The organism is Blastocatellia bacterium (assembly GCA_035275065.1).
GTDB lineage: Bacteria > Acidobacteriota > Blastocatellia > UBA7656 > UBA7656 > DATENM01.
In genome coordinates, this window is record DATENM010000055.1 from 1 (window position 1) to 115343 (window position 115343).

Consider the following 115343-nt stretch of genomic DNA (forward strand, 5'->3'; position numbering starts at 1 on the left):
TGGTGGATTGATAAGTCGCCTGCGCGGTGCCGACCGTGCGGCAAGCGCTGATGGCTGCCGCCTCGTTGGCCGCCTGGCGCGATTTGAGCAGGTTCGGGATGGCGATAGCGGCGATGATGCCGATGATGGCCACCACAATCAACAACTCGATCAGTGAAAAACCCTTCTCATTCTTCATAGCTCACAGCTCCTTTATTTCAGTCGTTTTTCCCTCGTTGCCGCACCCTAAGAACAGTGCGGTCTCCTGGCACACGGCAAGGCATGTACCAAAACATTTCAAGCGTGATTGGCGAAGAAAGTTTCTTTTTCGTAAAGGGGTCTACCCCAGAAATGGAGCCGTGGGTGGAAAAAAGCCCATCATTCTGACAAAAAGCGGTACCCGGTTTCTCCCGCTTTTTGTCAGAATGGCGGAACTATCGAGGAATCGGCGGGCTGTTGACATCCGCTGACCCGCCGTAGTTGTAACGGATCACGGTGGACTCATCGGTGAAGTAATAGATCATGGTGTCTATGTCTTCGATAGGCTCTGCGGTGCAGGTGTAATGCAGCGGGTCTGCATTCAGCGTGACCGTGAACAGATAAGAGCTTTTGGTGCCGGTGCCGAGCGTCGTATCGAGTGTGCCCTCCGGGGCAAGCTGCGATAAGGTTCCATATATTTGAAATTTCTGCCGATACATCTGCTCTGCCGTCGTCAGTGTGCGCATCGACTGGACCGCCGATGCGGAGCTTGCGGATTGCCGCGCCTTCTTGAGATTCGGTATGGCAATGGCCGCGATCAAAGTAACCACGGCGACGACGATCAGCAGTTCGAGTATCGAAAAGCCGCGTTGGTTTTTCATCTTGCATCTCTCCGTATGCAAATTCGCCTCTCTAATTCTAGTAAATGCGCTTGCTGACAGAGCAATGCCCGTGCCAGTCCTCACGACTCAGCTTGCCAGTAGGCTTGCGGCGTTCTTATGAGACCGGCCTTGGCCGCGCGTTGATTCGCGCCAGCGCTTCTGACGCAGCCTTCAAGTCGGGAATGGTTCTGAGCGCTTGCCGGTAGGTGTCAGCGGCTTCCGCCATCATGCCGCGCGATTCCAGCAACGCCCCAAGCTCCATCCAGGCGGCACCTTCCGCGGGAGCCGTCTTCAAAAGCTCCTTGTATTGCGCCACCGCCTCGTCATCGCGGCGCAGCCGTCGCAGCAAACGGCACAGCCGCAGCCGGGCGGCGGCATTGCCGTTATCGAGTCGAATGGCCTGCCTGAGCTGTTGCTCTGCGCCTGAGTAATCGGTGAGCGATTCATCGGCGACCGCCAGAATGAAATGCGCTTCGGCCAGATCCGGAGCGTGTTGGAGAACTTGCTCGGCTTCGCTTCTGGCTTCGATGAAACGTCCCTGCGCCGCTAAAGCGGCGGCGAGGTTGAGCCGCGCATCCACAAACCCGGACTTTAGCTCCAACGCCCGGCGAAAGTGGGTCTCACCTGATACCAAATCGCCGCGGCTTGCCAGCACGCTGCCGAGATTGTTGTGCCCATCGGCTGACGACGGGCTTAAGCGCACCGCTTCAGTGAGGTCTTGTTCAGCTTGCTGAAGGTCGCCGAGTTCTTTGTACGCCGTGCCGCGATTGTAAAACGCCTGGGCGTAAGACGGGGTGAGCAGAATGGCTTCGGTGTACTGGGCGACCGCGTCTGGCAGCCTTCCCTGCCGCTGCAACTGGTAGCCGAAGTTGTTTCGGGCGCGCGCATTCTCTGGCCGCTTGACGACGGTGTCGGCCCATAGCGCCATCTCGCTTTTGTAATCTTGATTCCTCGCCAGCGTCTGCCCGCCATAGACGAGAATCAGCGCGGCGGTCAGCACGAAGGCCAGCGAGCCGCCGTTGAAGACAACCGCCTTCGCGGCCGCGAGCCGCGGCGCGAGCACACGCCGCCACAGCTCGACGCCGCCGACCGCGACGCCGCCGATGACCGCCGCCAGCGGCAGGTACATTCGATACTCGAACGCCAGATCATCAATCGGCAGGACGCTTGAAGTCACCGACAGGATCAGGAAAAACCATGCGCCGAAGATAGCCGCCGGCGCGCGGCGGAACAACCCATAAGCCACTAGCGCGACGCCCAGACAGACGGGAGCCGCGTAAGGCAGGGCCGCGACCAGCGACGCTTTCGGCCAGCCATAATCGAACACCAGCGGCGCGGGCACGAGCGACAGGCGCAGGTAATGACAGATGACCGAGAATTCCGAAATCAGATATTGCAGCGGCGTGATCGTCTTCACGCCGAAGCCGGCGGTGTCGCCCGCCGGGGCAGCTCGCATGACGCCGAGCAGCACCACCCAGCCGAATGCCAACGTCGCGTACAACGGCCAGCGGCGGCGCAACGCCGCGCCTATCGACTCAGAAAAAAACAGGTAATCGAACAACAGCGCCATCAGGGGCGCTGTCACCATGACTTGCTTGCTCAACATGCCGGCGATACAGGCGACCGCCGCAGCGACCACCCAGCGCGTGCTTCTTTCAGCCGTGAAGCTGCGCACCGCACAGTAAAGCGTCAGCAGGTAGCACATCCCCATCAACGACTCGCAGCGTTGAATAACATAAGTCACCGCCTGCGTCTGAAGCGGGTGCACTGCCCAGACGAGCGCGACCGCCAGCGCCAGCGGCCCGGCCATCGGCGCGTAACGCGAAGCCAGTCGCGGCGACTGTAACGTCCGCCGCACCAGCCCGAAGAGCGCGACCGCGGCGACGAAGTGAATCAACAGATTCACCGCATGATAAGACCAGGGCGCGAGGCCGCCGAGGCGATAGTTCACCGCCAGCGAATAGCCGACGAGCGGGCGGTTCGCGCTGAGCGAGCCGACGAGCGCCTCAGACGGCGGCCACAGGGCGCGGATGTAAGGCGTCGTTTCGATAAAGCGGTGATCGTCAAAGACGAAAGCGCCGGCAAAACTATTGCTGTAGCAGGCAAGCGTGACCAGTCCGATCAGCGTTGCCGCCACCGGCACGAAGGCGCTCGATAGCCAGAACGGCGGGCGCGGCGCGACCGGCGCGGCGGTTGGCGATGCACTCATGGAGTCCTTTTCCTGCGGGGCGGGTCACTGTGACGCGGCGACGCGGGGGCCGAGGCGACGCGGCGATAGGGAACGATGGCTCTGAGAAACGGCGAGAACGATTACTGCGACTATCCTTCTCCGCGTCACCGCGTCGTTAGCCTTTGTGCGCGGCGCTGTCGCCGAGCGGCCCTGATTCGCGGATCATGCTCGCGGTGTGGCGAATCTTGTGCTTGTCGAGCAGGTGGCGCAACGAGCGCACGCTCATCTTCAAGACTTCGGCGGCGCGCGTCTGGTTGCCGCTGGTGCGTTGCAGCGCCTTGAGAATGTAATCCTTCTCTAACTGCATCAGGTAGGCTTCAAGATCGATGCCGTCGTCGGGCAATTCCAGCTCGGCCATATTACGCGGCTTGAATTTCAGGATGCGCTCGGGCAGCCACTCCGGGCGCATGCGGCGGTCGGCGGTGCCAGGCGGCGGCCCCTGGTCTTCGCGGCGGCGGTCAAGCCCGGCGGTGCGCCCCTGCTCTAAGGCGACCGCGCGCTCAATGGTGTTCTCCAGCTCGCGGACGTTGCCCGGCCAGTCATAGGCTTCGAGGTAGCGCACGGCTTCTTCCGAAATGTTCAGCACAGGGCGGCCCGCCTGGGCGCTGTACTTTTCGAGGAAGTGCTGCACCAGCTCGCGTATGTCTGTGCGCCGCGCGCGCAGCGGCGGCAGCTCGATGGGGATGACGCTGATGCGGTAGTAAAGGTCGTTGCGAAACGTGCCGTCGTCAACCATCTGCGCCAGGTCGCGGTTGGTCGCGGCGACGACGCGCACATCAACCGGAATCTCTTCGACGCCGCCGACGCGACGAATGCAGCGCTCTTGCAGAACGCGCAGCAGCTTCACCTGCATGGCCGGCGTCGTCTCGCCAATCTCGTCCAGAAAGATCGTCCCGCCTTCGGCAGCTTCAAACAAGCCTTTGCGGTTCGACTGCGCGCCCGTAAACGCGCCTTTCATGTAGCCGAACAGCTCGCTTTCGAGCAGCGTTTCGGTGAACGCGCCGCAGTTGATCGACACAAACGGCGCGGCGGCGCGGTTCGAGAGGTTGTGAATCGCCCGCGCCACCAGCTCTTTGCCGGTGCCCGATTCGCCGGTGATCAAGATGGTCGAGTTGGTCGCGGCAACCGTCTCGATCATCTGATAGACGGCTTGCATCTGCGGCGACTTGCCGATGATGTTGTCGAGCGAGTTGCGCTGACGCAGCTCGCGCTTGAGCAGGACGTTCTCTTGCCGCAGGTGTTTCTTTTCGAGAACCTTGCCGACCGATACCTTTAACTCTTCGACGTCAAAGCCGGCGTCTTTGATAACCAGGTCTTCGGCGCCGAGCTTGAAGGCGCGCCGCGCCGTTTCGACGGTCGCAAACGCGGTGATCATAATCACCATGGTTTCGGGCGAGATTTCGCGGACGCGGGCCAGCAGGTCAATGCCGTTGATGTCCGGCATCTTGACGTCGGAGATGATCAGGTCATAGACGTTCTGCCTGACCAGGTCGAGCGCGCGCGTCCCATTTTCTGCCGTGTGCACGGCATAGCCTTCGCGCTTTAGCACGAGCTCTAAAAGTTCGCGCATGCTGCGCTCGTCATCGACGACCAGTATCTTCTCCATCATCATACCCCTGTGGCGCAAGCTGTTAGCTTGCGTAGTGACTCGCGCAAGCTAACAGCTTGCGCCACATTTACTGAATCAAGGCGACGCGGCGCTCGGTGCGCTGTTCGGTAACCCGCCCGTGCGCAGGTAGCTTAATCGAAATGCTCGTCCCTTTGCCAGCCTCGCTCTCAACCTGAATCCTGCCGTTGTGGTCATTGACCAGTTGATAGACGATGGCCATGCCCAGACCAGTGCCGCCGCTCGACGAGCTGAAGGGCTCGAACAAACGCTCTTTCTGCTCGCGGCTCATGCCCTGCCCGGTGTCGGCAAAGGTGATGCTGGTCTCGCCGCCTTCATCGACGCTGAGCGCGATCTTCAATTCGCCGCCCATCGGCATGGCCTGGATGGCGTTGCGCGCCAGATTCCAGCAAATCTGGCGAATCTGATTCGGGTCGCCGGAATAGAAAAGCGGCTCTGCCGGGTAGTCTTCGACGAGGTAATGATCGGGCTTCAGCTCCGGGCTGTTGCGCAGCAGCGCCGCGGTTTCCGCAAGCAGGCTGCCGAGATCAATGACGGTCTTCTCCATGCGCGGCGGGCGCGCGTAGGTCAGAAAGTCGGAGACGATGTGATTCAGCCGGTCGCTTTCGCGCAACACGATCTGCATCAATTGCCCCTGGTCGGCGGCCAGATTCAGCTCGCTGGCAAGCACCTGTACCGAGCCGCGCATCGAAGCCAGCGGGTTGCGAATCTCGTGCGCCAGGCCGGCGGCCATCTTGCCGAGCGCCGCCAACCGCTCCTGACGGCGGACTTCGCGCTCAAGCTCCATCACGTCCGTGAGGTCTTGAAAGGTCAGCACATAGCCGCGCGCGTCATCGGCTTCGTCAACCAGCGGCGCGACCGAAAAGCCGAGATGAATCTCGCGGCCATCCGCCGTGCGGCAACCTAGCTCGAAGCGCGGCGGGCGAGTGCGCGCCCGTATGCTTTCCAGGCCGACTTCGATCTGCTGCTCGATGTCGCCGAAGATGCGAAAGATATGCGAGCCGCGCACGTCCGAGGCTTTGTAGCGCGTAATCTCTTCGGCGGCGCGGTTGAAAGTCGTGATGTGGCCGGCGAGGTCCGTCGTCACCAGGCCGCTGCGAATACTTTCGATGATGCGGTCATTAAAAATGCGGTAATCCGCGAGGTCACGAGTCGCGCTCGCCAGCTCCGTGCGCGCGGTCTGAATCTCGCTCTCGTTGCGGCGCAGGCGCTCGGCCAGTTGGCTCGACAGCAGGGCGACCGCGAAGATGGCAATCAGGTTGAGCGAGAAAAGAAACTTCGTCCACGCCATCTGCGCCGACAGGTATTCGGGCCAGCCGGCGCCGCGCCCGATCAGCCCGCTCATCGTCGCCACGCAGACGATGATGTAGAACACCTCGCACAGCGCGCCGAGCGTTAGTACGACGCGGCTGCCGAACAAGGCGCAGGCGGCGAACAGGATGACGAGGTATAAGGCCAGGAAGGGCGATTCGACATCGCCTGTGCGCGCCACCAGCCAGGTCACAATCAGGATGTCGAGCGTGAGCTGGCCATAAGCGTGAACGTAGTGCGGCACTCTGGTCCGCAGCGCCAGGAAATAGACGACCGACAGCAACGCGATCACGATGCCAACGGTCACCAGCACCGGCAGGAACGAGCGCGGCGACGGCTCCTTCTCAATCAATCCGACGGTCAGCAGCAACGCGCCGGCAATCGCAAAGCGAGATACCAACAACCATTGCAGCTTTTTTCGCATATCGTGCGTTGCCATGAGCATGAGATGGAAGTAACAGACGTAGAGGCATTGACGAGGAGGCGACTCGCAATATACCACGAGCGTCCTCATGCCTCAAGCCTATCTTTGGCCGCGCATTCCCCATTCGTGGGATATTCACGGCCATTCAACGCTGAACATTACAGAAGGAGATTAGACACGGGGACGCGGAGACACGGAGTCTTCTCTGTGTCATCTCCGTGCCTCCGTGCCTCCGCGTCGATCTTCCATTTACGCTTTGCGGCACTGCATGCCCCTGCATCATTGACGGGTAAAAACGAAATCCGGCGTCAGCGAACCGTCGCCGTTGCGCACCCGCAGGGTTACGGTCTGTCCGACGGCAATCTTCTTGCCGCCCTTCTTCGAGATCAACGCGCCTTTCGAGTCGCCGCCATCATGCTTGGTTCCCTGCTCCTGCCCATTGATTAGAATGGCCGCGCCTGAATCGAAGTTCTCGCCCGTCACCGTCAGCTTCTTGCCATTCACGGTCGCGCCGGTAATCTTCGACACAAACGTCGCGAGCCGCACGCGATACGCGCCGCGCCCATGTGTGAAAGCGAACAGCCGGACGATGCCATCACTGTTGCTCAGAGCCAGCGATTCGACCGGCGTGTGCGCGAAGCCCGTGTTCTCGCTCGCCCAGTTGGCGCCGCCGTCGGTCGAAACGAAGACGCCGAGGTCTGTGCCGACGTAGAGCCGCGCACGGTCCGTTGGATCGATCACAATGCAGTGAACCGGAATGTCGGGAATGCCGGTACCGCCGCCGCCATCAATACTCGCCCAGGTCGCGCCGCCGTCGGTCGTTTTATAGATGTGGCGGTCAGAAGCCACGGTGGTTCGGTTAAAGCTCGAATAGGTCGCGTAGGCGATCATCGGGTCAACCGGGTCATAAGCGACCCACGAGACGAATCCTAAACGCGGCGTGACGCCGAGCCAGTTGGTATTCGAGTCGGCTGCGAGCGCCGCTTCCGAGTGATGAATAGCGCCGCCGGATGTGCCGATCAGCACTCGATTGCCATCGGCCGGGGCGATGGCGACGGCGCTGGTGATGCCGAGCAGCGGCGCGCTCGCCTGCGTCCATTGGCCCGCGCCATCCGTGGTGCGCCACAACACGTCACTGCCCGTCCAGAGCCGGTTCGATTTGCTTGGGTCCATCGCAAACGGCACGATGAACATGAAGTTGCGATTGAGAATGCCGGTTACCGCCGGGAAAAACGACCTGCCGCCGTCAAGCGATTTTCTGATGTTGAGGTTCTGAAACTCGGTATAGAGAATGTTGGGATTGCCCGGATCAATGGCCACATAGCCGCCGTCGCCGCCCATTAACGCTTGCCAGCCGTTCTTTCCGCCGTCATCGGTGCCAATCAAAGTGCCGTTGTCCTGTGTGCCGCCGAAATAACTCTTGCCGTCCGGGTAAGGCATGCCGAAGTAGAACTGCGTCACGCAATAGTTATGATTCAGCGGCGTCCAGAAGACGGCACTGCCGACTCCCGTGCAGGGCGAGCTGCCGACGCTGGCGCGGGCATTGAACGTGCGATAGATGCCGCCGTCGCCAGCGACATACATCGTCGTGTTCTGCCTGCCGTTGTAATTGGGATCAAAGACGATGCAATGCTCATCGGTGTGCAGCCCCGCCGCTATCCCCCAGCTCGCGCCGCCATCGTCAGAGCGGAACATGGTCACGCCGCCGGTCCAGACGCGATCTTCCTGTAACGGGTCAACGGCAATCACGTTGTCATACCAGCCTTGATTGTTGCTCGTGCTGCCGCAGGCCAGGCCCCCGGTTGATAGTAGAACCGTGTTGGCTTTGTCGGCATCGGTGTTGCGGACTCTCGCCGTCCAGGTGCCGCCGCCATCCGTTGACCTGAAGACGGCGTGCAGGCCGAGAAAATAATCTCCCGGCGCGAGGCTCATCGCCATCGCATAAACGACGTCTTGATTCGAAGGCGCAATGGCCAGCGCCGTGCGGCCCATGTTTGGCTCTGCCAACACCGCCGTCCAGACGCCTGTGCCCGCCGCGTCCGTATTGCGAAATACCGTCGCCGGCTGAAGGTTGCCAAAGGCGGCGAGCAGTTGATCGGTCGGCTTGTCTGTGCGAATGGCCAGGTCGAGACAGCTCTTGGTGGCCGCCGGGTTGGTAAACGACGAAGACCAGTTCGCGCCGCCATCGCTGCTCATCCAGACGCCCGTCGAAGTCCCTGCATAAACGCGATGCGTGTTGCGGCTGATCACGAGGTCGTTGACGAAATAGAAATCCGAATTGTTGGTGCTCTGCAAATAAGTCCAGGTCGCGCCGCCGTCCGTTGTTTTGACAATGCCGGCGCCACGCCGCGCATCGCTGTTCGAGAAGCCTTCGCCGGTGCCGACGTAGATGATGTTCGGGTCAGTCGGGTCCATCGCCATTGAGCTGACCGCGAGGTTGGGCAGCAGATCATCGAGCGGCTGCCAGGACTCGCCAGCATCGCTCGTCTTCCAGACGCCGCCGGCGACGCCCGCGGCGTACATCACTTCAGGTCTTTGCGGGTTGATGAGTAGCGCGCGGGTGCGTCCGCCGATGTTACCCGGCCCCAGCTCTACCCATTCGCTCAATTCGGCCTGCGTCGAATAATCCGAGCGACCGCTCAGCCGCGCGGCGCGCGCCGTCGAATAAGTCGGCATGCGCTCAATGTGGCGCATGGCTTTGACGTAGCGCTCGGCGGGGAGGATGGTTTCATCCGCCGGCAGGCGCTTCTGAAGATAATAGCGCTCGGCCTCTTCGGGTTGATCCGAGTAATCTTCGTCACTGACTTGCGGCGGCGGCGCTGCGCCCGTCGAGGTCTGTTGCAAGCCGGCAGCGACGATTAAAAGGGCAAGCATGAACGGAGCCATGAAGCGACCGAGACGCATCAACATGACAACTTCTCCCGTTGAACTCTAATGATTGAAAAGGCGCGGCGCGGCGTGAGAGGCCATCTTCGCGCCGCGCTCATTTTATCAGATTAGCGGATCGGTCGGTAAAGGATTTTATAACCCCGCTCAGGCGGTTGCCTGATGCGCGCTCATCGCGACCAGCCAAATTTGCCGGCGTCGGTTTCGCACAGGTGGCGATAACCGTGAGCAACTTGAGTGAGGCGCTGGCGGTTTGATTTTTGCGGGCTGTCGAATCGCAACTCAATTGCGGTCAAGCGGCTTTGCAACCTTCTGAAGCCCGCTCGGCGAGCGGCTCCAGCCCAAGATGTGCCGGTGGCGAGCGCTGTCAGCCGCGACCGCTTGCGCTTCGTTGACAGCGGCGCGGCCAGCCGCTAATCTATCGTTTCGATCCACGCCGGGCGCTGCCGCAGCGAGAAAACCGCGGCGGCCATCTTTTTATCAGCAGGTCGCTTTTTTAATCACTGAGGTTACTGTGTTGAGCGAGAAATCAAGGCCGATCATCGGCATCCCATGCCGCTACAATTGGACCACCAATTATTACGAGCTGCGCGAGACCTACCCGGAAGTCATCTACGCGCAGGGCGGCACGCCGCTGATGCTGCCGCTCATCCCCGAAGCGGAATACGTTGAAGCCATCATTGAAACGGTTGACGCCATCTGCCTGCCGGGCGCGGTCAATGACGTTGACCCGCTGCGTTACGGGCGCGAGCCGCAGCCCGGCCTCGGCCCGGTCGTGCCGCGCCGCGACGAGATGGACCTGATGTTGCTGGCGGCAGCCGAGGCGCGGCGTATGCCAGTGCTGGCCATCTGCTACGGCATTCAATCGCTCAACGTCTATCGCGGCGGCACGCTCATTCAAGACATCCCCTCGGAAGTCAAAGCGCCGCTCAAGCATATGCAGGGCGACCTCTTCTGGCGGCGCTCGCATTCGATCAACGTCACCGAAGATTCGCTGATCGCGCGGCTCGCCGGCTCGACGCACACGGCGGTCAACAGCCATCACCATCAGGCGATTGACATTGTCGGGCGCGACCTCGAACCCATCGCCTGGGCCGCCGACGGCGTCATCGAAGCGGTCATCAACACGCGCCCCGATCAATTCATTCTCGGCGTTCAGTGGCACCCGGAAGTCGGCTGGCAGGACGACCTGCTGTCGCAAGCCATCTTCAAGCACTTCATCGCGGTGACCCGCCGCCACGTCAGCGAGCGCCGCGATGCCACGGCTCACGTCGAACAATAACGAGCCGACCGCCGTCCACTGATGGACGGCGGTCGGCGGTCGCTCTACGATGCACAAACGCGACAAGCTGACTCTGGCGACCCTGTGCGCCGCGCACTTCGTCAACGACGCCTACTCCAGCCTGATCTATCCCCTGCTGCCGCTTTTGAAAGTCAAACTCGGGTTGAGCGAGGCGCAGGTCTTCTGGCTGGCGCCGCTCTACTCGCTATCGTCGTCATTGATGCAGCCGCTCTATGGTTTCATCAGCGACCGCTACGCGCGGCGCTTCTTTGCCGTCTGCGGCCCGGCGCTCACCGCCGTCTTCGTCTCGCTGATCGGCCTGGCTTCGTCCTACGCGATTTTGATTACGCTGTTAGTCGCAGGCGGCATCGGCATCGGCTCGTTCCACCCGCAGGCGGCGGCCATGGCGTCGCACGCTTCGGGAGATCGCAAGCGCGTCGGCATGGCGATGTTTTCGGCGCTCGGCACGCTCGGCTTCGCCTTCGGGCCGTTCGCCATCACGCGCATCGTCGCCGTCGCCGGCCTCGATCACACCTACTACGTCATGGGCTTCGGCCTGCTGATGAGCGCCATCCTCTATCGCATCTGCCCGCCGCTTGCCGCGCCGGCAAAGGTCGAGCCGGCGACGACAGGCATCCGCTCACCGCTATTGGCCGCGCTGCACGCCGCATGGAAACCGCTTGCCCTGCTTTACGCCATCACGGTCATCCGTTCAGGCTTGCAGATCACGACGAACAATTACCTGCCCTTTCTGCTCAATGAAGAAGGCTATAGCCTGACCGGGACCGGCAATGTGCTGACGGTCTTTCTGCTGATGGGCGGCATTGGCGGGCTGGCGGGCGGCGTGCTGGCCGAGCGGACTTCGGGGCGCACGGTGACCTTGTATTCCGGGTTGCTGGCCGGCCCGCTGATGATCGGCGCGCTGATGACGAGCGGCGCGCTGAGCTTGATCTTGCTCGGCGCCGGCGGTTTCTTCCTGCTGGCGACGATCCCTGTGAACGTGGCAATGGCGCAAGAACTGGCGCCGGGGCAGACCAGCACGGTTTCGGCCTTGATGATGGGTGCGGCGTGGGGCATTGGCGCGCTGGCGCCGCAGGCTTTGCATCCGCTGGTCCTCGCCTATGGCTTCCGCACCGCGATGATCTTCGCTTCGGCGCTGACCCTGTTGAGCGCCGTCTTCGCTTTCCTGCTGCCGCGCGAAGAAAGTCACAGGGCTCGCCCCGAAGCCGAGATGGCCGTCGCCGCCGGCGATTGAGGCTCGCGCCTGCCAGGCGTCTAAGCCGTCAACCCCACTGCATCATCACTGGATTATCATGCCGTCCGGGTTGCAGGTGAGGGTGATGACCGTATAACGCTTCTTTAGTTTTTCGATCTCTTCGCGCTGCCGCGTGAGAATCTCCTGATAGTTGACCGGCGGATTGCCCCAGCAGCCCTTCAGCCTGTAGAAGGTGATCTCCCTGCCCTTGCCGTCCACCAGCTTGCCGCGGCGACAACGCGCCTTGAGCGCCGTCAGCCGATCACCCACCGTGACTTTCTTGACGAGGTTATTGCCGGCGTCTGTCTGCACGCCCTGGACGGAAACCACGGTGTCGGCCTTGATCCCCTGCGGCAGGCAAGGCTCAAACCCGGATTGAGCGGCCCGCGCCGAGCCCGCCATAAGCAAACAGACCATCGAGATCATTAGCAACCGTTTCAAGACGGCCTCCTTCATCACCTGCAAATCGGATGTCGCCCCGGGCGCTTCAGGTTGCGCATGGCTTCCTGGACTCGAACAGCCCGCCGTCGCGTGCCGTGGGTTGCCCGGCGGCTTCAGCAATTCTTGTATTTTGATTGCGAACAGGCTCAAATGGCCAATCGCATCAACTTTCGCTAGTCCGGCCATAAAGATAATGCTTGCAATGAACTAGGCCCTAAAATAAAATGGCGAATCCCATTTGGCTCTCTTCAGGTTTTGCGCCCCGCATTTCAAATCTAACAGCGAGCCAGGGTTTATAAAAATCAAGGCTATTCCCTCGGGAAGAAGATGTAGCAAGGAGACATCGTTCATGAAAGAACTCAAACCGTCGAAGCTGGCTATCGTACGCCTTCGGCCCCTTCGTTCGCAATCACCGGCTTTCCGCCGTCTGCTGATCCTCGGCGGCCTGCTGACGCTGGCAGGTTTCATCCTGCTACCCAACCTTTCGCAGAGCGTCAGCGCCTCGCGCGAGAGCCGCAAGGGCCAGGCCCCGCAAACCGCTAAGGGCGCAAGGCGCGCCAGCGCGTCTGTGACCGCGCCGCAGCCCGGCATTCAGAGCGCGAGCAGCGGCCTCAAGGAGATGGATTCAGACGACGATGCTGACTTGCCCGACATCGCCAAGGGCATGGACAAGCGCGAGTATATGCGCCTGCGCGATGAGTACGTCGCCCGCTTGCGTGGCCTGCCGCACGAGCTGTCGTATGACCCGCGCGTCCGCGCGCTCCAGCAGATGGAGCAGCAAGAGCTGACTATAAGCCAAGAGCAGACCAGGCGTCAGGAGAGCAACCAGATCACGCCGCTGATCAACAGCCAGACCTGGACCTCGATTGGCCCGGCGCCGATCCCCAACGGCTCGTTCCCGGTCAGTGGCCGTGTGACAGCTATCGCCGTTAAGCCGACCGACCCGAACGTCGTCTACGTCGGCACAGCGCAAGGCGGCCTCTACCGCACGCTCAATGGCGGCACCACCTGGACGCAATTGATGGACAGCGCCATGTCGCTGGCCATCGGCTCGGTGGCCATCGCGCCGTCCAGCCCGACCACGGTCTTTGTCGGCACGGGCGAAGCGAACTTCTCCGGCGACAGCTTCTTCGGCGTCGGCCTCTACCGCATCGACAACGCCGAGACGACGGCGACGCTGGTCGGGCCGCTCGGCGCCGCCCAGTTAGCCAACAACAGCATCAGTAGAGTTCTCGTTGACCCGAGCAATGCCAACAACGTCTTCGTCTCGACGACCTCCGGCATCGGCGGCAGCGGCGGGCAACTCGCGGCCTCGGCGCCCAACCGCGGCGTCTACCGCTCGACCAACGCGCTGGGGGCGACGCCGACCTTCACCCAGCTCACCGTGCCGACGGCCTCGCCCAACCGCTCGGTGACCGACATGGCCTTTGAGCCGGGCAATGCCAACAACCTGATCGTCGCCGTCTTCGGCACCAACGTCGCGGGCGACGGCGGCATCTGGCGCTCGACCGACGCGCTGGGGGCGACGCCGAGCTTCACGCGCACGCTGACCCTCGGCGGCAGCAACTTCGGCATCCGCGTCAACTTCGCCATCAACAAAGTCGCCTCGACGGTCACGGTGCTTGCCGCCACCGAAGAAGACGCCGGCGCCGTCTGCACCAACCTCGGGCAGGACGGCGTGGTGCGCCGCTCGACCGATGGCGGCGCGACCTGGTCGTCATCGATCAACGCCGCCGAAGGGTATTGCGGCGGCCAGTGCTTCTACAACATCGGCGTCGCTATCGACCCGAGCAACGCCAGCGTCTTCTACCTCGCCGGCAACGTCTCGGGCACCTGCTCGACCAACTTGAAGAAGACCACCGACGCCGGCCTGACCTTCGCCGAGCACTCGTCGGGACTGCACGCCGATAGCCATGTCGTCGCGGTCGCGCCGTCGAATACTTCAATCGTCTACGCCGGCAACGACGGCGGCATCTTCCGCTCGACGGACGGCACCTCGACCTGGGCGAGCCTCAATAATTCAGGCTTCAACGCGACGCAGTTCCAGAGCCTGGCGCTGCATCCGTCGGATCGCGAGTTCATGATCGGCGGCACGCAGGACAACGGCACAGAGTTCAGACAACCGAATGCCTCGTGGGTTCGCACGGACGGGGGCGATGGCGGCTACACGCTGATTGATCAGAATGCCGCTGACACCACCAACGTGACGATGTACCATACCTACTTCAACTCGACCAACTCGCTGATCGGCTTCGCCCGCGCCACGACGGCGGGCGGCATCTGGAGCTTCCTCGGCGCGCAGAACACCGGCGTCTGCACCTCCAACAACGGCCTCGTCTGCTCGGACAACGTCCTCTTCTATGCGCCGATGGCGCTGGGGCCGGGCAACCCGAACACCGTCTATTTCGGCACCGACCGGCTCTATCGCTCGGCCAACCAGGGCACGACCATGACGCTGGTGAGCCAGGGGCCGTTCGTCGCCAATCAGCGCGTGTCGGCAATCGGCATCTCGGCGCAGAACGACAACGTGCGTATCGTCGGCCTGACGAACGGCAAAGTTTTCCGGACGACAACCGGCTCCTCGTCGCTCACGGACGTCACCGGCCCGGTCACGGCCAAGTACATCGCTCGCGCCGTGGTTGATCCGAACAACGCCGATACCGCCTATGTAACGATTGCCGCTTTCGGCGTGACCAGCGGTCAACACATCTGGAAGACCACCAACCTGAGCAATGCTTCGCCGACCTGGACGGCTGCCGGCAACGGCATCCCCGATGTTCCGGTGAGCGCCTTTGTGATCGACAAGAACAATTCCAGCAATCTCTTCGCCGGCACAGACATCGGTGTCTATCGCTCGACCGACGGCGGCGCCAACTGGACGCCGTTCAGCAATGGGCTGCCGCGCGTCGCGGTCTTCGATATGGCGATTCAGAACAGCAATCGTGTCCTGCGCATCGCCACGCATGGGCGCGGCATCTGGGAGATGTCGCTCTCGGCCTTCGGCTACTACCGCCACAAGGCCGATTTCGACAACGACCTCCGCAGCGAGATCGGTTACTACCGCGATGGCAGCTGGGGTCTCTTGCTGTCGGGACAGAGCTATAGCTTTGGCAGCTCGCAATTCTTCAGCTGGGGAGGTGCCGGCAAAGCGCCGATCACCGGCGACTTCGACGGCGACGGCAAGGCGGACCTCGGCTACGTCGAGCCGCCTGCCGGCGGCCAGAGCGCGACCTACGCCATCCTGCTGTCGAGCCGCGGCTACAGCTTCGCGGCGGGTCAGCCGTTGTTCGTGCCGGCGGGCTTCCCCTCGTTAGGAGACACGCCGGTCGTCGGTGACTTCGATGGCGATGGCAAGTCCGATCCGGGCATCTGGCGCGAATCGCAGGGCATCTGGATTCTCCCGACTTCGTCGTCGAACTACTCGTCGTTCCTCTTCTCTCAATGGGGCCAGTCGGGCGACATCCCCATCGTCACCGACATCGATGGCGACAGCATTTCCGACATCGGCTTTTACCGCAATGGCCTGTGGGGATTCCTGCAATCCTCGCAAGGCTACAGCACCAACTTCTCGGTCTTCTTCAGTTGGGGCGGCGCTGGCAGGCAGCCAATCATCGGCGACTTCGACGGCGACGGCAAGTCCGACATCGGCTATATCGAGCCGCCTGCCGGCAGCCAGAGCGCGGCCTACGCCATCCTGCTGTCGAGCCGCGGCTACAGCTTCGCGGCGGGCCAGCCGTTGTTCGTGCCGGCGGGCTTCCCCGCGTTAGGAGACACGCCGGTCGTCGGTGACTTCGATAGCGACGGCAAGGCTGATCCGGGCATCTGGCGCTCGTCGCAAGGCATCTGGATCATTCCGACCTCGTCGTCGAACTACGCGTCGTACATCTTCACCCAGTGGGGTCAGTCGGGCGACGTGCCCATCCCCAACAAACCGAGCCAGTACTAGGCCGATAGCGTGGGCGCTGAGTCCTGAACGGAGTCAGCGCCCACGTCTCATTTATCAGTGACCACGCGCCGCGGTCGTCGTGGTCGCTCACCTCGCCACCTCTCTCCAGCCGGCCCATGATTAACCTCGCAGGAAAAGTCGCTCTGATCACCGGCGCTTCGCGCGGCATCGGCGCGGCGACGGCGATCATGTTTGCGCGCGCCGGCGCACAGGTCGTCGTCAACTACAAGCGCGACCGCGCCGCCGCCCGACGGGTTGCCGCCGCCTGCAAGCTCGCTGGCGCTGAAGTACTGATCCACCGCGCCGACGTGTCGCGCCTTGCGCCGGTCAAGCGAATGATTGACGCCACGGCGGCGCGCTTCGGAGGGCTCGATATTCTGGTTGCCAACGCCGGCATCTGGAAAGCGGCGGCCATCGAGCAGATGACCGAAAGCCAGTGGGACGACACCATCAATCAAAACTTAAAGTCGGTCTATGCCTGCTGCCATCGAGCCGCGCAGGTGATGATCGAGCAGCGGCGCGGCACCATGATTTTGATCTCTTCGACCGCCGGCCAGCGTGGCGAAGCCTTTCACGCGCACTACGCGGCGAGCAAAGGCGCGATCATCGCGATGACCAAGTCGCTGGCCGCCGAGCTTGGCCCGCGCGGCATCACGGTCAACTGTGTCGCGCCCGGCTGGGTCGTCACAGACATGGCCGCCGAGGCGCTCGAAGACCCGCGCGAGCGGCGCAAGATCAAACAGCTCAACCCGCTCGGACGCGCTGCCACGCCGGAAGAGATTGCCGGGCCTGTGCTATTTCTAGCCTCGGAACTTGCCAGCCACATCAACGGCGAAATCCTCAACGTCAACGGCGGCTCGGTGCTCTGCGGCTGACCGCAGAGAAGGCAAAAGGCAAAAGGTCGGCAGGGGATTGAATAAGTAGCTTTAGGTTATCTATTATTCCGGCTCCAATATTTTTGCCTTTTGCCTTTTGCCTTTTGCCTTCCGACCATCGGTCGGCGGTTCATCTGTGGTTCCATTATGAAATACGGCGTGATCCCTTCAAACATGGTTGAGCGGCTGGCGCTGTGGATGGGCAAGGTGCCTGTGCCGCTGCTCGATTCCATCTTTTCGCTGATGAAGACACGCTCGCTGATGGCCGGCGTGCGCTTAGGGATATTTGAAGCGCTGCGCGACGGGCCGCTAACCGCAAGCGACGTGGCCGGCCGCTGTCAGCTCGACCCGGAATGCACAGAGCTGTTGCTGCGCCTGCTCGTCGGCGTCGAATACCTCGAAATGCATGGCGAGCGATTCGCGCTCAACACGCTCGCGCGGCGGACGATGATCGCCGGCGCCGAGCAAGAACTGATCGGCTATGTGCTTTGGAACTACCAGCAGTGGGAAATGATTGCCGGCCTCGATGAGTTGATTCGCACAGGGCGCGGCATCGATTTTCATGAAAGGATGACTGACAAGGAGGCGTGGGCGAATTACCAGCGCGCCATGATGGAAGTCGCGCGCTTTAGCGCCCCCCTGGTCGCCGACCGCGTCCCGGTCAAAGCCGGCGCGCGCCGTCTGCTCGACATCGCCGGCTCGCATGGCTTATTCGGCGCGGCCATTTGCCGCAAGCACCCACCGCTGAAATCAACCGTCCTCGACCTGCCCGCCGCCATAGATCATGCCCGTGGGCTGGCGCACGACGCAGGGATCGCTGACATCGTCGAGCATCGCCCCGGCGACCTGCTGGCCGATGATTATGGCAGCGACAACGACGTGGTGTTGTTGTCGAACATCCTGCATCATTTCGTCGAAGAAACGAATATCAGCATCCTGCGCCGCGCCTTCGATTCGCTGACGGCGGCGGGGACCGCGGCGATCTGGGAGATCGAAGCACCCGCAAAAGACCAGAAGCCAACCTCTGGCGACGGCGCGGCGCTGTTCTTCCGGCTCACTTCAAACGCCGGCTGCTATCATGGCAGCGAATACGCCGGATGGCTGCAACGGGTCGGCTTCACAGAGGTTCAAGTCAGCCGCCCGGCGCTCTCGCCGGGTAGCGTTCTAATCACCGGCAGGCGGCCATAACAGGACAGGCAATGAAGCAATCCATAGAAACTGCAAGCGTCAAAATCGGATTAGAAGTTCTGCTTGAATCGCGGATTGATTTGCTCGCGGGCGCGCGCGTCGGCCTGATCGTCCATCCGGCTTCGATCAACTCGCGCTTTGCGCACACGGCGGATCTCTTCTTTGATGACCGGCGCATCCAGCTGACGGCGCTCTTCGGGCCGCAGCACGGCATACGCGGCGAGACGCAGGACAACATGATCGAGTGGCAATCGTTTCGCGACTCGCGCACGGGCCTGCCGGCCTATTCGCTCTATGGCGAAACCCGCAAGCCGACCACGGAGATGCTCGACGAGGTGGACGCGCTGGTCTTCGACGTTCAAGACGTCGGCACGCGTGTCTATACCTTCATCTACACGATGGCGCTGGCGATGCAGGCGGCGCGTGACACAGGCAAACGCTTCGTTGTGCTTGACCGCCCCAATCCGATTAACGGCCTTCAGATCGAAGGCAACCTGCTCGAAACCGAGTACGCCTCGTTCGTCGGCATGTACCCGATTCCGATGCGACATGGCATGACGGTCGGCGAGCTGGCTTTGATGTTCAATCAAGCGTTCGGCATCGGCTGTGACCTCGAAGTCGTAAAGATGCAGGGATGGCGGCGGGCGATGTGGTTCGACGAAACCGGGCTGCCGTGGGTATTGCCGTCGCCGAACATACCGACGCCCGACACCACGACGGTCTATCCCGGCATGGTGATGATCGAAGGCACGGCGGTGTCAGAAGGGCGCGGCACTACCCGCCCGTTTGAGATCATTGGCGCGCCTTACATCGAGCCGCACCGCCTGGTCGAGCGCTTGAGTGATGAAGAGCTGCCGGGCTGTGTCCTGCGCCCGCTGCACTTCGAGCCGACTTTTCATAAGTTCGCGGGCGAACGCTGCGGCGGCTTGCAAATTCACGTCACCGACCGCGGCGCGTATAAGCCCGTGCTGACCGGCGTTGCCGTCATCGCGGCGATTCGCGAGCTTTACCCCGCGCAGTTCGCCTGGAAAACGCCGCCCTACGAATATGTCCATGACCGCTTGCCTTTTGATGTGATTAACGGCGGCGCGACGCTCCGCGAGGTGATTGAAGGGAACCGCTCGGCGGGCGAGATCGAGGCAAGCTGGCGGCCAGGGCTCGAAGATTTCGCCGCCCGCCGCCGGCCCTTTCTGCTTTACGAATGATTAGAGCGGTAGTCAATCGGGTGTAGCGCAAGGCGGTTAGATTGCGCACTGTCTCGCGCAATCTAACCGCCTTGCGCTACATGGCAAACACAAGCGAAAACTGCCCTAAGAACGGCTCTCGGACTGGCGGATGAAGCCGCTATCAACAACTGCGCCGGCCTTGCTGATGGCCTTGAAGGCGATCTGTTTTTCTTCCAGCTCAATCACCATGAAATGATTGTCGTCGTCGTAGCTGGCGGCGCTGATCGAGCTGTCGGCGCGGATGTCGCCGCGCCGGACTTTGCCGGCGCCGCCGCTGACGAAGTACTGAATGCCGTCCTGCGGCTTCAGTCGCTCGTAGACATGATCGTGGCCCGAGAAGACGACCTGGACGTTGTGCTTCTTCAACAGCGGCTCAAGCCTCTGGCGCAGCCGCGTGTCCGAGCCATGCTTCTTGCCCGACGAGTAGATCGGGTGGTGAAAGACGGCGATCTTCCACAGCGCCTTGGATTGCGCCAACTTGTTTTCGAGCCATGTGGTCTGCTGATTGTCGAAGTCTGTCGAATCGAGCATGAAGAAATCGACGAGGCCATTGCCGCGCCCGAACATGTAATAGTTCGCTTCGCCCATGTTGAACAGCGGGTAATGCATCTGGTCGCGGCGGCCCGCCTCGACATCGTGATTGCCGAGCACGGTGTAGAGCTTCACATCCTCGCGCAGCAGGTTGGCAAAGGGCTGCTCGAAGTTGCGGACAAACAGGTGGCCGGCGCCGTTCGGGTAGATATTATCGCCGGCTCCTAAAACGAAATCGAAGGGCGCGTCGCGGTGGAGTTCGGCCATCTTGCGGGCTATCGAGACTTCGTCGTCGCCGCCGGTGCCGAAGTCGCCCATGACGGCAAAGCGCGTCTTGCTGTTGACGTTGGTAGCAAACAGCGAAGTCGGTTTGATTAACGTTCCAGCCGTGATGGCGGCCAGTGATTTCAACGCCTGCCGGCGCGAGACGAGAGAGGATTTCTTATTGTCCATCCTGGTCTACCGTAAGGTTCATGCGCAGGGGCGAACTGATTCCTGCGCGGTCAATCTTTTACTGGGTTTGGTGCTTCACGGTACGACAGCTTGTGAAGCCCATTTAGAATAACTTCCCCGCCGCCGCCGAATCAAGTCCCTATCTGTCGTCCGCCGCAAGCGCGATCAAACGCCGCGCAAAACCATCGGGCAAAATTGACTGTAAACTTAACGATTCATCCTTCATGCGATGACAAAACACTGGGCAATGGCGCGAATCTTGACAAAGCCCATGCGCTGGTATAGCTTGCCACTCAGCTATGAAAAGATGTCCGTTATGCAGCCAGACGTTCGATGATCGCTACACCGTTTGCCCGAGCGATCAGACCGAGCTGGTCGCCGATAGCGGCGACCCGATGCTTGGCCGCCTGCTCGATAACCGCTACCGCATGACCAAAAAGATCGGCGAGGGCGGCATGGGCTCGATCTACAAGGCCGTCCATACAGAGATGGGCCGCACCTGCGCCATCAAGCTATTAGCCCCCATCACTTCGGGGCGCGAAGAGGCGCTCGCACGCTTCAAGCGCGAGGCCAAGATGGCCAGCCGCATCGATAATCCGCACGCCATCACCATCTACGACTTCGGCGAGGCCGAAAACGGGCTGCTCTTCCTGGCGATGGAATTCATTGACGGCCGCCCGCTATCGGGCATCATCGCCGACCATCGCATGTTGCCGGTTGACCGCGCCGCTCACATCACTTATCAGGTCGCCGAAGCGCTCTCCGCCGCCCACGCGCTCGGCATCGTCCACCGCGACCTTAAGCCTGATAACGTCATGATCACGCGCAAAGGCACGGACAGCGATTATGTCAAAGTCCTCGACTTCGGCATCGCCAAAAGCGTCGCCGACGACAGCGCCGATAACCTGACCAAGACCGGCTTCGTGCTCGGCACGCCGGTCTATATGTCGCCCGAACAACTGCTCGGCGAAAACCTCGACGGGCGCTCGGACATCTACAGCCTGGCCATCATCGTCTACGAGATGTTAAGCGGCAAGCTGCCGTTTGTCGGCGACAACCAGCAGGCGGTGATGATGAAGCGGATCACCGGGCTGCCGGTGCCGCTGCGCGCCGTCGCGCCGCAGGTCAGCGAGGCCGTCGAGCGCGTCGTTATGCAGGGGCTGGCACGCGAGCCCGGCGAGCGCGTTGATGACGCCAAGGAGTTCGCCGATGCGCTGCTGACGGCGACCACCGGCGGCACACAGATGCTCGGCAAAGGCTCGACGCGCCGGATCGCCGATCAAGCCACCGAAGGCAAGACCATGCTCTGGGCGACCGGCAACCTGACCGACGGCGCCGCGCCCACCCCACAAGACGCCACCCTTGTGTTGGACGCTCATTCGACAGTGCAGAGCGGTCCCGGCACGACGCCAATGACGCAGCCGGCGGACATCAACACGCAGCCGCAGACCGCCGACGCGCTGCCGAAGGCGCCGACGACTCAGCCCGACATGGCGCACCTGCCGCCGCCGATTGATATGACCACGCCGCTCACACCGCTGGCGACTCAACCGACTCAATCCTCTGTCACCAGCGAAGTGCCGCGCCGCAAACCGGTCATGATGATCGCGGTGATCGCCGCCGTCATCGTCATCGGCGTCATCGCCTTTCTGTTGATTCCACGCGGCGGGTCAGGCATGACGCTGACCTTTAAGAACGCGCCGCCGGGCGCGCAGGTCTTCGTCAATGACACCAGTCGCGGCACCGTGGCGGCGGACGGCACCCTGAAAGTCGCCGGCATCGCGCCCGGACAGACGCTGGTCAGGTTGACGAAGGACGGCTTTTTGGACTTCACGACCTCGGTGACGGGCAACAAAGGCGACGACAAAGCCGTCGAAGCTTTGATGCTGCCGATGGAGTTTGATTACAACGGCCACGGCCCGATGGTGCTGATACCGGAGGGCGAATTCGTCATGGGCGACGACAAAGGCCCCGAGGATCAACGGCCCGCGCACCGTGTGATGCTGCCGGCTTATTACATCGACAAGTACGAAGTCAGTAACGAGCAGTATAAACAGTTCTGCGACGCCGAGCGTAACGGCAAGTACCCGGAGACCGCACTCGGCAATGATTATGTGCCGAACAACCCAAAGCTGCCGGTCTTTGCCGTGACCTATGAAGACGCCGCAGAGTTCGCCCGCTGGGCCGGCAAGCGGCTGCCGACCGAAGCCGAGTGGGAGAAGGCCGCCTCGTGGGACCCGCAAACCAGGAGCAAGCGACTCTACCCGTGGGGCGACACGCCCGACGAAGGATTGGCCAACATCGGGCGCAGCCAAATACCGAAGCTCACCGCCGGCGGCACCTACCCGAAAGATAAAAGCCCTTACGGGGTTTTCGACATGGCCGGCAACGTCAAGGAATGGGTCGAGGGAATCTTCACGCCTTACGCCGACAACGCGGCCAAAGAGAAAAAGCATGTCGCGCGGGGCGGGTCGTTTGGCACGCCCGACATCAACACGGCGCGCACGACCTATCGCCAGAAGGTTGATTTTGAAGTGTCGAAAGAACTCCAGATGAGGATGCTTGTCGGCATCCGTTGCGTCATCTCGGCAGACGATCAGAACATCCAGAGCTATTTGCGGTCTCGTAGCAAGCCGTAGATCGGGAGATTACTATGAAAACAAAACTATTGGTTTTCCCACTCATCACCCTTTTCGCATTCACCTCCTTATTCGAAGCACTGCTTACGGCGCCGGCCAGCGCCTTCGACAGCAGCGGCCTGTATTGGGACGAGCCGGTGGCGATCAAGCAACCGGCCAAGCCCAAGGCCGGGCGGCGGCGCACCGCGGCGCGCCCGCCGGCTGACAAGCACGGCGAGGAACTGTCGCCGCTTTTGACCATCAAGTACAAGTTGCTTGAGCGCGTCGCCGGCGGCGATGGCCGCATGGTTGACGCGGCGCAGACCAATTTCAGCGTCGGCGATCAATTGCGCCTTTCGCTGACGCCGAATCAGCACGGCTACCTTTACGTCATTCATCACAGCGTCGACAACAACAACAACATCGTTGACCAGCCGCACGTCATCTTCCCGAGCCCGCGCATCAACGACGGCAAGAACGAAGTCAACAAGGACGAAACTTACGTCGTGCCGAAGTTCTGCCCGGAGTTTGACGATCCGAAAGATTGCTGGTGGGAGATTACGCCGCCTTCGGGGCGCGATTTCTTCACGGTGATCTTCAGCCGCGACGAGATTACCGACCTGCCCAGCAGCCTCTCGGAAGCCGACGTGACGACCAACGCCAAAGACGCCGTTGCCGTCAAGACGCTCGAAGCCTTCAATCGAGAGCGGGACGCCAACAAGCAGAGCGTCGCGCACGCCAAGCAGATTCGCTTCAAGTCGAAGCGCTCGACCGACGAGGATGGCATCTTCGTCCAGAACACCAACCGCAAGGACAACGAAGAGCTGATCGATACGATTGAGCTGCGCCATCCGTCTGAGGTCAACGACACAGAGGCGACGCGCACCCGCGCCCTGTTCGTCAAGAAACGCAACGACGCCATGCGGGTGCAGTTCTTCAAAGAAGGCCGCGAAGTTGATCCGGGCGATGTCTTTAAGGCCGGCGATGAAGTGCAGGTGCGCTACGAGAGCAACTTCAACGGCTACATCTACATGGTCAACATCACGCCGACCGGCGAGAAGCGCGTCATTTTCCCGTGCGCGCGGGCGGCGGCAATTAACCTGGTGCCGGGGCAGATCAAGACCCTGCCCGTAAGCTTTGACCAGGAGAAGGGCACCGAAGTCTTGCAGGTCATCATGTCGCGCGAGCGCATCGATTTTCTGGAGCAGGCCATCAACGGCGACTGCTGCGAGAATCCTGAAAAGTGCGCCCTGGGCTCTTCGGCGTCGAGCGCCGCGGCCGAGCTGGCGGCGACGGCGTCGAAGCGCCAGAAAGGCGGCATCGAAGTCAACAACCTGGTCGCCGTCGTTCCCGAAGCGCCCTCAAGCGGCGTGCGGGCGCGCGGCATCAAGCTGGCTCAGGGGGGCAGCAAGGGCAGCGCCGCCTATGTCGCCATCGAGAATAAGCCGGGCACGACCGGCAAGCTTGAGCAGGGCAACTACGCGGTCTTCGAGATTCGCTTGAGCCACAACTGAGCCGTTTGCTTTTTTTTATGGCTTTTCCTTTCGCTAGACGCCGCCGCGTGATCGTGCTGGCCTTCGCCCTGATGAGCCTGTGCGACGTGGCGGCGTTTGCGCAAAGGCCGGGCGGGCCGCCTGCGCCACGCAAGAGCGCGCCGATGCCGCCCGCCGCCCGCGCCCGCGTGCGCCGCGCCGCCGAAGCCGTCGGCCTGATCTTTGTCCGCAACCTAAGCGACAACCCGCGCCCGCGCCCGCGCGGCTCTGGGGTTATCATCCGCAGCGACGGCATTCTCGTCACCAACTTTCATGTCGTCAGCGAAACCGCCACCAAACAACTCTTCGATGAATTGTATCTGGCGCTCGGCGACGAAGCCGCGACCGCCGGCCAGCCGCAATACCGCCTCGAACCGCTGATGGTGAATCGCGCCTACGACCTCGCTTTGCTGCGCATTCGCCCCGCCAGCCCGACCGCCAAAGCCTTAACCCTGCCCGCGGTCGAGTTGGGGGATTCGCAAGCCGTGCGCTTGCTCGACGATCTCATCATCATCGGCTATCCCGAAAAGGGCGGCTCCAGCGTCACGCTCAGCACAGGCGTCATCGAAGGCCGCGACCGTCTCGGCAACTGGATCAAGACCGACGCTCGCGTTATTCACGGCAACAGCGGCGGCGCGGCGGTCAGCCCTGAAGGCAAGCTCATCGGCATCCCTACGAAAGTCGAGGCCGACATGCAGGAGATCGATAAAGACGGCGACGGCTTCCCGGATACGCAGCGCACCTATGGCGCGGTCGGCTTCCTGCGCCCCGTGAACCTGGTCGCTGCCATGCTTGCCGAAGCCGATCTGCATAACACGCAACGCACGCTCAACGCGCCGGCGCCTGCCGCCGCCGCGCCTCTGGCGCTCAATGTGCGCGGCGTGGTCCGCAACCAGACGACCGGCAAGCTGATTGCCGGGGCGCTGGTCGGCTTGCTGCCCGTGGGCACAGAGCGCATCACCGAAGACACACTGCTCGCATGGGGCTCGGCCAATGCCGAAGGCGAATTCAAGCTCAATCGCCCGGTGCCACCCGGCCATTACACCCTCAAGGCCAAGGCCCTCGGCTATGCGCCCTATTCGCGCGACATCGAGATCAAGGCCGGCGTCAGCGACCTGCTGGTCGAGCTTCGCGAACCGGCGAAATGACGCGATTGGCTTGCCTTCCCCTTAGACAATCGAGATACTTAGAGCCACTGACGCACCGGCTCCCGGTTCATGCTCCTCGTGCCGGATGCGAATTGATAAATAAAAGAACGAACCATCGGGTGGCTTCAAGGTAAGATTCAACGCCGGCTCACTGCAAGCGGGCGACGAGAGGTCGGATATGATTCATTTCGCAATTCTTCGCGCAAGCCTCATGCAATCATTCAAAGCGGCGGCTGACCGCTGTCATCTCAACAAACTTCCGTTAATTCGAGCGCTGCTGCTCGCTTTGCTGGTCACCGCGCCGCTTGTCGCGCCGCGCCATCAGCAAGCGCAGGACGATTGCACGCCGACGCAGGCGGAAGGCTGCTACACGCAGGCCAAACGCGACATCGCTTTTCTGATCGATGCCTCGGGCAGCATCGAGCAACGCGGCCAGACTTATAACATTCAAGTCGAAGGCGTGCGCCGCGCCATCAGCGACCCGACGGTTATTCCGCGTGACGGCTCGGTGGCGGTCGCCGTCATCGTCTTCAATGAAGCGGCGCAGGTCTTCGTGCCGCTCACCGAAGTCAACAGCGAAGCGGCCGCCCAGCAAATCGCCAAGGCGGTCGAAACCCTGAAATGCTCGAACATTCACAGCCACCAGTTCCCTTGCCCGTTCGGCTCGACCTTTTACGCGCCGGCCATCCAGGCCGCCGACATTCACCTGAGCCGCGCCCGCAGCGAAAACCCGAAGCCCGGCGTCCGCCGCGTCTTCGTCCTGTCGAGCGATGGCTTGCCCGACGACCTCGGCGCCGCCATCCGACAGGTCGAGCTGGCGCGCATCGCTGCGACCGAAGCCGCCATTCCTTTCGAGCTTGATTTCATTGTCGTCGGCGAAGATCAGCAATCGCCGACCTACCAGACGGCGCTCGGCACCGCTAACGAGCTGGTCACGCCGAAGCCCGTTGACGATTTGCCCGGTAAGACTTTCGTCATCACCGCCGGCAGCGCCAACCTCGAAGGCGCAAGCCCGACCGACAAGGACGTCAGCCGGCAGGCGAACGATTTCTCTGAAACGATCCGTGCCATCGTGCGCGGCCAGGTGGCGGCGATTCAATCGGTGGTCACTACAGAGATAGACACCGCGCCCGGCACCGCCATCGGCAATAACGGCAGCGTATCGCTGCGCCAGGCGATTGAGCGGGCGAACTGTAACGGCGGCGCCGCCACCATCACCTTTGCCGCCGCGCTGAATAACAAGACCATCAAGCTGCAATCGCCGTTGCAGATCACCGCGCCCGAAGTGACGATTATCGGCTGCACGGGCGACAACTGCCAGCCGACCGTAACCCTGGATGGCAGCGGGCAGGTCAAGGACGGCATCGTCATTCGCTCGAACCGCGTCACGGTTCGCGGCTTGAAGATCATCAACTTCACACGCGCCGGCGTGGTCATCGGCGCGAGCTGTCCACGCGACAGCGTCGGCCACAACCTGATCGAGCTGAACGTCATCGAAGGCAGCCCGACAGGCATCCTCGTGCTTGGCGAAACCAACGTGCAGAATCGCCTGTCGCGCAATGCCATCTCGCGCCCGACGCCTTCAGCCGACGCGGCAGCTACCGCCTTGCTCGATCTCAACGGCGATGGCCCGACGCCCAACGATGACGATGACAGCGACAGCGGCCCGAATACGCTGTTGAACTTCCCGGACGCCATGCAGATTACGGCGCAGGGCGACACCGTCACCGTGATGGGCGAGCTAGACAATCCGCCGGCCACCGGCGCGACCGTCGAGATATTCGCGGTCACGCGCTTTCATGTCGTCAACAACCGCCTCGTCGTTGACGGCGTCACTTATCTCGGTCAGGCAACGGTGAATGGCGCGGGCGAGTTTACGGCAAGCGGCCTTGCGCCCTCGCCAACCGGCGTCTACACGGCGACCGTCACCGACCACTTGAATGACAGCCCGCCGGATCACTCGGCGAACACCTCTGAGCTGATGATCGATACCGCCGACGCGCAGCTGCCGCACCCGATTGCCAACGTCAGCGGCGCGGTCGCCTTTGGCGATGTCAACTTGAACACAGCGACGACCAGACCGGTGACGATTGATAATCCGGGCGCGGCGCCGCTGACCGTCAGCGGTTGCACGATAGGCCGTTGCGCCGACGCCACGACAGACAATCGCGACCGCTTCTCTGTGACCAACTGCCCGACGACGAAGATCAACCCCGGCCAGTCGGCGACAATCAATGTCACGGTCAATGCCACGGCGTGCGGGCCGCTCGCGGCCTGCCTGCTGTTGCAGACCGATGACCCGCGCCGCCCGCAGGTCGCCGTTCCCCTGACCGCTAACGGCACGTCGCCTGCCCGCGCGGTCGTCGCTGACGGCGTCACGCAGTTGAAGTTCAAGCGCCAGCCGCCACGCGGCGCGCCGGTCGCGAACCCGCTGACTAAATCATTCACGGTCACCAACGCCGGCTGCCAATTCCTGACGCTCACTTCGGCGACGCTGACGCGCAATGGGCAGGTAGACGATGGCAACGCCTTCGTCATCACCGTGCAGGGCTCGCAGTCGGGCTTCCCTGTGACGCTCGGCGCGGGCCAGTCGGTAACGATCAATGTCAGCTTCAATCCGGTCATCCCGCGCGTTGCCACAGGGCAAGTGCGGCCACGCGACCTGCTGCCCGCCAGCTTCACCGATGTCTTGACGATCAACACCAGCGCCGGCAGCCCCGTGACGATCAACTTGATCGCCAGCGTCAAACCGCGCATCCATTTAATCAATCCGACCGACCCGAACGCCGCGCCGGTCGTGACGCTCTGCCAATCGGGCGACCAATTCATCGTGACCTTTTCGGCCTACGACCCGAACACCAACCTGACCCGCGCCGTCTATCAGTTCAAGGACAGCTCGGGCCGCAATGTCGGCGCGCCCATAACGGTTGATAATCTCGGCTCGGTGTTGCAGCAGCAGGGCATCCAGCAAGGTCAGAGCTTCACCCTGGTGCAGCGCTTCAACGGGGCGAACGACAACCGCAACGTCGCGACCGTCGAAGTCACCATCTTTGACGAGGAGAGCAGCGACACGGCGACCTCGACGGTAATCGGCTCGAACTGCGGCAGCGCGGCGGCGCAATCCCGCCGCGTCGTGCCGGGGACGGTGCCGGCCCTGGTGACCGATAGTACGCGAAAGCGCCGTCGTTAGCGCCTTCGTCCGCAGCGCCTTCGTCCGCGCCTAATCTGCAAGCCTCGCGCTTCGCGTATACGCAGGAGGGGGCGTAGATTCGATTCGGGAGGCGATAGCCAAGTGACTTCATCCGCGAGCAACAGGAGGACACTGTGACCAGGCTTTATTTCCGCATCGCCATCTGCCTCGGGCTGGTGTTGCCGCTGGCCTGCCTCTGGGTGTTCGAGCGCGGCCATGTCGTGGCCAGCGCCGCCGCGCCGCCGACGACCAGCCTTTATATCGAGCTTGATGGCGGGCCGAGCCCCGTGCAGGCGGGCAGCGACATCACTTATACAATGGTGTTTGGTAACAACGGCCCGGACGGCGCGGCCAACGCGACGCTCTCGGCGGCGGTGCCGGCGCACACGACCTTCGTTTCCATCCTGGGGCCGGAAAGTTGGACATGCACGACGCCGATGGTCGGCGGGACCGGCACCATCCTTTGCTCAAAGTCCTCGATGGATACCGGCGAGACCGCCGAGTTCACGATTGTCGTCAACGTCAACCCCGGCACGCCGGGCGGCACAGTCATCCCCTTTACGGTGAATGTAAATTCCGACACGCCGGACTCGGATACGTCGAACAACTCGGGGACCGTTTCAGTAGTGGTCGAAGGCAATCCCTGCATGATTACCTGCCCTGCCGACATCACTGCGCCGGCGAGCGCCATACAATGCGGCGCTAAGGTCGATTACACGGTGCCGTCGTCTACCAGCGATTGCGGCTCCGTGACCTGCACGCCTGGGCCCGGCAGCTTCTTTCCGCGCGGCTCGACCACCGTCACCTGTCACCTATCGCCGGCGACGCTGGCTGCCAATGCTGCGTCGCCCAACGACTGCGCGTTCGTCGTGAACGTCGTCGATCAGACGCCGCCGGGGATTCGCTGCCCGGGCAGCATCACAACCGGAGCAGCACGTGGCCAGAATACCGCCGTCGTAGATTATCCCATCGCCACGGCAAGCGATGCCTGTGGCGTCGCCGATGTCGTCTGCCTGCCGCCGTCGGGCTCGACCTTTGCGCTCGGCACTTCGACAGTCACCTGCACCGCGAGAGATGTAGCGAATAACCGAACAACATGCGTTTTCACTGTGACCGTCACCGACCGGGAAGCGCCGGCGATTAGTTGCCCCGCTGACATTTCAATAGCATTTGACGGGACAGGCACCTCCTTTGTGGTGAATTATCCGGCGCCGACCGTGAGCGACAACCAGCCGGGCGTCACGGCCACCTGCGCGCCGCCGTCGGGCTCGGCCTTCCCGCTCGGCGTCACGACCGTCACCTGCGCCGCCGTTGACACGGCGGGCAATCGCTCGACTTGCAGCTTCAAGGTCACGGTGTCGGGTGGAGCGCCCAGTCTGGATGTCATCATCCCAACGGGCCAGCCCAACCTGGCCTTCACGCCGACGCCGGTCAGGCGCAAGCACCGCGCCAACGGCCCCTGCGCCGCGTTTACCGTCGCCAACAACGGATTTAGCCGCGTCGTGCTATCGTTAGACGCCATCCTGCGAACCGGCAGCGACGTGACCAGCGGGCGCATCAGCGATCCGCGAGAAGGTGATACCTATCAGTTGAGCCTCATCAACGCGGACGGCAGCGAACGCGCGTTGAGCCTCGGCGACACGGTGGCCATAGCCGCGGGCGGGCGGGCGAATTTCTGCCTGCGCTTCAGTCCGGCGATCCCTGCGCTCGCCGGCAGCACCACGGGCTTGAGCGCGCCACAGGCCATCCCTGATCTAGTCACCTCGCGCGTCGTCTTCGGCGTTGCCGGCGGCGGCACGATTTCAGTCAACGTCAATGCCAGGGCTGACACGGCGCTGCACCTGATTAATCCGAACAACCCGCGCAAGCCGGCGAGCTTCTCGTTCACGAAATCGGGCGACAAGTTTACAGTGATCTTTACCGTCTACGATTCGAACCTCGACGTTAACCGCGCCCGCTATGAATTCCTCGATTCCAGCGGCACGGTCATCGCCGGGCCATTCGACGTTGATCTGACGCAGGTGATTCGCGACCGCAATCTGGTGCGCGGCCAGAGCTTCACGGTGTCGCAAGACTTCAGCGGCGCTGACAGCAATCCCAATATCAGCGCCGTCCGCGTCACCGTTTTTGACGGCGAGACGAGTGAAGCGTCGCCAACAATCTCGCTCGGCACAGCGGCCAGTGCCGGCTTTCAGACGGCCAGCCGACGGCGCTTTGCAGCGGTCACGCCGCCGCCTGTGCGGCTCGATTCCAAACGGCCCTAGTCATGACGTAGTCGCGCCGGCGACTGCTTGAGCGCGATAGGTCGAGGAGTATAATCGGAGGTATAGCCGTTACGCGGCAGTCGAGCGGCGGCAAAGAGTTCACAGGAGAGCGGACCCCGCACGCCACCCGTAGGAGGAACCTGATGAAGAGAAGTTATTCGGCAATCATTGCGTTGACGGTCATGATTTTGATCGTGTCGCCCGGATTACCAACGGCTGCCGCCAGCGACAACGGCGACCGCCCGGTCAGGCTCTCAACGACTGCCCGCTTCAGTCCCATCGGTATACTCGCGGGCCGCGCTATCGTGGATGGCCGCGCGTTTGACGGCGGCGTGTCTATCTGGGGTGGCGAGCTGATTCAATCACCAGCGGGCGAAAGCCTGCGCTTGCAGCTTGACGGCGTCGGGCTGGTGACGCTCGCCAATCAGGCTATGGCTCGCGTCAGCACGGCAACCTCCAACGACGAGACGACGGGCCGCCGCGTCATGGTCGCCTCGCTGACTACGGGCACCCTGAGCGCGCGGCTCGCCACGGACGCAGGCGCCTACATTGAAGCCGCCGGCACTCAGATTGCCGCGGCAGCCGGCGCGCAGTTCCGCGTTCAGGTCGCCGATGGCCACGCGGCGCTCGATCAGGTGATTGGCGACGTGTCGGTCGAGCAGCAGCCTGTGACCGGGCAGCGATACCTGCTGCGCCCGCCTCCGGGCCAGGGCAGCAGCCTGAGCGTTTCGGCGCGCAGCACGCGCCAGTTGCAGATTCAAGTCACCGACGAAAACGACCGCCCGCTTGCCGACGTGCCAATTATCTTCTCGCTTGCCGATCCATGCCTGGGAACGCTGGGAATTGGGGCCGGGGCGGGCACACTCTTTAAGGGCAAGACCGACAACCGAGGCATCGCCAGTGTGCCGTGGATCACCGGCGCCAAGTGCGCTGGCACCATCCTGGTTCGTGTTGAAGGCACCGATACGACCTTCACCTATCGCGCACAGGTGAGCGGCGGCGGCGGATTCTGGTCGCCGCGCAACACGGCCATCGTCGCCGGGCTTGCGGTTGGCGCAGGCGTCGGCATCGGCCTGAGCGTCGCCAACAACAATAACAACACGCCGATCACGCCGGTGCCGCCGCCGACCGTTAAACCTTGAAGTGGCGCAAGCTGTTAGCTTGCGCCACATCGGACGGCAGGCACGCCGAATGCAACCTTGCAGCCCGCCGGTTCAATCTTAGAAGTCGAGAGATTGAGTTATGAATAAAACCGCGTTGATTCGCAATACCCTCGCCATTCTGGCAATCGTTTCAAGCGTGACGATTCCTTTTTCGGCCCGCGCCCAGACACAAGACCTGCAAGCGCGCGGACTGAAAGCCAGAGTCGGAGCGACCAAAACTGAGCTTAAGAACGGCGCCGCCAAGAACGTCAACCTCTGGGCCGTGCTGATTGGCATTTCGCGCTTCAAAAATGGCGACCAGAGCGTCGGCGGCGTGCAGATTCAAAACCTCAAGAGCGCCGCTGATGACGCGCAGGCCATCTATGATTACCTGCGCAGCGACGAGGGCGGCGGCTTCTCGGAAGACCGCATCCTGCTCTTGAAAGACGAAGGCGCGACGAAGGAGGCCGTCGAGCAGGCGCTTGCGAAATTGCGGCAGTCAAAGCCCGACGACTTCTTCGTTCTCTTCATCGCCGCTCACGGCGTGCTGGCGCCGCAGTTCGACACCCAGCAAGGGCGCACGATTGAAACGCCTTACTTCATCCTCTACGACACAGACCCGCGCCAGATGGCGGCGACCGGGTTGCCGATGCGCGCTTTTGAAAACGCCGTGCAGACCATTCCTGCGCGCAAAGGGCTGGTGCTCACAGACACCTGTCACAGCGCCGGCGTGCAGCTTGCCGGGCGCGGCGGCGAAGCCACCACCCGCGCCAACAGCCAGTTGATTGATGAGCTGAAGAAGAGTGACGCGCAGGGCGTCGGCTACCTCTGGGCCGCCGACCAGACCGAAGTGTCGCTCGAAGACCCTGAGCTGAATCAAGGCGCCGGACAGGGCCACGGCGTCTTCACTTACTTCGTGCTCGAAGGAATGCGCGGCAACGCCGACCAGAATATTGACGGCGTCGTCACCTTCGACGAGTTGAAGAAGTACGTCCGCGAAAAGGTCGCCGCTTACACCGAGAACAAACAGAACCCCAGCGGCAACACCACCTCGATTGAGACCAACGACATCCCGGTCGCCATCGTGCCGACGGATTGCAAAGACCCGGCCAACTGCGGCTCGCTGGTCATCCGCGCCCCCGAGATGGAGGGCGTCAATGTGGCGATTGACGACAAGCCGGCGGGCGTTCTCAGCCGCCGCACAGAGATCACCCGGCGCGTTCCCGTAGGCGACCGTGTGCTCGCCTTCTCTTCGGGCAACACCCGTCAGGTCAGGCGCACCAGCATCCAGCCGGGCAAGTCGAAATTTGTCGAAGTCAACCTGACCTTCACGACCAGCAATGACGATGCCCTGGTGCCGCCGCCGGCGACGACCGACAGCGTCTACTTCGCCGAAGAGAAGACGCCGAGCAACGACGCGCACGAAGATTTCCTTGACGGCGTTGACGCCTTCAACCGGCAAGAGATGGATGCCGCCATCGCGAAGTTCAACTCGGCGATTAAGAAGAACAATGGCGCTTACGCCGATGCGTTCGTCTACCGCGGGCGCGCCGAGCAATCGCTCGGACGCCGCAACGAGGCGGTGACCAGCTTCCAGCAGGCATTGGCGCAGCGCAAGACCGATTTCGAGACCGAAGCCTTTTTGGCCGAGGCGAAGTTCAACCTTCACCTCGACCCGGCGGAGGTCGAGCCGACCCTGCGCAGCATCATCAAGCGCCACCCCGAATGGGATTTTCCGTACGTCGTGCTGGGCGATATTCTGCTGTTCCGCAAAGACTTCGTCGGCGCCGAGCGCTTGCTGACGAAAGCGGTTCGCATCAACCCGAAATCGCCGCCGGCGCATTTGATCCTCGCCGACGTGCTGACTTATCAAGACTCGAAAGAGAAGCGCGCCCTCGCCGTCCAGGAGGCGAAAGAGGCGCTGATGTTGTTTAACGAAGTCTCGAAGAAGAAAGTCTCGTCGGCGCGCGCCCTGAAGGGGCTATCGGTCTCGCACTTGATCTTCGGCGGAGGCCGCTTCCGCAACACCTCGGCGCTGGCAGAGGCTCAGCAGGTGCTTGCCAAGACCATCGCCCGAAAGATCTATTTCTCCGAAGACGCGTTGGATACGAATGGCGAGCTGGGGCTGGCGCAGACGAGCATCAACGCCGCGAAAGATTTTGCGAAAGGCGACAAGACGCGCCTGCCGCTCGTCCTGGAGACCAGTGCGCTGGTGAACTTCCTGAAAGGCGACATGGCGCGGGCCATTGATGACGGGGAAGCGGCGCTCAAGCTGAAAGAGCTGCCGGAAACTCACCTGACGTTGACGCAGGCTTACGCCAGCAATCAGAAGTTCGCGCCGGCGGTTGACCACCTGACGAAATACATCAGCCTGAGCCGCTCACAGCTTTCGCCTGAGGACATGACTCGTTATCAGGAAGAGCTTGTGCGGCTGACGAAGATGCGTGACGCCAACCGCCAGAAGAAGTGAGCGCGGCGTTCATCGCTGACCTCGAACCACGCGGCGACCGTTGAGCCTTCTCAACGGTCGCCGCGCTTTTTTATCTCGCCAGCCGCTCAATCCTCGCGCTGCCGCGCTTGAATGGGTTTTACGGTAAGCGTAGAATCAGCCCGCAGCAACCCTGACGAAAGCCAACCCGCCCGTTTCAAGGAGGAGCGAATGAAAACCTTAGCGAGAATCACCATCGCCTTTGTCGCCTGTGCGGCGGTCGCTTATGCGCAGACGAACTGGACGCCGGAGTTGCAGTTGAAAGTCAAGGCGGTCGGCGCGCCGCGCGTTTCGCCCGATGGCCGGCGCGTGGTCTACACCGTCAACGAAGCCGTGATGACAGCGGATCGCAGCGAATTCGTCTCGCAAATCTGGATGGCGACGACCGACGGCAAAGAAAACGTGCAGATCACCTTCGGCGATAAGTCTTCGAGCAATCCGAAATGGTCGCCCGACGGGAACTGGATTGCTTTCACATCGAGCCGCAAGGACAACAAAGAGAATCTCTACCTGCTGCGCGCCGGCGGCGGCGAGGCCGAGCCTTTGACAGACATCAAGAGCGGCGTCGCGGATTTCGAATGGTCGCCTGACGGTCGCTGGATCGCCTATGTGATGACCGACCCGAAGACCGAAGAGGAAGAGAAGAACGACAAAGGCAAGAACGATTTTCGCTGGGTCAACGAGAACGTCAAGATGGCGCGGCTCTATGTCATCCCTGTGGCCAGGGACGCCGATGGCAAGCGCACGCCGCGCCGGCTAACGACGGAGGACTACACCGTCAGCGGCATGGACTGGTCGCCCGACGGCTCGCGCATCATCTTCAGCCACACGCGGTCGCAGGTGGCCAACGATTGGACGACCGCTGACGTTTCGACGGTCGAAGTCGCCAGCGGCAAGGTCACGCTTTTCGCCGGCACGCCGGCTGCCGAATCCGCGCCGACTTTCTCTCCCGATGGCCAGTCGATTGCCATCGTCGTCAGCGACAACCCGCCGCGCTGGTCCGGGAGCAATAGGATCGAGATTTTCCCCGCGGGTGGCGGACAGCCGAAAGCCTTAACCGCCTCCCTCGACGGACAGCCAAATATCGCGGGCTGGTCGGCGGATGGCAAACGCATCTACTTCAGCGAAGCGAAGGGGACGGGGACGCAGGTTTATGCGATTGACGTGGCGACGAATCGGATCGAAGAGATCAAAGCCACGCCCGCCGTCTATGGTGCGCTCAATCTCAACCGCTCCGGCTCTATGTTCGGCTTTGTGCGACAGACTCCCGACGCGCCGCCCGAAGCGTTTGTGGCTTCGATTACGAACTTCGCGCCCACACAGGTCAGCCGCGCCAACGCCGATTTAAAGCTGCCGCCGCTTGGCCGAACCGAAGTGATCCGCTGGAAGTCCGCGGACGGCAAAGAGATCGAAGGCTTGCTGACTTACCCGGTTGGTTATCAATCAGGGCAAAAGGTGCCGCTGATCTTAAACATTCATGGCGGCCCCGCCGGGGTTTTCCAACAAACCTTCATCGGCGGGCGAGGCGTGTACCCGCTAGCGACCTTCGCCGCGCGCGGCTACGCCATCCTGCGCCCGAACCCGCGCGGCTCAAGCGGCTACGGGGTAGAGTTCCGCCAGGCCAATGTCAAAGACTGGGGCGGCGCGGATTATCAAGACTTGATGAAAGGCGTCGATCAGGTCATTGCGATGGGCGTCGCTGACCCTGAGCGTTTAGGGGTGATGGGCTGGAGCTATGGCGGGTTTATGACTTCGTGGATTGTCACGCAGACGCACCGCTTCAAGGTCGCGTCGGCGGGCGCGCCGGTAACCAACCTGATGAGCTTTAACGGCACGGCAGACATTCCGGCCTTCGTCCCTGATTATTTCGGCGGGCAGTTCTGGGAAGCGATGGAGCTTTATCAAAAGCACTCGGCGATGTTCAACATCAAAGGGGTGACGACGCCGACGATGATTCAACACGGCGACGCCGACATTCGCGTGCCGATCTCGCAAGGCTACGAATTCTACAACGCGCTCCGAGCGCAGGGCGTGCCGACGCGAATGATCGTCCTGCCGCGCCAGCCGCATGGCCCGACCGAGCCGAAGATGCAGCTGGCCGCGATGCAAGCCAATCTCGACTGGTTTGAAAAATACCTCGGCGGCAGACCGTCGAGCGCCGCGCAATGACCGGCTCACGGGCGCGAGGGGTACCACTGATAAAGCATCAGGTAGACGATCACGCCGGTGACTGAAACGTAGAGCCACATCGGCAGCGTCCAGCGCGCCACTCGACGGTGGCGGTCGAACTGGCCGCGCAGGGCGCGCGTCGCCGTCACCAGAACGAACGGCACGATGACCGCCGCAAGAATGGTGTGCGTCGTCAGAATAATGAAGTAGATCGTCCGCGCCGCGCCGGTGCCGGCAAAGCGTGTCGTGCCGGCGTGGTAGTGGTAGGTCAGATAAGAGACGAGAAACAGCGACGACGACACCAGCGCCGCAATCATACAGGCGCGGTGCGCTGGAATGTTGCGGCGGCGAATAAAGACGAAGCCGACCGTTAAGAGCAACCCGCTCGTCCCGTTCAGCATGGCGTTGAGCGTCGGCAGGAAGCGAATCAGTTCAACCGGCATAGTCAGGGTTATAACCAGGGCGGGTCAATCAGTCAAAGCGCGCGGCGCGGCCATCTCTTCCACCTGTTCAGCCGGTGCTGATGGTTGGCTGCCGGCGTCGCGCAAACGATAGAACAAGCCGAAGAGGGCCGCGAACAGAATCACCGGCGGCGCCATCAAGACGAGCGCCGCGAGGTTCAGGCTGCCCGCCATCTCTTGCGCGCCGGTTGCGCCTTCGACCGCCGTTTTGCACATCGGGCAGAAAGCGGGCGCAAGGCTGCTCATCATCGCCACGGCGATCATCGCCAACAGTCCGCATAGAATCATCCGCCGAATGGTCATCTGTGCCTCATTGCTTCCAGAAGAACAGCAACACGAAAAGGTAAATCCATAGCGCGTCCATGAAGTGCCAGTACAAGACGGTGACGTCCACGGCGTTGCGTTTGCTGCGGGTGATGCGCAAACGGAGCGCCGCGACGGTGACGATCAACAGCGCGACGATGCCGCCGAACAGGTGAACCGCATGCAGGCTGGTCAAGATGTAAAAGAATGAGCTGTGTGGATGACTGTAAATATAAACGCCCTGATTGACCATCACCAGCCACGCCCGCAACTGACCGGCGAGAAACCCGAGGCCGAGCAACGTCGTCAGGCTGATCAATAAACGGAACCAGCCGAAGCGGCTGCGGCGTAGGGCGCGGCGTGCCAGCTCGATAGTCACGCTGCTTGCCAGCAGCACCGCCGTCGTCAGCCACAAGACGCCGGGCATTTGCAAAGGGAACCAATCGCGCCGGTCGCCAAGCCCTTTCGACTGGCGCAGGACGTAGGCGCTGGTCAGCGAAACGAACAGCATGAGAATGCTGGCCATCGCCACCCACATGCCGATGCGGAACTTGCTCGGCTCGATGGCGTCGTCGCGCGTGAATCCGGGCGGCCAGGGCTCATCGCCGCCGCCGGGCTTTGGCCGATTGCCGCCGCCACCTGAGCCGCGCCGCGCCGTCCCGCCCGCGCCGCCCACGCTGACGCTTGCGCCTTTGACTCCAGCTTCTGAGGTGACTGTCGTTCGCATCGTGAAAGAGTGATCTGAATAGTGGCGCAAGCTAAGGGCTAGCGCCGCGCCTCGCGCAAGCTAACCGCCTTGCGCCACATCCAGGCCGCTGTGCGGAGCTATTGCTCGCCTTGCCGGCGCTTTGAAAACGGCGGCTCGTCTTGCATCACGAAGTCGCGTGGCGCGCCGGGCACGCTGAATTCATAAGGCCCGCGATGGACGACCGGCGAGCGTGCCGCTTCGCCTTCCGCGGTCGCCGCGCCGGCCCATTCAAGCGTTGTCGCTTCCCACGGATTCGCCGGGGCTTGCGGCCCGCGCCACCAGCTCCATAGCAGATTGAAGACGAAAACGAACTGCGCGGCGATGGTCACGAATGCCGCAAACGAAACGAAGCGCGTCAACGGCACCATGCCGGCCAGGTACTGCAAGCCTTCGCCGGTCGCCGGGTTGTAATGAAAGGCGTAGCGGCGCGGCGCTCCGCTGACGCCCATCAGGTACATCGGCATGAAGGCCGCATAGACGCCGACGAAAGTCAGAACGAAATGGATGCGACCAAGCCGCTCGCTCATCATCCTCCCGAACATGCGCGGGAACCAGTAATAGGTTCCGGCAAACAAGGCGAAGACCGCGGCAACGCCCATGATCAGATGAAAATGGGCGACGACGAAATAGGTGTCGTGCAGCGGAATGTCCAATGCAGCCTGGCCGAGAAACAATCCGGTCAGTCCGCCTGAAACGAACAGCGAGACAAATCCCAATGAAAACAGCATCGGCGTCGTGAAGCGAAGCTGGCCGCGCCAGATGGTGCCGAGCCAGTTGAATGTCTTGACCGCCGACGGCACGCCGATCACCAGGGTCAGCAATGAAAACGCTGTCGCCGCATACGGGCTCATGCCGCTCGCGAACATATGATGACCCCAGATGAGAAAGCCGAGCAAGCCAATGGCGGCCGTCGCCGCGACCATCGCACGGTAGCCGAAGACCGGCTTGCGCGCGAAGGTCGCAAGCAAATGTGAAGTCAATCCCATCCCCGGCAGGATGGCCAGATAAACTTCCGGGTGGCCGAAGAACCAGAAGAGATGCTGCCATAAGATCGGCGATCCGCCGGCGTCAGCCGTCATCAACTGGCCGCTCACGTACTCGCCCGCCGGGATGAAAATGTGTGTGCCGGCGAGGTGGTCCGACAGCAGCAGGATGGCGGCGGCCAGCAGGACCGGAAACGACAATAACGCGACGCCGGCAGCCGTAAACCATGACCAGCAGGTGAGCGGCAAGCGCAGCGGCGTCATTCCCGGCGCGCGCATCTTTAGCACCGTCGTGATGAAGTTGATCGAGCCAAGCAGCGACGCGATGCAAAAGATCAGGATGCTCAGCAGCCATAGCACAACGCCTGTGCCCTGCCCCGGCCCGCTGATTTCGCCAAGCGCGCTCAACGGCGGGTACATCGTCCACCCGGCAATCGGCCCGATGACGTTCGGCGCGGAGACGAAGAAGGCGGATAGAAGCACGAGCAGCGCCGCGAGCGTCAGCCAGAACGACAGCATGTTGAGAACAGGGAAAGCCATGCGGCGCGCGCCGATCTGCGCCGGCAGGAAGAGATTGCCGAAGCCGCCCTGCGGCGCTGTCGTCAGCACAAAAAAGATCATGATCGTGCCGTGCATGGTGACCAGCGACAGGTAAAGGTCAGGCGAGATGTTGCCGCCCGGCGCGGCATTCGGTAGTAGAACTTTGAGGAATGAGAAGCGCACGCCAGGCCAGCCGAGTTGCAGGCGCATCAATGCCGACAGCGCCATGCCGATGAAGACCGAAACCAGCGCCAGCAGCCAGTACTGTATGCCGATGACCCGATGGTCGGTGCTGAAGACGTAGCGTCGCATGAAGCCTTTCGGCCTGGCGAGCGCGTCTTCGGGGATGGGCGGAATCACATCGGCCATGGGCATTCGCTCTTCGCGCTCACTGTGGCATCAGCAACGCTTCGACGCGGGCGCGCAGTTGGGCTTTGCTCAATCTTTCCAGCTCGGCGTATTCGTCGGCAGGCATGACGATCAGCCAGCTTTTCATTTTGTAATGACCGTTGCCGCAAAGCTCAGCGCAGGGGATTTCGTACTTGCCCGGTCGCATCGCCGTAAAGCGCAAACGGATCGTCAGACCGGGCACGATGTCTTGCTTGATGCGCATGGCCGGCACGAAGAAATTATGGATCACGTCGCGCGAGCGCATGGTCAATTCGATGTCGCGGCTTGCGGGGACGACCAGCGCCGGCAATTGCGAATCGTCATTGCCCGCGGCGTCGTCGGGGTCGAGGCCAATTGAGTTGCCCATCGCGTCGTTATAAAACGCCGGCGCGGTTCTGCCGAATACGCCATCCGCGCCGGCGTAATGGAAAGTGAATTGAAACTGCTGCGCGACCAGCCCGACGCGCACCGTATCGGCGGGCGCTGCGACGGATGCCGCGCCCGTCAGTTGCAAACGCGACCAGAGGCGCTGGCCGGTGATCGCCAGGGTGATGAAGACGACGGCGGTGAAGATCGTCCACGCCGCGTCAATTTTGCTGCTGCCCGGCAAGTAAGCGGCGCGACCGGCAGCCTTGCGGCTGAAGCGCCACACCGCATAACCGAGCGCCAGTTGCGCGGCGACGAATGCCAGTCCGACAACGACAAACGTGCGGCGGAATTGCGCATCAATCAATGCGCCGTCGGTGGAAATGTTTTCGGGAAACCAGGGCGCCCGCTGACCGGCAAACATCCAGACGGTGATCGCGGTCAGCAACGTCAGCAGGACGGCAAGCGCTTTGCCCATCACTTATCTATTCAGCACCATCAAGGCGAACAGAACGGGCAGGTACAAGACCGAGGCGAGCAACAACTTGCGCGCCTGCCAGGTCGTGCGCTGCCGGGCGGCGCGCACGCTGTAATACAAAAACCAGAGGCCGAGCGCCAGCGCGCCGTAAAAATAGACCGTGCCCGACAACCGCACCAGCGTCGGCATCAGGCTGACCGGCACCAGCAAGATCGTGTAGGCGATGATCTGCTGGCCGGTGATGCGGCCTTCGCGCTCGACGACCGGCAACATCTTGATGCCGGCTCGCGCATAATCGTCGCGGTACATCCAGGCAATGGCGAGAAAGTGCGGGAACTGCCAGAGGAAGAGAATCGCGAACAACACCCACGCCTCGATAGTGATCTGGCCGTTTGCCGCTACCCAGCCGATGAACGGCGGCATCGCTCCCGGAAACGCCCCGATGATCGTCGACAGCGTCGTGCGCGTCTTGAGCGGCGTGTAGGCGAACAGGTAAGCCGCGAACGTCAGCACGCCGAGCGCCGCCGACAGCGGGTTGACCAGCACGGCCAGATAAACCGTGGCGATCAGCGATAAGGCGACGCCGAAGCGCAGTGCCTGTCGTGGCTGTAAACGGCCCGCCGGCAGCGGACGCATCTCTGTGCGGCGCATCAATCGGTCGAGGTCGCGCTCGATGTACTGGTTGAGCGCGCCGATGCCTGAAGAGAGCAGCACAATGCCGATTGCGGTGTGGAGAAAGCGAAAGTAATCAAAGCCACTCGCGGAGCCGAGGCAGTAACCGGCGGCCGCCGTCGCCGTCACCAGCATGGTGATACGCGGCTTGGTCAGGTCGAGGTAGGCGGTAAGCTTGCCGGCGCGCGCGCTCACGGCAGGCTGCTCGGCGAGTAGCGCGTCATCGCTCACGGCCTGGTTTGCCACTGAATCCATATCGCTTATACTGCTGCCTTTCGGGGTGATGATGCAAGCGCATTCGCGCCCGACTCGACTGTATCGGGCTGCGGCATGACCACCTGATAAGTTCTGAGCGTCAGCACAACGACGGTGGCCAAGGTCAGCGCGCCGACGACCAGGTGCGCCGCGGTCAGCGAGATCATCGGCTCGACCGGCTGTTGCAGGCTCAACGACGGAAGCGGCGCAAGCTGTAGGCGCGCGAAGAAATCACCGACCCCTGCGAGCGGCTGGCCGGCAACTGCCATGCGCGTGATGTAAGCCAGCACGCCGAGCGTGACCTGTGTCGCCAGTAGAACGATGAGCAGCCATGCAGGCCGCGCGAGATAACGCTCATCGCCATGCCGCCGTAGCGTCGCTACCGCCGTCCAGCCAACGACCGCGGCGACGACGACCGCGCCGAGCGCATGCGGCAAGATGCCGAATGCGCCGTGACGAAAGGCCGCGCCCAATACCAGTTGCCCCAGCACGCAGCCCAGGCTCAGCGCCGTCAACCGCCGCAAGCTGAAGCCGCCGCCGTCCGGCTTCATATCGTGACGAGCGAACCAGCTCTGCGAAGTGAAGACCGCGATGGCGACGATGGCACCGAAGAAGCTCTGCGCGATGAGCGCGTGCGGCACGGCGATCAGCGGCTTGTAGGCGGGAAACAAGACGCGCACACCGCCTATCGCCGCCTGCCCCAGAATGCCCGCAAAGACTAGCAGCGCAAAGCGCCTGACCCATTTGCGGTGGTCGCCGAACCATGCCCACAGCGCCAGGATGAAGGTCGCAAAACTGACCGCGCCGGCGATGAAGCGGTGCGAGTATTCATAGCGCACGCCGCCATTGAAGCGCTGTGAAGCGATCAGCCAGCGCCCGAACGACAGCGGCCAATCGGGCACCGAATCGCCGGCTTCATTGCTGGTGACCAGCGCGCCGGCAAGCAACAGCACAACCGTCAGCACGGCGACAAAAATCGCGAAAAGGTGGAGGCCGCGATTCGGCCTCGCATCAACGCTGGTATGAACTGGACTGCTCAAAATGCTCTCCGTGAATTGTGGCGCAACAATGGTCGGCGCGACGCGCAGAAAGGTCGCCGGCTTGCCGTTGGCGACGGGCTTGTATTCCGCATCCTGTGTCACAGTGTCTCTGGGCGCGACTTTGACCGACATCGATTGTTCGCCGTAGACCTCGTGCCAGAAGACGAGTGTGTAATCGCCGGGCGGCACGTTCTTGATCGAATAGCTGCCGTCATCGCCGCTCACGGCAAAGAAAGGATGATCGAGCACGCCGATGTTGGCGCGCATCCAATTGTGCTGATTGCACTGCACAGGGATCATCACCTCCTGGTTATCAAAGACGCGCTCAAGCGGTGCGTCGCCATGCGCTTGCGAAATGTTAAATCCCTGGTTCTTCTTTGGCGTTGGATGAACGTTGTGATCGGTCTGATCGCTGTTGCTGATGCGGACGATCTGGCCGGTCTGCACGCCGAGCACGTGCGGCACATAGCGGCAGTTCTTTTGATCGAGCGTCACAGGCCCGCCCGTCGGAAAGCGGAAATCATCAACGCTCGCGCCGCGGATGTAGATGAAAACATTTTTCAGCCTGCCGTTATTGATGACTACGACATCAGGGCTGGAATCGCCCGTCGCCGCGCATGCCGCATCGCCCGTCATATTGATCGCTTCGAGCGGCGGCGGCGTGCCGGCAAAAACCACCTTGCCGGTGATTGTGCCTTCATCGCCTTTTGAAACGTAAGCAGGCCGGCCTTGCTTGCGGGCGCTGTCGGAAGCGTTTTTCGCGCCACAACCGGCGAGCAGGAGCAGCACCAATATCAGCAGCAGCGCGGCTGCCGCGCCTGGCTTACCTATGAAAAGATGACTCTGAACCATGGCCCGTTGACGCGCTCAAGCGAACAGGAATTATGCCAGGGATCGCGCCGGCACGCTACCGTGCCGGACGCCAATGGTTATGATAGCCAGCACGGCGCAAAAGTCCTAATCAGTTCGTCCCTTGTCACTCATTCAGGCAGTATGCTAAAACGTCTTTTGGTCTCAATGCTTAATTTACAAATTGGAGACATTTTTTTTCAGACCCCTTGCGCGCTGGTCGCGTATAATTCGAGGATGACGATCAGTGCCCTGCCCTCGCCGCTCGATGGGCACCCATCTTTACAGCAAGGAGATTCGCAACTCAATGGATAGCAAACCGGCACCGCAACCCGAAGTCAAAGACGCGCAGGCGGAGAACGAAATCCCAACCTCCGATCCCAAGCCGAACGATGGCCGCCCGCAGTCCTATTCGATGATGGACCCGAAGATGCGCCGCATCTATGGCGAGTTTTACCGCGAGCTTTACTTCTCGGAGAACAAAGTCCTCGACACCAAGACGCAGGAGCTGATCTCGATTGCTGCCTCGCTGGCCGCGAAGTGCCAGGGCTGTCTCGAAGGCCACATCAAGAAGGCATTGCAAGCCGGCGCCAGCGAACAGGAGATCAGCGAAGCCCTGTGCATCGCCGCCGCCGTCAACGCCGCCGCGGTCATCGACCTGTCGGACATCGCGGCGCGCAACCTCAACCTCAACCACTTCCCCAGCGATGGGCCACGATTCAGAGGCGCTTAATGGAACTGTTCGGACAACTCGGCATCGCGATTCTTTCGCTCCTTATTACCTTGCTGGCTAACACTGCCGCGCACGTTTTGCCGCGCCCGCAGGGGCCGCCGCCGGCGCAAGCGTCAACTCCTATGCCGTCACCGGAACTGGGCATCGAGTATAATTCATTACAATCTGCCGCGCTCGGCCATGAGCTGAAGTACGCCGTGATGCTGCCGCCGTCGTACAAGACCGACGCCAAGCGGCGCTACCCGGTGCTTTATTTCCTGCACGGCATGTTTGGCAACGAAGGCGAGTTCCAGCGGCGCGGCGTCGCCGCCAAGGTCGCCGCCTTTCGCGATCAAGGGCTGATCGGCGAGTTCATCATCGTCGCGGTTGATGGCGGCAGGAGCAGTTTTTATTTGAATTCCAAAAGCGGCGTGCGCTACGAAGACGCCATCATTCAGGACTTGATCCCCTACATCGAAAAGACCTACCGCGCCACGGGCAAGCGCGAAGGCCGCGCCATTCAGGGCATCTCGATGGGCGGCTGGGGCGCGCTGATGCTGGCGTTCAAGCACCCGGAGATGTTCTCGTCGGTGACGACGCATTGCGCCGCGCTGTTCGCCGAATTGCCGCAGCCGACCGGCACCGACCGCCGCTCGCAGTTCATGACGCAACTGATCGGCAATATCTTCGGCACCCCGCCCGACGAGACGTATTTCCGTTCCGTGAACCCTGTCTACATCGCCGAGACGAACGCCGCCGCCATCAAGAAGTCGGGCCTGCAAATCTACTTTGACGTTGGCGACCAGGATCACTACGGCTTCACGGAGCCGAACAAGCAGTTCGACGAGCGCCTGACCAAACTCGGCATCCCGCACGAGTTCCACGTCTTCCCCGGCAGGCACGGCTGGGAGTACATGATTTCGGTGGCCGATCACTCTTACGCTTTCCTCTGGAAAAACTTCAAAGGCGAAGGCAAAGCGGCGCCGGCGCACGCTAAAAACAGCCGTTGAGGCAATCGCCGTCGCGGTCGTGGTATGATAAAGGGCTGGCGTAAACGCCGGCCCTTTTGATTTGCGCCACACCGATGGCTAACCTCATTAAGGTTGCCGTGGCGCGCGCACCGTCGCGCTAGATTCAGCGCGCCCATTCACTGGATAAGGAGTGATCGCTTAGCCGTGGCGAAGCACCAGCCAGCCAGCGTCCGCAACCGCTTTGCAGAGCGCCTGGCGCTGCCTGATGAACAGATCAACCTCGCCGAAGCCGCGCTGCTCATCGCCGCCGAAGAATATCCGCGCCTGAATGTCGCTGCTTATCTTGATAAGCTCGACCGCATTGCCGACCTTGCCCGCGACCGCATCCCGCTCGGCGTCAGCGCCTCGGATTACATCACGGCCATCAATGCGACGCTCTTCGATGATTATGGCTTTCATGGGAATCGCGACAACTATTACGACCCGCGCAACAGCTTTCTCAACGAAGTCATTGACCGGCGGCTCGGTATCCCCATTACATTATCGGTGATTTATATGGAAGTCGCGCGCCGCGTCGGCTTCGCGGTCGAAGGCGTCGGGTTGCCGGGCCACTTCATCGTGCGCCATCAGGGGGCAGCCGAAACGATTTACATTGACCCCTTCAACCGCGGACGTGTGCTTGGCGAGATGGCCTGCGCCGAGCTGGTCGCCGAAATAAGCGGCGGCAAGACGGAGTTGCTGCCGGCGCATCTATCGCCCGTCACCCGGCGGCAAATCCTGATGCGCATGCTCTCGAACCTGTTGAGCATCTATGCGCGCAGCGACCATCGCCGGGCGCTCGCAGTCATCGAGCGCATCCTCATCATCCAGCCGACCTCGGCGGCGCACGTTCGCGATCATGGCTTGCTGCTGGCGCTGGTCGGCCAGACGGCAAAGGCGCTCGCGACGCTCGAACTTTACTTGAAGATGGCGCCGACGGCTGCTGACGTCGATCTCGTGCGCGAGCAGATCAAGACCATCAAGCAAGAATCCGCGAAGCTTAATTAATCGCTTCAAACAAGCGGAAGAAAATATAAGCGGCCAGAGCGTACGGGCTCTGGCCGCTTATATTTTTCTCAAGCTGGCGCGATTGGCCTAACGGCGATGACGGTTGCGGCGGTAGCCATCGGCATAGCCTCGGCGGAAGCCATCGCGGTAGGCATTGTTGCCGCGCCGGTAATGCTCCGAGTTATTAGGGTCATAACGGCGGCGGTCGCGCGCATCTTCCTCGCCCCGATCCAGGCCATCGCGATAGCCCTTGGCCACCTCCTCGCGGCGATCAGAGTCGCGGCGGTCATAGCGACCACGGCCGCGAAACTGCGCCTGCGCCGTGGTCGGTAGAATGATCCCGCTGCCGAGCCAGAGCGTCAGGATAAGCGCCGCCCCTGCGACAATTTTTTTCAGACGATCCCAATTCATCGATTCGATTCCTCCTGAGTTGCTGGTAGATTCTGGATGAGAATATCCGCAAAGCCGAATCGAGACAAGCTCAGTCGGCGGCTTTGATAACGGCTCACTTCTTTTTCTTCAAGCCCTCTAAAGCCTGCTCGGCGAGGCGCGGCGCGAATTCATTGCTCTTGGCGTTCAGCTCAAGGGCTTTTTGCAAAGCCTCCTCGGCGCGCTGGCGATGCTTCTTCTCTTTCGATTGTGCCAGCGCCATGCCGAGGTAGAGTTGTGCAGTGGCGCTCGCCGGGTCCATCTGCGTGGCGCGCTCGATGTCTTTGATACCGTCCTTCTCGCCCTTCATCGCGCGGGACAGGCCAAGCCCGGCAGTTGCCCGCGCGCTTTGCGGCTCTATCACCAGGGCGCGGCGGTACGTCTCGATGGCTTCCTTGTACTTGCCCTGGTTGTAATAGGCCATGCCGAGAGCAATGACAGCCTGCGGCCAGCGCGGCTCCAGTTGATTGACCTTGATGAAGATAAGCTCGGCGCTGGCCCATTCCTGCATGGCCACCAGCGTCAGGCCGAGGAACAGCTGCGCCGGCGCGAAGGCTTCGTCAGCGCGGACAGCGTTCTCAAACTCGGCGCGCGCCTGGACTAACGAAGCGCCGCCGGCCTCACCATCGCCGGTGCGCAGCTTGCCATCAGCCGGAACCGCCGCGCCGGTTGTGCCGCTCTGCCAGTCGCGATAGATCACCGCGCCTTTCAAGTAAGCCGCTTCGGCGCGCAGGCGATTGTCTTCTTTGCCGAGCGCCAGTGCGGTGCCGGCCGCGTTGGCGGCGCTCGCCAGTTGTTCGCGCGTGACGGCTTGCCAGTTGGTCACCGAATTCGTAATGACCGGAGCAAGGCTGTCAACCAGACGCGCCATCAGGACGCCGCGCAGGCGTTGAGTTTCTGGCCGTTCAGGAAAGCGCGTCTTCAGGTCGTTGACAATCTCAAGCGCGTTCGGGGTGTCGGGACCGATCAGCTTGCCCGCGGTGATGAGTTGATCGAATTGCGCCACCTTCGGGTCAAGGTCGGGCTCCAGCTTGAAGACCAGTGTAGGCGCTTCGGTGCCGGCGTTGAAGCCGCGCGTCATCGCCCGGTAGCCGTCCTTGCGCACCTCGATGTTGTAATGGCCAAGCCGCAGCCTGTCCAGCACCAGGCGGCCTTCGCCGTTCGACGCGCCGCGCTCTTCGCCCTCGACGATCACGTTGGACTCTGGCGGGTCGGTCAGCACCGTAAGGGTGACAGTGGCCGGAGTCGCGTCGCTGCGCCGAGGCGGTGCCTTCGGCGGTTTCCTGGATGGCTTACCGGGGCGAGCGTCGGTCGGTCGGCCTGACGGGTCCTGCTTCGGCTCGGTGGGTCGCCCCGAAGGGTCTTGTGCCCAGACCGGCGCCAGCCGTGTAAGAAAAAGCACAAAGAATAACAGCGCGATGCGGGTCAGCGTTCTTCTATGCAAGCCCATAGCGTCACCTCGGCTGGCAATTATAACGCAGACGCAGGCCGGGATAAAGAATTCACTTTCGCGGATAGCGGTGCCGCACGCCGTGCGCGAGGTCTTTGCAGGATCGTCCACGTATTCGCGACTATCGTCATATCACATCTTATTTCCAGGTTTTATAATTATCCTAGAGCAGGACGAAAACAATGGTTAGTAACCAAACTTAGAACAATATTCAGACAAGTCTATGGAAGAACGGAGAAAGGGGTAAATCACTATGCGCGCAACTGTCATGTTCGGAGCCGGCGACGTTCGCATCGAAAACGTCCCTGACGCACGCCTCGTCGAGCCAACCGACGCTGTCGTCACCGTCACTCGCGCCTGCATCTGCGGCAGCGACCTCTGGCCGTACAAGGCGATGCCGCCCGGCGACACAGGCACCGTCATGGGGCACGAGGCCATCGGAGTAGTCGAGGCGGTCGGGGCCGACGTTCGCACACTGAAGGCCGGCGACCTCGTTGTCATGCCGTTCGCCTACTCCGACGGCTCCTGCGAGTTCTGCCGCGAAGCGCTGCAAACGTCGTGCATCCAGGGCGGCTTCTTCGGCAATGTCAAAGTTGCCGGGGCGCAGGCCGAAGCCGTTCGCGTCCCGCAGGCGGACGGAACGCTATTCGTCTTGCCGGTAGGCCGTGACGACGCGCTGATGCCATCGTTGCTGACGCTCTCGGATGTGATGGGGACAGGTCATCATGCGGCGGTCACCGCCAGGGTCAGCCCCGGCAAGACCGTGGCGGTCGTCGGAGACGGCGCCGTCGGCCTGTGTGGCGTGATCGCGGCCCGACGCCTCGGCGCCGAGCGGATCATCATCCTGGGCCGGCATGCCGACCGCATTGCGCTCGCTAGAGAGTTCGGCGCAACCGACGTTGTCAGCGAGCGCGGCGACGAGGCGGTCGAGCGGGTACGCGAGCTGACTGGCGGCTTCGGCGTCCACTCCGTCCTTGAATGCGTCGGCCTCGAACAGTCAATGCTCACCGCCGTCCGCATCACCCGCCCTGGCGGCGCACTCGGTCGCGTCGGTGTGCCGCAGGGCGAGACGATGCCGGCGTCGCTCCCGGCCTTTTACAACAACATCACCGTGAGCGGCGGCCCCGCGCCGGTTCGCGCCTACATCGAGGAGTTGCTGCCCGACATCCTCGAAGGCAGGATCGAGCCGGGCCGAGTCTTCGACCGGGTGATCGGCCTCGACGCAGTGCCCGAAGGCTACCGGGCGATGAACGACCGGCAGGCGATCAAGGTCATGGTCAAGCCCTGAGGCGCGAGCCGTAACGATCAAGCCGGGCCGCGCTCAACAAGCTCTTAGTTCAATGAAGTGGAGGCGTGAAGAAATGGAGATCAAACGAAATGGTTCGCAGCCTTCCGGCAAAGGGCCGGACGAGTATTTCACCGGCACTGTGCGCATTGACCCGCTGTTCGAGGCACCCGATCCGGCGCGCGCGCGTGGCGCGTGTGTCACCTTCGAGCCCGGTGCCCGCAGCGCATGGCACACACATCCGCTGGGGCAGACGCTGATCGTCACTTCGGGATGCGGGTGGGTGCAAAGCGAGGGGGGCCCGAAAGTGGAGATCAAGCCGGGCGACGTCGTCTGGTGCCCGCCGAATGAGAGGCATTGGCACGGCGCGATGCCAACGACGGCAATGACGCACATCGCCATTCAGGAGGCGCTCGACGGGAAGGTCGTTGAATGGATGGAGAAGGTCAGCGACGAACAATACAACGCCTGATCAGGGTCGTCGGGCGAGCCGCGCATCAGGCCGGTTTCCGCGCCACCACGATCACGGATAATCCGAAGGGGAAAGCCATGCGGCGCACCAGTTTTGATTCGACGTTGAGCGCGCCGCCAAAGATGCGGTTCATCAGCGGCGATGTCGGCTTCACATCCGATTCGCCCGAACCTTTCAGGCGTGACCATAAACGATGCGGCACCGCCGCCCAGAAGAGCAAGGCGTTCGCATAGGTGGCGCGGCGCGGCGCGAAGCCTACGGATTCTAATAAACGCTTCAGCTCGGCGCGCGTGTAACGGTGCCGCGTCGCCACGGCAACATCGTGGCCGCCGCGCATCCATTCGTATGCCGGCTCGCGAATGAACAAGACGCCGCCCGGCTTCAAAGCTCGGTACATCTCGGAAACGGCGCGCCGCGCCGCCTCATCATCCAACTGGTAGATGACGTCGAAGCAGGTGATGAGATCGAATTCGCCCTCGCCAAACGGAAGCCGGTCACCGCTTGCCAGCGCTACGGTGTCGAGGTCGCGCAAGCGCCACAACGCCGCCGCGTGCGGCGACAGATCAACGCCATACGCACGCTCGACCGCATAGCGCCGGCGCAACCAGTTGAGCGCATAGCCGGTGCCGCAACCCACATCAAGAACGCGGAGCCCCGCGCCCCCCGCCATCTCAACATCAAGCAGCGCCGCCGTAATCTCCCGCATGCCGACGTACCACCACATGCGGTCTTCGAGGTCGTACATCGCGCGGTATTCGTCTTCACGCATAGCTCAACAGTGACAAGTGACGAGAGGAGGGGAGTCAGAAGTCAGAAGTCAGGAGTCAGAATGGAAGAGGAAGTCGGCGGCAGCGAGTACGCTACTCAGCGAGTACGCTTGTCCGCCGCCGCTTTTATTCTATCTTTTAGACTCCCCTTCCTTATTCATTCTGACTCCTGACTTCTGACTCCTGACTTCTCTCATCCCTTGTCACTTTTGAATTGTTGTCCGGCGCGGCCAGTTGCGCCTGTTTCTTCCAGACCAGACGATACCAGAGGCGTGTGAGGTCTTTGGCCGTCTTGAACAGGCGCTTGAAGTTGAAGAACTGCGACTTGCCGTAGGCGCGGTGAAAGTGATGCACGGGACATTCGGCGAAACGCAGGCCGGCATCTTGAAAGCTGCGCACCATCTCGACGCAGATCGTCCCGCTGGTCGAATGCAGGCGCACGCGGTTGTAACAGTCGCGGCGCACCAGCCGGAAGTCACAGTCGACGTCGCGTATCTTGATGCCGAACGTCAGCTTGATGAACCAGCAGTAAAGGTTGCCGATCAGGATGCGGTGCCACGGGTCCGAGCGGCTGATCTTGTAGCCATTCACAATGTCCACGTTGCCGGTCATCAACGGCGCCAGGTCTTCCAGCTCGCGCACATCGTACTGCGCGTCGCCGTCTGTGTAGAAGATCCAATCTTTGGTGGCGCTGGCAAAGCCTGTGCGCAGGGCGCTGCCATAGCCGAGATTGGTCGGGTGGTTGACGACGCGCAGGCGCGGGTAGGCGACCTCAAGCTCGGAGAGAATTTGCGCCGTGTGGTCTCTGCTGCCATCGTTGACGACGATGACTTCGTAATCGTCGGTCAACTGGCGCAGCGTGCGGTCGGCCAGCACCACCATGCTAGCAATCGTGCCCGCGTCGTTATAGGCCGGAAAGAATGCGCTGATGCTTGGCCTGCTCATCACCTCTGCTTCGCTCTCCTTTTGCGCTGTGCGTCAAACCTCGCCCAAGCTCATTCCGTGCAAGCCGCTGCCTCAACTCCTGTTAAAGAAGGTTAGGCGGTGGCGCGAAACTTCATCGGGAAATTGATGGTTGCGAGTAACCGTCATTCTAGCGGCTGCGACGCGGCCCCGACAAGGCGCTCAAGCGGTCGGGCGCGCGTCAAGCGCACGATGGCGGCATGAACTTCGTCGGGCGCAATCGTCATCAGGCAATCGTGGTGCGGGCAAGCCTTCACCGCGGCGTCGCCTTCCAAGCGGAAACAGGGACTGCATGGCAGGGCATGGCGAATGACCGAGTGGCTCGACCCCACAGGGCGCGTGCGGCGAATGTCTGTCGGGCCATAGATTGCCACGACCGGCGTGCCGACAGCGACGGCGGTGTGCATCAAGCCGCTGTCATTGCAAACCAGCAAGTCGCAGCGCTCGATCAATGCCGCAACCTGTTTGACGGTGGTTCGACCCGCGGCGATGCAGACGCGCGGCCCGAGTCCTACCGCTAACGCTTCGATCATCTCGCGCTCATTGGGCGCGCCGAACAAGATGACGTGAGCAAGAGGCTGTTCAGCCAGCAGCCGACGAATGACTTCGCGGTAACGATCCGTCGGCCACTGCTTCCAGCGCATGGCCGGCGAAGTGCCGGGCTGCACGCCGATGACGCTGCCGGCGCATTCGCGGGCTTGCAAAAAGGCACCGGCAAAGCGCCGGTCTTCGGCGCTCAGGTAAATGAATGGCCGGGCATCCTCCAGGGCGACGCGGGCCGCGCCGACCGTCGCCACCAGATCGAAATAGCGCTCGACTTCATGCTCGTCGTCACGCATGACGACCGGCAGATTGAAGACGTAACTGTACCGGCTGAATCGAGCCGGCCAGCCGGGACTGGTGACATGGCCGAGCCGGTAAGGCGCGCGGCTCGTGGCGACCAGCAAGGCCAGCGGCCACGAGTGGCTATGGAATTCGTTGATGATCAAATCATAGCGCGTGGCGCGAATCTCGCGAGCCCGTTTGATCCAGGCGCGCAGGCCGGCTCCGTAGCGCAGGTTGTAGATGTGATCGAACAGCCCGCCGCCGGCCAGCACTTCTTCGCAGCCGGTGTTGTTGCCGACTTGCAGATCGATGCGCGCCTGCGGGTAGCGCTCGCGCAAAGCGCGCAGGGCCGGCGTGTAGAGAATGAAATTACCCAGGCCGTGATAGGCGAAGATGAGAATGCGCCGGACGCGTTCAGGCGTGAAGCGCGGGCGCGGGCGGGCGGCGAGATAGACCTTCAGCATCGCCTCCGCCGGAAGCCGCAACGCCCGCTTGATTGTTCGCATCACACCCGCCATCAATGATCTCTTCTCCGCGCTCCTCTGCGCCCTCTGCGGTAATTCATTCATTCGCTCAAGGCTCGATGGCTTTCAACCAATGTAGCCGAGATTCTTCAAGCTCTCGATGACCTCGGCGTTCTCGGCGTCCGAGTATTCAATCTCGTTGGCCGACGCGCTCTCATCCGCTTGCGAATAACCAACGGGATTCGCCAGCAGGTAATCTTCCGCGACGATCTCTGTCAGCACGCGCCCGTCCATATCCGCGGGCACCGGCTCGCCCATCAAGTAGAGCAGCGTCGGCGCGACATCGTAAATGCGCGCCGCCTCCAATCGCATCGCCGGTTTTACAGCCGCCGCCTTGCCGATCATCACGCCATGCATTCGATGGCAGCCCGATATGCCAAAGGCGTCCACCATAAACTTGTTCGACGTGAAATCGGCGTTGCCGAGCGGCAGGTAACGCATATCGCGCGGCAGAAAGGCGATGTCGGGCGCATCGCCGACGCGCGGCCCGTCATAGACCTCTTCGCGGCGAAAGACTTCGCCCGCCCACGGCTCGCCGGTCTGCGGGTCGCGCAGCGCGCTCAGGCGCTCGACGATTCTTCGGCACACCGCGTCATAGTCTTTTTCTTCGACCACGCCGCGCGGCTCGCGGCCTTTGAGGTTGACATAAATCTGCCCGTAGTTGCCTTTCGCGAAAGCCAGCGTGCGCGACCAATCCACGTCGTTGAACGACAGGAAAAAGGTCGAGAGCAACCGCGATGTGCCCGGCTCATTGCTCGCCCCGCGGGCCGGGCGCAGGCGTCCTAGCGGCAGCTTCTTCATCACCTTGAAAGCGTTTTCGGGCGTGATTCCTAGCCGGAACAGCGCGCGCTTGATCCGCGTGCGCGCGTCACGCTTCAAATGCAAAAAGCCTTCTTGCAGCAGCCAGAGATTGAATGAGCAATACTTGTGCGCCGGGCCGAAGCCATGATCGGACGCCACCCAGACAATCGCATCGCGGCCCGCCATCTCGATCAGCCGCCCACAGACTTCATCGACGCGATGAAAATAGGCGCTGATCTTTTCCTGATACAGACGCGACTCTTCGGGGTCGTGGCGCGGGTGGGCTTCGTCAAAGATGTGCCACAGCTCGTGCTGTATGCGGTCGGTGCCCCAGAAGTATTGAAAGAACGCGTCCCATTCGTAGGCGCTCGCCAGGTATTCGGCAACGCGGGCTTTGTAATCCAGCTCGTCGTTCAACTCGTCGAGCACGCCTTGCGCTTTGCCGCCGGCATAGGTCGCAGAGAGGTGCAGGCGATATGGGCCGAACCGCGATTCCAGCTCGGCAAGCAGCGAGGCCGGGTAGGTGAAATCCCGCCGACCGCGCGGCGTCATGAAGTCGGCAATCATCAAGCCGTTCACCGCCTGCGGCGGATACGTGCAGGGGAAGTTATGGACGATGACGCGGCGGCCCGCATCCGATAGCAAGTCCCAGATGGCGCGCCCTTCGCGAAACGAAGCGTTCACGGCCAGCTCGCGCTGCGTGCCTCTATCGCGGCGCACGAACTCGAAGATGCCATGCTTGCCGGGGTTCTTGCCGGTCATAAACGATGACCAGGCGACGGCGGTGATGGGCGGAAAAGTCGTCTCAAGCGGCGCGCGCGCGCCGCCAACGATCAGGCGCGCGAGGTTCGGCAGATGGCCTTTGTCAATCAGCGGATCGAGGACGTTAAACGATGCGCCGTCCAATCCGATGACCAGTAATTTCTTGCTCATAATCTTCGACTCAGACCAGTTAATCAATATACTTGCCCGGCGGCGGATTCATCAACTTGTCACTTCCTCAGCACTCGCTGAATCAGTTGCAGCTCGCCGCGCCCGACCTCGCGGCTGGCGATCAATCCAACGACATAGAGCAGGCCAAGCGCCGCCAGCTTTATCACAATCATGACCTTCGAGGTCGGCGCGTAGGCGAGCGACAAGGCATAGATCAATGCCGAACAGGCGGCGATACGCGCCAGTGACAGCGGCGGCATCAATGCGCCGAATCGCTTGAGCAAATAGGCAGCGCCGATCCCTGCGCCGACGAACATAGCTATCGTCGTCGCCAGGCCCGCGCCCGCCAATCCGGCTCGCGGAATCAACAGCGCGTTCATGCCGGCGCTCGCTGACAACGTAACGACGCCAATGACTAGAGAGATTGCCGGGCGACCGCTCGCCGAGATAATCGTCGTCAGCACGTAGAGCAATCCGAAAGCGAGCATTGCGAAAGCGAGTAAGCCGAGCGCGCCACTGCCCGCTTGATACGCTTCGGGGTAGATGACGCGCAGCACGCTGGCGGCGTTGGCCGAAAATAGCGTCGCCAGCCCTGCCATAATCATCAGCGTGTAGCGCACCGTGTTAGCGATGTAGCTTCGAGTCAGCTCGCGGTCATTGGCAAACGTCGCTTGCGACACCAGCGGGAAGATGACGAAGGTCGCCGAGATGATGACTTGATATGTGATATTCGCCACGTTGATGGCTGCCCCGTAGAAACCGGCGTTGGCGCTGGCGGCGTCAGCATCGGACGACGACAGCGCTTTGACGAGAATCAGGTCAACCTTCTGCAAGAGGTTCAAGACCAGCGTGAAGGCCAGCAAGGTTGACTGAAACGCGAACAGCTCTTTCGCCTTCACTTCGCCGGTTCGCGTTCCCTTCCCGGCAATCGTCGCCGATAGCGCAAGCACGCCCGCCGCGGCCAGCGCGAAGCCACCGACGCCGCCCATCACGCCCATGCCGGTCCAGACCAGTAACACGATGCAAGCCAGCTTGAGCGTCGAATAAGTCGCGTCGAGCGCGGCTTGCGTCAGAAACTTTTTCTGACCGTTGAAGTAACCGGTGTAGACCGAATAGAACGCATAGGACAGGGTGATGAGCGCCGCCAGTCGCAGCGGATTCGTCAGCCGCGCATCGTTCAAGTAATTAGCAATCAGCGGCGCAAGCAGAAAGAAACCGAGCGCCAGCGCGCCGCCGACCAGCGATTGCAACTTCAAGGCTTTCGCTTTGACCGAATCGGCGCGACCTTCATCCTGCGAAATGTATTTCGAGACGGTTTGCGACGTGCCGGTGACGACCACGGCGTTGATGATCGAAACGATGCCGATGACGACTTGATAAAGGCCGAATTGCTCCTGGCTCATCAGCCGCGGCAGGCTGAAATGAATGCCGAGGCCGCTGAGAATGAACCAGAGCTTGGCGGCGCTGATGTAAAGCGTGCCGCGCCCGGCAACGCGCGCGACGTCAGCAGGCGGCGCGCTCGGCGTCAGCGCTGGTGTTGGTATGGATTGCATTCCTGTTCAATGATTCCTTGATGAGCCGGGCATAGACCGCGGCAACGCGCGGCCATGCATATTCGGCCGCCGTGCGCCGAGCGTTTTCTCCGAGCCGCCGGCGCAGTGCCGCATCCTCTAACAGCCGGTGTAACTTTTCGGCGAGCATACGGGCGTCGCCCGGCTCGAACAACAGCCCATTGTGCGGGTCGCGGATGATTTCCGCCAGCCCGCCTGTGCTAGAGGCGATGACCGCGCGACCGGCGGCCATCGCTTCCAGGCAGACCACCGGCATGCCTTCGCTGCGGTTGCCAGCCAGGCGCGACGGAATCACGACGACATCACACGAAGCCAGCAGCGCGTCACGATGCGCGGCATTGATCTGGCCGAGAAACTCGACGTTGATCGCTAATTCGACGGCTAATCGTTCGAGAGGTGTTCGTTCAGGGCCATCGCCGGCAATGGTTAACCGCGCGCTCTGTTCATGGCCTAGCGCCTCGATCAACACGTCCACACCTTTGATCCGCGTCAGCCGCCCGATGAAAAGGATGTGGCGCAAGCTGACAGCTTGCGCTGTATTTCGGGCGTGATCCATTGTGCGCAAGCTAACAGCTTGCGCCACATCGGCTCGCCGCTCCATTTCGACACCCATCGGCATCACTTCACACTTGTCGGCGGCGCCGGGACAGAGCGTGATGAGCTTGCGCCGCAAATCCTGGCTGACAACGACCACGCGCCGGCTACCGGCAACGATGAAGCGAGTGAGAAGCGCGCCGCCGCGTAAGCCCCCCAGTAGATGCAACGCGCCGGAATGCTCTACCGCGACGTGCGGCTTGCCGAGAAGCTTTGAAAGCGCCGCGCCCATTAGCCCCGATGGCAACAGCCAGTGCGAGCAAATCACCTCGGCCCTCAAAGCCAACCGCGCAGCCCTGACAAAGAAGCTCAACAACGCAATCGCGGTAGCCAGCTTTGTCATAAGGCTTGCTTCACGTAGACGATTTAAATCGGTCGCTGACCGGAAAGGATTAAACCGCGCAGGCAAGAGCGGCGCAGAGCGGACCAATCTGTAAGGCTCTCCAGTCATCGCGACGGTTTGATCGGCTGGTGGCGCAAGCACCGTGATGCTGAAATCAGCCGCCAGATGGCGCGCGAACTGGCGAACGTAACCGCAGGTCTCATCATCCGGCCCACACGGGAATGAGCTGGTAAGAATCAACAACCGGGGTTTGAGTTCTGGTTTCACAGGCGGGCTTACTCACTTCAACAGCCACTCGACCGGCTGGCCCAGCTCAGAGGTTAGCTGCGCCAGCCGGTCGCGCCACCAGTGGCGTGCGATCAGAAAGCCGATCATTGGAACGGCGGTCAGCGGGTTGATGCCGGACACTTCGGTTTCGTAAATGCTGCGCACCGCGACGCTGGCGACTCGAAGCCGCGCCCGCACGGCGGCAAATAACATTTCGTTAGGGAAGCCATAGCGGTCGTACAGCGTATCGAGCGGCAAGCCTTTCAACGCCGCGCGACGGATCACCGTGTAGCCGCACTGCGCGTCAAGGCGAACGGCACAGCGCGCCGCGCGCCGCGTCAACTGACTGAACAGCCAGTTACCAATCAAACGAGCAAGCGGCATGGCCCTGAGCGATTCACGATGCAGGAAGCGATTACCTTTGACATAATCGGCCCCGGCGATGGCCGCGTCTAGCAATGCGGGCAGGTCACGCCCATCCATCTGCCCATCGCCATCCATCACGGCGATCAGGTCGGCGCCGGTCGCCAGAGCCCGCCGATAGCCGGTCTTGGTCGCCGCGCCGACGCCGCCATTCGTCGCATGGCGAATGGCGATCAATCGCCCATCAGCGATGTCGCGCAATCGCGCCGCCGTGTTGTCGCGGCTGGCGTCGTCTACGGCGATGATCAGATCAACGAACGACGGCACCCGCCCGATGGCGCGCTCGATGCGGTCTTCTTCGTTGTGAATCGGCATCACGACGGCGATGCGATGATGGCGGTACATGGCTGGCTATCCGGCCTCCGAGCCTTTCAAATCGAGTTCGGCGATGGGCCGCTCTGGCTGCTTGAGCCGCGCCATCGAGATGTAAATGATGCCGCCGGCGATGGCGTTGCAGTAGATTGGCGCAAACGCCAGCAGCGCGAAGGCCAGCGCCTGTTCGCGGCTCAGGCCGACGCCGGCGAATAGCGCGACCAACAGCCATTCGCGCACGCCAATGCCGCCAATCGATACGGGCAGCATGCGCACCAGGTCAACCAGCGACATAAACGCGAAGACTGTCGCAAAGCTGAGCGGCAAGCCGAGCGCCAGCGCGACAATGTAACAACCCAGGCTCCAGACCGCGCGCACCAGCACCGATAGCGCCAGCGTGCTTATCACCATCCGTCGGTGGTGGCGCAATTCGGAAATGGCTTCAAGGGTGCGCGCCGCCGCCTGACCAAAGCGCTCCAGCTTGAAGCGCCCGCCCAATGCTCGACAAACCCGCGCCAGCCGCGATGAGACGCGCTCGCTCATCAACATCGCCGCAGCCGCGAAAGCGACGGCGAGAACGATTTCGCTCAAGACGACGCGGTTCGTCTGCGCGTAGCTGTGACTGGCGACGCTGGCGACGAGGCCGAGCAGCAGGATGATAAAGCCGCCGACCATGCGCTCGTAGACCAGCGTCGATAGCACGAAGGCTTTGTCGCGCACTTCGCGGTCAACGTAGATCAAGCGCGCCACGTCGCCGCTGACGCCGCCGCCCGGAATGAAATTCATGAAGAAGATGCCGATCAGGTAGACCGCAAACAGCCGGTAGGTTTTGAACCTCTGGCCGCGCACCGCGAGAATGGCCCGCCAGCGCGACGCCATCAGCCAGGTGACCGCGAACGACGCCAGCACCGCGAGCGGCAGATAGGCGACGCGGGTCGAGCGAATCGCTTCGAGCAAGCTGTGCAGATCAGAGCGGGCGATAACCAGCGCCAGCGCGCCGACGCCGATAATCACTTGCGCGAGGCCGCGCAGGCTGATGCCGCGCGGCGCGGCGTTCGTCGGTGACGGAGCTTTCGGTTGGCGTCGTTGCATCAGTTGTTCGATGTCGCGCAAGCTGACCGCCTGGCGCGACATTAACGCTTGCCGCGTGGCTTCGAGTGAATGTTCATCCAGATGTGCGCCAGCTCGCCGAGCGTCGAAATGATATGGCTGGCGCGCACTGTCGAACGGCCCGCCGGGCGCGGGTAATGGCGCACGCCGATCTCGACCAGGCGAAAGCCGTAATACTTGGCTTTCGCCAGCACCTCGGCGTCAACGAAGAACTTCTTCGATTCAATCGTGACTTTATCGAAGACTTCGCGGCGAAAGAGCTTGAAAGCGCAATCGATGTCGCGCACGTTGATGCGAAACATGATTCGCACCAGCAGGTTGAACCCCCAGCTCAGAATCAGCCGCGTCAGCGGGTCGAAGCGATAGATGCGGAAGCCGCAGACGATGTCGGCCTCTTCAATCAGCGGCAACAGCCGCGGCATCTCTTTGACATCGAATTGATTGTCCGAGTCTGTGTAAAAGATCAACTGGTGCCGCGCGCTGCCGAAGCCTGTGCGTAAGGCTTCGGCGTAACCGCGATTCGGCTGGTGATGAAAGACGCGAATATGCCGCGGGTCTTCGGCGGCCAGCCGATCACCAATCTCGCCCGTGCGATCTCGCGAGCCATCATTGACGACGATCACTTCCCAGTCGCGCAGGCCGAGTCCACCCAGCACGGCGGCCATGTCCCGCGTCGCCTTCTCGATGTTTTCTTCCTCGTCGTACGCGGGCAAGACCGCCGAGATGGAGTCGAATGGCATCTTCAGTAATCCGTCCCACAAACTCGAAGGCGCGCCTTAAGAGACCAGCTTTGCCAGGCTGGCTTCCCAGTTGGTCCGCAAGACGGTGCCGTAAATCTGCTTCTCTTTCTCACGGCGGATCGAGCAGGCTTTCAAGAGCGCGCCGCGCTCGCCGTACTTCTCAACCGGCACGAAGATCGTCTCGACGCGGCCCGGCTCCGGGTTCCAGGTGACGACGTAATACTTGCTGACGATGCGCTCGCCATCTTTGGTGCGCACGACCTTGGTGCGGCGCTGGACGCCAACGATGCCCGAGGTGTTGCGCGTCTGCCGGGCAATGACCTGACGGTCTGTGCGCGGGCGACCCAGCTTCTTCTCGGCCTCGTCGCGGTAAGTCACCGCCGCGTCGAGCGCCTGCCTTTTGCTGCCATGAACTTTGTCGCTAAAAAATTTAGAGACCTGCTTGCCATTAAACATCACGCGGACATACCAGCCGAAGGTATTGCGTGAAGGCTGATCGATGCGGCTGATCCCCTTGTGACCACTCTTTGTCATGATTTGCCTGATTCTCCCTTGTTGAATTTGTTCACAAACCCCCACCGTCGGTGCCTACCAAACGCCGGCGGCTTACTGCCAGTTCTGCTTTTGTCTTTACTTCCAGCCTATCCCAAATAGCCCCAGCCGCGCAGCCGCTCGCGGATTTCGTCGCTCTCTTCGTCGGTCATTGCGCCGCTCTTTTCCGCCTCGGCGAAAGCCGCGTCAGTCAGCCGCACGGGATGATGAGCCATATAATCGTCGGTGAAGATCGTTTCCAGCACGCGCCCATCCATGTCCGCGGGCACTTCGACGCCGAACGAGTGCAGGATGGTCGGCGCGTAATCGATGATGCGCGCGCCTTCGACGCTCGCCCCGCGCCTTAGCTCAGGGCCGCGCCCCAAAAAGATGCCGTGCATGCGGTGATCGCCCGAATTGCCATAGACCGGCGTGATGAATTTGTTCGAGGTCAGGTCGAGCGTGCCGAGCGGCTTGTTCGACATATCCGCCGGCAAGAATTGCAGGTCGGGCGCTTGCGCGATATGCGGCCCGGTGTAGAGGTCTTCGCGCCGCCAGATGGGGCCGATCAGCGATTGGCGAGTTTCGGGATCGGTCAAGTCGCGTAGCTTACGACTCACTTCCGCCAGCACGCGCTCGTATTCGGCTCCCGGCTCGACGATGCCGTTGGCTTCGCGCCCCTTCAGGTTGATGAATATCTGCCCGTAGTTGCCCTTAGAAAAAGCCACGGTGCGCGACCAGTCTACGTCGTCGAGCGACAGCATCAGGGCGTTGGCCAGCTTCATCAACGTCGAGCGATTCGACACGCCGACCGACAGGCGCAGGTGCGCCAATCCCATCTTCATCGCTGAACGATAGGCCAGGTCAGGCGTCAGCCCCAGCTTGAACAGGGCGCGCTTGAAGCGCGTCATCGCGTCGCGCTTCAAGACCAGCAAGCCTTGCTCGATCAGCCAGACGTTGAAGCAGAGAAACTTCTTGATCGGCCCGAAGCCGTGATCCGAGCCCATATAAATCGTCGTGTCCGGGCCAACCGCATCCAACAGCTCGCCGAGCATCGCGTCAACCGCGCTCCAGTATTCGTGAATGCGCTCGATGTTGGCCGTATGCTCTTTGCGGTCAAAAAACGGGTGCGACTCATCGAGCAAATGCCACAGCTCGTGCTGAAACCGATCCGTGCCCCAGTAGTGTGTGGCGAACACATCCCAGTCGTAATTGTCCATCAGGTAGCGGTTCACCTGAGTCTTGTACTTCAGCTCGTCAAAGAGCTGATTGAGGATGTTGTCAACCTTGCCGGGGGCGTAGACTTCGGTGATGTAGAGTTGATAGGGGCCGAAGCGCGATTCGATCTCTTCGAGCAACGATTCGGGATAGGTGAAGTCGCGGCGACCGCGCGGCGTCAGGAAATCGGCGACCATCACGCCGTTGACCATCGTCGGCGGATAGGTGCAAGGCATGTTGGTGACGATGGCGCGCTTGCCCATCTGGCCGAGAATGTCCCAGAAAGGCAGGCCGTCGCGGGCGCGGGCGCTGACCGGCTGATCGGGCAGGGCGTTCGAGCCTTTGCGCCGCAGCAGGAATTCAAAGACGCCGTGCTTGCCGGGATTCTTGCCGGTCATCCACGACACCCAGGCGGTCGGCGTGATGGGCGGGATCGTCGTTTCCAGCCAGCCGCGCACGCCTTCGTTGATGAAGGCTTGCAGGCGCGGCATCAATCCTTTTTGCATCAGCGGATCAAGCAGATCAAATGTAGACCCATCCAGACCTATGAAGAGAACTTTTTTGCTCATAACAAAAGACTAAGAAATTTACAGGATTATGGCGCGATTCTCAACCCATGTTGGCTTGTGAGGCGGCGAGGCGGTTTAATCACCGGCATCAAAACTCTTTTCAGCATTGATCGGCATGTCGTCAGTGTTGTCAGGCTTGACACTTTCCAGCTTGCCATTGCGGAGCGTGCCGAGCGCTTGCCTATAGATGTCTGCCAGCCGCCGCCGCTCACGCTCGTCATAGAAACCGAGCGCCAGAAGGATGAGCGGGAAGGCCAGCGCCAGCCCGACCTTTGCCACCGCCGATATATAAATCAAGCGCCGCCGGTGCGGGTCGTCGTACGACATCACGCTCAGGTCGCCACGCAGATAATCAATCGCATAGAAAGCCGCCGCCACGAGCGCGCCGACGCCGCCGACCGTGAAGACACGCCCCCATTCATAACGCACTTTGTAAAACAGGTTCGACGCCCAGAAGCGCAAGCCGCAGAACGCCGCGTAAGAGAGCAGCGTCGAAACCGCTGCGCCCGGGCTTCCATAACGCGGGATCAGCGCGAAGTTCAGCGCGATGTTGAAGGCCAGCGCGATGGCAATAGTGATGGGCGCGTAGATAGTGCGCTTCTTTAAGGTGATGCCGATGTTGAGGACGCGGGCGGCACTGTCCAGCACCATCGCCATCGCCAGCAGCGGAATGATGCCGGCGGCGGGCCAGTAATCCGAGCGCGCAAACCTCAGCAGCCCGTCTCCGGCAATCGCCGCCACGCCCAGCGACAAAAACATGCTGACGAAGGTGATGTAGGTCAGCACGCGCGAGTAGTATTCTTCGGCGCCCTCTTCGTTCATCACCGAAAAGCGCATCACCGTCCAGACCTGGCTGAAGGGCACGGTTGCCAGCACCGAAACGACCGAGACCAGCGTGTTGGCTATCGCATAAACGCCGACATCGCGCGCCTTGCCATAGCGTTCGAGGAAGAAACGGTCGATCATCATGAACAGCGTCATGGCGATCTGGTTGAAGATCAGCGGCGTGCCGAAGGCCAGCATGCCGCGCAGCTCCTTGGAAGAGAAGCTCAAGCTCAGGTCGCGCCGCACGACGACGAAGAAGATCAACGCTTCAAAAGCCGAGCCGATCAAGCGGCCCCGCAAGACGTTTTCAACGCTCGCCTCGACGAAAATCACCAGGTAGCAGATGACCGCGAGCTGCACGACGAACGCCGTGATGTTGAGCGCCGAATAGTGCGCCGATTTAAAGTTCGCTCGCAAGATCGAATCGGGGATGACCGAAATGATCTCGAAGAAGCTGATGAAAAAGATCAGCCGCAGCAGGCCGGCGTTCGAGGCATCGCCCGAAAAGACCAGCCACGACACCTGCGGCGCTAAGAGATAGAGCAGGCCGGTCGAAATCACCCCGGAGACCAGCAAAAACCCGAGCGTCGAGCCGACAATGCGCCGCCGATGCGCAGGGTCTTCGGTGTCGTAGTAGTGGCGGAAGAAGGCGTGATTGAGCCCGAACTTCAGGACGATGGTGACCAGCGTCAGGGTGATCGTCAGCAGCGACAGCACGCCGAACTCGGCGGCGCGCAGGTAGCGCGTGTAGAGCGGCACCAGCACCAACCCGAAGGCGCTGTTGACGACGCTGCCGATGCCGAAGATCAGCGTGTGCTTGACCGTCTTTTTGATCTTACCGTAAATCGTGACCGTTGCTCCGTTGATCTTTACTTATTTACCGCGGCGCACAGCGACAAACGCCAGTCCCAGGCCGAGCAGCGCCGCCGCTACGAGGCTTATCACTAGAGACGCCCTGAAGACGCGCGGCGCAAAGACGAATGATAACACATGGCGACCGGCGGGAACTTTGACGGCGCGCATGGTGACGTTCGCTTGAAAAATCTCTGTCGGGTTGCCGTCAATCGCCGCCCGCCAGCCAGGATAAAAGTTATCGCTCAACACCAGCCATGCGTCTGTTTGGTTCGCCGTTTCGATCACCACGCGATTGCGCTGGTCTTCGATAATGGACGCCGCGTCGGCGCTCGCCTGCATCCCGACTGGCGGAGGCGTGGCGTTTGCGGACAAGCCCGCATCGCTTTCGATAACCACCTCGCGGCGCGCATCGAATGTCGGCTCGCGCAAGGCGGCAACTGCATCGGCATGGCTGGCCACGGCGAGGGCGCGATCAACGAAGAAAGCGCGCGGCAAAGCGTTCTTGTTTTCGTAGACCGCAACGCCTTCAGCCGTCGCCAGCCGCTCATACCCATCAAGCGGCGTATCGGCATGGGTCACCACGTAGCGCACGTCGAGCAGGTCGAAGTAACGCGAGCGCGGCTCGTTAAAAACGACATGGCTCAGGTTCGGCTGCGGCTCGATGAGCGCAGCGTAGTCGCGATACCACTTCGGGAATTGTTGATTCTTGCCGGCGACGGTCGGAATCTGGTACGGCAGCAGCGTATTCGGCGGCGCAATGATCTTGTCTTCGCTTGACGACACACGGCGATTCGATTCCAGGTCGGCAGGCACGACCAGCACGCGGCCGGGCGGCAAGCCGCGCAGCATCGTGGTGATTTCGGTCGCTTGATAAACCCGTGAGCGCTCGTAAGATTGGTTGAACTGCCCGCTCAACCAGAACAGATCAATGACCAGCAGGCTGCAAAGTCCGGCCAGCAGCGCCCGGCGGCTGAAGCGGCCGGCGCTCGTCAGCCAGAAAAGCCCGGCGACTATCGCCAGCATGCCGAGCGGCACCAGAATGCCGGCATCGGGCGGCAGGAATTGTGGCGTGAGCGCGGCAGCCGTCCGATGAAGATAGGCTCGCCAGCCGCGCGCTTCGCTCTCAGCGGCAAAGCCTGTGGCCTTCATCACCCACGCAGCAATTGTAGCCATCGCTACAAAGGCGGCGGCGGCATAAAAGAATCGTCGCGCCAAACGGGCGAAGGCACCGAACAGATCGGCGCTCGCCTGCATCAACAGGTCTGCGCCGAGTGCCACCAGCACCGCCGCCGCAAAATGAAAGATCACTCCGGCGCGCACGGCGACGCGGATCACCTGCAACACGGGGACGTAGCGTGTGACCGGCACATAAAGCGGCGTCGTCATCATCACCACCAGCGAGACCGCCGCCAGCAACGCGAAGAGAGTGACGCGGGGACGCGGGGACGCGGCGACACGGGGAATTGTTGGACTTTCCGTATGCTCTTGTCGTGGTGAGCCAGGAATCCGCACTCCCTCGCCGCGTCCCCGTGTCCCCGTGTCCCCGCGTCTCGACTGCTTCCACCAGAAGAGCGCGAATCCAAGCGGCGCTAACGCTGCAACGCCGATGTAGAGGATGTGATCGTGCGACACGCCAAGCGCCGTAAACAGCGTCAGCGTGCGCGTGTCGTAAGCCGCGCCGAAGAGATTCGGAAAGATCAGCGTCAAGCCGTACCACGGCGGCAGGTAGATGTAACCCATCTCCGCGCCGACGATCTTGCGGTTCGAGTAACGCAGCAGCTCAAGCATCGGCGCCCATTGCGTCGCCGCCAGCATCAGACCAACCGCCAGGGTCGTCGCCATCAGCGCCACGGTCTTGCCGAGCGCTCGCCTTCGCCGGCGGCCTTCGAGCTTGCCGAATTCGAGGTGGGCGGCGATCAGGTAATAAAGAACGATGGCCCCGGCGTAGTAAATCTGATTCGGCAAATAACCGCAAAAGAATTGCGCGGCAAACATCACGCCAGCTAGCAAAGCCGGCCTGAACTGTTGGCGGCGGGCGGCGCGATCAACGAAGAGCATGATTAGCGGCAGCCACATCAATCCGCCGAACCAGCCGAGGCCCGTCAGGTGCAACAACGCATGCGCCGACAGCTCGAAGACCAGCGCGCCGATCAAAGCGCCACGCGCGCTGACGCCGAGGGCGACGAGGAAGATGTACATGAAGATCGCGGCCAGCATCAGCTCACTGATGCGCGCCAGCGAATAACCGAGCGGCACGTCGAAGAGTTTATAAAAGAGCAGGAGCGGCGACAGCGTCCGCGTCACGCCATCGGCGTAGATAGGATGGCCAGCCATCGTGTACGGGTTCCACAACGGCATCTCGCCATCACGATAAGCCGCGACGACAAAATACTCGCGGGTCACGTACATATCTGTGAGGTCGCGGCGATTGTAAGGGTAATCGCTTGGGCCTGCGCTGTAGCCCCAGGGCAACTGGTTGTTCAGCGTCGCCACATCGATCAGTGTTTCGCCGAGCAGGAAGACGCGCCAGAACATCACCAGCAGCAGAGCCACAAGCGAAGCGAGGTTGATTGCATGGCGCTGCCAGGTGGTAGGAGAAAGAGAGGGCGAGTTTTCTGCGCCGGCCTGTGGCGATGTGGCTGCGCTGTCGCCGGGGTTGATTTCGGGTTCCGCCTTCATCTTTCGCCTTACAGGTAGCCGAGCGCGCGCAGCTTCTCTTCAATCAACTCTTCTTCGGCCTCGCTCAACGTGCCGGGCGCGCCTGCGGTGTCGCCTGTCGCCCGGTCAATGCGCAGCGGATTCGCGCTCAGATGGGCTTCGCTGAACGCTCGCTCGATGACGCGGCCATCGAGGTCATCGGGAACCGCCAAGCCCGCCGCGTATATCAACGTCGGCAAGAAATCGTAGACGACCGGCTCATCCAACCGTGCTCCCGGCGCAATGCCCGGCCCGCGCGCAATCAGAATGCCTTCGGGCCGATGATCGCCGCTCCACCAGTAACCCCGGTCGCGGACTTCGCGTGGCGGCTCGCCAAACGCAGCCCGCGGGTTCCAGTAGATGTAGAGGTCGCTGGCGCGCTCGACAAACGGCCCGGCATATAACTCGTCGCGGCGGGCGACGCGCTCGACCACCGCCGTGCCGCGCGCATCGCGCCACTCGCCGAGCGCGGCGCTGATTTCGGCGCAGACGCCCTGGTAATCGGCAGCGGCAACGACGCCTTGCGGGTTGCGGCCGGCGAGGTTGATGTTGATGACGTGACGCCCCGGCTCTGTGTAAGCTCGGCTACGCGGCCAGTCAATCGAATCGTAGAAGGCGTCTTTCTCGGCGGCCTGCATCTGTTTGACGCGCTCGGCGCCGAGGCGCGATTTGATCGTTTCCTTGATCGCAACGGGCAGGAGATTCTTTGCGACGCGACGGCTTGCATTCATCAACGAAGCGCGCGGCGGCGCGGATGATTGCCTCGCCATAAAACCTCGCGCTTCGAGCCATTCGGCCAGGTGATAAGACGCGCCGCTGTGCGGCCCCATGCCGTGATCGCTGATGACATAAACCTGTGTTTGCTCGTTCGCAAGCGCCAGCAGCCTTGCCACCGCGATGTCGAGGGATTTATAAACGCGGCGCAGCCCATCGCGCGATTGCGCGGGCGAATTCCACAAGTTGTGCCCGCCCCAGTCGCTCGCCGTGAAGACGGTCATGAAGAGATCGGTCGGGTGTTGTTCGATCAAATACTCGGCCGCCGCGGTTTGCGTTTCCGTAAGCCGCAGCCACGCGCTGATGGCGTCATCGACGCGCCCGGCTTTCATCAGGTCGCCGAGCCCGATGGGAGTAAATGCATAATCGGGAAAATGGCTGAAGACTTCTTCGCGCAGCGGCGCGGGAAAAAAAGCCGATTCATTCAGCGCCGGCGCGTCCAGTCCGCTGATCATCCAACTGCCCGCAGGCGCGTTTGCCGGATAGGTCATTGGCACGTTCAGAAGGCCGCTCGTCAGACCGTGTCGCGCCAGGTAATCGCCAAGGATGCGGCCCGCGCGGTCGCCGCCTTTGAAGAACTCTTGCCGGCCCGTCGCAAAGTTGCGGTCTGAAAAAACGAAAAGGCCATGCCGGCCCGGATTCAAGCCCGTAAGGATCGATGTCCACGCCGAGGCGCTATGCATGTTCGGCGTCGAGATCAGCCGCCCGCACGCGCCTTCGCTCATCAGCCGCGCCAGCGTCGGCAAGTGGCCTGCCGCGGCCCACGGCTCAATCAACTCGATGGTCGCGGCATCAAGGCCGATGATGAGAATTTTCATAATCGTCGCGCCGCGTGGCGGCAACTTCAGGGCGCGCTTTTATCATTCGATATAGCCGAGCGCGCGCAACCGTTCGCGCAGCTCCGCTTCTTCGCCGGCGTTGTAGACCGAACGATTGGCTGCCGCCGCCTGCGCCGCGTCTTTGTATGAGCTGCCCTCACGCGAGGGCTCGGTCACTTCAGGGAAAAGCTCGACCAGAGCACGGCCATCCATATCAGTCGTCAGCGGGCAACCGAGCGAGGCGAGCGCCGTCGGCCCGACATCGCGCAGATTCGGCGGCGCGGCAAAGTCAACGCCGGGCGCAATATCGCGTCCCCAGGCAATGAAGATGCCGTCGCGCGCATGTGTCCCGGTCGTCGAATCAGCAGGCACCATCACCTGGCCATAGCCGGGACGTTCGTTGTAAACGACCTCATCGCGGCGCGGCACCATCACCAGATCGGGCAAGCGGTCAGACCACAAACCTTTGAATGCTTCGTCGCGACGCAGGACGCGCTCGAAGACCGGCTGGTTATCCGTCGGATCGGTCAGGCGCTCAAGCGCCATGCGCGCCTGATGAACAGCCCCGTCGAATTCGCTTTCGCGGACGCAGCCCTGAGCCTCGCGGCCTGCCAGATTCACCCACACGCCTTTGTCCTGCGCGAAGTAAGCCCGCGTCCGCGTGAAGTCAATCTCGCTGAGAAAGTCACTGCCATACTGAACCTTCTTATCCAGTACGTTGCCATTGAAAGTGCGCGGCGACAGGCGGCGGGCGAGCTTTTCTTTCAGCGCCCTGGCCTGCGCCCGTTGCCGCCGGGTCGCCGGCGATTTGAAGGTGAGCAGTCCTGCGCTGGCCAGCACTTCGTTAACGCGCACTTCGACCAGCTCTGGACAGAAGCCGTGATCGGAAACGACAAGGACGCGCACGTCGGCGGGCAAGCGCTCAAGGATGCGCCCGAGCGCGCCGTCCAGCCGCTCATAGATTTCATGGATGAAGTTGCGAAACTCGGCGGGCGTGTGCGGGTCGTGGCGCGGGTGCGTCGCATCCATGTCGGCCCAGTAATCATGCTGGGCGCGATCAAGCACCGAAAAGACGACCATCAGAAAATCCCACTCGCCTTGCTGCATCAGCCACGCAAGCGCGCGCTCGCGGCATTCGATAGCGCGGCGGAATTCGGCGGCCCGCGCGCGCTTGTCAGGGATGCGCGACGGCTCGATGATGTAATCGGGCACGGCACGCAACAACTCGTCTTTGAGCGTCGCCGGGTAAGTGAAATCGGATTGCAGGCCGGGCGTCAGCATCCCCGTGACCATCCGCCCATTCAAGGGTTCGGGCGGATAAGCTGTTGGCACATTGATGACAATCGAGCGGCCCGTCTGCGCGCCGAGCAAGTCCCAGACGTGGCGCGTCATGATGTCGCGTCCGCTCATGGCGCGCACCGTGTAGCTGCCGGGATTTTTGATGAAGGGCGCGAAGACGCCGTGCATGCCTTCGCTGGTGCCGGTCGTGCAACTGGCCCAGCCGGGAAAGCTGTTTGGCAGGATGGTCGAGCGCAGCGGCGCGCTCGCGCCTTCGCGCATCAAGCGCGCCAGCACGGGTAAGCGGCCCGCCGCCGCAAGCGGGCGGATGATGTCAAACGTCGCGCCATCCAATCCTATGATTACGGTCTTCATTTATCTCAAGAAGGATATTGGTGTCCAGCAAGTACATTACTCATTCCACCAATCAAGCGCCTTGTGCTGCAAATCAACCGATGAGTATTCTCCACTCAGTTCCTGCAAAGCCCCTCGCCAATCCAGTCGCGGTTGCACAGTGTCTTTCGCCTTCGCCTTTTCAGAGAGCGATTGAATAAAGCTCTCGACTTCCTGCTGCAACTGTGGCGGCAACTCTCGGATTTTGTCATCAAGGGACTTCATCGCTTCCACCTCCGCCATTTCAGCTTAACGGAACATCGAGCGGCCATCCATCGTCGCTGGCACGTCGAGGCCGAGCGCCGCTAGCAGCGTCGGCGCAACGTCGGTGATGTGAGGCTTACCGGAGCGCAAGCGGCTCGCCGGAGAGTTGATGAATAACGTCGAATCGTCCTGCGTGTGCATGCCTGTGAAGACTTCGCGATCCATCAACTGCGTCTTGTTGACCGCGCCTTTCAAGTCATACCCATAACGGCTCTGCACACAGAGATCGGGCGCGAGGTTGATGACAGGGCCGCTGAACAATTCGTCACGCTCGTAGACCTTTTGCACCACCGGCGCGCCGTTGTCGCTGATTTCCGACAGCCCTTGTTTGATTTCGGCAATCAGGCGCGCGGCGTCCGTCGGCTCGACTGTGCCGTTCGGATACTTGCCTCTGACGTTGATGTAGATGCGCCCCGGGTCCATCGCGAAAGCCCGCGAGCCGTCAGCGATCTCTTCAATCGAGCGCGGGTTCTCTTTTAACTTCAAATAGCCGTGGTCAACCAGCCAGCGGTTCAAGTAGACCTGCTGCTTGATGGGCGTAAAACCGTGATCGCTCATAATCAGCATGGTCTCGTCTTTCAGGCGCTCGGCGATCTGGCCGAGGAACGCATCGATGCGCTGATAGAAATCGCGGAACGCCGAGTGATACTTGTGCGCCGGGTCGGCCATCGCGTCCATGAAGAAGTGCTGCAAGCGGTCGGTCTCGGTGACGACGCCGACGAATAGATCCCACGGCTCTTTGTCATATAGCTCAAGCAACAGCTTGACGCGGCGGTCGAGCGTCGTCAGCACGTCGTCCATCAAGGCGTCGTGCGATTGCTGCACCTTGCGCGCGTCCACGTCAATGCGGTAATCCATCGCCTGCAACCGCGGAACGAGCGACGCCGGATAAGTTGCCTTGTTGATGTCCACGGCGACGAACCCGGCGATCAGGATGCCGTCGAGCGGTTGTGCCGGATAGGTCGAGGGCACGTTGATGATGATGGCGCGCTTCCCTGCCCGGTTGGCCACCGCCCACAGCGTTTCGCTCTTGATGTGGCGCGAGTTCGGGAAATAGATTTTGTAGCTGTTCGGCTGAAGGTCGAGAAAACCGTAGATGCCATGACGACCCGGATTGGCGCCAGTCATAAACGAGGTCCAGGCGACCGACGAAATGTCCGGGATTGACGTATCCATTTGCAGCAGCGAGCCATTCGCGCAGAGCTTCGCCATATTCGGCATCGCGCCGTCTTTGATGAACTGCTCGACAAGCGTGCAGGGCGTGCCGTCTAGCCCGATCAGCACGGCGCGCTGGCTTTGCTCTTTCGCTTTGAACCGGTCGAATAATTTCATAAGTGACAAGTGACAAGTGACAAGTGACAAGAGGGAACCAAGCGGCGCTTCTTGTCACTTGTCACTCGTCACTGTTTACTAAACGTAGCCGAGCGCTTCGAGGCGGCGGCGGACTTCAGCGTCGTCGGCGTCGCTGTAGGTATCCATTGCGCTCGCAACGGCGACGTATTGCAGCTCTTCGAGTTTGGCGATGATGCGCGCGGCGCTCTCGTCAGGCGTCTCTTTGTCGGTATCGACGGTGACTTCGGGCGCGAGCGGCGCTTCGTAGGGGTCGTCAATGCCTGTGAAGTTCTTGATCTCGCCGGCCAGGGCCTTTTTATACAGCCCTTTGACGTCGCGCTCGGCCAGCACATCAATGGGGCACTGGACGAAGACTTCGACAAACGCGCCGATGTCGCGGCGCACTTCGTCGCGGACGTCGCGGTAAGGCGAGATGGCGGCGGCGATGGCGATAACGTCATTGCGCGTCAGCAGATTGCAGACAAAGCCGATGCGCCGGATGTTGGTGTCGCGGTCTTCTTTCGAAAAGCCCAGGCCCTTAGACAGGTTCGTGCGCACCACGTCGCCGTCGAGGACTTCGACTTTGTGACCGCGATGGCGCAGCTCGGTTTCAACCAGGCGCGCCAGCGTTGTCTTGCCGGCGCCCGAAAGCCCTGTGAACCACAGGGTTACTCCCTTTCCTTCCATGTCAGCTCCTCTAATAAAGTGCGAGATTAATCATTCTATTCGCAAACTCGCGGTTTGCGCAAAGTAGCGAATATACACGACCGCCACTGATTGGGAAAGAGAGACGCGGCGACGCGGCGACACGGCAACGCGGAGAAAGAGGGGGTCGAGCAACACCGCAGCCGCACTCTCCCTCGCCGCGTCGCCGCGTCGCCGTGTCGCCGCGTCGCTTCTCCTTGACATGGCTTCGCTTGAAAGTTGATAATCGGCGCGCTTCAGCAAATCTGTAATTCGTCAGCCAGCTTCGTTATCAGTCATCGAAACGGCGGGCCACAGGCCCGGCGCGACGCCAAGCTTCATGCCGCAACGGATGGGAGAATACTAGCGCATGGAAAAACAGTCAGCCGGCAAGCCGAACGGCATCTCGCTACTCACGTTCGGCGGGTTATTCCGCGTCAAGCCGCTCGACGCCATCCTGCAAAACGCCGACGAGCCGGAGCATCAGCTCAATCGCGCCCTCGGCCCCGTGCAATTGACCCTGTTCGGCGTCGGCGCGATCATCGGCGCCGGCATCTTCACGACGGTCGGCACGGCGGCGGCGGGCGAAGCTGGCATCCGCCCCGGCGCTGGCCCTGCGCTGATGCTGTCATTCGTCATTACCGCCATTGCCTGCGCCTTCACGGCGCTCTGCTACGCCGAATTCGCCGCGATGGTGCCCATCAGCGGTTCGGCCTACACCTACTCTTACGCGACGCTCGGCGAAGTCGTCGCCTGGATCATCGGCTGGGACTTAATCATCGAATACGCCGTCGGCAACATCGCCGTCGCCATTGGCTGGGCGCAATACTTCAAGACCTTCATCGAAGGCTTCGGCATTCACGTCCCCGACTGGCTGGTCAACAACTATCGCACGGCGACCCCGGAGGTGTTAGCCGCCGCGCCGCGCGTCTTCGGCGTGCCCATCGTCTTCAACCTGCTGGCGGTCTTGATCGTCGCCTTGATTACGGTCGTGCTGGTCTGGGGGATCAGAGAGAGCGCCCGCTTCAACGCCATCATGGTGGGCATCAAGATTCTGGTGCTGGCCTTCTTCATCATTGTCGGCTTTATGTGGGTGAAGCCGGCGCACTGGACGCCGTTTGCGCCGAACGGCTGGTCGGGCGTCAGCGCCGGCGCGGCGATCATCTTTTTCGCCTTCATCGGCTTTGACGCCGTTTCGACGGTCGCCGAAGAGACCGAGAACCCGCAGAAGAACCTGCCCATCGGCATCATCGCCTCGCTGGTCATCTGTACGATACTCTATATCGCCGTCGCCTGCGTCTTCACAGGCATGATCCCCTTCAACGTCCTGCAAGACACGCCGAAGGGTGAGCTGGCCGAGCCGCTGACGCTGGCCTTGAGGTACGCCAATGCTAATTCCAACCTGATTATCGGCATTGTCGCATTCGGGTCGGTGGTCGCTTCGACGGCGGTGCTGCTGGTCTTTCAATTAGGCCAGCCGCGCATCTTTCTTTCGATGGCGCGCGACGGATTGCTGCCGGGGCTGTTCCGCAAAGTCCACCCGAAATACCGCACGCCGCACGTTTCGACGATCCTGACCGGCGCTTTCGTGGCTTTCTTTGCCGCCATCGCCAGCATTGACGAAGTGGTTGACCTGACCAACATCGGCACCCTCTTCGCTTTCATTCTGGTCTGCGCCGGCATCATCGTCTTGCGCGTCAAAGACCCGTCGCGCCCGCGCCCGTTCCGCGCGCCCGGCGGCATCGTCTTCCCGATCTTCGGCATCATCTCGTGCATCTACTTGATCTATTTTCTGCCGCCGACCTCGTGGCTGCGCTTTGCGGCGTGGCTCAACTTCGGCTTCGTGATTTATGTCGGCTACGGCTCGATGAAAAGCGTGCTGACCGGCGCGCACACCACCGAAAGCAAGGCCGAGCACCTGGCGCACACCGCGCACACAGGCATGTGGCTGCTATTGATCGGCACGGCGCTGCTGCTCTTTATGCGCGCCTTTGACGTCTGGCTGATGGCGCACAAGTGGATGACCGCCATTCAAGACCCGGCGGCGAATGTCGATGCGATGGAATCGTTAAGCAAAGCCGAGCCGTGGCTGACCTCGCTTGGGGCAAACGCCGGCGCGCCGCTCACTAACGTCTTTCGTGCCGCGCCCTGGATGGAGATATCGTTCTTTCTCATCGTGCCGCTGGCGCTCAATGCGTTGTTGCTCTGCCCGATCATCATCCGCCGGGCCATGCGGGCGCGCGCCGGTGGCGCGGCTCCGGCCTACGCCGGCAAAGCCGCGACCAGCATGGCGGTTGCAACCGCCGTCGCGCTCATCAGCATCGCCTATTTGTTGCTAGTGATCTTGCAAAGAAGGTAACAGGTGACAAGAAAAAGGAAGTCAGGAGTCAGGAGTCAGAAGTCAAGAATGAATAAGGAGGCGCAGCAAGTGTACTCACTGCCGCCGACTTCCTCTTTCTATTCTGACTCCTGACTCCTGACTCCTCTCCGCACCACTTGTCACTTGTCACTGCGCGCAGTTAGTATGGATGCCGAGCAGAGTGGGATAGCACGCACTTTTTTAGGTTCAACAAGCAGCTTCAACAGGATTCAGGCTAACCGGAGGAGAACGCATGGCGGATATGGCCGTCTCTGTCGAGGACAAGTCTACCGGATTCATTCGCGGACTCGGTCTGCTCGATTCGACGATGATCGTTGCCGGTTCCATGATTGGTTCCGGCATTTTTATTGTGTCGGCGGACATGGCGCGGCAGGTGGGCTCGCCGGGCTGGCTGCTGGTCGCCTGGGTCATCACCGGGCTGCTGACGGTGATGGCGGCGCTCAGCTATGGCGAGCTGGCGGCGATGATGCCGAAAGCCGGCGGCCAGTACGTTTACCTGCGCGAAGCCTTCTCGCCGTTGTGGGGCTTCCTCTACGGCTGGACGCTCTTTCTGGTCATTCAATCGGGCACGATTGCCGCGGTCGCCGTCGGCTTTGGCCGTTACCTCGGCGTCCTGGTTCCCTGGGTGTCAGAGAGCCATTACCTGATCAAGCCGATAGCCATCGGTTCAAGGTACGCGGTATCGTTATCAACCGCGCAGCTGATCGGCGTGCTGCTGATCGCCTTGCTGACCTGGATGAACACGCGCGGGCTGAAGCTCGGCAAGCTGGTGCAAAACGTCTTTACGGTGACCAAGACCGGCGCGCTCGTCGCCTTGATTCTGCTCGGCCTGACCGTTGGCTACAACGCAACGGCGGCGCACGCCAACTTCGGCGATTTCTGGTCAATGCGCGGTAATCTTCAGGATGTCGGCGGCCTCACCGCCGCGACCGCCTTCGGCCTCTTCGTTGCCCTCTGCGTGACGCAGACCAACTCGCTGTTTTCCGCAGACGCCTGGAATAACATCACCTTCACTGCCGGAGAAGTTAAAAACCCGAAGCGCAACATCCCGCTGTCGCTCGCCTTCGGCACCTTCCTCGTCATCGGCCTCTACCTGCTGGCCAACATCGCTTATCTGGTGACGCTGTCGTTCACCCAGATTCAGACCGTGCCAAGCGACCGCGTAGCGTCGGCGACCGCCGGCGTGATCTTTGGCAGCGCCGGCGCGACCATCATGGCGGTCGCCATCATGATCTCGACCTTCGGCTGCAATAACGGCTTGATCCTGGCGGGCGCGCGAGCCTACTGGGCGATGGCGCGTGATGGGTTATTCTTCAAATCGTCAGGCGAGCTAAACGCGCACCGCGTCCCGGCCTGGGGGCTGTTGATTCAAGGCATCTGGGCGGCGGTGCTGGTGCTGCCGCGAACCATCACCGGCAAGGGCGCGGACGGGCAGTTGACCTATGGCAACCTCTACGGCGATCTGCTGACCTATGTCATCTCGGCGGCCTTGATCTTTTACATCCTGACCATCGCCGGTGTTTTCGTGTTGCGCGCCAAGCGCCCGGACGCCGAGCGGCCTTACAAAGCGTTCGGCTACCCGGTGCTGCCGGCGCTGTATATCATCGGCGCGTCGGTGATCCTGGTCGTGCTGTTCATCTACCAGACGGCGACGACGTGGCCAGGGCTGGCCATTATCGCGACGGGTGTGCCGGTCTATTTCTTGTGGCGCCGGTCGGGCGTCCCGGCAACCGACACGGCGGGCGACACGGAGTAGCGGCGATTCGCCCGGCTGAGGCGCAAGGCGGTTAGCTTGCGCCACATGAACCGGCTTGACGGATCAACCGTCAGGCAATACGATGGCTTGCCGTTTTCGCCTGGCGCAAACGGCAGGCAAGCCGTCGATAGTCTTCCTTACAAACTCAGAACCGGAGGCAACGAATGGCATCTCCTCTTTTCGCCACCAAATCAATCGCCCAGCTCAAAGCCGAAGCGGCAGACAACGAGCACGGGCTGAAGCGCGCCTTGAGCGCCCTGAACCTGACGACCCTCGGCATCGGCGCGATCATCGGCGCCGGCATCTTCGTGCTGACCGGTCAGGCCGCCGCTGGCTATGCCGGCCCGGCCATCATGCTCTCGTTCGTCGTCGGCGGCATCGCCTGCGCGTTTGCCGGCCTGTGCTATGCCGAGATGGCTTCGACCGTGCCCATTGCCGGCAGCGCCTACACCTACGCCTACGCGACGATGGGCGAATTCGTCGCCTGGGTCATCGGCTGGGATTTGATTTTGGAATATTCGCTCGGCGCTACGACGGTCGCCATCGGCTGGTCGGGCTATGTCGTCAGCTTCCTGAACGGCCTCGGCATCCACGTGCCGGCGAAACTCTCTTCGGCGCCGGTGGCCTTCGACCCGATTGCGCACCACTGGTCATCAACCGGCGCGATAATCAACATCCCTGCCATGTTGATTATTGCCGCGGTTACCGTTTTGCTGGTGATCGGCGTGCAGGAATCGGCCAACGTCAACAGCGTCATCGTCATCATCAAAATCGCCATTGTGTTGATCTTCATCATCGCCGGCATCGGTTACGTGTCAACCAGCAACTGGGTGACTCCGGCGAATCCGACCGGCAGCATGATTCCGCCCAACCCGACCGGGGCGTTCGGCAATTTTGGCGTGACCGGCATCTTGCGCGCCTCGTCGGTCGTTTTCTTCGCCTACATCGGATTTGACGCCGTGTCGTGCGCCGCGCAGGAAGCCAAGAATCCGCAGAAAGACATGCCCATCGGCATTATGGGTTCGCTGGTCATCTGCACGATCCTTTACATCCTGGTGTCGTTCGTATTGACCGGCGTCGTCCCTTATGACCGTCTGGGCGTGCCCGATCCGATTGCCGTCGGCATTGACGCGATTCACATGCCGTGGCTGTCATCTTTCGTCAAGCTCGGCGCCATCGCCGGCCTCAGCTCGGTCATTCTCGTGATGTTGCTGGCGCAGCCGCGCATCTTCTTTTCGATGGCCAACGACGGGCTGCTGCCACCTTTCGTCTCGAAGGTGCATCCGAAATTCCGCACGCCTTACATCACGACGATCATCACAGGGCTTGTGGTCATGGTCGCGGCAGGCGTCCTGCCTATCGGCATTGTCGGCGAGCTGGTGAGCATCGGCACGCTGTTCGCCTTCGCGATTGTCTGTGTCGGCGTCATGGTGCTGCGCAAAACGCAGCCGAACATCGAGCGGCCCTTCAAGGCACCCGCAGTTTATGTGACCGGCACGCTCGGCGCGCTCTTCTCTGTTGCTATGATGGGCTTCCTGCCGGGCGACACCTGGATTCGCCTGGCGGTCTGGCTGATCATCGGCCTGCTGATCTACTTCCTTTATGGTGCGCGCCATAGCAAGATTTCGCGACGCGCCGCCAGATAATGGGGAAACGATGAATGCAGAATGATGAACGATGAATTGCGGGAGGAAGCGGAAGCCGGATTATCTATAGATGATCTCCTGCCTTTTCCTCTCCAGTTCATCATTCATCATTCTGCATTCATCATTTAAGAAGGGCGCGGTTGACGCGCGTCAACCGCCAAAGCTAGAATGGTACTCCGCTTGAGTCGGGCAATTGCGCCGGCGCTTTTTGACACCACGGGGATGTGGCGGAACAGGCAGACGCGAAGGTCTCAAAAACCTTTGAGATTAACTCTCGTGTGGGTTCGATTCCCACCATCCCCACTGCGGGTGTTGGGTGTCGGGTGATGGGTGTTGGGGGAACGGTCACCAACCCCTGACACCCGACACCCGACACCCAACACCCATCATGAAAAAATCCGAGATCAGCTTTGCTGTGATTCCTGCCTCGGCTGTTTCGGAGACCCGTCTGACGATCTGCCTCAAGTGCGCCTTCGATTTCTTCACCAAGCAGTTACAGCTCGCGCCGCGCACCGCTTATACAGAGCTGCGCAAGCACGTCCCCGAAGAGAGCGACTTCACCGGCGCGTCCACCGCGCGGCCTCATTTCTTTGACGATGGCACGACGACGCATTGCCCCTACTGCAACGGGGCGAAGCGCTGGTTTGCCGTCTTCACCGCGCACCGCATAGATGCCCACCCATCATTTGAAAAAGAGCGCAAGAAGCTCTGGGCGGCGCTCAAGAAGGAGTCCAATCGCTTCACCCTCTGGCAGCCCGAGCGCCCGCAGATGCAGATCTTTTCCGAATGGCTCGACCGCCTGAAGCGCGCCACCGATTTTGACAGCGACCGCTGGCTGCTCGGCGTCGCCATCGAGACCATCAAGCGCGCCGCGCCGTCAAACGACTGGAATGTCATCTTACAAACCGGCGTCGAGCGCGTGCAGTTGTCGCGCCAGGTCGAAGGCGACTGGCATTACGAGAACCGCTGGCTCTACGCCACGCCGGCGCTTTACGGCGACGTGCTGATGATTCAACACCTGCTGTCGCGCTCGCAGCAGCATGGCGGGCGAACCTTCGAGGGGCGGCTGACCTTGCAGGAATTCATGAAACGGTTGCGCCGCATCGGTTATTTCGAAGCCCGCCAGATCGCCGGCGACGACGCCTTTGAAGACTTCGAGCTGGCGATTCAGAGAATAGTTGATTCAGGCCCGGCTGCCGTGTACTATGCCGTTGACCGCGGTAATTATCTTGAGAAACTGAAATCCGTTTACGAAAAGAAGCGCGACAAATGAAAAAGAGACTCGTGTGGTGGACGCTTGCGGCAATGCTCTGGGTGACGCTCGGAGTCGCCGCGCAGGACGCGACGCAATCCGGCTTTGTGATCTCGTTAAAAAACGGCAGCACGGTGCGCGGGCGACAACTGAGCCGCGACGATGCAACCGGCAAGTTGCGACTGGCAATGACCGAGAGCAGCTATGCGGTGATCGCGCCTGAAGACACCTCAGCGATTCAATCGTCGGCGAGCGCTTCGGATTCGATCAGCATCCGCCTCAAAGGTGGTAGCGAGCTGCGCTGCAAAGAGTTCGCCCTGAGCGGCGAGATGGTGACGGTGAAACTGGGAACGGCGACGCGCATCGAAGTGCGCTGGAACGAAATCGATTCGATCAGCTTTGCGCAGTAACTCCCGACCGATGCCCTGCCGTCAGGGCTTAGTCTTTCAACCCCGCAGGCCGCAAATCATTACCGAGTTTTTGATAGGCCGCGTTCAGCTCATCCCAGGCCAGCCGGATGTATTCGCCTGTCGTGCGGAGGTTGCCAATCGCCAGCCGCAGGGTGAACTTGCCATTCAGCTTGGTATGCGACATAAAGATTTTGCCGCGAAGATTCACCTCTTCCATCATCCGTTCGTTGAGCAGACCCAGATACGTTTCAACCTCTGCCTCTGAAACCCCATTGCCAATGCGTGCGCGCAACGCTTGTGGGTAAGCTCTAAAACAGACCGTGCTGAAAGGCACGGGCGCGAGCCGCTCAAAGTCCGGGCTGTCGTCTACCCAGGAGGCGAATTCTTTTGCCAGCTCGATGTGATGGCGTAAACGCGCCGCGATCCCATCCGCGCCGAAGTAGCGCAGCACGAACCATAGCTTCAAAGCTCGGAAACGGCGGCCAAGCTGCGGCCCATAATCCATGTAATTGCGCACCGTTTCTTCGCTGGTGCGCAGGTATTCGGGCACCAGGCTGAATGCCGCCTTCAACATATCCATTCGCCGGCAATAGAGCACGCTCAGATCAACCGGCACGAATAACCATTTGTGCGGATTCATCACCAGCGAATCGGCGCGCTCGGCCCCCGCGAGAATCCACTGCATCTCCGGTATCACTGCCGCCGAGCCACCATACGCCGCGTCCACATGCAGCCAGAGCCTCTCGCGCTCGCAGAGGTCGGCCACCTGCGGCACGGGGTCGATGCTGGTCGTCGAAGTCGTGCCGACGGTCGCCACGACACAGAACGGCTGCCAGCCTTGCGCGCGGTCTTCGGCAATGGCGGCGGCCAGCGCCTCAACGTCCATGCGGAATTCGGCGTCGCTGCGGATAGCGCGCGTCGCCTCGCGCCCGAGTCCGAGCGTGATGGCGGATTTCTCGATTGACGAATGCGCCTGCTCTGAAGCGTAGAGCCGCAGGCGGCCCGGCGGCGCGGCCTCGCGCGCCGCGGCAATGGCGCACAGGCTTGAAATCGAAGCCGTGTCGTAAAGCACGCCTGAGAAACTTTCGGGCAAGCCGATCATCTGCCGCAGCCAGTCGAGCGTTACTTCTTCAAGCTCTGTGGCTGCCGGCGACGTGCGCCACAGCATCGCGTTGACATTGAAGGCTGCCGATAACAACTCGCCGAGAATCCCCGGCCCGCTGCCGGTGTTCGAGAAGTAAGCGAAGAACCCCGGATGATTCCAGTGCGTCATGCCCGGCACGATGATGCGGTCGAGGTCTTCAAGGATGTGGTCGAAGCCTTCGCCGGCGGCGGGCGGCGCGGTCGGCAAGGCGCGTTTGACATCGCCCGGCTGATTCCGCGACAGCACAGGGTAACGTCCGGGGTGCGAAAGATAATCCGCGACCCAGTCAATCAACTGATGGCCGTAGCGACGAAATTCCTCGGCGCTCATGTCGCCAAGGTGGGAGGAGGCTGCGGGTTCGCTTTTCTCTTTGGTCATATAGGTCCGTTCGACCAGCGCATGGCGGTCATGGAATCAAATCTAAGAGATGCCAATAGTATCTCGCCTGTCGAACAATCGTCGCATTCATGTCGAGCGCTTCGACGGTTGCCCGTCCCGTCGCCGTTCTTCCCTTCAACCTCTGCCAGGCTTTGCTCCAGACAAAATGCGTTTCCCATTGATCCGTTCGCGGGTTGAATAAGGGTACTCTCTTCTTCGTTCGTGGGTCCAGCGCATCGGTTTTATCGGATTTAGCAAAATTGCAATGTGAACAAGCAAGCGCTAGATTCTCCAGCGCCGTGAGTCCGCCTTTAGAGCGGGGCACGATGTGTTCGATGTGATACGCTTGCCCAATAACCCGTTGAGGGGCATGGCAATATTCGCATCGGCTTCTTGCCCTGTGTTTGACTAGCGTTGCCAGTTTCTTCGAGATACTTTTTGTCACGACCTAAAACTAACATGCCGATAAAAATACCGCCTTCGGGGCGGGATCACCCGCCCGCATCAAGTATGAGACTTCATTGCCTTCTGCCGAAATCCCCTTTTGATCGTGGCATTTGCCCTCTGCGGGACCTCCGGTCGCAGGGCACGCGTTAAGGCAATTGAATTCTCAAGCACGAGCCGGTCTACTTCATCAGCGAGATGCCGAAGTTCTTCCCTCTCTTTCTTGCCCAGCGTCCCTTCGTTATTCCTCTCCATGAGGTCGGCAAGGCGTGATTGCCTTGCTCGTGAAAGCCGCTTCAAACACAAGATGAAAGTGCCCTCTTCATCAGAGGCATGTTCCAAAAGGTGCGCGGCCAGTTTGCGCTGCTGCCGGGCTGACAATCTCTCGACAGCCGCAATTGCCTCTTTCAAAGCTGAAGTTACTTGGCTCATATCCATTTACCCTACGCGACCGGCTCGACGCGCACGTAATCGGCGCGGCGCTTTAATGGCGTGAAGCCTTCACTGATGATCACGTCGCGCAGCATCATCTCGGTCGCCTGGTGATTGGCGCCCGCCAGGCTGATGACATTTTCTTCGATCATCGTCGAGCCGAGGTCGTTGGCGCCATAATGCAATCCCATGCGGCCCACGTCCATGCCTTGTGTCAGCCAAGACACCTGGACGTTGGGGATGTTGTCGAGGTAGAGCCGGCTGATGGCCAGCCATCGCAGATATTCGTCCGGCTCGATGCGGTCGGGGAAGCGCTTGCCGATGGGCGTGTTGTCGGGCTGCAAGGTCCACGGGATGAACGACACAAAGCCCGGGTTGCGGTCTTGCAGGGCGCGCAGTTTTTCAAGGTGCTGCAAGCGGTGGTCGCGGACTTCACCCATGCCAAACATCATGGTCGCCGTCGTCGGGATGCCGAGCGAATGGGCCACGTCCATCACATGCAGCCACTCTTCGGCGTTGCAATGGGTGCGGCGCTTGCGGCGTATTTCGTCAACGAGAATCTCGCCGCCGCCGCCCGGTATCGAATCCAACCCGGCGGCGCGCAGTTCCTTCAGCACGCCTTCGACGCCGAGGCCGGTGATCTTGCCGAGGTGATCGATCTCGGGCGGCGAGAAACAGTGTAGATGAATGCCGTAGCGCGTCTTCAGTTCGCGCAGCATGTTGGTGTAATAATCGAGCGGCAGGTCGGGATGCAGGCCGCCCTGCATCAACACGCCGCTGCCGCCGAGCGCCATCATCTCTTCAACCTTGCGAAAGATCTCTTCGTAATCGTGGACATAGCCTTCCGGCGAGCCGGGCTTGCGATAGAAAGCGCAGAACGAGCAGACCGACACGCAGACGTTCGAGTAATTGACGTTGCGGTCAACCACGTAAGTCACCACGTCGTCCGGGTGCAGGGCTTTGCGCAAACGGTCAGCTAATCGGCCAAGCTCGGCGGTCTGCGCCGCCTCTTCAACAGCGCGCCACTCATCCAGCGTCAATCGCTCGCCCGCCGCGATGCGCGTCAGCAGTTCGTCCACATCAACTCTTGCCATCGTGTTTTCCATAGGGTTTTCCCGCCTGGGATTATAGTGAAGGCAAAAGGCAAAAGGCAAAGAGCGTCACCCAGGGTCTATTCATTCTCCGGACTTGAACCGCCAAGACGCCAAGACCGCCAAGAGAACGCCGAGCTTTTCTTGGCGGTCTTGGCGTCTTGGCGGTTCATCCCCCAATGGTTATTCGAGAATGAATAGACCCTGGAGCGTCACCGCGTCGCTTTGCCTTTTGCCTTTTGCTTGTGTTATTGCTTTAGGCAGTGTGGCGTTCCCGTTTTGCCACGCAGGGCATGTGTGGCCGCAGGCCCTATACGGTTGTCAGACTTGCTTATACGATGGAAGCATACCGTCACGTCAACAACCTGTCGCTCATCATCCAGCCCGGCGATAGCTTTTTTCCCATCGTTGACGCGATTGACGCGGCGACCCACAGCATCAAGATGACCATCTTTCGCATGGACGACCCCATCGTCCGTGACGCGATGAACTACGCCGTGCAGCGCGGCGTCAAGATACGCGCGCTGATCGCGCCGTCGGCCAAGGGCTGGAAGAAGCGCAACAAAAAACTTGCCGAAGACCTCTCAAAGCTGGGCCTCGAAGTGCGCCAGACGCGCCCGCGCCGCGAAAAGCTCAAGCGCTATCACTACAAGATTATGATGATCGATGAGCAGCAGTCGCTCATCCTGACCTTCAACCCGACACAGAAGAATCTGCATTACGCGCGCGACTTCGGCCTCCTGATCAAAGACCAGGAGATCACCCAGGAGCTGAACCGGCTGTTTGACGCCGACTGGCACGCCGAAGAGTTCAAGCCGAAAGAGCTGCCGCTGGTCATCAGCCCGTACAACAGCCGCACCAAGCTGATCGAGCTGCTCTCGTCCGCCGAACGCTCGATCCGCATCATGGACGCCAAGGTCGAGGACCAGCAGGTCATGGGCGTCTTGCTGCGCAAAGCCTCGCACGGCGTTGACGTGCGGGTCATCAGCCGCGACACCTTCTACGACGAGGTGGTCGACAATTTTCACGTCAAGAAGCTGGCGCGCTTCAAGCTCCACGCCAAGTGTGTCGTGGTTGACGGCCAGTACTTTTTCGTCGGCAGCCAGAACTTGCGCAAGGTCAGCATGGATCGCCGCCGCGAGGTCGGCATCATCGTCGAAGACCCGGCGATGGCGCGGCGCATCGAGCGCGTCTTTGACGAAGACTGGACGAGCGCCACCGAGATGGCTGCCGTCATGGAAGCGAACGCCACGTAAGAAGTCAGAAGTCAGAAGTCAGAATGGAAAAGGAAGTCGGCTTCGCCTCCGGTTCTTATTCTGACTTCTGACTTCTGACTTCTGACTCCTGATTCGCATGGTTTGTCGGCGCTGCAAAACAAAGATGATTGAACAGAAGCGCAGCTTCCACAAGCAGCGCAAGTGGGTCTGTCCACAGTGCGGCGCGGCGCGCATGCAATCGCAAAAGCCGCGCCCGCTCAGGGCCGACAAGGGGACAACGAAATGAACAAGGCTCGTGTGATGAATTTTCGCCCCGGCGACGAGATCAGCTATGCCGCCGGGGCCGGCATGATGTACGGCGAGGTGACGCGCGTCCTCGGCTCAGGCGAGTCGGCGGCCATCGAGATCGAATGGGAGGACGGGCGCAAAGAGATCAAGCCGGTCAAAGACCGCGCCCTCGCCCTGTTGCGCCGCGCCAGTGGCGCCAGCGAAGTCGAAGAGCGGCACTCGGACCGCCGCCGCCTCTCTGATCCCGACATCGAAAGCGTGCGCCGCAGCGACCTACGTAAGCGCTGAGCGTAGGCGCCCGCGCTACTTGACGACGACGTTGACCAGCTTGCGCGGGATGACGATGACTTTGACGACCGTCTTGTCGGCCATCGCCGCCGTGACTTTCTCGTCGGCAAGCGCGGCCTGCCGCAAGTCGTCATCGCTGGCTTCGGCGCTCGTAAAGAGCCGGCTGCGCAGCTTGCCGTTCACCTGTACGGCGACTTCGATCTCTTCTTCACGCGCCAGCTCGGCGTCGAACTCCGGCCAGCGGGCATAGGCCAGGCTCTCTGCATGGCCGTAGCTCTCCCACAACTCTTCAGAGATGTGCGGCGCGAACGGCGCCAGCATGCGAATCAATGCCTCGAAGGCTTCGCGCGCCACGGCGATGTCAGCCGCCGTCGCCTCGCCATTTTTTTCGACCGCCTGATCGAACGCATAGACGGCGTTGGTCATCTCCATCAGCGACGAGATGCAAGTGTTCAGGTGCAGCCGCTCCTCGAAGTTCTCGGTGATGGCGCGGACGATCTGATGCACGCGGCGGCGCAGTTGCCGCTGGTAATCCTGCAATTCGCTCAGCGCCTCACCGGTGTCGCTGGGCGCGTCCGCCGCTGCGTTGATGATGCGGCCCTGCCACTTGTAGGCGATGCGCCAGACGCGTTGCAGGTAACGCGCCGCGCCGTCGAAGCCCGAATCTGACCACTCCTTATCTTTTTCGGGCGGCCCGGCGAACAACACGAACAGGCGCAGCGCGTCTGCGCCGTGGATGTTGATCATCTCGATGGGATCGACGGCGTTCTTCTTCGACTTCGACATCTTTTCCAGCCGCCCGATCATAACCGGCCTGCCGCAGAACTTGCAGGTCTTATCTTCGTTGACCTCTTCCGGGAAGAGCCACTCGTGCTCGGGGCAGCGGTACGATTCTTTGACGATCATGCCCTGCGTCAGCAGCCGCGTCACCGGCTCATCGAACTGCACCAAGCCCATGTCGCGCATCACGCGGTTCCAGTAGCGCGTGTAGATCAGGTGCATGACCGCATGCTCGATGCCGCCGATGTATTGGTCAACCGGCAGCCAGTAAGCCACCTTCGCCGGGTCGAACGGCTGTGCGTCGTTATGCGGGTCGCAGTAACGATGGTAGTACCAGTTCGAATCCACGAAGGTATCCATCGTGTCCGTATCGCGCAGCGCCGCGCCATTGCACTTCGGGCAGGTGGCGTTGACGTATTCGGGCACATGGTCGAGCGGCGAGCCGCCCGAAACCGCGAGGTTGACGCCTTTGGGCAAAACGACCGGCAGTTGATCGTCGGGAACAGGAACCGTGCCGCACGACGGGCAGTGAATCATCGGCACAGGCGTCCCCCAGTAGCGCTGCCGCGAGATGCCCCAGTCGCGCAGCTTGTAAGTAATCGCGCCTTGACCGAAGCCATTGGCTTCGGCGTAATCGGTCATCATCCGGTTGGCTTCTTCGCTCGCCAGGCCGCTCCACCGGCCGGTGTTGACCGTGACCGTCCACGACTCGTCGGCTTCGGTCATCTCGTCAGCCGGAATCTCGCGCCCGTCCGCGGTCAGCTTGATCTGCCGGAATGGGATGCCGTACTTGCGCGAAAACTCGAAGTCGCGCTCGTCGCCCGAAGGCACCGCCATGATCGCGCCGGTGCCGTATTCCATCAGCACAAAGTTGGCGATCCAGATCGGCAGCCGCTCGCGGTTGAATGGGTTGACCGCATAACCGCCGGTGAAGATGCCTTTCTTCTCCTGTTCTTCCGTCTGGACGCCGCCGCGCTTCTCGCGCTTCAACGCTTCGGCAAAGGCCAGCACCTCATCGCGCTGCGCCTTGCCTTCGACGATCTTGGTCAGCAATGGATGCTCTGGCGCCAGGATGATGGCATTCGCGCCAAAGATCGTATCGATGCGCGTCGTAAAGACCGTCACCGAATCGATGGTGTCGGCGATGTCGAAGCGCACGTGAGCGCCGCGCGACCGGCCAATCCAGTTGCGCTGCATGGCGACGACGCGGTCGGGCCACTTCCCTTCCAACTGGTCGAGCCCGTCGAGCAATTGATCGGCGTAATCGGTGATTCGCGCGAACCACTGCATGAGCTCTTTTTGAATGACCGGCGTGCCGCAACGCCAGCACGTGCCGCCCGATGCCTGCTCGTTTGACAGCGAGATGTCTTCTTTCGGGCACCAGTTGACCGGCGACAGCTTGCGGTAGAGCATGCCGCGCTCGAACATACGAATGAAGAACCACTGGTTCCATTTGTAGTATTTGGGATCGCAGGTCGCAACCTCGCGCGACCAGTCATAGCTGATCCCCATGCGCTGAAGCTGGCCCTTCATGGTCGCGATGGCGGCGCGGGTGAAGGCTTCGGGGTCTGTGCCGTCTTTGATGGCGGCAGTCTCGGCGGGCTGGCCGAAGGCGTCCCAGCCGAACGGGTGTAGCACATTGAAGCCGCGCATGCGCTTGTACCAGGCGAGCGCGTCGCCGATGGAGTAATTGCTGACGTGGCCGATGTGCGCCCGGCCCGACGTATAGGCGAGCATCTCCAGGCAATAGAACTCGGGGCGCTCCGGGTCTTCGCGAACTTCAAAGGTTTTCTCGTCGGCCCAGTGCTTCTGCCATTTCTGCTCGATCTCTTGCGGAAAATATTTCTCTTTCATCGTTTCTGTCCGTTCAAACCTGACCGTTTGTAGAAAGCTGCTTGAATGTATGGCGAGTACAGAATAGCGGCGGCCCCTCTAGCGGAGGGGCAACGTAAGTCCGAGGACATTACTCTTCGCGTGTGCCGATTGGGAAACGTTCATAGCTCGTATAATAAAACCGCCCCAGCAATTCGGGCAACCGGAAATTGATTGGCGGCGGTAACCAGGGTTAAGCACTCGCCAGCTCGCGCAGGCGATTGAGATTCCAAACATCATCGCGCTCGCGGTCAATCGGCGTTTCTAAGATAAAAGGGATGCGGCGGAACTTCAATGTGTGGGTCAGCCGCCGAAACGCTTCCGCGCCGATGTGGCCTTCGCCGATGTGCTGGTGGCGGTCAACGCGCGCCCCGCACGGCGCTTTCGAGTCATTGCAATGAATCAGCTTGATGCGTTCAAAGCCAAACGACCGCTCGATCAAGCGCATCGTCGCGCGCAGTCCCTTCTCAGTCGTAATGTCATAGCCGGCGGCCAGCGTGTGCGCCGTGTCTAAACAGACGCCGACCGGCAGGCCGTCGAGCATCGCCAGCATATCGGCAATCTGCTCGAAGTGGCAGCCGATGGATGAGCCTTGCCCGGCGGTGTTCTCAATCAGGATTGTCAATCCGCTTAGATTCAAATCGCGCGCGGCTTCGCGGATCGATGCAGCCGCCGTGACGATGCCGACATCGGCGGGCGCACTGACAGGGTTGCCGGGATGCACAACCAGATAATCCGCGCCGAGCAGCAAGGCGCGCTCGATCTCTTCGCGAAAGCCGAGGCGCGAGCGTTCAAGCACCACAGGGTCTTGCGCCGCCAGATTGATCAGGTATACCGCGTGGATTGCCAGCGGCCAGAGATTCGCCCGCTCTCTGGCTTCTCGAAACGCCCGCACTTCGTCACGCTCAAGCTCGCGCGCCATCCAGCCTCGCGGGTTGCGCGCGAAGATCTGAAAGCCATCGCATCCCTTGGCGGCCGCCGATTCAACGGCTTTCGGCAAGCCGCCGGCGATTGAGGTATGGACGCCGACTCTGAATCTGTTTGCTGTCATGTGCTTGATGTTCGAGTGACCGCGGAAGCGTTTTCCTTTCAAAGATAGCTTTCGCCCACATGCCTGTAAAGCAGCGCCGTGTGATAGACTCACAGCCGTATGAAAGCCGATCCGGTCAAGCTCGAAATCTTCAAGTCGCTTTATTCATCGGTCGCCGAAGAGATGGGCGTCAGTTTGCGACGCTCGGCCTTCTCGCCGAACATTAAAGAGCGGCGCGATTACTCGTGCGCCGTCTTCGACCGCGAAGGCACACTCATCGCGCAAGGCGATCACATGCCCGTGCATCTCGGCTCAATGCCCATGTCTGTGCGCGCCGCATTGGACACGTTACAACTTGGGCCGGGCGACATCGCCGTGCTAAACGACCCTTACGCCGGCGGCACGCATCTGCCTGACGTGACCATGGTCGCCGCCGTTTATCGCGACGTGTCGTTGCGTCCGCTGTTTTACGTCGCGAACCGCGCACATCACGCAGACATCGGCGGCGCAACGCCCGGCTCAATGGGCCGTGCTGACGAGATTTATCAGGAAGGGTTGCGCATCCCGCCCGTCAAGTTAATGATCGGCGGCCAGGTGAATCAGGATGTGATGCGCTTGATTGCCGCCAATGTGCGGCTACCTGAAGAGCGTGAAGGCGATTTGACGGCACAGCTCGGCGCCATCCGTACCGGCGAGACAAGGCTGCTGGAAATCGTCGAACGTTACGGCTTCAAAGAGGCTGACGCTTATGCGCGGCATCTCATCAACTACACTGCCGCGTTGATGCGCCGCCGGATTCGCGACCTGCCCGATGGCACCTACAACGCAGAAGACTTTCTTGACGACGACGGCTTCACAGACCAGCCTGTGCGCATTGCGGCGCGAATTACCATCAGCGGCGAGCGGGCGACGGTTGATTTCACCGGCAGCGCGCCGCAGGTTCGCGGGCCTATCAATGCCGTCGAAGCCATCACCGTGTCGGCGGTCTATTACGTCTTCCGCTGCTTGATTCCCGGCGATGTGCCGGCGAGCTGGGGCATCATCGAGCCGATCAAGGTCATCGCGCCTATGGGCACTGTCGTCAACGCCCGCCCGCCCGCGCCGGTCGCCGGCGGCAATGTCGAAACTTCGCAGCGCATCGTAGACACCGTGCTGCGGGCGCTCGCCGAAACCGGCGCGGCCATTCCCGCGGCCAGTCAGGGCACCATGAACAACCTGACTATCGGCGGCATCGATCAGCGCAGCCATCGCCCGTTCGCTTATTACGAAACGGTCGCCGGCGGCATGGGCGCGCGGCCCACGGCCGACGGCATTGACGGCGTTCACACGCACATGACCAACTCGCTCAACACGCCCGCGGAAGCGATGGAATACGCCTACCCGATGCGCGTGCGGCGCTACGCGATTCGCCACGGCTCAGGAGGCCGCGGACATTATCGCGGCGGCGCGGGCGTCGTGCGCGAGCTTGAGTTATTGACCGAAGCGCAGGTCACTTTGCTGGCCGACCGGCGCAAGACGCGGCCTTATGGCTTGCGCGGCGGTGAGGCCGGCCGCGCCGGTCGCGCCGTCCTGGTCAGCGCCGATGGCGAACAGGAGATGGGCAGCAAACAATCGCTTCACGCCGCGGCCGGCGACCGCATCCGCATTGAAACGCCCGGCGGCGGCGGCTACGGAAAGCCTGATGAAGCCTGACGCGGTCGTCCGTGTCGCGTCGCTTAATCGAATCGCTTAATAAGGCGTCATGCACGGCCCGGCGTCTCCGGTGACGGAAACGGATTGCGCCGCCGTCGCCGCCTGTTGGGTGTTGCTGTCAGAGGCGAACGTTCCATCCGCCCACGCGCCGCCATTTGATAGCAGCACGCCGTTCGCCAGCAGCACACCATCCACCATGAGCTGGCCGTTAGCGAGCGATGTCCCATCCGCAATCAACACGCCATCCGACAGCAGCACACTATCTGACAGCAGGACGCTATTGGATAGCAGCACGCCGTTTGAAAGCAGCACGCCATCGCAGAGCAAAACGCTGGTGCCGTAGATTCCCTGGTAAGCCAGTATCAGGTCGTTGCCGGAAAGAAAGTTCCAGCGCTGGATGATCCCTCCGCCCCATGAAAAACTCGCCTCGGCAATCGTGGTCGTCTGCGAAGGCGCCGCCCCGATCAGGAGCGGAGCGCCGACGCTCAGACGCGAGAGGTCTTGCCGGATCAGTCCCGCCAGCCGCACGGCCCCCTCGGCGTTCAGCAGGCCCGCTCCCTGCTCCAGCGTGTTCGCGCCGCTCAGCGGTTGCGCCGTGTATTCGAGAATGGCTTTGACCAGATTCGGCGTAAGCTGGGGGTTCTTCTGCAAGATGAGCGCGGCGGCACCGGCGACCGCTGGCGTGGCCATTGACGTGCCGCTCAGATACATCATTCTTTGGGAAGTATCCGAGTTCGTGCTGACGTCCAGCTCAGGGTGATTGGTCACATAGTCATTGTTCGGCGCTTCCGCCGAGATGATGCGGTTGCCGGGAGCGACAAGGTCGGGCTTGACGAGATTATCAAAATGCTTCTCGCCATTGGAATCGGTGTAATATCCGAGCGTCGGGCCGCGCGAGCTGTAACTCGTCACCGTGTCGTCTGTGCGCGGGTCAGAGCCATAGGTGTTGGCCGCCCCGACGGTAATCGCCGAAGGCTCGATGCCGGGCGAGTGGATCGCCCCATAGAGCTTGTTGCCTTGCGCATCCTTGCCCAGATTGCCGGCGGCGACACATACCACGAGGCCGGCGTCGAAGGCTTTTCTGACCGCTTTGCAGAGCGGGTCGTTGACGTAAGAATCAACCGCCAGCGTCCCAAAACTCAGGCTCAGCACGCGGATGCCATAGGCAGAGCGGTTCGAGATGCACCAGTCTATCCCCGCGAGGGCGTTTGATGAGCTGCCGCGCCCGTGGCTATCCAGCACACGGACGTTGAGAAGGCTGGCTGCCGGCGCTAGCCCTGTGTAAGCGCCTTGAGAGACTTGACTATTGCCCGCGGCAATGGCGGCGACGTGCGTGCCGTGACCGTAAGGGTCATCGGTTCGCGCTTCGCCTGTGTAATCAACGCTCGCCCGCACTCTTGATGTCGAGTTGGCGGCGCGGAAGGCGCGGTGGCCGGCATAGATGCCTGAATCGAGAATGGCGATGCCGATTCCTGACCCATTGATCGGGCTCGCCGAACTGCCATAGCTTCTTGCCTGGCTTGCGCCGGTTGTGGTTTCCAGATGGCCTGTAAGCTGCGTCGGCCTGTCCAGAGAGATGTAAGTCACATCCGGGCGGAGTGCCAGGGTTGTAATCAAGGCGCCGGGCAAGACCGCCGCCAGGGCGTTCAAGTTTTGATAGGTTCGGCTGATCACTCCGCCCAGCAGCCTGATGCTTGAAAGCAGGTTGAGGTTCGGCAGGTTGACGGTCTGCACGATTACCGGCAGCGGGCGCAGCGGGTTGGCATTCATCAGCGCCTGTAGGTCAGGCGATATTCTGGGCGCAGAAAGACTGGCCTGGGCCGTGGGCAGCGATTTCTTCCCGAACGGCAGGCCGATTGAATACGAGGCCACGAGGGCTAGAACGAGAGCCCAGTGGAATATAACTTTTTTCATGAGGTGTTTCTCCAGGTCGATCAACATCCTTCTCCCTGCATCGGAGAAGATTCAACCGGTAGCCAAAACAATCGTGGCCGGATACACCTTAAGTGATTTGGCCGTGATATCGGGGAGGTCGCGGCATGCCGCCAGGGATTCGTGAGAGAGTTAGAAGACTTACCTACTGGTCAATTCCTTCATTTTGCACACTTCGGTCATTCATATTGACCGCGGGGTTAATATGTTCGGGCATCCCGAAACCGTTAAGTTGTTCGCTTGTCATCTGTTGAATCCCAGGTTCTAAGCGTCCGGCGATTTGAATAGCAAAGCCGGTGCCGCTTCGTTCAGCGCGTCAAAACGCCCGCTTTGCGCGAGGGGGCCGGCGCGCGTTTTCTCATGCGCTTGCTTGTCGGGGTTCAAGCATCGTTGCTAACATCAATCCGGCAATGGCAGAGGGCATTAAAGACAATCTGGCGCAGGTCGAAGCCGCCATCGCGCAAGCAGCCCTGCGCGCCGGTCGCCAGCCTGAAGCGGTGCGGCTGATCGCCGTCTCGAAGACCTTCGACGCCGCGACCGTGCAGCAAGCGGTCGTTGCCGGCGCTCGCGACCTCGGCGAGAATCGCGTCCAGGAAGCCGCCGGCAAAGTCGGCATCGTCAAGGGCGAGGGCTTGCGCTGGCACCTGATCGGCCACCTGCAATCGAACAAAGCCCGCCTCGCGGTCAAGACCTTCGAAGTGATTCATACGGTAGATCGCGCCGAGCTGGCCGAACGGCTCGACCGCATCTGCGGCGAAGAGGGGCGGCAGCTCGACGTGCTGGTGCAGGTTGATCTCGGCCACGAAGCGACCAAGACCGGCGCCGACGAATCGGAAATTCCCGGCATCATCGAAGCGCTCGACCGCACGCAACACCTGTCGCTCATCGGATTGATGACGCTGCCGCCGTTGTTTGAAGAGGCCGAGCGGGCGCGGCCTTTCTTTCGCCGCCTGCGCGAAATCCGTGACCGGTTGAACGAGCAGCGCCCAATGGAGCGGCAACTGAAAGAGTTGTCTATGGGCATGAGTCACGATTTTCAGGTGGCGATTGAAGAAGGCGCGACGATGGTGCGCGTCGGCACGGCGGTCTTCGGGCGGCGAACCAAACTGTAAGCAGGAGTGGAGAGAGATTGAACTTACTTGTGCTCGCTCTTTACTGGTTGTCGTGGATAATCACGACGGGGACGATTATCTTTGCCGGCCTATTCTTTCTGCGGGTCATCCTGAAATGGATGAACGTCAACCCGTTTGCCAAAATCCCCTATCACCTGACGCGCATCACCGAGCCGATGGTGCGTCCGCTGCGCTCGCAATTCGCCGGGCCAACGCTGCGCTATGATCTCATCCCGCTGCTGATGGGGATCATGATCCTGGTCGTCGGACTGTTCATCGCCAGCATGCTCGGCCAGCTCGGCGCGATCATGCAACTGGTCGGCTTCCTGGTGAACAGCGGCCAGGCGGTATCGTCAGGGATGCTCGCGGCGCTGGTGCGGTTGTTGGGCCTGCTCTACGTCGTGGCGATTTTTTTGCGGCTCTTTCTGCCCTTCTTCGGCGTCGGTTATATGAACCGATTCTTCCGCTTTCTCTTCGTCATCACCGAGCCGCTGCTCAAGCCGCTGCGCCGCTTTCTGGTCTTCGGCATGTTCGACTTTTCGCCGATTGTGGCGATGTTCCTGGTGCAGTTGCTGGTCGGCTTGATCGCCAACGCCATCGCCGGCGTCGGTTAAGCAAGGTGGTTGAGATTACTGAGAAAGGTGGCGCGGTGATTTTCCGTGTGCGCGTGCAACCGCGCGCCGGGCGCGACGGCCTTGCGGGCGAGTATGGCGGCGCGATCAAGCTACGCATCAGCGCGCCGCCGGTTGATGGCCGTGCAAACGAAGCATGCCGACGATTGATTGCCAAACTGCTCGGCGTCCCGGCCTCGGCGGTCGAGATCATCGCCGGCGAATCATCCAGAGACAAAGTGATCCGCGTCCATAACGTCAACGCCGAACGCATCCGGCAGCTTATCGCTCAGAGCCCGTAGCCGTGCCCTGTCCCTGCAATTGCTTGCCGTAAGCAAAGACGAAATTCTTCAACTCCGAGTGGTCGCCGTTCTTCAGGAACTCATAGCGCTTCATCTCATCAAAGGCTTGCTCGACCGTCCAGCCGTCGTGCGTCATCCGGTAAATCGCCGTCAGCGTGCCTGTGCGGTGGCGACCGCCGGCACAGTGGACGAAGACCGGCTGATTCGCCGGGTCGTTTACCAGGCTTAGAAACTGAGCGACCTGCGCTGCCGTCGGCGCTTCGGTTTCGTTCAGGGGGATGCGGACGAACTTCATGCCCGCGGCCTCGGCGGCGGCGGCTTCACCCTTCGGCCCATTCTTGTGAACGTCAATGACGGTCTTGACACCGAGCCCGGCGAGCGCCGCATAATCCTGGCCCTCTGGTTGTGCGCCACGATAATACTGATTGTTAACGGAACCGAAATTCTTGATACGAACCGCCGGCGAATTAACCACGCCGGTCTGCGCAATAGACATGGCGACGAGCGCAAACAGCGCCGCGCCGACAAATAGAGATTTCAGAAAACGAGTTTGAAAATTCACTGCACATTCTCCCTGATGGAACCTGCTCAGTCCGACTTATCGCGGTAGTTTCATGTTACGCCGGCGGCGGGCATAAGACAATGGGGCGAAAGTTGTCTTTTTCTTGCGCTCTGGCGGCGCGTTTCACTTAAGGCTTTGCAACTGGCGTATGCGGTCGCGCAGGGCGCGCACATAGGTGGCCACTTCCGCGTCGTCAAAGCCGCCGGCGCGACAGGCGTCGGCAAGTTGTTTATCCGAGAGCCGGCCAAGCAGGTTGCCTATCCAATGAGCGTTCTCGACCGTCACTCCATCAAGGACGTACAGGGCAAACTTGCGCTCCCAGTGAAAGACGACGCGGCCATCGCGCACGCCGTCGATGAATGGGTGGCGAGCGAAAGCGTCGGCGTCGCCGCGTGAGCCGGGGCCGGCGGCGTCCGCGTTACCGGGCAGTCGCGTCAGCCATGAGTGGGTCGTCCCCAGCGACGCGCCGAGGTCCGAGATGTAATAGACCAGCCTGCCTTGCGAGTCGTTGGTATCAAGCACAATCTTGGTATTGGCGTCAGAAAGGTCCCAGTTATTGACCAGCGCCATCAGTACTTTCAGCCCTTGCAGGTCGCGCGTGTTGTCAAAAGGGTTCTGCTTCCATGACCAGTTGCCCTGATCGTCAAAGCCGTCATTGCGCCGCTCGAAGCGCACGTTCCAGACATCGAACCCGCCGCGCCCATCAATGTGCGCCCGTTTGACGAAGTAATCTTGATCCGTGTGATAGCCGGCGGCCCAGACGATGCGCGCGGCGGTGGTTTCGGGGCGCGTTTCGGGGCCGAACTTCACCGTCCAGCGGCGTCCGCGCTCATCTTCGACGATGATTTTTTCCGACGGGTCGGTGGGCGAGCCCTGTCGCCGGATGAACTTGAAGCGGCTGGCCGGGTCGGGCGCGCCGGCCGGCCCGCCGCTGCCGTAAAACAGGTCGCGGCTTTCAAGGTCGCGCGGCTCCTGCCACATCACGCGCACCGCCGTGTCCGCGGCAGCGGCCTGGGGTGTGCTTTGCTTGTTGGCGGTTCTGTCTTTTTGAGTCAACCGCCACGGGTTGACGCCAGTAAAGAGAAGACAGAGAGAGAGGGAAACAGCAATCTGGGTTTGGGTCATCAACGCTTCACCGAAAAGCGCGTCCGCAAGCATTCTAGCATAAGAGATCGGGGATTAACCGCCAAGACGCCAAGAGCGCCAAGCCAATGCCAAAGACGTGCGGCTTTCTCTTGGTGTGCTTGGCGTCTTGGCGATTGATCTCCCGTGAATGAATTGACCCCGCCAGCTTGCAGCAGCAAGACGGATTGCCGAAGGCGCGAAGCCTATTTTATACTGCCTGAGAGTTGCGACACCGCAATCAAACTACTTTTTTAACGAGCAAGGATTTATACTCTACTGTTTTCTGCTCAGGCTTTGGCCGCACAAGCGCCGCCAAGCGCCGCCATTGAAACGGAGGTTAGAAATTTAGCTATGTCTGGACATTCCAAGTGGCATTCGATCAAACACAAGAAGGGCGCGATTGACGCCAAGCGCGGCAAGGCATTCTCGCGGCTCATCAAAGAGCTGACGGTCGCGGCGCGCGGCGGCGGCGACCCGGCCGGCAACGCGCGCCTGCGCAAAGCGATGGATGACGCCAAGGCGCTGAACATGCCGAAAGACACCATGATGAACGCCGTCAAGCGCGGCACAGGCGAAATCGCCGGCGCCGCCATCGAAGAGCTGACCTATGAAGGCTACGGGCCGGGCGGCGTCGCCATCTTCGTCGAAGCGCAGACCGACAACCGCGTGCGCACGGTCGCCGAAATCCGCCATATGTTTAACAAGAACGGCGGCAACCTCGGCGAGACCGGCTCGGTCGGCTGGATGTTTCAGAAGAAGGGCGCGATCATCATCGAGAGCAGCGCCGCCGACGAAGAGAAGATGATGGAGCTGGCGCTCGAAGCCGGCGCCGAAGATGTCAGCGGCGATGAAGAGTCGTGGGAGGTCATTACCTCGCCGGAAGATTTCAGCACCGTCTTAGACGCCATCAAAGCCGCAGGCATCGAGCCATTGTCGGCAGAGATTGTCATGCGCCCAACGAATTCCGTTCGCGTCACCGGCGGCACCGCGCAACAGGTACTGCGCCTGGTCGAAGCTCTGGAAGACCATGACGACGTCGCCTCGGTGGCCGCTAACTTTGATATTCCCGCCGAAGAGATGGAGGCTGCCGGTTGAGCGATCAGCCGGGCAATCCGTCAACCGGCGCGAGTCGGGCCGATGTGATCTTTGCCGGCCCGACCCGCGTGCTCGGCGTTGATCCGGGATCAGAGACCACCGGCTACGGCGTTGTCGAGAGCGAAGGCCGTAGCCTCCGCCTCGTCGAATATGCCGGCATTCGCGCCCCCGCCCGCTTCACCTTCGCCGAACGTTTGTTGATCATCACCGAAAAGCTCGAAGAGGTCATCGCTCGCCTGCGCCCGCGGGTCTGCGCCGTCGAAGAGACGTTTTACGCGGTCAACGTCAAGACTGCCCTGAAGCTCGGCCACGTGCGCGGCGTCATCCTGGTCGCGGCGGCGCGCGCCGGCCTTGAGGTCGCCGAATACTCGCCGCTTGAAATCAAATCGGCGCTCGTCGGCTATGGCCGCGCTGAAAAACACCAGGTGCAAGAGATGGTGCGCTTGCTGCTCGGCTTGAAAGAAGCGCCCAGCCCGCTCGACGCCAGCGACGCGCTCGCCGCTGCCATCTGTCACATCAACACCGCCTCGACCCGCCGGCGAATGGGGATGAAGGGGTGACGCGGAAGAGCGACGCGGCGACACGGCGACGGGTGAGGGAAAAGCCGACGCGGCGACGCGGTGAGGGAAAGAGACAGAGGCTAACAGATGGTTCTCCTTTCCCGGCGACGCCGCGACGCCGTGCCTCTAAAAGGGGTCTTGAGTCGGCTGGCGCAGGCGAGTAGAATTGAAAAGTCCGCAGGGTCAGCGACCGACCAGCGCCGGGCCGGTCGCCTTTAGGTCGGAGCTTCTCGGAATCAGCCAATCACTTGTCACCGAAGCCCTAGCCGCTTTGCCGAAGCAGCTTCGTCACAGGCCCACAGGGCAGAGCGCCTACTTTCTCAGTACAGGGCAGCAACCCGTATGGAAGACCTTTACGGCATTCTCGGACTTACGAATCGGGCGACTCCCGGCGATATTAAGTCGGCTTACCGCCGCCTGGCGCGCCGGTTCCACCCCGATGTATCGCAATCTGACGACGCCCAGGCGCGCTTCGTCAAGATCAACGAAGCCTACCAGATTCTCAGCGACCCGCAGCGCCGCTGGATGTACGATCAGGGCATGTACGCCGATGCCGAGCGCACGTTTTATGCCTCGCGGCAAGCCGAGGTCGTCGCCAAGCAACGCCATTTCGACCGCATCATTGATGAGTGGATGGCGCGCGAGCGCCAGGAAGCCGAGCAGCGGGCTCATGCGGTGCTGCTGGTCGTGCCGCTATTCTTGTCTACCTTTTATGTGATGGCGGCCAAGACGACGATCATTGATCGGGTGAATTTCCTCGGGCGCGTCGGAATTATCGCGCTGGCGATTTACGGGCTGGTCTACCTGGTCAAGAACCTTTCGCTGGTGCTGGCGCGCTACACCTACCACGAGCCGCCGCAGATGACCTCGGTCTTCGGCAAAACCGAAGCGCCGCCCGACAAGCCCATCAGCCGCACGGCGGCGCTTTGCTTCCTGGTCTGCGGCTACTGCGTATCGCTGGGTCTCGGCTACGTCGTCAGCAAGCTGCTGCCGGGCCGTTACGCGCCGCACTTCCCCGTCAGCACCTTGATCGGCGCATTCCTTTATCCGCCCATCGCCGTACTGCTGATCGGCGGCATCCGCCGCATCGCAAACATTATTGACAGACTGTAGGCAGGAGTCAGGAAGCAGTAGGCAGTAGGCAGTAGGCAGTAGGTAGTTGTCAGCGCGGCGCCAAGCTCCGTTAGGAGCGTGATGTTTATAGTTACCGATGCGCTTAAACACTCAAGCCCCGGAGGGACGCAATGTCGAGATTGCGTCCCTCCGGGGCTTCGTCCTGTTCGATGTCTGTAACTATAAACATCGCGTCCCTACGGGACTGAGAACGGCCTCCTGACTTCTGACTCCTGACTCCTGACTACTTTTTGAAAATCTTCTTGGCGAATGAGCCGAGGTCTTTTTTCCAGATCGGGCCTTCCGCGGCTTTCTTGGCCGGTTGCATCGACAGCTCTTTGCGGGCGTGACGGTTGTCCGGGTCGATTTGCAAGGCGGCGCGATAGAAGGCTTCGGCCTTCTTTGGCAGCCCTACCTCTTTATAGACGTTCCCCAGCTTGATGCGAATCTGCGGGTTGTAAGGCTCCAGTTCGGCGGCGCGCTGCAAATGCTCGTCGGCCTCGCGGCGCGTGCGCGGGTTGCGCAGCAGCGCGATGCCGAGGTGAAAGTGGTAAGACGGCTTGCTGCCATCGAGCTTCACGGATTCGCGGAGCAGATGCACAGCCGCGTGATATTCCTTGCGCTCATAACGGGCGCGGCCCTGGTTGAAATAATGCTCGGCCAGCTGCGCCTGGTTGCCGTTAGCCTGGTTGCCATTGGCGTGGTTGCCATTGGCGTGGTTGCCGTTGGCCTGTTTGGCCGCATCAGTCGCGGGCGCTTCGTCAGGCGTGGGCTGCGGCCTGACGGTCTGTGGCAGCGGCTCGCTTGTGGCAGCGGCGGCAGACGGGCGACCGAGGTCGCCGCTCGGCGGCTTCATATCGGCGCGCGAGCGCAGCGACTCGCTCGGTATCGGTCGCGGCAGCGGCACAGACAGGGGGACCGGCGCGGGCTTCGGCTGAGCCTTCGGCTCTGACTTCTGGGCGAGTGGCTCGTTGACGAAGGCCGGCGGCGGCTTGAGCGGCGTCGTCTGGAAGGCGGCTGCCGGTTTCTTCAGACGTGTATCGTAGACGGCCCGTTGCGACGCTTCGCTGAGCGTCTGGTAAGCCTGCGTGATCAGCGAGAAGAGGGCGTCGAGCTGCGGCTTCAGCTCCGTATAGCCCGGCTGCCGGTGACGGTCGGGGTGAAACTTCTTGGCGAGCTGGTAATAGGCCGCCTTGATCTCGGCGGTCGAGGCGTTGCGGCTGACGCTGAGGACTTCGTAGAAATCGGCCTGCGAAAAGAAGTGGAGCTTGCGCCCGACTTCCTGGCGTAGCCGGTCGGAGTTTTCGTCCGCCTCCTGCACCGCCTCTTCGGTCACATCGCGGTCGTCGCCGACCAGTTTCAGGAAGCCCGCGGCGATCAGCGACACGACCGCGCGGTGCGCGTCCTCGTCGGCAAGCCCGCTCAACATGCCGACATCGCTCACGGCGATGGGTTGTTCAATGCGCGACAGGATGTAACTCTCGACCGGCAGCAAGATTCCCGAATCGATTGGCCCGCCGTTCATCTGGCCGCGCATTAACACGGCGTCGGGCGGCGCGATGGCGTCGGCCAGTTGCTGGTTTCGCGCCATGCGCCGCGAGCCTTCAAGGAGGACGTCGGCGGCGCTCATGTCGAGCGTGTAATCGTGAGCGGCGCGGATGCGCTCGTCTAGCTGGTAATCGCCCTGTGTCCATTCAAACAGCGACAGGATAATTTCCATCACCTGCTCGCGCACCGCTTTGCGCATGACTTCGGGGCTGATGATTCCCATGTCAACCAGCTCGCGGGCCAGGCGCGGCACCTTGCCGGCGCGGGCTTTGGCGGCTTCAAGTTGAGCGGCGGTGACCAGGGATTGTTTGACCAGCAGGTTGTCGAGCTGTTCGCCGGTGAGGTTGCTGATGGCAAACTTCGGCTCACCGTTCTCGAAGAAGATGGCTTTGATCGATTTGCCGCGCGTCAGGCGCAACAAGCCGTTATGTTGCTTCTGCGCGATTTCACGGATGAGATCGGTGACGAGTTTTGCGCCGAGCTGTCCTTGCACCGGGAAACCTGAAGTGATGGACTACAGGGAGCGGTAGCCACGATCATGCTATACCGGGGATCAATACAGGGGCAGGGCGAATCCATTTTAAGATGGAAGCCATTGCCACGCAATAGTATTGCGCGCGCCGACCCCTACTTAGAAGGCCAAAGGCAAGAGGCAAAGGGCAAAAGGCAAAAATAAACTGCCGCGAGGCGTCCGCCCCTTTTGCCAGGGTCTATTCATTCTCCGGACTTAAACCGCCAAGACGCCAAGACCGCCAAGAGAAGACAGAGCTTTTCTTGGCGGTCTTGGCGTCTTGGCGGTTCATCCCCAATGGTTATTCGAGAATGAATAGACCCTGCCCCTTTTGCCTTTTGCCTTGCGGCACAGCCGCCGTGCCTTTACCATTAGGACGCTGCTGGCGTTCAACGTACCGCTATGAGCAAGATCCGTAACACATCAACCGACCCCGAAAACCAGGCCGTGAAGCCCACGACCAGCGCCGCTCAACAACCCGCCGGTCAAGACATCTTCGACGCGCTGACCCGCATCGCGCAGGGCGATCTGACATTTCGGATTAACGGCACATCGGCGGTCGGCGAAGATCGCCAGTTGCTCCATAACCTCGACGGTCTCGCCCGCCGCCTGCGCTACATCGTCGGTCGCCTGCAACGCGCCGCCGATTCAATCGAAACGGTGGTCGGCGAAGTCTTGCGCGGCACGCAGACGCTCTCGGCAGGCGTCATCGATGAGGCCAAGTCGGTCGAAGAAACCTCAAGCTCGATCTCGGAAATCAACGCTTCGATGCATTCCGTGGGCGGCAGCCTTGGCACGCTGTCGAACCTCTCGCAATCGACCTCGACCTCGGTGATGGAGATGGCGACCTCCATCAATCAGGTCTCGGAAAACGCTGGCGAGCTGGCGCAATTCGTCGAAGAAACCGCCTCGGCCATCGAAGAGATGGCCGTCAGCATACGCAAGGTTGCCGAATCGACCGAGGCGCTTGCCGAGTCCGCCGAGAAGACCGCCGGCGCGATGGAAGCCATTGACAGCTCGACGCGCAGCATCGGCGAATCGGTGAACGAAACGACGGTGCTGGCAGACGAGGTGGCGCGCTCCGCCGACGCCGGCAGCCAGGTGGTCGCCGACACCGCCGCCAGCATGAGCAACATCAAAGGCGCGATTGACGCCGCCACCGATACCATCACACGGCTCGGCAGGCGCTCGGAACAGATCGGCGAAGTCACTCACGTCATCAACGAGATTGCCGACCGCACCCACCTGCTCGCCTTGAACGCCGCGATACTGGCGGCGCAGGCCGGCACGCAGGGTCGCGGCTTTCGCATCGTCGCCGACGAGATCAAAGAGTTGAGCGAGCGCACCGCTGCCTCGACTCGCGAGATCGAAGACATGATCAAGGCGGTGCGTGAAGAGGTCGCCGAGGCCATCGAGCGGGTTGCGGTCGGCGGCGAGCGCGCCGACGAAGGCGTCGAGCTGGCCTCACGCGCCTCAGAGCTGCTCGCGGAGATTCGCGTCAAGACCAACGCCGCTTCTGACCGCATCCGCCTGATTGCCGACGCCACCGCCGTGCAGGCGACCGAGAGCCACACGGTGCTTGAAGCCGTCGAGCTGGTGCGCCAGCAGGCGCGCGGCATCGAGCGCGCCACCAGCGAACAGGCGCTCACCTCGCGCCACATCGGCGAGCGCGCCTTGCACATGAGCGAGCTGACGGAGCAGGTGCGCCGCGCCACAGGCGAGCAGGCGCAGGTGTCGAAATACATCGCTCAGGCCATGGAAGAGCTGACGATGGTCGTCGAGCAGATTCGCCAGGCGTCGAATGAGCAGTCCGCCGGCACCGATCAGGTGCTGCGCGCCATCGAGACCATCAAAGAAGTCGTCGGGCGCAATCAAGCATCGATCTCCGGCATCAACAGCGCGGTTGATCTGCTGGTGCGCGAGGCCGAATTGCTCAACCGCGAAGTCGAAGCCTTCTCGCTGCCGGTGCCTGAGCGCGGCGGCCATCTGCGCTTCGCATTGCGGACCTCGACGCTGGCGCTCGACCCGGCGACGCTCTCATCGATCTCGCGCATCGAGGTGATGTCGAACGTCTTTGAAGGGCTGGTGCAGTTCGGCGAGCGCGCAGACATCCGCCCGGGCATTGCCGAGCGCTGGGAGATTTCGCCTGACGGCCGCGTTTACACCTTCTACCTGCGCGAAGCGGCGCGCTTTCACAATGGGCGGCGGGTGCGCGGCGACGACGTGAAGTATTCCTTCGAGCGCCAGATGCGCCAGAACGAAGACGCCGCTGCCTGGGTCTTCCGCCCCATCGTCGGCGCCGATCAGTTCATCAGCGGCGAGAGCGAGACCGTGGCCGGCATCACGGTCAGCAGCGAGCATGTCATCAAGATCGAGTTGATTCAGCCGATGGCCTTCTTTCTGGCGACGCTCTGCATGGATTACTGCTCGGTGGTGCCGCGCGAAGAGGTCGAGCGCCCGGCGATGGATTTCGCCCTGCGGCCCGTCGGCTCTGGCCCCTTCCGCGTCGTCGAGCCGGTCGTCGGCCACGAAGTCTTGCTCGAACGCTTTACGCATTACTGGAACCCCGAGCTGCCTTATGTGGATCGGCTGACCGTGCAGTTCCACATGAGCGCCGAAGAGATACTCGACGCTTTCCTGCGCAAAGAGGTGGATTACGTCAGCGACTTGCCGCTGACGAGCCTTGCCGAGTTGCGGGCGCAGCCGGACGAGGTTCACCTGCTCGAAGCGGTGCAGTTGCAGACGCGCATGCTGGTCTTTGACTGCGAGCGCCCGCCGTTTGCCGACAAGCGCGTGCGCCAGGCGATCTGTTATGCCATCAACCGCGAGAAGTTTTTGCGCGACGTGTATGGCAACATGGCCGAGCCGGCGACCGGACCAATTCCGCCGGGCGTACTGGGGTATGATTCAAGCCTGCGCGGCTACGAGTATGACCCGGAGCGGGCGCAGGCCATGCTCGAAGAGGCCGGCTACGCCGGCGGCTTTGATACGGAGATATGGTGGCCGCAATCGGTGAACCCGAACGTCGAGTGCTTGAAAGACGATCTCGCCGAGGTCGGCATCCGCGCAGAGTTCCGTTATGTCGTGCAGGCCGAGATGCAGCGCGCCTTGCGTTTGCGCATGGTGCCGATTGCCGGGCGCGACTGGTACGCCGATTACCCCGACCCCGACAACTTCACCTACGTCCTGTTCAACTCGCACAACCGCGAGCTGTTCATCAATGCCTACGTCAACGAAGAGATCGACCGCCTGACGAACGAGGCGCGCTCGGTGATGAACCGCGAACAGCGCGAGGCGCTCTATGGCGAAGTCACGCGCCTGCTGCTCGAAGACGCGCCGTGCGCCTTCCTGGCGCACCGCCGCAGCTTTGTGGCGCACCGCGCCAACCTCGAAGGCGTTACCCTGCACCTGCTCTCGCCCTTCATCACACCGAAGGATTTATGGTTTGCGAAAGTCGAGGCAGGGGAGAAGTAGGCAGGAAGCAGGCGGCAGTTGTCAGTTATCAGTTACCAGTCGGCAGTTGGCAGTTGGCAGTTGGCAGTAGTCCCGTAGGGACGCGATATTTATAGTTACAGACCCCGAAAGGGATCAAGCCCCGTAGGGACGCAATCTCGACATTGCGCCCCTACGGGGCTTGAGGTTTTTGGGGCCGCGACGACTATAAACATCCCGCTCCTAACGGAGCTTAGAGATCACCTGTCTTCCGCCTCCCCTCCCTAGCCCCTGGTCCCTGGTCCCTACTTGAGGCTTCTGAGTTGATCGATGCGGGCGCGCGTCGCTTTGACGTAGGTGATGATCTCGGCATCTGTGAAGCCGCCGGCGCGATAGGCATCGGCCAGTTGCTTGTCCGAGAGCCGGCCCAGCAGCTCGCCCATCCAGCGAGCGTTTTCGACCGTCACGCCTTCAAGCGCCTTCGGGTCTTTGCCTTTGTAATGAAAGACTACCTGCCCATTTTTCACGCCATCAATAAACATCTGGCCGGCATAAGCGTCAGGCTCGCCTTTGCTGCCCGCCGGGGCGTTGCCGAAGAAAGGCAGCTTGGTGAAAAAGCTGCCGGTCGAGCCGAGCGTGCCGCCGAGGTCGGCGACGTAATAGATTTTCGCATCGCGGTCGCCGCCGCTCTTTTTGCCGGCGCGGACGATCTTGTTGTTGACCTCTTTCAAGTCCCAGTTGTTCAACAGCACCATCAAAACCTTCAGCCCTTGCAGCTCGCGTGTGCCCATAAACGGGTTCGTGTGCCACGACCACAGGCCGTCTTCTTTATAGCCGTCGTCGCGCCGCTCGAAGCGCACGTCCCAGACGTCGAAGCCGCCGCGCCCTTCGATGTGCGTGCGCTTGACGAAGTAATCCTGGTCAACGTGGTAGCCCGCGGCCCAGACGATGCGCGAGGCGGCGGTTTCGGGCTTGGCTTCGGGGCCGAATTTGACCGTCCACTTGCGGCCTTTGTCGTCCGCGACTTGAATCTTTTCCGAGGTGCCGGAACTGCTGCGCTTCTCGAAGGTGAACTTGCCCTGCGGGTCGGGAGCGCCGTCGGCCCCGCCCGGGCCGTTAAACAGGTCGAGGCTTTCGATGTTTGTCGGCTCCGTCCATAAGACGTTGCGCATCTCGCGGTCGCTCACGGCCGGCGACTGATCCGCGTCGTCTTTGTCCTTCTTTGCTTTCTTGTCGGCCTTATCTGCCTTGTCCGCCTTATCCTTCTTTCCCTTTTTGTCTTTATCCTGAACGCCTGCCGGCGCGCTCGCAGTGAAACCCGTCAACAAACAAAAGACTGCCAGGGTGGCAATCAGCTTCCTGGTTCGCATCATGTTTCAGTCCTCCACGCACAGTGAATAAGCCTCATTATAGACATTCAGTCAGTCGTCGCAAAGCGGCTTTGTGAATTGATCATAGGTTAGGGCTTTCCCTGCCGTGACGAGCAGTCGCCGGGGAAAAGGCCGCCGTCAGGCGGGGTTGGCGAGCAGGCAAACAGGAAGGGAGGGCCGGAGCGGCAGATTGCGGCTCCGGCCATTCGCAGCTTAATTAGAGCGTTCGACGAAATCGCCGATGGTCACTTCAGCGGTCGTGCGCGTGATCATCGCGACACAGGTATGGTTTTCGACTTTCAGCACCACCATCTCGCCCAGCACACGGCGCGGGATGGACGGGCGCTCTTTCATGATCTGTTCGAGCGGTTTGTTGGTCGCCTGTACCGAATACTCGCCGCCCTGATAGCGGTCGCTGCCGAAATCCTTATCGCGCTTGCGGACGATGTCGGTCTTCGGCGTCTGGGTGATGCCTTCGGTCGGGCCGGTCTGCCGGTAGATCGTGAAGTAATCGCCCGGCTGGACGTTCTGTTGCCGCCCCAGGTCCAGGAAGACGACGCGATTGGCCGAAAGGTGTTCATGAAAACCCGGAGCCATGATGATCTGGCCTTTGGTCTCGTTCGTGCCTTCGCCGTAGCGCGGCAGCGGCCGCGACTCGCGCGCCACCGGCGGCGCGATCTCTTCATAAGGACGCAGCAGGTCGCCGAACTCGACGGTGTCGCACGACACCAGAATCTGCGCCGTGGCGGTCTGATCCTGGACTTCGAGGACGCGCAGCAAGCCGACTTCGCGGACATAGACGCCCATCTTCTTCTTGTTGAATGGGTGTTTGAACTCGCCGAGCGGGCGGATGATGAAATAGGCGGCTCCCGGCTGGATGCCGGCGCCGCGGCCGCGGTTGAGAAAGACGACATCGCCCTGCGCGAACGTCACCTTCATGTTCTCCTGCTCGGCGCCGATGATCTGCAAAGACGTGCTCGGCATGACGTCGGCAATGTAGCCCGTGCAATAGACGTCTGTGCCTCTGGTGATGGGATCGGCCTGGTCGGTGCCGTGCTGCTGCGAGGCGGCCGGCAGCGCCAGCCACACAAGCGACACCGCCGCTAGGACGGCGACGCGGGCAATGATTCTCATGGCGACTCCTTCGAGTTTGCGGGGAGCGAAATGAACCGGACTTCGGGGGCAGACTTGATTGCTGCAACTGCCGGCAAAGTACCAGAGTGGCCGGGCCAAGTCAATAATAAATGCCGCGCCCGACGCCGCCGCTCGCCCCTTTTCTCGATGTGGCAATCCCGTCACGGTTTGGGAATTTTGACTACTCTACAAAATGGCAATTCGGTCCGGGGAAACGTGATAATTTTCTTGACACTCAGGCAAATAAAGCGATAATGGCTGGCAGCCACTTAGGTTGATTATTTACGCAGTCATACGTAGCAGTCGCTCCGAAAATTAATCGAGGTAACATCGAACGAGAAATTAAAGGGTCAGTCACCTGGGAGGGGTATCAGCAGATTCAGCTCACGCCTGCCGCTCATGAAACCCTCTCACACCAGATTACTTTCCCTGAGGACGGACCGGTTGGATCAAGGAGTAGGAGGCCCAAAGTGTACGAATACAAGGATAAGGTCATTAACTGCGTAGATTGCGCCGAAGAGTTTATCTTTACGGCCGGCGAGCAGCTATTCTTTGCCGACAAGGGCTTAAAGAACGACCCGAAGCGCTGCAAAGGCTGCAAGACGAAAAAAAATGAGCGGATCGCCGCCAACATGGCGAGTTTCGGACAGCCGTTCCCGCGCGAGCGCGTCGAAGTCCTGGTGCGCTGCGCCTTGTGCGCCGTCGAGACGACCGTGCCGTTTCGCCCGACCCAGGGACGCCCGGTTTATTGCCGGGATTGTTTCCTGAGGATGCGTGCGTCGTCCGCGCACGCTCACGCGCCGCTCGCTTAGCCCCTTCGCCTCACAAACCATTTGCGTCCGTCCACCCGCCTGGCCGCCTTTTCGGCGGCAGTGTGCGCGCCGTCAGTCGCCGAGCGTGCCCAGATAATCACGCACCTTCTTCATATCTTCCCAGGCTTCGCGCTTCTTATCCGGCGAGCGCAGCAGATAGGCCGGGTGAAAGGTCGGCATCACCTTGATGCCGTTCCAGTCGCGCCACTCGCCGCGTGACCGCGTGATCGTGTCTTTCGTCCGCAGCAGGCATTGAAAAGCCGGCGAGCCGAGCGCGACGATCACTTGCGGCTTGATGAAGGCGAGCTGCCGGAAGAGGAACTGCTCGCAGGTGGCGACTTCGTCGCGCTCCGGCGTGCGGTTGCCGGGCGGGCGGCACTTGACGACGTTGGCGATGTAGCACTGCTCACGTTTCAGGCCGATGGCGGCGATGATCTTGTCGAGCAATTGGCCGGCGCGACCGACGAAGGGCCGCCCGGTGGCGTCCTCATCGGCCCCCGGACCTTCGCCGACAAAGACCAGCCGGGCCTGCGAGTCGCCTTCGCCGTAGACGATGTGCGTGCGATGCTCATGCAGCTTACAGCGCGTGCATTCGCCAATCTCTTCGCGGATCGCCTCAAGCGAAGGGTCTTGTGAGTGGATGACGGGCAGCGGACGAGCGGCGGGCGTGGTTTCGTCGGTCGGCTCGAGGTCGCCGAACAGCGCAGCCTGTCCGGGCGCGTCTTTCTTCTTTGGCATAGGCTCCTGCCTGGCAGCATTGATCTCCGGCGGCGTCGGATCGGCGACCGATATCTTCGTTGGAACCGCAAAGCCGGCCTCCACAGCCGGTTTCGCGGCAGGCAGCGAATCGCCGATCTCGGTGACGCCGATCTCACGATAGAACTTCAACTGCTCTTCGAGCTGCCGCGCAACGGCGGCCATTGCTTCAATAATTTCCTCTGACATGCGCCTTGATTTTCACCCCTGCGCTTGCGTTCGTCAATTGACCGCGAGGCCGCAAACCGATTCCGCCCGACGCGGATTTGTGATAAGGTCGGATCAACCCTGGGCGATCATTGACAGATCGAAGGCGCACCCACAGGAGGTGGTTGATGCTCTCAAAATCCCAAGCGCGACCGATGCTGCTGGCAGCCCTGTGCCTCTTGCTGACGGCCTGCCCCGCCTGGGCACAGCGCGGCGGTGGCCCCGGAGGCGCGCCGCCATCCATCCAATTCTTCATGCCCGACGGCTCGCTGCCGACGCATGAGATTCGCTTTACGCTCGAAAGCGATGCCGGGCGGGTCGAGACCTTCTTTTCAGACTCGAAGGGCAAGTTCCTGCTGTCGCGCGTCCTCGGCATGAAATCCGACGCCGGCTATCAGCTTACGGTCACCAGCGACGGCACCTCTTACGCGACGACCACGACGCGCTTCAAAGAGTATGGCGTGTATTACATTTCGGTCTTTCTGCTGCCGCTGCGCCGCCCGGCGCCCAAGCCCGCCGGAGTGGTCGATCTCGCCGAATTCGATGTCCTCGCGCCCGACAACGCCCGCGAAGTCTATCAGGCCGCATGGCGCGCTTACCAAAACGGACAGTTTGACGAAGCGGTGCGCGGCCTCGAACGCGCTCTAAAAATATACCCGAACTACTTTCGCGCCCTGAACGATCTCGGGGTGATCTATATGCGAGCGGGCCGCCTGGAACCGGCAGCGCAGATGTTTGAGCGCGCTATGAAGGTCGCGCCGCGGGTTTATCATCCGCGCCTGAACCTGGCGCTGATTCAGGCGCGGCGCGGTAAGAACCGCGAAGCCGTGACCTTGCTCGAACCGCTCTTGAAGGAGAACCCGACCATCGGCGACGCGCACATCGCGATGGCGGATGCGCTGGTCGCGCTCCGCCAGACGGACGAGGCGGAGGCGCATTATCGCGCCGCGCTCGGCGTCAATAAAGCCGGCCAGGAAGCGGCAGGCGACCTGCATTACAAGCTCGGTCTGCTGTTGAACCAGAAGCAAGACTACAAGGCGGCGGCGGCGGAATTGCGACTGGCCGCGGAAGCCCTGCCCGATTCGCCGAAAATTCACCTGCAACTGGGCGGCGCGCTGCTGCAAATGAATGAGCTGGACGGGGCCGAACGGGCGCTGCTGGCGGCCTACCGCCTGGGCGGCGCGCAGATGGGTGGCGCGCAACTGATGCTCGGGCAGGTCTATTTCGCGGAGAAGAAATATCCGGCGGCCCGGCAGGCTTTCAGGCAGTACCTGATAGACGTGCCGCAAGCGCCGAACCGCGCCGAGGTCGAAGGGGTGATTGAAAAGATCAACGCCGCGCTCGGCAGCAACTGAGTCGCGGACCCTGGCCCGCACCTGCTCAACCCTGCGCTTTTGCTCTCCACGGCCCTCCCCAATCTGCTAACATGGCAGTTGGATACAAAACGGGGCAACACATTTTTAGTAACCGGTTGCGCCGCCCGCGCGTCTTATGCAGTGGTAATCGAGAAGCTCGGTTATCACGGCTCTTTGCCAGAGAAGTTCGCGGAGAGGCGCTGCGATTGGCAAAAGGCTGAACGGAGTTGACGTAAAAGCGTTCATTCAGGGCTTTGGCTTGACCAAAGCGCCTTGGCGCAGTCGTTAGCGCCGTCAACCAGTTAGCGACCATCACCCTGCCCCAACCAGTGGAGTGGATTTTGCGAAAGGGCGATCATCGCAGCGCGCAGAGCGCGGTCCCAGGCATGGCTGCCGGGGCGCGCGACGAGGTTTACTCGTTGTCGCCGCCGCCCGAAGAGGCTGCGCCTTCCGACGTCGAAGCACTGGAGGTGCGCGAGCCGGTCAACCCGGCCGAAGACGCGCTTGTCGAGCGCAGCCTCTCAGGCGATCACGACGCCTTTGAAGTCCTGGTGCGCCGCTACAGCCCGCGCGTCTTCGCCATCATCGGCAGCTTCTTCCGCCGCCGTGACCAGATCGAAGACATCGCCCAGGAGGTCTTTGCCAAGGCTTTCTTTTCGCTGGCGACCTTCACGCTGGGGCGCTCGTTTGAAGCCTGGGTGGCGCGCATCGCCGTCAACGCCTGCTACGACCAACTGCGGGCGCAGCGGCGGCGCGGCGAACAGCAGACGCCGCACGAGTCTCAGGAAGAGGACGACTGGCTGGAGTTGCAGATGCTCGAAACGGCGCGGGCGCGGCACCGCTCGGAAGAGCGCCAGCGCGACGCCAGCGAGATTGCCGACCGCTTGCTTGCCAAGCTGGAGCCGGAAGACCGGCTCGTCGTGGTGCTGATTGACCGCGACGGTTACTCGGTCAAAGAAGTTAGCGAACTAACAGGGTGGGGTCAGTCGAAAGTCAAAGTTCGCGCCTTCCGGGCGCGCCGCGTGTTGCGCAACGCGATGAAGCGACTGATCCTCAGTGGGGAGCGCATGCAGAGGAGTAAGCAATGAGTCAGAAGATGGCCTATCAGGAGACAATCACCTGTCGTGGAGCGCGCCGACAATTGCCGGCGCTGCTCGCCGTCAAGGAGGCGCGCGTCGTGCCCATCCGCCAGGCGCTGAGCGCCGCGGAGCGCGCCTCCGTCGAACGGCACCTCGGAACCTGCGACGGCTGCGCGATGGAATACAGGCTGCTTGCGCTTAGCCGCGCGACGCTCGACGCGGCGGCGGCCAGCGACATGCCCGCGCCCGACGAAGATTTCTTCAAGGCGGTGCGCGCGCGCATTCACCGCGGCGAGCCGGCGGTCGAGCGCGCCGACGAATCGTGGACGGCGGCGCTCTTCGTCACGGCGCGGCAGTTGATCCCGGCCATGGCTTTGCTGCTGCTGCTGATCATCGGCGCCACTTTCCTTTGGAGCATCACCGCGCCGAAGGGCAGTCAACAGATCGCAGGCACCATGCCGCTATTGTTCGATGACCCGTCGCCGTCGGTTGATGACGCGCTCGATAGCGTGATGGCCAGTGAGGAGAAGAAAAATGGAAAGTAAGACCAGCAGCCAGGCCAAAGCGCGCCTCGTCATTGCCGCGGTGTTCGTCATCGGCTTCGCGGCGGGGGCGCTGTCGCTGAACCTCTATCAAAAATTCACCAGCAACGCGCCTGAAAAAGTAGACCCGCACGACCGCGCCGGCGGCATCATCCAGCGCATCGATGAGAAGGTCAGCCTGAGCGAGGCGCAGAAGACGCAGATTCGCCAGATTCTCGATAACAACCGCGAGAAATACGCGGAGATTCGCAAAGAGACCGACCCGCTGTTGAAGCCGTTCGAGCCAAAGTTCGACGCCCTGCGCCAGCAGACGCGCAACGAGATTCGCGCCGTGCTAACCGAAAGCCAGTTGCCGAAGGTCGAAGAGATGTTTAAAGAAAAGGACCGCGAGCGCGAGCGTATGCAGCAGGAAGAGAAAGAAAGGCACAAGAAGTAGAGCCCCTACTTGAGGCCGGCGCTGTGGGTCCGGCAACAGAGAATCGACAGGATGTATGAAGACTATGAAGAGACTTGTTACCGCATCACTGATTTTGCTCTCATTGCTCACGAATCTTACCGTCATCGCCTTTGCCGACGAAGGCGAGCCGCAGGCGAATGTCGAGCTGCGCGGCACCATCATTGACGAACAGAACGCCTACATCGCCGCCGCGCCCATCACGCTCGATGACGGGCAGGGCCATCATTACACGACGACGGCGGACGCCACGGGCCGCTATCGCATCAGCGTAGCGCCCGGCGTTTATACGATGACCGTCGAAGTCGAAGGCTTCGCGAAGTTCGTCGAACAGATTGATCTGACGCAGAAACGCAAAGACCCGTTCGACGTCAAGCTCGCCGTCATGATCACCGATCAGGTCGAAGTAAAAGACAACGCGCCCGGCGTTTCGACCGACCCCGACCGCAATCTGTCAGCGATCACGCTGACCGAAAAAGACCTTGAAGCGCTGCCCGATGACCCGGACGAGCTGCTGCAAACTTTGAAGCAGATGGCGGGCGCGGCGGGCGGTGTTGACGACGCGGCGGTCTATGTCGGCGGCTTCCGCGAGCGCGGCCAACTGCCGCCCAAAGAAGCCATTCTGCGGATCAACATCAATCAGAATCCCTACTCCGCGGAATTTTCCGAGCCCGGTCATGGGCGCATCGAGATCATCACCAAGCCGGGAACGGACACCTATCACGGCGGCTTCAATATGAACTTCAACGACGAGTCGTTGAATGCCCGCGACCCGTTCGCAAACTTCCGCGCGCCCCTCCAAACGCGGCGCTTCGGCGGTAACTTCAGCGGGCCGATCATCCACAACCGTCTTGGCTTCTTCTTCGATTTCCAGAGGTTCGAGAACGACGGCAACGATATCGTCAACGCCATCGTGCTCAACCCCGTGACCTTGCAGCCAGAGCCGTTCAGCGCGACGCTGCTGACGCCGACGCGAGGCTTGAATTTCTCGATCCGCACCGACTATCTGCTCAATAGCAAGCATACGCTGGGCTTTCAGTACCGGCGTTCGACCAACGAATCACAGCGGGCCAACGGTGGCGGCTTCGCCTTGCCGGAGCGGGCGACGCAATCATCCTCAAGCGAGGACACGCTCCGTTTTTCGCTGACGACGATTGCCAGCGAGCATGCCGTTAATGAGCTGCGCTTGCAGCTCAGCCGGCGCAACAACAACTCGGCGTCGCTGTCGGACGCTATCGCAATCAACGTGCTTGACGCCTTCAATGGCGGCGGCAGCCAGGCGTTTACCGACAACATCAACCGCAACCTCGACCTCACGGACACGCTGACCTACAGCTACAAATCGCACACCTTCAAAGGTGGGTGGCGCGCCGAAGGCTTGCAGTTCGACAACCTCAACCGCTCGAACTTCGGCGGCACCTTCGTTTTCGGCAGGGACTTCGAGCGCGACGCGCAGGGCAACATCCTGCTGAACGCGCAAGGCGTGGCGACGCCGATCAGCCCAATCGAGCTTTACCGGCGCGTCGTCACAGGCGTTCCCGGATACCGCGCGTCGCAGTTTTCGATCAACCGCGGCGATCCGTTCATCGGCTTCTCGCAGTGGCAGTACGGCCTCTTCGCGCAAGATGATTGGAAAGTCTCGCAGCGCCTGACCCTTTCGTATGGCCTGCGCGGCGAGTTCCAGACGCACCTGCAAGACAAGCTGAACATCGCGCCGCGCCTCGCTGTGGCCTGGAATCCCGACAAGGCGCGCAAGAGCACGATACGCGGCGGCGCGGGCGTCTTCTACTCGCAGCTTGACAGCGGCATCACGGCGGACACGATCCGCCTGGACGGCGAGCATCAGCAGCAATTCACGATTCCGCAGCCGGCCTTCTATCCGGTGATTCCCGACAACTTCAATGCGTTGTCGCGGGTGCAGCCGACGATTCGTATCAAAGCCGAAGACCTGAACGCGCCCTATACGATTCAGAGCACCATCGGCTATGAACGGCGGTTGCCGCACAATATCTTTGCCGCGGTGACCTACACCTGGATGCGCGGCGTCCACCTGCTGCGGACGCGCAACATCAATGCGCCGCTCGGATTTACTGGTGGGCAGGCGGTGCTGCCGTTCCCCGGCGAAGGGCCAATTCTACAGTTCGAGTCTACCGGCCTTTCGACGCGCCACCAGTTGGTGTTCAACGTGAACGCGAACATCAATCAGCGGCTCAATTTCTTCGCCTTCTACACGCTGGCTTCGACGCACAGCAACGCCGACGGCGCCTACTCGACTCCGGCCAACCCTTATGACCTGACGACCGAGTGGGGCCGCGCCGGGGGCGATGTTCGCCACAACTTTTTCATGATGACCAACGTGACATTGCCGTGGAGCCTGCGCCTCACGCCGTCGGTCGTTATCCGCAGCGGCGGGCCGTTCAACATTACAACCGGGCGCGATAACAACCGCGACAACGTCTACTCTGACCGCCCGGCGTTTGCGCAGCCCGGTGACCCCGGCGCGATTGTGACGCGCTTTGGCGTCTTCAACCCTGACCCGCAGCTAGGCGACCAGATCATTCCGCGCAATTATGGCGATGGGCCGGGAGCCATTACCGCCAACCTCACGCTGTCGAAGACCTTCGGCTTCGGGGCGCCGGCCAATAGCTATGGTAATCGCGCTGCGGCTCAAGGCAATCAATCGAAGCCGGCGGACGGGCAATCC

Annotated in this window: 88 protein-coding genes and 1 tRNA gene (1 of these 89 running past the window's edge); 42 read left to right on the forward strand and 47 right to left on the reverse strand. The window is 61.5% G+C overall.

From position 1 onward, the window contains the following. The 6 genes from VJ464_12650 to VJ464_12675 all read right to left on the reverse strand — a co-directional run. Window positions 1-178, reverse strand: a 178-nt coding sequence (locus VJ464_12650; protein ID HKQ05977.1) for a prepilin-type N-terminal cleavage/methylation domain-containing protein, incomplete at its 3' end; no start/stop codon positions are given. A gap of 235 nt (window positions 179-413) precedes the next feature. Next, window positions 414-839, reverse strand: a complete 426-nt coding sequence (locus VJ464_12655) for a type II secretion system protein (protein ID HKQ05978.1) — start codon at window positions 837-839, stop codon at window positions 414-416. Window positions 840-954: 115 nt separating this feature from the next. Further along, a complete protein-coding gene (locus tag VJ464_12660; GenBank protein HKQ05979.1) occupies window positions 955-3048 on the reverse strand; it encodes a tetratricopeptide repeat protein in 2094 nt (697 codons plus the stop codon). Between the two features lie 136 nt (window positions 3049-3184). Beyond that, window positions 3185-4681, reverse strand: coding sequence for a sigma-54 dependent transcriptional regulator (locus VJ464_12665; protein HKQ05980.1), 1497 nt, complete (start codon window positions 4679-4681; stop codon window positions 3185-3187). 64 nt (window positions 4682-4745) lie between these two features. Next, the gene (locus tag VJ464_12670; GenBank protein ID HKQ05981.1) at window positions 4746-6431 is read right to left on the reverse strand and encodes an ATP-binding protein; all 1686 of its coding nucleotides are present in this window, start codon (window positions 6429-6431) and stop codon (window positions 4746-4748) included. Window positions 6432-6710: 279 nt separating this feature from the next. Then, window positions 6711-9341 (reverse strand): hypothetical protein, encoded by a 2631-nt coding sequence (locus VJ464_12675; GenBank protein ID HKQ05982.1) that lies wholly within the window; start codon window positions 9339-9341, stop codon window positions 6711-6713. A gap of 493 nt (window positions 9342-9834) precedes the next feature. Between VJ464_12675 and VJ464_12680 the strand changes: the two genes are divergently transcribed. Together VJ464_12680 and VJ464_12685 are read left to right on the forward strand one after the other, a co-directional pair. Continuing rightward, window positions 9835-10599 carry a gamma-glutamyl-gamma-aminobutyrate hydrolase family protein gene (locus VJ464_12680; GenBank protein ID HKQ05983.1) on the forward strand — a complete coding sequence of 255 codons (765 nt, stop codon included), beginning with the start codon at window positions 9835-9837 and terminating at the stop codon, window positions 10597-10599. A gap of 49 nt (window positions 10600-10648) precedes the next feature. Continuing rightward, window positions 10649-11854 (forward strand): MFS transporter, encoded by a 1206-nt coding sequence (locus VJ464_12685; protein ID HKQ05984.1) that lies wholly within the window; start codon window positions 10649-10651, stop codon window positions 11852-11854. 45 nt (window positions 11855-11899) lie between these two features. On the opposite strand, the gene VJ464_12690 is transcribed toward VJ464_12685, so the two are convergent. After that, window positions 11900-12295: a hypothetical protein gene (locus tag VJ464_12690; GenBank protein HKQ05985.1), complete on the reverse strand. Its 396-nt coding sequence runs from the start codon at window positions 12293-12295 to the stop codon at window positions 11900-11902. Between the two features lie 349 nt (window positions 12296-12644). On the opposite strand from VJ464_12690, the gene VJ464_12695 reads away from it, so the two are divergent. The 4 genes from VJ464_12695 (at window position 12645) to VJ464_12710 (ending at window position 19509) form a co-directional block, all read left to right on the forward strand. Further along, window positions 12645-16241 (forward strand): VCBS repeat-containing protein, encoded by a 3597-nt coding sequence (locus tag VJ464_12695; protein ID HKQ05986.1) that lies wholly within the window; start codon window positions 12645-12647, stop codon window positions 16239-16241. A gap of 116 nt (window positions 16242-16357) precedes the next feature. Then, on the forward strand, window positions 16358-17116 hold the full coding sequence (locus tag VJ464_12700) for an SDR family NAD(P)-dependent oxidoreductase (protein ID HKQ05987.1): 759 nt from the start codon (window positions 16358-16360) through the stop codon (window positions 17114-17116). A 147-nt stretch (window positions 17117-17263) separates the two neighbouring features. Then, complete coding sequence (locus tag VJ464_12705) at window positions 17264-18304, forward strand: methyltransferase (GenBank protein HKQ05988.1); 1041 nt, start codon at window positions 17264-17266, stop codon at window positions 18302-18304. An 11-nt stretch (window positions 18305-18315) separates the two neighbouring features. Continuing rightward, complete coding sequence (locus VJ464_12710; GenBank protein ID HKQ05989.1) at window positions 18316-19509, forward strand: DUF1343 domain-containing protein; 1194 nt, start codon at window positions 18316-18318, stop codon at window positions 19507-19509. A 105-nt stretch (window positions 19510-19614) separates the two neighbouring features. On the opposite strand, the gene VJ464_12715 is transcribed toward VJ464_12710, so the two are convergent. Then, complete coding sequence (locus tag VJ464_12715) at window positions 19615-20514, reverse strand: metallophosphoesterase (protein ID HKQ05990.1); 900 nt, start codon at window positions 20512-20514, stop codon at window positions 19615-19617. 299 nt (window positions 20515-20813) lie between these two features. Between VJ464_12715 and VJ464_12720 the strand changes: the two genes are divergently transcribed. The 8 genes from VJ464_12720 (at window position 20814) to VJ464_12755 (ending at window position 37065) form a co-directional block, all read left to right on the forward strand. Continuing rightward, complete coding sequence (locus VJ464_12720; GenBank protein HKQ05991.1) at window positions 20814-23153, forward strand: bifunctional serine/threonine-protein kinase/formylglycine-generating enzyme family protein; 2340 nt, start codon at window positions 20814-20816, stop codon at window positions 23151-23153. Window positions 23154-23167: 14 nt separating this feature from the next. Continuing rightward, complete coding sequence (locus VJ464_12725; protein ID HKQ05992.1) at window positions 23168-24646, forward strand: DUF4384 domain-containing protein; 1479 nt, start codon at window positions 23168-23170, stop codon at window positions 24644-24646. A gap of 17 nt (window positions 24647-24663) precedes the next feature. After that, window positions 24664-25812, forward strand: a complete 1149-nt coding sequence (locus VJ464_12730; GenBank protein HKQ05993.1) for a trypsin-like peptidase domain-containing protein — start codon at window positions 24664-24666, stop codon at window positions 25810-25812. A gap of 211 nt (window positions 25813-26023) precedes the next feature. After that, the gene (locus VJ464_12735) at window positions 26024-29002 is read left to right on the forward strand and encodes a choice-of-anchor D domain-containing protein (protein ID HKQ05994.1); all 2979 of its coding nucleotides are present in this window, start codon (window positions 26024-26026) and stop codon (window positions 29000-29002) included. Between the two features lie 134 nt (window positions 29003-29136). Further along, window positions 29137-31266, forward strand: a complete 2130-nt coding sequence (locus tag VJ464_12740; protein HKQ05995.1) for an HYR domain-containing protein — start codon at window positions 29137-29139, stop codon at window positions 31264-31266. A gap of 143 nt (window positions 31267-31409) precedes the next feature. Beyond that, entirely contained in the window at window positions 31410-32408 is a 999-nt protein-coding gene (locus VJ464_12745) for a hypothetical protein (protein HKQ05996.1), read from the forward strand. A gap of 100 nt (window positions 32409-32508) precedes the next feature. Then, window positions 32509-34878 carry a hypothetical protein gene (locus VJ464_12750; protein ID HKQ05997.1) on the forward strand — a complete coding sequence of 790 codons (2370 nt, stop codon included), beginning with the start codon at window positions 32509-32511 and terminating at the stop codon, window positions 34876-34878. 189 nt (window positions 34879-35067) lie between these two features. Continuing rightward, on the forward strand, window positions 35068-37065 hold the full coding sequence (locus VJ464_12755) for a S9 family peptidase (protein HKQ05998.1): 1998 nt from the start codon (window positions 35068-35070) through the stop codon (window positions 37063-37065). Window positions 37066-37070: 5 nt separating this feature from the next. On the opposite strand, the gene VJ464_12760 is transcribed toward VJ464_12755, so the two are convergent. The 7 genes from VJ464_12760 to VJ464_12790 form a co-directional block, all read right to left on the reverse strand. Beyond that, window positions 37071-37508, reverse strand: a complete 438-nt coding sequence (locus VJ464_12760; GenBank protein HKQ05999.1) for a DUF420 domain-containing protein — start codon at window positions 37506-37508, stop codon at window positions 37071-37073. A gap of 24 nt (window positions 37509-37532) precedes the next feature. Further along, entirely contained in the window at window positions 37533-37829 is a 297-nt protein-coding gene (locus tag VJ464_12765; protein HKQ06000.1) for a hypothetical protein, read from the reverse strand. 7 nt (window positions 37830-37836) lie between these two features. Further along, entirely contained in the window at window positions 37837-38556 is a 720-nt protein-coding gene (locus VJ464_12770) for a cytochrome c oxidase subunit 3 (protein ID HKQ06001.1), read from the reverse strand. 98 nt (window positions 38557-38654) lie between these two features. Next, window positions 38655-40475, reverse strand: coding sequence for a cbb3-type cytochrome c oxidase subunit I (locus VJ464_12775; GenBank protein ID HKQ06002.1), 1821 nt, complete (start codon window positions 40473-40475; stop codon window positions 38655-38657). Window positions 40476-40488: 13 nt separating this feature from the next. Then, window positions 40489-41334, reverse strand: a complete 846-nt coding sequence (locus tag VJ464_12780) for a hypothetical protein (protein ID HKQ06003.1) — start codon at window positions 41332-41334, stop codon at window positions 40489-40491. A gap of 3 nt (window positions 41335-41337) precedes the next feature. Then, a complete protein-coding gene (gene cyoE, locus VJ464_12785; protein ID HKQ06004.1) occupies window positions 41338-42261 on the reverse strand; it encodes a heme o synthase in 924 nt (307 codons plus the stop codon). Between the two features lie 5 nt (window positions 42262-42266). Beyond that, a complete protein-coding gene (locus VJ464_12790; protein HKQ06005.1) occupies window positions 42267-44153 on the reverse strand; it encodes a COX15/CtaA family protein in 1887 nt (628 codons plus the stop codon). Between the two features lie 304 nt (window positions 44154-44457). On the opposite strand from VJ464_12790, the gene VJ464_12795 reads away from it, so the two are divergent. From VJ464_12795 to VJ464_12805, 3 genes are all read left to right on the forward strand, one after another. Then, window positions 44458-44883, forward strand: coding sequence for a carboxymuconolactone decarboxylase family protein (locus VJ464_12795; protein ID HKQ06006.1), 426 nt, complete (start codon window positions 44458-44460; stop codon window positions 44881-44883). Then, entirely contained in the window at window positions 44883-45872 is a 990-nt protein-coding gene (locus tag VJ464_12800) for an alpha/beta hydrolase-fold protein (protein HKQ06007.1), read from the forward strand. The genes VJ464_12795 and VJ464_12800 overlap by 1 nt, the downstream gene beginning before the upstream one ends. A 165-nt stretch (window positions 45873-46037) precedes the next feature. Then, window positions 46038-46880, forward strand: coding sequence for a transglutaminase-like domain-containing protein (locus VJ464_12805; GenBank protein ID HKQ06008.1), 843 nt, complete (start codon window positions 46038-46040; stop codon window positions 46878-46880). A gap of 87 nt (window positions 46881-46967) precedes the next feature. Here the strand turns inward: VJ464_12805 and VJ464_12810 are convergent, their stop codons facing one another. Beyond that, window positions 46968-47291 carry a hypothetical protein gene (locus VJ464_12810; GenBank protein ID HKQ06009.1) on the reverse strand — a complete coding sequence of 108 codons (324 nt, stop codon included), beginning with the start codon at window positions 47289-47291 and terminating at the stop codon, window positions 46968-46970. A gap of 94 nt (window positions 47292-47385) precedes the next feature. After that, complete coding sequence (locus tag VJ464_12815; GenBank protein ID HKQ06010.1) at window positions 47386-48759, reverse strand: tetratricopeptide repeat protein; 1374 nt, start codon at window positions 48757-48759, stop codon at window positions 47386-47388. Between the two features lie 253 nt (window positions 48760-49012). On the opposite strand from VJ464_12815, the gene VJ464_12820 reads away from it, so the two are divergent. Together VJ464_12820 and VJ464_12825 are read left to right on the forward strand one after the other, a co-directional pair. Further along, entirely contained in the window at window positions 49013-50047 is a 1035-nt protein-coding gene (locus VJ464_12820; protein ID HKQ06011.1) for a zinc-dependent alcohol dehydrogenase family protein, read from the forward strand. A gap of 73 nt (window positions 50048-50120) precedes the next feature. Continuing rightward, on the forward strand, window positions 50121-50516 hold the full coding sequence (locus VJ464_12825; GenBank protein ID HKQ06012.1) for a cupin domain-containing protein: 396 nt from the start codon (window positions 50121-50123) through the stop codon (window positions 50514-50516). Window positions 50517-50541: 25 nt separating this feature from the next. Here VJ464_12825 and VJ464_12830 read toward each other — a convergent pair whose 3' ends face one another. The 18 genes from VJ464_12830 to cysC form a co-directional block, all read right to left on the reverse strand. After that, window positions 50542-51285 carry a class I SAM-dependent methyltransferase gene (locus tag VJ464_12830; GenBank protein HKQ06013.1) on the reverse strand — a complete coding sequence of 248 codons (744 nt, stop codon included), beginning with the start codon at window positions 51283-51285 and terminating at the stop codon, window positions 50542-50544. A 151-nt stretch (window positions 51286-51436) separates the two neighbouring features. Continuing rightward, window positions 51437-52228, reverse strand: a complete 792-nt coding sequence (locus tag VJ464_12835; protein ID HKQ06014.1) for a glycosyltransferase family 2 protein — start codon at window positions 52226-52228, stop codon at window positions 51437-51439. Window positions 52229-52371: 143 nt separating this feature from the next. Next, window positions 52372-53577 carry a glycosyltransferase family 9 protein gene (locus VJ464_12840; protein HKQ06015.1) on the reverse strand — a complete coding sequence of 402 codons (1206 nt, stop codon included), beginning with the start codon at window positions 53575-53577 and terminating at the stop codon, window positions 52372-52374. A gap of 84 nt (window positions 53578-53661) precedes the next feature. Further along, window positions 53662-55329, reverse strand: a complete 1668-nt coding sequence (locus VJ464_12845; protein ID HKQ06016.1) for an alkaline phosphatase family protein — start codon at window positions 55327-55329, stop codon at window positions 53662-53664. 59 nt (window positions 55330-55388) lie between these two features. Next, a complete protein-coding gene (locus VJ464_12850; GenBank protein ID HKQ06017.1) occupies window positions 55389-56882 on the reverse strand; it encodes an oligosaccharide flippase family protein in 1494 nt (497 codons plus the stop codon). Then, complete coding sequence (locus tag VJ464_12855) at window positions 56833-58104, reverse strand: glycosyltransferase family 4 protein (GenBank protein HKQ06018.1); 1272 nt, start codon at window positions 58102-58104, stop codon at window positions 56833-56835. The genes VJ464_12850 and VJ464_12855 overlap by 50 nt, the downstream gene beginning before the upstream one ends. Before the next feature lie 12 nt (window positions 58105-58116). Beyond that, on the reverse strand, window positions 58117-58872 hold the full coding sequence (locus VJ464_12860) for a glycosyltransferase family 2 protein (GenBank protein HKQ06019.1): 756 nt from the start codon (window positions 58870-58872) through the stop codon (window positions 58117-58119). 6 nt (window positions 58873-58878) lie between these two features. Next, complete coding sequence (locus VJ464_12865; protein ID HKQ06020.1) at window positions 58879-59973, reverse strand: lysylphosphatidylglycerol synthase transmembrane domain-containing protein; 1095 nt, start codon at window positions 59971-59973, stop codon at window positions 58879-58881. Beyond that, window positions 59973-60689: a glycosyltransferase family 2 protein gene (locus VJ464_12870; protein ID HKQ06021.1), complete on the reverse strand. Its 717-nt coding sequence runs from the start codon at window positions 60687-60689 to the stop codon at window positions 59973-59975. Before VJ464_12870 ends, VJ464_12865 begins: the two co-directional genes overlap by 1 nt. A 36-nt stretch (window positions 60690-60725) precedes the next feature. Continuing rightward, on the reverse strand, window positions 60726-61223 hold the full coding sequence (locus VJ464_12875; GenBank protein HKQ06022.1) for an AP2 domain-containing protein: 498 nt from the start codon (window positions 61221-61223) through the stop codon (window positions 60726-60728). 107 nt (window positions 61224-61330) lie between these two features. Next, a complete protein-coding gene (locus tag VJ464_12880) occupies window positions 61331-63007 on the reverse strand; it encodes an alkaline phosphatase family protein (GenBank protein HKQ06023.1) in 1677 nt (558 codons plus the stop codon). A 75-nt stretch (window positions 63008-63082) separates the two neighbouring features. Continuing rightward, a complete protein-coding gene (locus tag VJ464_12885) occupies window positions 63083-64699 on the reverse strand; it encodes an oligosaccharide flippase family protein (protein HKQ06024.1) in 1617 nt (538 codons plus the stop codon). Between the two features lie 6 nt (window positions 64700-64705). Continuing rightward, entirely contained in the window at window positions 64706-67366 is a 2661-nt protein-coding gene (locus VJ464_12890) for a YfhO family protein (GenBank protein ID HKQ06025.1), read from the reverse strand. Window positions 67367-67374: 8 nt separating this feature from the next. Next, on the reverse strand, window positions 67375-68976 hold the full coding sequence (locus VJ464_12895) for an alkaline phosphatase family protein (protein HKQ06026.1): 1602 nt from the start codon (window positions 68974-68976) through the stop codon (window positions 67375-67377). Between the two features lie 42 nt (window positions 68977-69018). Beyond that, window positions 69019-70629, reverse strand: a complete 1611-nt coding sequence (locus VJ464_12900) for an alkaline phosphatase family protein (GenBank protein HKQ06027.1) — start codon at window positions 70627-70629, stop codon at window positions 69019-69021. A 36-nt stretch (window positions 70630-70665) separates the two neighbouring features. Continuing rightward, complete coding sequence (locus VJ464_12905) at window positions 70666-70890, reverse strand: DUF2281 domain-containing protein (protein HKQ06028.1); 225 nt, start codon at window positions 70888-70890, stop codon at window positions 70666-70668. A gap of 6 nt (window positions 70891-70896) precedes the next feature. After that, window positions 70897-72243: an alkaline phosphatase family protein gene (locus VJ464_12910; GenBank protein ID HKQ06029.1), complete on the reverse strand. Its 1347-nt coding sequence runs from the start codon at window positions 72241-72243 to the stop codon at window positions 70897-70899. Window positions 72244-72321: 78 nt separating this feature from the next. Then, the gene (gene cysC, locus VJ464_12915) at window positions 72322-72930 is read right to left on the reverse strand and encodes an adenylyl-sulfate kinase (GenBank protein HKQ06030.1); all 609 of its coding nucleotides are present in this window, start codon (window positions 72928-72930) and stop codon (window positions 72322-72324) included. A gap of 367 nt (window positions 72931-73297) precedes the next feature. Between cysC and VJ464_12920 the strand changes: the two genes are divergently transcribed. The 6 genes from VJ464_12920 (at window position 73298) to VJ464_12945 (ending at window position 80371) form a co-directional block, all read left to right on the forward strand. Next, on the forward strand, window positions 73298-75286 hold the full coding sequence (locus VJ464_12920; GenBank protein HKQ06031.1) for an amino acid permease: 1989 nt from the start codon (window positions 73298-73300) through the stop codon (window positions 75284-75286). A 253-nt stretch (window positions 75287-75539) separates the two neighbouring features. Further along, window positions 75540-77063, forward strand: coding sequence for an amino acid permease (locus VJ464_12925; GenBank protein ID HKQ06032.1), 1524 nt, complete (start codon window positions 75540-75542; stop codon window positions 77061-77063). A 164-nt stretch (window positions 77064-77227) separates the two neighbouring features. Further along, entirely contained in the window at window positions 77228-78709 is a 1482-nt protein-coding gene (locus tag VJ464_12930; protein HKQ06033.1) for an amino acid permease, read from the forward strand. 218 nt (window positions 78710-78927) lie between these two features. Continuing rightward, window positions 78928-79012: transfer RNA gene (locus VJ464_12935), tRNA-Leu, on the forward strand. Between the two features lie 85 nt (window positions 79013-79097). Then, entirely contained in the window at window positions 79098-79982 is an 885-nt protein-coding gene (locus VJ464_12940; GenBank protein ID HKQ06034.1) for a hypothetical protein, read from the forward strand. Further along, window positions 79979-80371: a hypothetical protein gene (locus VJ464_12945; GenBank protein ID HKQ06035.1), complete on the forward strand. Its 393-nt coding sequence runs from the start codon at window positions 79979-79981 to the stop codon at window positions 80369-80371. The genes VJ464_12940 and VJ464_12945 overlap by 4 nt, the downstream gene beginning before the upstream one ends. A gap of 28 nt (window positions 80372-80399) precedes the next feature. On the opposite strand, the gene VJ464_12950 is transcribed toward VJ464_12945, so the two are convergent. From VJ464_12950 to mqnC, 3 genes are all read right to left on the reverse strand, one after another. After that, window positions 80400-81893: a pyridoxal-dependent decarboxylase gene (locus tag VJ464_12950; GenBank protein HKQ06036.1), complete on the reverse strand. Its 1494-nt coding sequence runs from the start codon at window positions 81891-81893 to the stop codon at window positions 80400-80402. Between the two features lie 504 nt (window positions 81894-82397). Further along, window positions 82398-82769: a hypothetical protein gene (locus VJ464_12955; GenBank protein ID HKQ06037.1), complete on the reverse strand. Its 372-nt coding sequence runs from the start codon at window positions 82767-82769 to the stop codon at window positions 82398-82400. Between the two features lie 11 nt (window positions 82770-82780). Continuing rightward, entirely contained in the window at window positions 82781-83863 is a 1083-nt protein-coding gene (gene mqnC, locus VJ464_12960; GenBank protein ID HKQ06038.1) for a cyclic dehypoxanthinyl futalosine synthase, read from the reverse strand. A 335-nt stretch (window positions 83864-84198) separates the two neighbouring features. Here mqnC and VJ464_12965 point away from each other — a divergent pair, with 335 nt between their 5' ends. The 3 genes from VJ464_12965 to VJ464_12975 all read left to right on the forward strand — a co-directional run bounded on the left by VJ464_12965 (window position 84199) and on the right by VJ464_12975 (window position 85653). Further along, a complete protein-coding gene (locus tag VJ464_12965; GenBank protein ID HKQ06039.1) occupies window positions 84199-85116 on the forward strand; it encodes a phospholipase D-like domain-containing protein in 918 nt (305 codons plus the stop codon). Between the two features lie 124 nt (window positions 85117-85240). Then, a complete protein-coding gene (locus VJ464_12970) occupies window positions 85241-85363 on the forward strand; it encodes a hypothetical protein (GenBank protein HKQ06040.1) in 123 nt (40 codons plus the stop codon). Further along, on the forward strand, window positions 85360-85653 hold the full coding sequence (locus VJ464_12975) for a hypothetical protein (protein ID HKQ06041.1): 294 nt from the start codon (window positions 85360-85362) through the stop codon (window positions 85651-85653). The genes VJ464_12970 and VJ464_12975 overlap by 4 nt, the downstream gene beginning before the upstream one ends. Before the next feature lie 15 nt (window positions 85654-85668). On the opposite strand, the gene leuS is transcribed toward VJ464_12975, so the two are convergent. Both leuS and VJ464_12985 read right to left on the reverse strand, forming a co-directional pair. After that, window positions 85669-88287 carry a leucine--tRNA ligase gene (gene leuS / locus VJ464_12980; GenBank protein ID HKQ06042.1) on the reverse strand — a complete coding sequence of 873 codons (2619 nt, stop codon included), beginning with the start codon at window positions 88285-88287 and terminating at the stop codon, window positions 85669-85671. A 211-nt stretch (window positions 88288-88498) separates the two neighbouring features. Next, window positions 88499-89356 carry a deoxyribonuclease IV gene (locus VJ464_12985; protein ID HKQ06043.1) on the reverse strand — a complete coding sequence of 286 codons (858 nt, stop codon included), beginning with the start codon at window positions 89354-89356 and terminating at the stop codon, window positions 88499-88501. 99 nt (window positions 89357-89455) lie between these two features. Between VJ464_12985 and VJ464_12990 the strand changes: the two genes are divergently transcribed. Next, the gene (locus tag VJ464_12990) at window positions 89456-91027 is read left to right on the forward strand and encodes a hydantoinase B/oxoprolinase family protein (GenBank protein ID HKQ06044.1); all 1572 of its coding nucleotides are present in this window, start codon (window positions 89456-89458) and stop codon (window positions 91025-91027) included. Window positions 91028-91063: 36 nt separating this feature from the next. On the opposite strand, the gene VJ464_12995 is transcribed toward VJ464_12990, so the two are convergent. Beyond that, window positions 91064-92941: a S8 family peptidase gene (locus VJ464_12995; protein HKQ06045.1), complete on the reverse strand. Its 1878-nt coding sequence runs from the start codon at window positions 92939-92941 to the stop codon at window positions 91064-91066. A 428-nt stretch (window positions 92942-93369) separates the two neighbouring features. Between VJ464_12995 and VJ464_13000 the strand changes: the two genes are divergently transcribed. Genes VJ464_13000 through VJ464_13010 form a run of 3 tightly spaced genes read left to right on the forward strand, consistent with a single transcriptional unit; the run spans window position 93370 to window position 94984 of the window. Continuing rightward, entirely contained in the window at window positions 93370-94071 is a 702-nt protein-coding gene (locus VJ464_13000) for a YggS family pyridoxal phosphate-dependent enzyme (GenBank protein ID HKQ06046.1), read from the forward strand. 17 nt (window positions 94072-94088) lie between these two features. Beyond that, window positions 94089-94685, forward strand: a complete 597-nt coding sequence (locus VJ464_13005) for a YggT family protein (protein ID HKQ06047.1) — start codon at window positions 94089-94091, stop codon at window positions 94683-94685. Between the two features lie 5 nt (window positions 94686-94690). Continuing rightward, a complete protein-coding gene (locus VJ464_13010; GenBank protein ID HKQ06048.1) occupies window positions 94691-94984 on the forward strand; it encodes a DUF167 domain-containing protein in 294 nt (97 codons plus the stop codon). Here VJ464_13010 and VJ464_13015 read toward each other — a convergent pair. Together VJ464_13015 and VJ464_13020 are read right to left on the reverse strand one after the other, a co-directional pair. Further along, window positions 94965-95546 carry a dual specificity protein phosphatase family protein gene (locus VJ464_13015; GenBank protein HKQ06049.1) on the reverse strand — a complete coding sequence of 194 codons (582 nt, stop codon included), beginning with the start codon at window positions 95544-95546 and terminating at the stop codon, window positions 94965-94967. The genes VJ464_13010 and VJ464_13015 overlap by 20 nt on opposite strands. 123 nt (window positions 95547-95669) lie before the next feature. Then, on the reverse strand, window positions 95670-96602 hold the full coding sequence (locus VJ464_13020) for a hypothetical protein (GenBank protein ID HKQ06050.1): 933 nt from the start codon (window positions 96600-96602) through the stop codon (window positions 95670-95672). 420 nt (window positions 96603-97022) lie between these two features. Between VJ464_13020 and VJ464_13025 the strand changes: the two genes are divergently transcribed. From VJ464_13025 to VJ464_13035, 3 genes are all read left to right on the forward strand, one after another. Beyond that, entirely contained in the window at window positions 97023-97766 is a 744-nt protein-coding gene (locus VJ464_13025; GenBank protein HKQ06051.1) for a YebC/PmpR family DNA-binding transcriptional regulator, read from the forward strand. A 47-nt stretch (window positions 97767-97813) separates the two neighbouring features. Continuing rightward, on the forward strand, window positions 97814-98326 hold the full coding sequence (ruvC, locus tag VJ464_13030; GenBank protein ID HKQ06052.1) for a crossover junction endodeoxyribonuclease RuvC: 513 nt from the start codon (window positions 97814-97816) through the stop codon (window positions 98324-98326). A 342-nt stretch (window positions 98327-98668) separates the two neighbouring features. Beyond that, entirely contained in the window at window positions 98669-99439 is a 771-nt protein-coding gene (locus VJ464_13035) for a J domain-containing protein (protein HKQ06053.1), read from the forward strand. Between the two features lie 244 nt (window positions 99440-99683). Here VJ464_13035 and VJ464_13040 read toward each other — a convergent pair whose 3' ends face one another. Continuing rightward, entirely contained in the window at window positions 99684-101480 is a 1797-nt protein-coding gene (locus tag VJ464_13040) for a DnaJ domain-containing protein (protein ID HKQ06054.1), read from the reverse strand. Between the two features lie 420 nt (window positions 101481-101900). Here VJ464_13040 and VJ464_13045 point away from each other — a divergent pair, with 420 nt between their 5' ends. Next, window positions 101901-104972: an ABC transporter substrate-binding protein gene (locus VJ464_13045; protein ID HKQ06055.1), complete on the forward strand. Its 3072-nt coding sequence runs from the start codon at window positions 101901-101903 to the stop codon at window positions 104970-104972. Between the two features lie 263 nt (window positions 104973-105235). Here VJ464_13045 and VJ464_13050 read toward each other — a convergent pair whose 3' ends face one another. Next, complete coding sequence (locus tag VJ464_13050; protein HKQ06056.1) at window positions 105236-106303, reverse strand: hypothetical protein; 1068 nt, start codon at window positions 106301-106303, stop codon at window positions 105236-105238. 210 nt (window positions 106304-106513) lie between these two features. Then, window positions 106514-107434, reverse strand: a complete 921-nt coding sequence (locus VJ464_13055; GenBank protein ID HKQ06057.1) for a hypothetical protein — start codon at window positions 107432-107434, stop codon at window positions 106514-106516. A gap of 470 nt (window positions 107435-107904) precedes the next feature. On the opposite strand from VJ464_13055, the gene VJ464_13060 reads away from it, so the two are divergent. Beyond that, window positions 107905-108246, forward strand: a complete 342-nt coding sequence (locus tag VJ464_13060; protein ID HKQ06058.1) for a zinc-ribbon domain containing protein — start codon at window positions 107905-107907, stop codon at window positions 108244-108246. Window positions 108247-108318: 72 nt separating this feature from the next. Here the strand turns inward: VJ464_13060 and VJ464_13065 are convergent, their stop codons facing one another. Next, window positions 108319-109191 (reverse strand): uracil-DNA glycosylase, encoded by an 873-nt coding sequence (locus tag VJ464_13065; protein HKQ06059.1) that lies wholly within the window; start codon window positions 109189-109191, stop codon window positions 108319-108321. A 146-nt stretch (window positions 109192-109337) separates the two neighbouring features. On the opposite strand from VJ464_13065, the gene VJ464_13070 reads away from it, so the two are divergent. From VJ464_13070 to VJ464_13090, 5 genes are all read left to right on the forward strand, one after another. After that, window positions 109338-110564, forward strand: coding sequence for a tetratricopeptide repeat protein (locus VJ464_13070; protein HKQ06060.1), 1227 nt, complete (start codon window positions 109338-109340; stop codon window positions 110562-110564). Between the two features lie 341 nt (window positions 110565-110905). Continuing rightward, window positions 110906-111652: an RNA polymerase sigma factor gene (locus VJ464_13075; protein ID HKQ06061.1), complete on the forward strand. Its 747-nt coding sequence runs from the start codon at window positions 110906-110908 to the stop codon at window positions 111650-111652. Beyond that, window positions 111649-112188, forward strand: a complete 540-nt coding sequence (locus VJ464_13080) for a hypothetical protein (protein HKQ06062.1) — start codon at window positions 111649-111651, stop codon at window positions 112186-112188. Before VJ464_13075 ends, VJ464_13080 begins: the two co-directional genes overlap by 4 nt. Continuing rightward, complete coding sequence (locus VJ464_13085) at window positions 112178-112621, forward strand: hypothetical protein (GenBank protein HKQ06063.1); 444 nt, start codon at window positions 112178-112180, stop codon at window positions 112619-112621. The genes VJ464_13080 and VJ464_13085 overlap by 11 nt, the downstream gene beginning before the upstream one ends. Window positions 112622-112685: 64 nt before the next feature. Beyond that, window positions 112686-115343, forward strand: partial view of a TonB-dependent receptor gene (locus VJ464_13090; GenBank protein ID HKQ06064.1) — the 5' portion only. 342 nt of this gene lie beyond the right edge of the window; the window shows 2658 of its 3000 coding nt (coding positions 1-2658); its start codon is at window positions 112686-112688; its stop codon lies off the right edge, out of view.

Bases quoted from the DNA above. Each gene is read 5' to 3' on its own strand.
- VJ464_13070 (HKQ06060.1), top strand. From the start codon at position 109,338: ATGCTCTCAAAATCCCAAGCGCGACCGATGCTGCTGGCAGCCCTGTGC.
- VJ464_12920 (HKQ06031.1), top strand. From the start codon at position 73,298: ATGGAAAAACAGTCAGCCGGCAAGCCGAACGGCATCTCGCTACTCACG.
- VJ464_12930 (HKQ06033.1), top strand. From the start codon at position 77,228: ATGGCATCTCCTCTTTTCGCCACCAAATCAATCGCCCAGCTCAAAGCC.
- VJ464_12900 (HKQ06027.1), bottom strand. From the start codon at position 70,629: ATGAAGACCGTAATCATAGGATTGGATGGCGCGACGTTTGACATCATC.
- VJ464_12995 (HKQ06045.1), bottom strand. From the start codon at position 92,941: ATGAAAAAAGTTATATTCCACTGGGCTCTCGTTCTAGCCCTCGTGGCC.
- VJ464_13000 (HKQ06046.1), top strand. From the start codon at position 93,370: ATGGCAGAGGGCATTAAAGACAATCTGGCGCAGGTCGAAGCCGCCATC.
- VJ464_12675 (HKQ05982.1), bottom strand. From the start codon at position 9,341: ATGTTGATGCGTCTCGGTCGCTTCATGGCTCCGTTCATGCTTGCCCTT.
- VJ464_12975 (HKQ06041.1), top strand. From the start codon at position 85,360: ATGAACAAGGCTCGTGTGATGAATTTTCGCCCCGGCGACGAGATCAGC.
- VJ464_12725 (HKQ05992.1), top strand. From the start codon at position 23,168: ATGAAAACAAAACTATTGGTTTTCCCACTCATCACCCTTTTCGCATTC.
- VJ464_12775 (HKQ06002.1), bottom strand. From the start codon at position 40,475: ATGCCCATGGCCGATGTGATTCCGCCCATCCCCGAAGACGCGCTCGCC.
- VJ464_13085 (HKQ06063.1), top strand. From the start codon at position 112,178: ATGGAAAGTAAGACCAGCAGCCAGGCCAAAGCGCGCCTCGTCATTGCC.
- VJ464_12735 (HKQ05994.1), top strand. From the start codon at position 26,024: ATGCAATCATTCAAAGCGGCGGCTGACCGCTGTCATCTCAACAAACTT.
- VJ464_12940 (HKQ06034.1), top strand. From the start codon at position 79,098: ATGAAAAAATCCGAGATCAGCTTTGCTGTGATTCCTGCCTCGGCTGTT.
- VJ464_12850 (HKQ06017.1), bottom strand. From the start codon at position 56,882: ATGCAATCCATACCAACACCAGCGCTGACGCCGAGCGCGCCGCCTGCT.
- VJ464_12765 (HKQ06000.1), bottom strand. From the start codon at position 37,829: ATGACCATTCGGCGGATGATTCTATGCGGACTGTTGGCGATGATCGCC.
- VJ464_12890 (HKQ06025.1), bottom strand. From the start codon at position 67,366: ATGAAGGCGGAACCCGAAATCAACCCCGGCGACAGCGCAGCCACATCG.
- VJ464_12945 (HKQ06035.1), top strand. From the start codon at position 79,979: ATGAAAAAGAGACTCGTGTGGTGGACGCTTGCGGCAATGCTCTGGGTG.
- VJ464_12665 (HKQ05980.1), bottom strand. From the start codon at position 4,681: ATGATGATGGAGAAGATACTGGTCGTCGATGACGAGCGCAGCATGCGC.
- VJ464_12705 (HKQ05988.1), top strand. From the start codon at position 17,264: ATGAAATACGGCGTGATCCCTTCAAACATGGTTGAGCGGCTGGCGCTG.
- mqnC (HKQ06038.1), bottom strand. From the start codon at position 83,863: ATGGCAAGAGTTGATGTGGACGAACTGCTGACGCGCATCGCGGCGGGC.
- VJ464_12730 (HKQ05993.1), top strand. From the start codon at position 24,664: ATGGCTTTTCCTTTCGCTAGACGCCGCCGCGTGATCGTGCTGGCCTTC.
- VJ464_12820 (HKQ06011.1), top strand. From the start codon at position 49,013: ATGCGCGCAACTGTCATGTTCGGAGCCGGCGACGTTCGCATCGAAAAC.
- VJ464_12685 (HKQ05984.1), top strand. From the start codon at position 10,649: ATGCACAAACGCGACAAGCTGACTCTGGCGACCCTGTGCGCCGCGCAC.
- VJ464_12925 (HKQ06032.1), top strand. From the start codon at position 75,540: ATGGCGGATATGGCCGTCTCTGTCGAGGACAAGTCTACCGGATTCATT.
- VJ464_12830 (HKQ06013.1), bottom strand. From the start codon at position 51,285: ATGCGTGAAGACGAATACCGCGCGATGTACGACCTCGAAGACCGCATG.
- VJ464_13050 (HKQ06056.1), bottom strand. From the start codon at position 106,303: ATGATGCGAACCAGGAAGCTGATTGCCACCCTGGCAGTCTTTTGTTTG.
- VJ464_13035 (HKQ06053.1), top strand. From the start codon at position 98,669: ATGGAAGACCTTTACGGCATTCTCGGACTTACGAATCGGGCGACTCCC.
- VJ464_12790 (HKQ06005.1), bottom strand. From the start codon at position 44,153: ATGGTTCAGAGTCATCTTTTCATAGGTAAGCCAGGCGCGGCAGCCGCG.
- VJ464_13065 (HKQ06059.1), bottom strand. From the start codon at position 109,191: ATGTCAGAGGAAATTATTGAAGCAATGGCCGCCGTTGCGCGGCAGCTC.
- cyoE (HKQ06004.1), bottom strand. From the start codon at position 42,261: ATGGATTCAGTGGCAAACCAGGCCGTGAGCGATGACGCGCTACTCGCC.
- VJ464_12950 (HKQ06036.1), bottom strand. From the start codon at position 81,893: ATGACCAAAGAGAAAAGCGAACCCGCAGCCTCCTCCCACCTTGGCGAC.
- VJ464_12865 (HKQ06020.1), bottom strand. From the start codon at position 59,973: ATGTCGCGCCAGGCGGTCAGCTTGCGCGACATCGAACAACTGATGCAA.
- VJ464_12715 (HKQ05990.1), bottom strand. From the start codon at position 20,514: ATGGACAATAAGAAATCCTCTCTCGTCTCGCGCCGGCAGGCGTTGAAA.
- VJ464_12670 (HKQ05981.1), bottom strand. From the start codon at position 6,431: ATGCGAAAAAAGCTGCAATGGTTGTTGGTATCTCGCTTTGCGATTGCC.
- VJ464_12870 (HKQ06021.1), bottom strand. From the start codon at position 60,689: ATGCCATTCGACTCCATCTCGGCGGTCTTGCCCGCGTACGACGAGGAA.
- VJ464_12745 (HKQ05996.1), top strand. From the start codon at position 31,410: ATGAAGAGAAGTTATTCGGCAATCATTGCGTTGACGGTCATGATTTTG.
- VJ464_12860 (HKQ06019.1), bottom strand. From the start codon at position 58,872: ATGTACCGCCATCATCGCATCGCCGTCGTGATGCCGATTCACAACGAA.
- VJ464_12825 (HKQ06012.1), top strand. From the start codon at position 50,121: ATGGAGATCAAACGAAATGGTTCGCAGCCTTCCGGCAAAGGGCCGGAC.
- VJ464_12985 (HKQ06043.1), bottom strand. From the start codon at position 89,356: ATGACAGCAAACAGATTCAGAGTCGGCGTCCATACCTCAATCGCCGGC.
- VJ464_12655 (HKQ05978.1), bottom strand. From the start codon at position 839: ATGAAAAACCAACGCGGCTTTTCGATACTCGAACTGCTGATCGTCGTC.
- VJ464_13055 (HKQ06057.1), bottom strand. From the start codon at position 107,434: ATGAGAATCATTGCCCGCGTCGCCGTCCTAGCGGCGGTGTCGCTTGTG.
- VJ464_12970 (HKQ06040.1), top strand. From the start codon at position 85,241: ATGATTGAACAGAAGCGCAGCTTCCACAAGCAGCGCAAGTGGGTCTGT.
- VJ464_12875 (HKQ06022.1), bottom strand. From the start codon at position 61,223: ATGACAAAGAGTGGTCACAAGGGGATCAGCCGCATCGATCAGCCTTCA.
- VJ464_12760 (HKQ05999.1), bottom strand. From the start codon at position 37,508: ATGCCGGTTGAACTGATTCGCTTCCTGCCGACGCTCAACGCCATGCTG.
- VJ464_12910 (HKQ06029.1), bottom strand. From the start codon at position 72,243: ATGAAATTATTCGACCGGTTCAAAGCGAAAGAGCAAAGCCAGCGCGCC.
- VJ464_12965 (HKQ06039.1), top strand. From the start codon at position 84,199: ATGGAAGCATACCGTCACGTCAACAACCTGTCGCTCATCATCCAGCCC.
- VJ464_12710 (HKQ05989.1), top strand. From the start codon at position 18,316: ATGAAGCAATCCATAGAAACTGCAAGCGTCAAAATCGGATTAGAAGTT.
- VJ464_12795 (HKQ06006.1), top strand. From the start codon at position 44,458: ATGGATAGCAAACCGGCACCGCAACCCGAAGTCAAAGACGCGCAGGCG.
- VJ464_12840 (HKQ06015.1), bottom strand. From the start codon at position 53,577: ATGCGAACAATCAAGCGGGCGTTGCGGCTTCCGGCGGAGGCGATGCTG.
- VJ464_12660 (HKQ05979.1), bottom strand. From the start codon at position 3,048: ATGAGTGCATCGCCAACCGCCGCGCCGGTCGCGCCGCGCCCGCCGTTC.
- VJ464_12780 (HKQ06003.1), bottom strand. From the start codon at position 41,334: ATGGGCAAAGCGCTTGCCGTCCTGCTGACGTTGCTGACCGCGATCACC.
- VJ464_12895 (HKQ06026.1), bottom strand. From the start codon at position 68,976: ATGAAAATTCTCATCATCGGCCTTGATGCCGCGACCATCGAGTTGATT.
- VJ464_12755 (HKQ05998.1), top strand. From the start codon at position 35,068: ATGAAAACCTTAGCGAGAATCACCATCGCCTTTGTCGCCTGTGCGGCG.
- VJ464_12810 (HKQ06009.1), bottom strand. From the start codon at position 47,291: ATGAATTGGGATCGTCTGAAAAAAATTGTCGCAGGGGCGGCGCTTATC.
- VJ464_12905 (HKQ06028.1), bottom strand. From the start codon at position 70,890: ATGGCGGAGGTGGAAGCGATGAAGTCCCTTGATGACAAAATCCGAGAG.
- VJ464_12880 (HKQ06023.1), bottom strand. From the start codon at position 63,007: ATGAGCAAAAAAGTTCTCTTCATAGGTCTGGATGGGTCTACATTTGAT.
- VJ464_12695 (HKQ05986.1), top strand. From the start codon at position 12,645: ATGAAAGAACTCAAACCGTCGAAGCTGGCTATCGTACGCCTTCGGCCC.
- VJ464_12990 (HKQ06044.1), top strand. From the start codon at position 89,456: ATGAAAGCCGATCCGGTCAAGCTCGAAATCTTCAAGTCGCTTTATTCA.
- VJ464_12720 (HKQ05991.1), top strand. From the start codon at position 20,814: ATGAAAAGATGTCCGTTATGCAGCCAGACGTTCGATGATCGCTACACC.
- VJ464_12700 (HKQ05987.1), top strand. From the start codon at position 16,358: ATGATTAACCTCGCAGGAAAAGTCGCTCTGATCACCGGCGCTTCGCGC.
- leuS (HKQ06042.1), bottom strand. From the start codon at position 88,287: ATGAAAGAGAAATATTTTCCGCAAGAGATCGAGCAGAAATGGCAGAAG.
- VJ464_12955 (HKQ06037.1), bottom strand. From the start codon at position 82,769: ATGAGCCAAGTAACTTCAGCTTTGAAAGAGGCAATTGCGGCTGTCGAG.
- VJ464_13045 (HKQ06055.1), top strand. From the start codon at position 101,901: ATGAGCAAGATCCGTAACACATCAACCGACCCCGAAAACCAGGCCGTG.
- VJ464_13080 (HKQ06062.1), top strand. From the start codon at position 111,649: ATGAGTCAGAAGATGGCCTATCAGGAGACAATCACCTGTCGTGGAGCG.
- VJ464_12845 (HKQ06016.1), bottom strand. From the start codon at position 55,329: ATGAGCAAGAAATTACTGGTCATCGGATTGGACGGCGCATCGTTTAAC.
- VJ464_12750 (HKQ05997.1), top strand. From the start codon at position 32,509: ATGAATAAAACCGCGTTGATTCGCAATACCCTCGCCATTCTGGCAATC.
- VJ464_13025 (HKQ06051.1), top strand. From the start codon at position 97,023: ATGTCTGGACATTCCAAGTGGCATTCGATCAAACACAAGAAGGGCGCG.
- VJ464_12770 (HKQ06001.1), bottom strand. From the start codon at position 38,556: ATGCGAACGACAGTCACCTCAGAAGCTGGAGTCAAAGGCGCAAGCGTC.
- VJ464_12800 (HKQ06007.1), top strand. From the start codon at position 44,883: ATGGAACTGTTCGGACAACTCGGCATCGCGATTCTTTCGCTCCTTATT.
- cysC (HKQ06030.1), bottom strand. From the start codon at position 72,930: ATGGAAGGAAAGGGAGTAACCCTGTGGTTCACAGGGCTTTCGGGCGCC.
- VJ464_12815 (HKQ06010.1), bottom strand. From the start codon at position 48,759: ATGGGCTTGCATAGAAGAACGCTGACCCGCATCGCGCTGTTATTCTTT.
- VJ464_12835 (HKQ06014.1), bottom strand. From the start codon at position 52,228: ATGAGCAGGCCAAGCATCAGCGCATTCTTTCCGGCCTATAACGACGCG.